The organism is Leptospira terpstrae serovar Hualin str. LT 11-33 = ATCC 700639 (genome assembly GCF_000332495.1).
Taxonomy (GTDB): domain Bacteria; phylum Spirochaetota; class Leptospiria; order Leptospirales; family Leptospiraceae; genus Leptospira_A; species Leptospira_A terpstrae.
Window position 1 is genome coordinate 512331 of record NZ_AOGW02000010.1, and the last position, 115343, is coordinate 627673.

The window sequence follows — 115343 nt, forward strand, 5'->3', positions numbered from 1 at the left end:
CAAAAGAAGATTCTGACAGAGCATTAGAGCTTGGGGAATTGTATGGATATCGCAACGCGCAAGTGACTGTAATTGCTCCAACTGGAACCATTGGTCTAGTCATGGACTGTGATACAACAGGAATTGAACCTGACTTTGCACTTGTGAAATACAAAAAATTGGCTGGTGGTGGTTATTTCAAAATCATAAACCAATCAGTACCAGCTGCTCTTAAAAAGCTTGGTTATAGCCAAGCAGAACAAGATGCCATTGTAAACTACTGTAAAGGTCATGCTACTTTCAATGGAGCTCCGGGTGTGAACACGGCTCGTTTGAAAGAAAAAGGATTCACAGAAGATGTATTGGAAAAACTCGAAAAACAACTTCCATTTGTATTTGATATTCAATTCGCTTTCAACAAGTTTACGTTAGGTGAAGATTTCCTTTCCAAAACATTGGGAATTGATGCAAACGTTTACAACTCCATGAGTTTTAACCTTTTGGAAACATTGGGATTTTCTGCAGATGAAATTGCTCAAGCAAACGATTATGTTTGTGGAACAATGACAATCGAAAACGCACCTTTTATTAAAGAGAAAGATCTCCCTGTTTTTGATTGTGCAAACAAATGTGGAAAATACGGAAAAAGATTTTTATCTTATCAATCACATATCCGAATTATGGCTGCGGCTCAACCATTCATTTCGGGTGCTATCTCCAAAACGATCAACCTTCCCGAGGAGGCAACCATCGAGGATGTGAAAAACGCATACCTCATGTCCTGGAAAGTGATGATCAAAGCTAATGCGCTTTACCGTGATGGTTCTAAACTTTCACAACCACTTAACTCTGTATTCCAGTTGTTAAGTGCTGTGGGTGAAGAAGAGGAAGAACTTCAAGCTTCCTCAGCTCCAAAAACAGTAACAGAAGTTGCAGAAAAACTAGTTTATAAATACATTTCGGAAAGGAGAAAACTCCCTCACCGTCGTGCAGGATATACACAGAAAGCAATGGTCGGTGGACACAAAGTTTACCTTCGCACTGGAGAATATGAAGATGGCCAACTTGGCGAAATCTTTATCGATATGCACAAAGAAGGAGCGGCCTTCCGTTCTTTAATGAATGCATTTGCGATTGCGGTTTCTCTTGGCCTTCAACATGGAGTTCCTTTAGAAGAATTTGTAGAAGCATTTACATTCTTCAAATTTGAACCTAACGGAATGGTTTCTGGCAACCCTCATATTAAGATGTCAACCTCTGTGATCGATTACATCTTTAGAGAACTTGCCATTACTTATCTTGGTAGATACGACTTGGCACAAGTATCTCCAGAAGATCTAAGAACCGATGAAGTAGGAAGAAAAGCAGAACCTGCAAAGGATCTGGTGGGAAAGCAGGAAAGTAGCGGACTTCGTGCTCCGTTACAAGTTTCCCCTATTTCTATGAAGTCTGTATTGGAAGAAAAACCGGAACCTGTGGCAGTAGCTAGTGGGACAACACAGCCAACAGCTGCGCAGTCTGCAGCGGCAACACTCAAAATCATTGCCGAAGCAAGAACCAAAGGTTATACGGGAGATTCCTGTACAGAATGTGGTTCCTTTCAAATGGTACGTAACGGAGCTTGCCTCAAATGTATCTCATGCGGATCCACAACGGGTTGTTCCTAAAACCAAAACTAGTCCATCGCCAAATTCTAATTTCTAATTAGGGTTTGGCTCTTGAAAATTAAAAAGAGATCTCGAATTGAGATCTCTTTTTTTATCTAAAGCATTCAAAAAAATTAAGCTAAAAAGAATCTTCGACTGAAGCGAAAGCTAAATAGAAAATTAGAATCGATTAGGGAACCGGAGCAGGTTCTATAGATGTTTCTTCTGCTTTTGGCGTAGCACCACCTAACTGATTTAAATTAGGAAGGTCAACCTTTGGTGAAGAAAACGTACCTCGGATCGGAATACATGTTTTTCCCCCTTCTTGTGGGAGGAGAGCCACCATCCCCACTAAGTCCTGGCGTTCCTGCGCAAACTTATCCGTAAGAGAAAAACAAACCTTTAAATCTAATTGCGAGTAAGCAAAAGTATCAGAAAGACGAACCACTCCCTGGAATTGGAATTTGGCAAGGGAAGATTCCAAAATTCCTCGTTCCAAAAGTAACTTTCCAGAGCGAATTTTAAAAACAATATTTGCCTTACGGATGTCAGTTCCTTTCAAACTTCCTAAAAAAGGAATTTCTGGTGATTCTTTAATTTTTCCGCCAGATAAATCAATCTCCCCTTCTCCATTCCATTTTGTAATTTTATCATCTAATGGCGAAAGTCGTAACGGAATATCAAGAGTTTGGACACTAGCGGCCCACTCGCTGCCTTCGAAACTAAAGTATCCAATATTTGCGTCGCCATCCAAACGGGACTGAAGCAATCCCAAAAGAGAGACACCTAAACTAATTTCTTCTGCTTTAATCGAAGTACCTGATGGAAAACTAGCCACGAAACTATCAAAAGATTTTCTTCCAATCATTGGGAACTGAATTTCTTTTGCATCCATAAAGATCCCAGTTTCTTTACCTGTTTTGATAAGAATAGAACGGACAATTTCATTCAGGGGAAAAATAAAAAGTGTAAATATTAGAAAAGAAACAAAAGCAATACCAACAAGAGTAAAAATTTCCTTCCGATTTACTTTAGTATGTTCTTCGTCACCATCTTCATCAAACAAATCACCATCGTCTTCCAGAAGACTTTCCTGGACTTCTTGGTCTTCTTCATTTTGAAAATCGTCTTCCAATTCACTTTCTTTTGGCATTTTATTTCCCTTTGGATAAACGACTATACGATGAGATTTTTAAATTCACATCGTATATTTCTTTTTCTGCAAATGGTTTTCTGAAACTGAGTAAATCAACCTTTGCTTGGATTTGTTTGTTCTTTTCTATATCATAGACAAGTTTAATGATATCTTGCAAAAGAACGGAACGAAAAGACACATCAATCGTAATTTTATTATAGTCCTTTTGGATGACATTACTTGTATCCTTCATCGTTTGGACTTTGTCTTTTAAATTATATCTAACTAGAATTTGATCTAGTTTCGAATACATAACACTTACATCTTCTTCGCTTCCACCTGACTGTAATCCACGCAAATAATTATATTCACGAATCACTCGATCAAGTTCGGTAGCCTGCGACCTAGTTTCGAAAATTTCTTCCGTCAGACTGTTTCGCAAATCTGAAAACAAAGTGATAATGGTATAAATTCCAAGAAGAGCCACGAAACTGATTAAACCAGTGACTAAAACACGTTCTCTATCATTCAGCCGGTCAAACATTATGGTTCATCCTTAGGAGTCACAACATCCATTTTGATTTTAAAACTGACTTTGAATTTGTTTACTCCAGTGATGAGTCTCTTATTTTGAATTTGTATATTAGTGAATTTTTCTGATTTTTCTAAAGCCGATTGGATGGTTCCAATTTCCCCAAATTCATTAACTCGACCATAAATTTGAATTTCCTTTTCTTCAAAATTGAACTGATCCAAAATAAAAGGCAAAACATCGGGCGAAGGAAATTGTTCAGTGGCTTCATTCAAAACATCCAAAACACTTTCTTGGGAAAGAAACAATCGATAGATTTCCGTTTTCTTTCTTTCGGCTTTTAGTTTTTTGTTTGCTTCGGTAAGTGGATCTTCCTCTTCACCGAGTTCTCCACCAATTCCATTTTTGTATTTTTCTAATAACACCTGTTTATTCGCAGTTATTTTCCGTTTATCTAAAATGATTCCGATGAGAAACACTCCAAACAAAAGCATAAGGGAAATGCTTACGAGAATTAGGTGAGGTTTGAAAGCAGATAATTTAAACCTATTGGTATGAATCTTTTTAGCAAATCCTGTTTCTAGAAAATTAACCCTATTGCGAGATTCAAAATGAGTACCAGTTGCCACTGCAGTAACAAAACTCGGATCATTAATTCCTAAAAATTCATAACGTCCAGTTTTGATTCCTAACTTTTCTTCTAAATAAGCGGTGAGTCCTGGATACAAACTCGCTCCACCAGACAAAAGAATCAGACTTGGCCGTTCCGTTTCTGGAAGTGAAAAAATACTATTTTCAACTTCGTGAATCAGTTGTTCAATTTTTGCTAAAATAAACTTTCGAATTGATTTCCACTGAGTGGAAGTTATGTGGAATTTGGAAAAAAAACTTATTTCTTCCGATTTTTCTACCGTTTCAAAAAGAAAACCTATAGGTAAGGATTCCTTAAGTGCTCGCGCATCTTCCAATTCAATTTTAAGGAGGTTCGCAATTTCTAAACTCACGTCTTCTCCACCAATATAAATTTGGCGGGTGTGGCGAAGTTTTCCTTCAAAAAGAACATTCAGAATGCTATACTTTCCTCCAAGATCCAATTGAAGAATGGATTGTTCTGCAAGTATTAGAGGAAAGTTTTTTGTCACTAAAGAGGAGAGTGCAAAAGAATCTAATGACAAACAAGATAGAGAAAGATCACCTTTAGCAAAAGGTTTTAATGCTCGGAGAAGTTCTGAATGGTGGACATTGAAAGAAATAACTTCTGAGTTTTCTTTATTCGATCTCCATGTTTTGCCGATGACTTCCAGTTCCTCCATCGGATAGGGAACTAAATTTTCCACCTCAAATGGTAATACTTCTTGGATGGCTTTTTCAGAAACCAATGGTACGGTGAGGTCCCTTACAAATAGATTGTGAATTCCTAAATTAATAAGGAAACGGTTTTCTTCAGGGAAAAAACTTTGAATGAAACGAATGATATTGTATTCAAAAGGATCTCCTTCAGATTCGTCCAGTTCAACAACCGGAAGACTTTCTGTTCGAAGGATCACTACTTTTCCGAGTACCTTTTTAAAAAGGACTCCTTTTAGAAACGTTGAACCATAATCGATAGCTAGGTATTGGTCAAATGATAACATAATTAATCTTCAGTATAGTATAACATTTGGTTGTTGGTGAGGTCAAAAAGACCTGATACCTTTCGAACCACTTTATCCTTTATAATCCCAACCCCTGTGATTTTATAAACTTCGCCCTTGGTTTTGATACGACCACCAGAGACATCTGTACCCTCTCCCGCCAGTTCCTTATACAGAGTGAGGTCCCCTGTTGTTTTCACTTGGAATTCTGGTTCGGTCTCCAGATCTTTCAATTCTTTAATATAGCCTCCTTTCTGCAACTTGAGTTTCAAAATTTTCATAGCGGCTTGTTTGGTCATAAAGTCAGAAAGGGAAATGAGGACAAAATAAGGGGCTGTATTGATATTGATCCGATCGTCATAGGAATCACCCGCAGGCAAGTAGGCAGTGATATTATTTGAGAGCACATAATCTTTATCGGAACGAAGGGCCCTTTCCTCCTCTGTCATAAAGTCCTTGGAATTATTTTTGTCATAGTCCTTAGGTTTCAAACTTTCATAGACTACGGATCGATCAAATCCTTTGACACTTAACAGTTCCGAAAGTGAATAGAGGGGAGCATTTTTAATTTTTCTCGGTGGCGAAAGCCGGTTATAGTAGTACTGTTCGGCCCCCCCACCGGTTTCCTGGTGATTTTCATCGATCCAATCCAAAATGGGAAAAATCATCTCTCGTTTTAAACCAAATTGATAGAAAAGGCGAGTGACCATCTCGATTGTTCTTTGGTTCGGTTGGTCATCGTAAATTTTCACTAAAGAGTTAATGTTGATCTTCCCATCTTCTGGACTCATAGTGTAATAAATAACCCCCCCACCTAGTGGTATCGGTGGCGGATCCATAGCAAGGCCCGACTGATATAAAACCTCTTCAGGAATTTTTTTCAAAGCACCCACTGCTCCCATAAACCCTGCTTTCGCTAGCATATGAGCTCGAAAACCATCAGCCTGTGAACGAGCCACTCGGTATTCTGTAGCTGCATCCTCAAAGAATTTTGAAGCAGTGAACATAGAAGCGGTACCAATGGCCATCACAAGGAGATAGACCATAAACCCCTGTTTTGTTTTTTTATTTGTAGAGGATAACCGGATGCGCAAGAGATTCATATTTAACAAAGGCATTCCCCACTAATGATATAATTTCAAATCGAATCAGTCTTGGAATTTTTTTCGTTGTTCGGGAATTCCAATCATCAACCCATTTATCTCCACGTTCAGAAAATTTCATTTGAAAACTCTTTACATTTTCGAGTAATACGTGTTCTACGCCACCTTGTGTCGGGAAGGTATCAATCATCTCATCCTCCCTACGAATTAAATAAGACAACCCACTCATCTTTGGATTAGGCATCTTTCGCAAATAAAAGGAAACTTCCCGAACAGAAGCCTGCCCTTCTTCTTCCGAATTTGGGTTGGCTGTTGCAAAAACAACACGATCGTTCCTTCCTCCTGTGACTCCATCTTGTTTACCCACAAACAAAATTCGTTTCTGGTTATCTATAAAGTAGGTACGGGCAAGGGTTCCTCTAATATTCTCCATAGCATAAAGAATATCTTTTCTATTGGCTCCTTTATTAGAGGCGCCTTTTTTGGAAATTTTATTCGCAGTATAAAATACGGAGAATATACCTGTGAAAATGACCGCCATAATCATAACGACGATAGAAATCTCCACCAAGGTAAACCCACGTCTATGTCGCGACATAACAAACACTAGTATTTAGTACTCCGGAAAGTTTCTACGCTATAGGTTTCCTTTTTATTTCCATCCGAATAAAAAATGGAAACTTTCACACGGAAAACTTTAAGAACCCCACCTGTTTCAAAACTTTTTTTCTGACCACGTTTTTTCATTAAGTCACTAAAGCCAACGTCTTTATCACCTAACATATCTTTTGGTGCTTTTTTTCGAAGTGCTTCCGCATTGGGCCCACCAGCAAGTTTCAATAAATCCATTTCTTCTTCTTTGATTTCTGTTTCAAAGGTGTAACCTGGAAAGGCATCGATTGAACCACGGGATGTATCCGTCTGCATTGTGGTGGATGAGTCTACCTGTGCCATTTTAATTTTTGCTAAATGGACTGCATTGGCAAGTAAGACCGCCTTTTTCTGATACGAAATTCCTTCGGCAATTAGGGAATATGTGTAAGTCATGACCATAGCAGCCATTGCCATCGCTATGGTGACTTCGAAAAGTGTAAAGGCTTGACGAAAATATTTATTTAGGTTGGGTTTTTGCATTGGAGTCCACCTGTTCATCTCTTTCGTCAAGTCCATAAGAAACCTTTTCAATAGCCTTAGTTTCAGGTTCTGGGAAATATTCCGTTTTATGAATTTTTATTTTTCCACCATAACAGTAGATTTGAATGGTTCTTTTGATTTCTGTATCTGAACCTACATATAAAAATAAATCAGTAGTGGTTCCTTGTGGAGTAAATACAATTCGGATTTTACCTTCCGATCTTGGTTTTCCACCTAAATCCCGTACGCTGACAATTTTTGAATAAAACGGGAGAGTCACTTTTTTTAAAATTGCTTCTTCTTCCAATCCCCCTTCTTCTCTTTTTAAAAGAAAAAACTGGTATTCCCTTTTTTCAAAATCATATTGAAATAGGACTGCTTGGTTGGTTAATTGTGCTTTGTTATAACCGAATTTAAAGGATTCCTGTAATTTTACAGCGATATCTTCCGTGGAGGGAATGATGAGGTTACGGAGGGTTCCTCCAACAATCACCATGATAAGCCCAAGTATGGAGATCACTACGACGATCTCAATCAAAGTGAGACCATCGCGTAATTTCCGTTTGGTTTTCAGAACCGGTATTTTATCGGAAAGCTGCCGGGTAATCATCCGGTGAAAGGATATTAAAGTCTTTACCTTTTCCTTCGCCACCTTCTTTTTTATCATCACCTAGAGTAACAATTTGAGGGACAGCTCCTTCAAACTTTAGCACGTAAGGTGTTTTCCACGGATCTTTCAAAACAGCTTTCTCACGAATGATAGGTTCGTAATCGTCACCAATTTTATCGTCGTCTGGTTTCTCGATTAACGCTTGTAAACCTTGTTCTTCTGAAGGATATTTATCATATACTTCTAAATATCTTTCCAACGCAGTTTTTAACACGGCACTATCGTTTTTCAGCTTCAATTTTTTTTCGCCTTCACCCCGGTTTCCGATACTGGAGTAAAGAATGGCCATGAGTGATCCTAAAATGAGCATTACCACTGTAATCTCGATTAAGGTGAGTCCCTCACGAATCTTTCTGTGTTTCCCTTTAGTTTTCATAAACTCTACATCCCCTGGATTTCTTGAGTTAGTTTGTACATTGGCGTCATAATTGCCGCCATAATGGTAAAAATAATTCCACCCATTACAATGATCATCATTGGTTCTAATGATTGTGTCAAAGATTTTATTGCCGTGTCGACCTCGGATTCATAGATTTCCGAGAGTTTATTCATCATTTCGGGAACTTTATCGGATGCTTCTCCGGCACTGAGCATCCCAAGTACCATCTGGGGAAGGACTTGCGAACCTTGTAAGGAATCAGATAATTTCCCCCCTTCTTTGATTTTGATAATTGCACTTTCAATTTCTTCTTTAAAAACGGTATGTCCCACCACATCTGAAACGATGTTCAAAGACACAATGAGTGGAACCCGGTTCATGAGAAGAATGGAAAGGTTCCTTGCAAAATTGGAAACTAAGATTTTACGAAGTAAGGTTCCAATCACCGGTAAACCAAGTAAAAACCGGTCCCAAACCTTTTTCCCTTCCCCTGAACTTTTCCACTTTAAAAAACTAAGTAAACCGGCAGCAATCGCACCTAAAATAAAAAACCAATAGTTTGTCAGTACATAGGATAAAAATATCACTCCGCGAGTTAAGAGCGGAAGTTTTGCATCAAAAGATGCGAACAACTGTTCAATTTGAGGAATAACCACTACGAGTAGAAATATTGATACACCAAGTGACAGTAACCCCATAATCATTGGATAAATCATTGCCACTTGGACTTTTGATTTTAACTCCGAAGATTTTTCCTCTAGTTCTGCTAACCTATGTAATGTGTTTTCGTAGTTTCCTGTGGATTCACCGACAGAAATCAAACTAGGGTATTGGTCAGGGAAAACCGTTTTGTGTTTTTTCATGGACTCAGAAAGGCTCATCCCTTCTGTGATGTCAGCTCTCATCTCAATCAAAACTTTTTTGAAGTATATGTTTTCGACTTGGTCAATGATAGAAAGTAAACATTTATCGAGAGGTATTCCTGCACCAATCAGTGTTCCCAATTGTTTACAAAACAAACCTACATCTTTTCGGGGAATTCGGTATAATAACTTGGATAAAAAAGGAAAGAGTTCCCTTTCTTCTTTTTCACGGTCTTCCTGTATGGAACGAACGTAGAGTCCTTTCGCCTTAAGCTTGTTACGTGCCGCCTGAAGATTGGGAGCATCAATGATATTTTTTTCTTCTTTGCCTTTTCGGTTGAAAGCTACGTAAGTAAAGAGTGGCATAAAATTTATGATACTCGAAGGACTTCTTCGGGAGTGGTTACACCTTCAATCACTTTGAATTTGCCGTATTCTTGGAGCGTAGAAAGGCCATTTTTTATAGCAAGTTCTTTGATTCGGTTTGAATCAGCACCTTGCAAAATCGCACGTTTGATTTCATCATTCATTATGAGAAGTTCATACAATCCAGTTCTTCCTTTGTATCCTGAGTTTAGACAAGAAGCGCAACCTTTCCCGCGATACAAGACCCCATTTTTTAATTCTTTTCTCTGGATTCCAAGGCCAGCCAAATCTTTGTCTGTTGGTTTGTAAGAAGTTTTACAATCCTTACAAATGACCCGAACAAGCCTTTGGGCCATAAATCCAAGTACGGAACTGGTAATCAGATAGGGCTCTATTCCCATATCGACAAGCCTTGTGACGGCAGCGGACGCATCGTTTGTATGCAGAGTAGAAAAAACCAAGTGTCCTGTAAGAGAGGCTTGGATGGCAATTCTTGCCGTTTCTTCATCCCGGATCTCTCCCACCATCACCACATCCGGATCCTGACGAAGGATAGACCGAAGTCCCGCAGCAAAGGTAAGACCAATTTTATCATTCATTTGCATTTGGGAGATCCCATCCATTTGGTATTCCACTGGATCTTCGCAAGTGATGATATTTCTTTCTTCTGTATTGATTTCAGAAAGTGCGGAATACAAGGTTGTAGATTTACCAGATCCCGTTGGGCCAGTTACTAAGATAATTCCATATGGTTTATAAATGAGTTCTTTAAAGTCTTTAAGGATTTCCTTGTTAAAACCCATAGTATCAATGGAATACTTTTGATCTGTTTTATTGAGAATCCGCATTACAATGCGTTCACCAAATTGGCAAGGGATGATTGAAACCCGTACGTCCACATCCTTTCCCGCTAACCGCAGTTTGATCCTACCATCTTGTGGCAAACGGTTCTCAGCAATGTTCAAATTGGACATGATTTTGATACGTGTGGAAATTCCCGCCAAATAAGATTTAGGTGGATTTAAAACTTTTTGCAAAACACCATCCACACGATAACGAACCACTACTGATTTTTCGAATGGTTCCACGTGAATATCTGAAGCCCTTTCGGAAACAGCCTGTGATAAAATTACGTTCACCATCTTAATGATGGGAGCTTCATTCGAAAGGTCTAAGGCATCTGATTCAAAGGCATCCGAGAGATCGCCAAAACTCCCATCCATCTCGTCCATCATCTCTTTTGCTTCGGCAGTTGTTTTGTCGAACTGAGAGTGAACGATCCTCATGATTTCGTTTTCCGTTGCGAGAACGAATTGAATTTCGTATCCTTTTAAAAAGGATCGCATATCATCCATTGGGTGGAGGTCTGTGGGATCACATGTGGCAACGATTACTTTTTTGCCTTTGACCGAAACCGGAACAATTTTAGAACGTTGGACTAGTTTTAAAGGAATTTTTCCAAAAACTTCTTCATTAGCAACAAACTCGAGTTTGTCGATAAATTCCATTCGGTGGAGCTTGGATAAGGCTTTTAGAATGTCAGTTTCGGAAGCGAGACCTTTTTTCTGGATGATATGAGTGATGGGAAGATTAGTTTTTTCCTGTTGTTTGGAAATATCCTCAAGATCCTTTATTGTAAGAATCCCATCTTCTAATAGAATTTGGCCTAAACTCTTTCTCATCGCAGTTTCTTTTCTCGTTCGTCGACCATCCTTTCTTGTTCATTTTTCTTTTGGATGGTCATTCGATCCGATTTATCTCGGTCGTCCAAAATATGAGGTGTTAAAAACACCATCAAATTGGTTTTACGATTTTGATTGGTAGTTCTGCGAAAGAGAGTTCCAAGTAGTGGAATCTCACCTAAAATTGGGATCTTTTGTACTTTCTTTTGTTTGTCATTGGAAAGAAGCCCCCCGATAACAATGGTTTGGATATTATCCACAACGATAGTAGTTTTTATATCTCGTTTGTTAAACGTTGGGTTTCCCCCTGTAGCTTCAGAAGAAATCCCTGCTACGTTTTTAATCTCTTGGTAAAGATCTAAAGTGATACGATTGTTTTTGTTGATATGCGGTGTGAACTTGAGTTTAATCCCTGTGGGACGGTATTCAAAGTTTGCAACCGTCACGGCATTGTCCCCACCGAGACCTGCGTTACGGTTTTGTGTTCGAACGGGAACATCCTGCCCTACGTTGATTTCCGCTTCTTGGTTATCCAAGGTCAATATCTGAGGAGCTGACAATACGTTGAAATTTTCATTGGTTGAGTTTGCATTCAAAATACCAATGATTTGTTGGCCCCCTCTACGAATGAAACCAAGGGAGAAACCAGAAAGAGTGTTTACGTTAGTGGGACGACCATTTTTATCAATCACTCCCCCTTGTGCCGCAAGACCTGTGTTAAACTGTCCATAGGCCAACTCTTGGTAACGCCAATCGATACCAAAGTCATTGAGGTCAGTGGAACTAAGTTCCACAATAAGGACTTCGAGTAACACCTGTTTTCTGGGTGTATCTAGGATTTTAATGATTTTTTTAATTTCTTCCCACTCTTGAGGAGTTGCCGTCACAATCAGTGAGTTGGATTCTTTGTGAGCTACTGCTTTGATTTTATCTTGTTTTCCTGGGACCTTTGGTGCCTGAGCAACAGGTTGTGGTGGAGCTGCTGGTTTTCCATCAGGGCCTGGTTCTCCCGGTGGACCTTGTGCCGGTGCCATAGGAGCATCGGGCATATCCAATTTTACCAAAATGGCAGCCAACTTTTCTGCTTCATTGTATTCCAAAGTATAAATATGGATATCACCAGCAGAGGAAATGGAACCTGGACCATCGGCTCGTACATCTAAATTATCAACTAACTTGAGTAATTTGTTAATATCGGATGTGGAACCCGAAAAAATCAAAGTGTTTTGGTTTTTGGGAATGATGATATCTGTATCAGGAGAAGTGACCCGTTTGAGAATAGGTTCGAGCTCTACAGCGTTCGAAAATTCCAAGGGAACAATTTGAGTAATGGTTTTATTTAAGGAAACATCAGCCTCTGAAACTGGATCTTTTCCTATCCGAACAATCGGAGATTTAGCAAGAGCATCTTTGATTTTAACTACTTTAATAAGATCATTCTCTTCGATGAGTCCAAAACCTTGAGTCTCTAATACAGATTTCATAAATCCGTAAGCATCTTCAATTTTGACTCGTTTTTGTGAGATGATGGTGATCTTCTTTCCCTTCACCGCATCATCGATTAGAATATTTCGTTTGATGATGGCACTCATTCCCATAAGGAAATCTTTGAGTTCTGTGTCCCGCCAATCGGCAGTGAAACTTGCAGGTTCTGGTGAGGATTTGGCCTTTGGTTTCCCTTTCTCTTGAGAAAAGCTAGGAGTGACAAATAAATAGAGGCAAATACTCAGTACTACTAAAGGAAGACGATTTCTCATTTTAATTCCGAATGATAAATTCATATGTGATTATTTTGCCTTGTCTCTCTAAATCCACTGTAATTTTCGGTGCTTGTTTGATCGAACCCCAAATTTCCAACATTTTCTCTGTTTCGTTGAGTGGCATTCCATTGACTCGTTTGATAATATCCCCACCGCGTGCACCTAGGGAATAAAATACATGGTCTTTTGCCACCTGATAGATCTTGTAACCCTCGATCTTTCCGTCTACCAAATGAGGACCAAACCTTGCATTTTTATAGATGGTGTTCGGGTCTTTCAGTTTGCGATTCACGTCCTCACGGGAAAGAACTTTTTGAACCGTTTGGCTGGATGGGCCTAAATTAGAAACTGCGGCAGCATCTTTGGGACGGATACGTTCTTTTGCCTGTGCTGGTGTTTCTCCAATATTGACTCTGAGGCTAAGACCTCCCTTTTTCAATACCACATAATGTTGTTCGATGGTTTGGACTTTATAACCACCTACCATCTCACCAGTTCCATACTCTTCCGAATCATTATTTTGTTTTTCACGGATAGTCACCCGGGCAAAAGACCAATGCCCAGATAGAGTTCCTGTTATCAACATCTGGTCATCATCCCCATTGTCCTGAGCAATTTCTGGATCGAGAGGAGATCCATCTGCCCCGCGTTTGGTGGTATCATTAGGATCAAATACCTGACCTCGTATGAGATTTCCCGTAACAATATCTTCGTAAGTACTGACAGCCAAAATCACTTCCTGGCGCATTTGTTTCGGACGTGTGTTTCCTGCGACGCTTATCCCTGTTTCTGTAGAAAACAAAAGTAAGAGGACAAGTTTCAGCAAATAGGCGAGTGAAAAGGAAAAAAGTAAAACCGCCGGAATCAATGTCAAAAACTGACTCGATTGGATTCTTTGAAGGATTGAATTCATGCTCCCCACAAATCGGAGAAAGACCCCGATTACATTCCGGCTACTTCAGATTTGGGAAGTCGTGTGACTTGTTTTTCCGTGATGCTTAAAGCTGATTCGGGATTCATTATTTTCCCGTTTCGAAACACTTCAAAATGCAGATGTGCTCCTGTTGCTGTGCCTGTCCTTCCGACAAGGGCAACTACACGACCCATCTTCACCGTTTCCCCAACCTCAACTAAAATCTGGGAACAATGGGCGTAAACTGTTTTATAACCGTTTTTGTGTTGGATGGTGACCGAATTGCCATACCCACCGTTACGACCAGTAAATACCACTTCTCCATCAGCAGCAGAAAGAACGGGAGCCCCTACTTTGGCCGCTAAGTCAAGGCCTGTATGGTAAACGCGATTGTATTTATTAAAAGGATCCACTCTTCTTCCATACCGAGAAGTCACTCGGCTTTGTGGAACAGGCATAATAAAGATTTTTTTGAGAACCACACGAGAAGAAGAAGCATTCTTCACTTGCACAGGAACTTCTAAAACCTGGCCAATCTTTAATTGGTCACTGGTGAGCCCGTTGTGTTTTTTTAGTTTGGCTAGTTCGATGGAAAAGGAACGAGCAATCTTTGAAAGATTGTCCTTCTTTTGTACTGCATATTTTTTTAATATGATACCAGATTCGTGAACCACTGTATTACTTACAACAGGAGAGACATCAATGTATTTTGGCAAATCGAGAGAAGCAAGTTCCACCTCTTCCTCATCCCCATTGGAATTTACACCAACGGAAAAGAGTTTATGAATTTCAGATTCTTGTGATTGCGAACCAAAAAGTCGAAACATTCCTGATTCACTACCGGGAATTGTCTCATTAATTTCAGAATGGATTTTTTGGAATGGGTTGGCTACGATTTGGGTTCCAGAAAGAACAAGGAGAGATAGTGTTACCAACCGAAAGATCTTCACAGCTAAATTATCGGGACCTAAGGGTAAGAATCTTGAACAAGAAACAAAGAAAGAATCGAAACGAATTACCTGCGACAATACGACACCCAAACCTTTACTTCTTTGTCTTTTTGACATTGGATTCAACTAAAGTGAATTTTTTACCAACCCACTCATCAACATCTTCCAAGTCATACTGCTTTTTCTTTACATCATCATTGATGATGTAGGCTGCCAATTTACCGACAGAAGACTCTCTAGACTCTGCAATGGGATAAACCTTCAATTTTAAGAGTGAAGGAGTGGATTCAATATAGATCTTAACAAGAGTCCCTTTTTTCCAAACTTCCGTTTGTGAAAACTTGATCTCCTCTTGTAAGGCATATGTCTTTCCATCATAGTATTCATTGATTTCCCTTAATTTTTCTTTTTTGATCAACCGTTGGGAACAATGACTGAACGCAAGGAGAAGAACGAGGGGAATTACACGAATGATACTACAATTCAAAGCAAACTCTGAGGAAAAGTCACCATGATGCCTCAATTATGAAAAGCCTTTTTTATTTTTTGGCCCAAAAGAGAGATTTCACTACCCAGACCAGTTGTGATCCCCAAACGAGCAGAAGTCGGAAGCCTGTTATACGAATGGAATGGAACCAAAGAAATCCAAGTGGAAGTAGGAATTCGTAGAGGACTTCCAGGTTTTCAGATTTTAGGTTGCGCCACTTTATCCACTAAAGAGTCCAGAGACCGCATCCGTTTGGCTCTGGAGGCTTCTGGATATCTCTTCCCACTAGAAACCATCATTGTAAACTTAAAACCCGCTCATATCCCTAAACGTATGGTCTGTTTGGATTTGGCGATTGCCGTTGGAATCTTAATGGCAACTGACCAAATCAAAATCCCTGAAGGCAAAGTTCATTTTTTGGGTGGGCTCGGATTAGATGGAACTGTCCTTGGAGGCCAGGAACTTTTGCCTTACCTCTGGCAAAATCGTTTGTCTGCAGAAGTTTCTCTTTGTCTTCCGGGGAATCTAAAGAAGGACAAAATTCCACAAGGTCGGTATTACTTCCTCGACCACTTAGATGGACTACGAAATCTCCCAGGGACGATTCCTGATAACCGCGAAGTGCTCACTCCAAGTATGGATTCCCTAACATGGGAACATGTATTTTTAGATCCCTACCAAATGAAAACCTTCCAAGGACTTCTGTATTCTCTTCTTGGCAAACACCATAGTCTATTGTTAGGAAGCCCTGGTTCAGGAAAAACAATGATGCATAGGATGTTGGAATCCCTACTCCCACCAAAAGAAACAAGAGATCCTAACGACCAAGGAGTTTGGACTTGGGGTGGTGATTTTGAAGTTCCATCGAACAAACGACCTTTCCGTGCACCTCACCATTCGGCAACCGAAGTTGGGCTTGTGGGCGGTGGACTTCCTTTCCAACCAGGGGAAATTTCAAAATCATACGGTGGTATTCTTTATTTAGATGAGGCATTGGAATTTAGAGATCGCATTTTAGAAAGTTTAAGAATGCCAATGGAAGATTCGTATTTAGAAATTGTTCGGATGAATGAAAAAACAAAACTAAAAACCGACTTCACCTTAATGTTATCAGCAAACCCCTGCCCTTGTGGAAACTACCATAGCAAACAAATCTGCCATTGTTCCTTACAAAAGATTCGTTTGTATTTACAGAAAATCAGCGGTGCATTTTTAGATAGAATCACCATCTTTCAAACGTTATTCGAAACAACGAATGAAAGATGTATCAAGTTGGAAGAATCAAAAATGAAAAATATTCTTTTGGAACGGTTTGCCTTTCGAAATACAAGGACCGTTCCAGAGGATGAAGAAAAGAAAATTCAGAAAATTTTAGATACAGAATCTCAGACCAAACAATTATCCTTACGAAAGAAAAAACAAATTATTTCTCTAACAAGAACCATTGCCGATTGGGATCTTTCCTCCCGAACGAAGGAAGCACACATTTGGGAGGCAGTTCAGTATTCTATCGGTTACCAGTGGATTTACAGCCTAGGGTAATTACTTCGATATAAAATGTGAAATTTCCATTGCAATTTTATTGATCGCATAATCCATATAAGCTGGATCATCTATCTTTTTTTTGTAATTTTCAAATTTCTTCTGAATGGTAGAAGCCATCCCCCGTTTCCGGAGTAATACAGGATCTGGACCAAATTCATCGGTTTCTGCCAAATTTCCAAAAATACTAAATTGTTTCATGCGGTTACTTCCTTGTAACATTCAAACTCTCATCCTTGAGAGCGTTTTCCCTTAAGGGATACATGACCAATCGGCCCGGTACAAAAATCCCTTGATGAAGTTATTTAGAAGATTGAAGAATAAAAATGAACTTCCTTTTTTTCAGTGATATGGATCAAATTAAACGAAGGTGTTAGGTGGTAAAATGCTGGTATTTCCTTAAGTAAATAGTAATATACCTTCCGCATTCGGTTGCGTTTTGTCTCATGAAAGCATTCTAAAGGATGAAACCCACTACTTTCGCTCCAGAATTTTACTTCTGAACAGTGAAGAATTTCGTCCTTAAAACTGATTATGTCTAGTTCCCCAAATGCTTTCCGATAGTTCCGAAAAAGAATCCAATGGCCTTTAGATTCCAAATAACCGATGGCAAAGTCTTCGCCGAGACGGCCCTGTCTTGTTTTTTCCTGTGTTCTAGGAGATTCCAAGGGCTACAAGTTGGTATTAATAGATCTGCGAAAAAGGAATGGCTTGTTGGATGTAAAGATTCAGGTCTTTCATAAGATCAACAAACTCTAAATGTTTTAAGCGTTTGCCTTCTGCATCTTTTGTCACACGAATGACAGGTCGAAGTGGTTTGTCTTTATTGGATTCAATTACCATACCCATTCTTAGGTCGGAAAGAACCACACCGGACCCCACAGGAAACATAGAAAGTTTATTTAAAAATAACCTTACCATTTTTAAATCAAAACGGTTCACGTTTTCACTAATCATAATCTTCATCGCTTCATAAGGAAGGATGGCTTGTCTGTAAGGTCTAGGATGGATCATAGCAGCAAATTGGTCTGCTATCATAAATACTTTCGTAAGTTCTTCAATTTGGTTGGCAAGAATCCTTTGTGGGTATCCAGAACCATCCACTGCCTCATGGTGTTGTAAGGCGACAATGGCAAGAGAGTTTTTCAACTTCAATCTTTGCGTTAGAATTTGGTAACCAGTCACTGGATGGCGTTTGATGGTTTTAAGATCCAGTTCCGATAGGGCTCCTTTTTTTTCCGAAACTTCTTCAGGAACTGTTACCATTCCTATATCAGCGAAAAGAGAAGCAAGAGCCAAATCAATGAGTTTCGGTCGTGAAAATTCTAAAAAGTTCCCAAGCATAACCGAAAAAAATGTCGCATAACATATATGAGTGTATAAATAATACCCTGAATGGGAATGAGATAAAAGTAAAATGGGAATTTGTGCATTTGCCTTGGTATGATCGGCGATTCGTTCTGCAATTTCCCGGAACTCTCTAATTTCCGTATAACGGCCCTCAGATGCAGAGCGATATGTTTTTTGCACCAAATCAAAACAGTCTTTAAAAACAGCATTAAACTCAACCTTGGTGGTATTTGCTTTTTCTAAAAGATACTTATAGCGTGTTGAGTTTTCATCATCCTGATAGAATGGTAGGTTGGTATCGAAATATCCAGGTCCTTGACCAGGAGTAGTTTTGTCCTGCCCATCCGGCATTACCTTTTCTCCATCTGTCAGAACAAAGGTGATTCCAAATTGAACGAGCCGATCTAAGTCTTGTTGTGTGATGGGTTGGTCAGCTCCTACAAAAACAGTGTCTTTGTCCAAGTAGATTGACTTAGTAAACTTCGAACCAGGTTCTAAGTCACGTATGGAAATTTTCCGCATAATTGCGTAAATCCTAGTAAGAAGCGTAGAAACTTCAATTGTTTTTCTTTTGTCTCTCTAAAACAAGGATTCGAAACACTGCAGCCACAACTTCATACAATTCTCTCGGAATTTCTTTCCCATTGGGGAGATGATCTAAGGTTTGCACCATCACTTCGTCACGTATGACAAGAACACCCGACTCTTTGGCAACGCGAATCAAAGTATCAGCAAGTCTACCTTCCGCTTTCGCAACAAGTTTTGGAGCTGAATGAATATCTGGATTGTATGCAAGGGCTGCCATTTTTTGTTTCATCTGTAATCTCCGTTAAAGGATTCGTCTGACCAGGTTTCGATTTGAACTGATTGGATTTGAGGGAAGTCCCGAACAAGGCCAGCCAGCGATATGGAGAAATTTTCTCCTTGTATCGACTGTTCCGTGGTAATTTCGACAAGGATTGGTTTCTCTTTTTCAGGATCATAATGAAACTGGATTCCCATTGCCCCTGTTTCTTTCGACTCCCAAAATACATAGAGAACCAAACCTTTGTTCTTCGGTTCTACTACCATTTGCAATGATTCTTTTTGATCGGGAAAAATGAAGGACAGTAAATCTGAAAATCTAGATTCTCCTAATAGATAGGTCCAGATAGGTTTTAGATCTTTTGTCTCCGTTGTTTTCGAACTCGATTGGTGGTCTATCCAAGTGGCCCAACGGGCAAGTTCCTTAGGTTTCGAATGAATGACCTGGACTTCTTTCTCTCCCAAAGAGGTAGTTACTTTCGAATGGAAACTCTGGAAACGAAGTTTGGATTGATCTATATTTAGTTTTGGATCTTTGTGATTTGCCGGTAGTGAATTAAGTAATCTTTTTTTCCCTCGTTGGTCAAAAGCCTCAGCGACTCCCCATTTCTCAAAAAAATCAATGGAAGGTTGTTTTACAAATTTAGAAAAGAGAAGGTTCACTCCCTTCTCGTCGGAGAAATTTACAAAAACTCAACCTGTGGATGGGAGAAATTCCTAGTTTCAGAAGGGCATCTCTGTGTTCTTCCGTTCCATATCCTTTATGTTTGGCAAACCCATACCCCGGGTATTTTATATCCATCCGTTCCATATATTCATCTCTGTAAGTTTTGGCAAGGATGGAGGCTGCAGAAATGGAAGGAATTAAATCATCCCCTTTGGGTAGTGAAAAATATCCTTCGATCGGTTTGGAAATTTTTAATTTATAATTTCCATCGGCCAAAAGGAAGAGTTTTTTTTCAGGTGTTTCTTTCTCAGATAAATCTTTTTGATTCTTATCGGAAGGATGATTGGGTTTGTTTTCTAAAACCGATCTTTGGCTTGGCAATGACCGGTTCATCCCATAAAAAATCGCTTGGTTGATATTGAATCGATCGATGAAAGCAGCACTGACAAACGTGACTCGGAAATAAGATACGTGTTTTATGATTTCCTTTCGGAGCTCAAATCGTTTGCGTTCGGGAATCTTTTTGGAATCGCGAAGTCCTTTTAGAATTTCTCCATTTCGGATTCTTTCTAATGTCTTCAGTTCAAAGGAGACACAACCGATAGAAACAGGTCCGGCTAGAGTGCCTCGACCTGCTTCATCTAGTGAATAACAGATTAAATTGGGAATTTGAAATTCAGGAAAGAACGGCCGAGTGACGACCGTTTCAAGAGAGATTATGCGCTAGGTGCTTCCGCAGCTTTTGCTTGTGCAAGAGCGGCTTTAGAAGCCTCGTCCTGTCTCTTTTTATCCTTAGCCACGATCGCTTGACCGCCTTTTCTTTCTTTAATTCGACCCGCTTTACCTTTTTTATCACGAAGATAGAAAAGTTTCGCACGTCGAACCGTTCCTTTACGAACGAGTTCAATCTTTGCAATGCGTGGGCTATGAAGTGGGAAAATTCTTTCCACTCCGATATCATAAGATACGCGTCTTACAGTAAACGTTTTGCTTTGTGATTTGTTAGCAATAGAGATTACGATGCCTTCGTAAACCTGAACCCGCTCTTTACCAGATTCAACGATTTTGTAGTGAACTTTTACAGTATCACCAATTTCGAAATTAAGTTCGTTCTTTGCTTCGCCTGCGAGTGCTGTTTCTAGAATCTGATTCATGGCTTCCTCTAAGAATGATTTCTTGTTTTGCGGTTTTTTTGCCGCCATTTCCGGATCTCTTCATGATGGCCACCTATGAGCACATCAGGAACAGTCCAACCCATAAAATCATAGGGTTTTGTATACTGGGGGTATTCTAATTCTTCTGTTTCGTTGTGCGACTCTTCGAGAAGGCTTTCTTCTTTTCCTAAAAAACCCGGAACAAACCGAGAAAGGCAATCCGCAACAACGAGAGCAGCTAAATCCCCCGATGAAATAACATAGTTTCCAATGGCCACTTCCCTGTCAATTAAATGCTCTGTGACACGATGGTCGACCCCTTCGTAGTAACCTGAAATAAAGGTTAAGGTCTCGGAAGACTCATAAATCTCCCGAGCCAAAGTTTGGTTGAATAGTTCTCCCGAAGGGCTAAGCAGGATGACTTTCCCTTTGTTTTCCCCTAGGGATTCCAATGCTCGATAAATAGGTCCTACTTGCAAAAGCATTCCAGGTCCACCACCGTAGATGGTGTCGTCGACCTTTTGGTGTTTGTTGTCAGCAAAGTCTCGCAGGTGGACGGTGTTTATTTCCACAACCCCTTGTTTGACGGCCTTACCAGGAATCCCGGTTTCGAAATAGGAAGTGATTTTTTCTGGAAAAAGGGTAATGAAATTAAACTTCAAACCACTGCTCCCAGTGAATGATCTCAATGGTTTTCGATTCTAAGTTCCAATCTCCCACGAATAGATTAAGAAAAGGAATGAGGACAGTTTCCCCTTCGCCGGCCGTTGGTTTCAGTTCCAAGATGGGATGGGCTGGGTTGTCGATCACTTGCGTGACAATGTATGCAAGTGGAGCATTGGTTTCTTTGGATAGGGCAAGAAGTCCTACCAAATCCTCTGTATAAATTTCGCCATCTTTCGGTTGGGGAAGTTCTTCCCTTTTCCATAACAAAGAAAAACCCCGGTATTTGACTACAGTCTCTGGTGTCTCATACCCTTTCAATTTCAAAAGGAAATGGTTTCCGTTCTGTTTGATTTCTTCAATATGAATGCTGGTCTGATTTCCACGAGGATCTTCTACAATGCAAGATAACGGGGCTTTGGCGGAAAGGAGGGTGTCACCTTCTGTAAACAGTTTGATGAACCCTTTGATTCCATGTGAGGATCCGATGACCCCCACTTTCACTAAACTTGGTTTAGTCGACAATTTCTAAAGTATAGTTTTTGCCTTGTTTGGTTCCGGCTGCTTGTAATACAGTACGCAAAGATTTTGCAATCCTTCCGTTTTTTCCGATCACCTTACCTAGGTCTTTTGCTGCCACCCGAAGTTCGATCACTGTTTCTTCCTCTCCGGGTACTTGGTTGACAGCCACTTGTTCTGGTTGGTCAACGAGAGATGTAACGATATAACGAACTAAGGATTCCATGTATCAATTAACCTTTGAATTTTGACCAAACGTCGTCTTTTTTCAAAAGAGCAAGAACTGTATCAGTAGGTTGAGCCCCTTTCTTTAACCAAGAAAGTGTTTTTTCTTCATTGAAAGTCGCTTTTTTCACAGACGAAGTAGATGGGTGAAAGTGACCAATCGCTTCAATGAACTTTCCGTCACGTGGAGCACGGATGTCAGCTGCTACGATGCGATAGTGCGGGTCTGCTTTTGTTCCCGTTCTTTGTAATCTTAATTTAACCAAGGAAAAATACCCCTTTTATAGCGAGTTTTTTGAATCGCGACGATCTGTCAAGAGCGAGTTCTTGCACTTGCAGCGAGTTCCTTTAATTTTTTGCCCTGTGCATTGGGATCCCCTGTTTTGTAGAGACCTGATCCCACAACCGTGATGTCCACACCGAGTTTTGCCAGTTCTTCCATATTGGATTCGTTCACTCCCCCATCTACTTCCAACTCAATATTGTAAGGTTTCGTGAGTTTACGAACAGCAGCAATTTTTTCAAATCCTGATTTTACAAAGGACTGCCCATAAAATCCAGGATCCACAGTCATAAGAAGTACAAGGTCCAAATAAGGAAGGATTTGAGAGATTGATTCTGGAGGTGTTTGCGGATTGAGAGAAACTCCCACTTTGATTCCTGCTTTTCGGATCTCTTCTGCCAACCGAACAGAGAAGTTGGTAGTTTCAATATGAAACGTAATACAATAAGGCTTTAAGTCAAAGTATTTGGGAACATGAAGTTCTGGATTACTCACCATCAAATGCACATCGAGTGGGATTTGGGTATGAGACTTCACTTCTTTGGTAAAGGCTTCCCCAAAGGAAATTTGTGGGACAAAGTTTCCATCCATCACATCAATATGGATGAGATCTATATTTTCTTGTTTGTAAGTGGGAAGCTCCGTAGCGAGTCCCGTGAGTTTTGCCGCTAAGATAGAAGCTGAAATTTTCATCTTAATAAGTTCCTTTTAATTTCCAAACCTTAGCCACACCCGTTTCTTTACCGAAAAGAGTTAGCTTTACATTTCCCGAGCGGTGGATGAGAAAACGAATTGGTTCATCTTCTTTTAGGGTTTGGTTTGTGAGTATTTCCTTTTCGATTTCAGTGTCTTCGCCAGGTTTTGTATAACTCACCTTAGCCGAATAGAGATCATCATCGTCTACTTCATATTCAAGGAATTCGTAATCCTGGACAAGTGACTCAGAAGGTTTTAAAAAGAAAGCTCCGACTTCGGCCCCTGTGGGTTTTAATTCAAATGAAGAAACAAGACCATGGGATTCACGAAACTCTGGTTTGGTGGCTTCTTTTAAACGATAGGGGATCTTTTTTCTTTGTAAATAGTCGACAACAAAGGGAACTGGGGATCCAACAAACTTAAGTGAATCAGTCGGTTCATTTGCCGATTGGTTGGATTTTTTTTCTGTGTTTGCTTCTGTTACGAGTAAATAGATTTTTTCTCCAGAATGTGTTTCTTTTCCAGGAGCAGGGATTTGGTCAATGACAGTGTCTGCAGGTTCATCTCCCACCGCCGGCACATAGGTGATTCCACCAATTTGCAACGGAACGTAAACTTCCCCGGACAATACTTTTTCTAAAATTCCTCTGGCACGTTTTAAATCCTGTCCTTTGACATCAGGGATTGTGACTCGATCAAATCCAATATTGACAGTTAGATAAAGTTTAGAACCGGCTTCTACTTCCTTACCTGGATCAATGGATTGAGAGAGAATGATTCCATCTGTTTTTTCCGGAATGCGTTGTGTTTCCAATCGGACTTTGAGTTGGAGTCTTTGGAGTTCGTTATGAACCTCAATGTAATTTTTTCCAATTACATAAGGCATCATTACTTTTTGTTCTTCTTTGGTCCGAACGACAACCACGAGGAAGGCAGCGACAAAAAAAACAAGGAGTCCTAAACCTACAAATAAAACATAACCACTGTAAGGTAGAATTTTTAGAAACTTTTCTTTCACGTAAATGATTCTCCGGCTAAAACCCGCGCCCCATGGAAAAACTCAAAACCTTTCATGGGTTTTTTACCTTCGGGTTGTAAGGTATCTATACCAAGCAGGTTTCCGTCTCCACAGAGGCAGAAAAGCCTTTTTTTCTGGTATAGGAAAAAGGAACCAGGCCTCCCTTCTGGTGGCCTCGGGACCTGCACTTCCGATTCATCAGGGAGGTAGGAAGACACAAGAATGAGTTTTTTACCCCGAAACTCTGTTGTTGCCAAAGGATCAGGATAGAGAGCCCGAATCCGGTTGTGGATGCTCGTTGCAGGTTCTGTCCAGAGAACGGGTCTATCGGCAGCCGTTATCTTTTTGCAATGGGTGGCTTCGTTTCCATTTTGCGGTTGGGACTTCCACTGGGTTTTCGTAGACTCTAATTCCTTTAGGAGGCGGATGAGCTCCAAGGCCCCTTCTCTCGTAATCGATTCCAAAAGAGAGGCAGTTGTCTCTTCTGCACCCACTTTCCAAGACTTCTGAGAGATGATGTCCCCAGAATCCACTTCCTTAGCTAAATACTGGATTGTGAATCCAGAACTTTCCTCACCGCTCAAAAGAAAACTTTGGACGGGGGATGCGCCACGGTATTTGGGAAGAAGGCTTCCATGTAAGTTGATGCTGCCAAATTTTGGGTCTTGGAATACTACTTCAGGAACAATGGATCCGTAGGCGTATACAATATGCACAGGCGAACCATAGGAAAGGATTTGTTTTTGGGCTACTTCATCGGTTCTCAGTTTTGGCGATTGGATGATAGGGATTCCTTTTTCCAGAGCCAAATCCTTGACCGGTGTTGGTGTGATGATTTGTTTTCGTCCCACGGGTTTGTCAATATTCGTGACTACAAAATCTACCTGAATTCCCGCTGCCAGTAAGAGGGATAATAATTCTTTTGAGTGTTCGGGGGATCCAAAATATCCAATCGAAAGTTTCATATTCAATTTCCTATTAAACTAGTTCCAGAGGATCCAAATCATATTCTATATAACATTTGGAATCGACTTTAAATTTTTCTTTAGTATCACGCAATAGATTTCGTAAGGTAGTGATCGATTTTGATTTTAACAAAATATGGTATCTATAATTATTATCTATTTTGTAAAAAGGACATTGGCTTGGTCCAAGAATTACAACGGATTCGTCGATTCCTTCTTTTAATAAATCTGAATATAAAACAGATTGTTTTCCGGCAATGTCTTCATATTTGGAACGGAAAACAAGTCTCGCCAAACGAGAGAAAGGTGGATAAAACAAATCCCTTCTAAAGTTTAGTTCCCATTCAAAAAATGCAGGATAATTTTGTTCCATGGCCATCTTGAGTACAGGATGTTCAGGATCATTGGATTGGATGAGAACTTCCCCTCGTTTTTCTCCCCTTCCCGCCCGACCCGCAACTTGGGAAATGAGAGAATAAGTTCTTTCGCTACTTCGAAAATCCGGAACTCCCAGGCCATGGTTTGCGTTGAGAATTCCGACAAGGGTGACATTCGCATAATCCAATCCTTTAGCGATCATTTGTGTTCCCGTAAGGATGTCTAAATTTCCTTCACCTAACTTCTCTAAGACATCCCGAGTCACTTCTTTATTTTTAGAACTATCTTGGTCCAATCTTTCAATCCTGGCTTTTGGAAAATGAGAAAGTAAATATTCTTCTAATTTTTGTGTTCCTGCACCAAAAAGGTCCAAGTCTTCTCCATGAATGGATTTCAGACTTTGTAAGCTGGATTTATAACCACAGAGGTGGCATCTGACTGTTTTATCGGAATGATAACAAAGAGTTGCTGTGCATTTCGGACAATGTATGAATTCTTTTGTCGTTGTGGAATAAATGAAAGGATTGTATCCGCGCCGATTTAAAAGAATGATGGTTTGTTCTTCTTTTTTCAATCGGTCGGCAATTTTAAACTGTAAGTCTCCTGAAAGAAGGTCACTGTCTTCCTTTTTATCTGTAATTTCCACAGTAGGAAGAGAAGCGTATGGATTGGCTCTTTCTTTTAATTCTGAATACCCAATTTGTCCCGATTTCGCTAGGTAATAGATTTCCACACTGGGAGTCGCAGAACCTAACAAGAGTTTTCCGCCAGTTTTGGAAATTCTTTGTAAGGCTACTTGGCGGACATGGTATCTGGGAGAGCCATGTTCTTTGTAAGAGGCATCATGTTCCTCATCTAAAATAATAAGAGATAGATCGGACAAGGGAGCAAATACAGCAGAACGAGTTCCAATACAAATTCTTTTTTTTCCATCCTTCAAATCTAAATAGTTTTGGAATTTTTCTGAGGTACGCAAATGCGAATGGAGAACTGCGACTTGTCCGGGAAAAATACGTTCTATCCTTGCAATGGTTGGATACGTTAAAGAAATCTCAGGTACAAGAAAAACCACTGACCCTTTAGGTTTACGTAAAATTTCTGCCATCAGGTGCATATAAACTTCTGTTTTTCCACTTCCTGTAATCCCATACAATAAATGAGTAAGAGATTTGGTACCAGATTTAATTTCATCTAGGGCTTTTGACTGGGACTCATTTAACGGGTGTAAAAGTTCCGAATGGATTTGTACTGGTGTCCCGTTTTCTTTTTTTCTTTTTTTCCCTTTCGGAACCATAAGAAACAAAGCTTCCCCTAGAGAAGACAAGTAAGTATCTGCCATCCATTCTGCTAAATATAATTGTTCTTCAGTGAGAACTGGTTCCGAATCAATGGCCTTTAGAATGGACAAGGTTTCATAATTTGGTTCATTCGAATGAATTTCAGTAACCACTCCCTCCCATTCCTTACCATTGAGGGGAACGATGACTCGAACTCCCCTTTGTAAACTCTTGATCTCATCCGGGATTTCATAGGTGAGAGTTTTACTTTCCCAGGAAAGATTTAAAGCAACTTCCGCGTATTGGATCATACTAGAGATATGGTTTGAGTAACGATAAGTGAGAGATAAAACTATCTTCTAATTCTTGTTTCTCTTTTCCATATTGAAATAGATTGGATTCAGAATCTGTTTTTTTAGCCTTTTCTCCAAGAAAAACGAGGGCTTCGGGTGATCTTGTAGTGACAATGGGAATGGAATGTCCTGATAAATCCCATTGGATTTGTTTACCAAGAAGTTCTTTTGCCTTATCTGCTCCAAACAATAATTTGGCGGAAGATCCAAGAATCACAATCATTTTAATTCCATATTCCTCAACCGTTTCCTTAACATGGAATTTACAATTTTCCACTCGAGTGGACCAGTCAGCTTCCTTTGATTCCGTATGCGAAAATGTACAGGCGGGATATTCTTGGTAATAAAACTCTTCAAAGGAAAACCCAAACACTTTTTGCACAAGTTCCCCCCAACTAATTTCTGTTAATTTGTCTTTGAAAATTTGGTTAGGTTTTGTTTTGGTAAATGGTTTTTCTTTAGGGTTAGTAGCCCCTGTATAGTGAAGAACAAGAACAGGTTTTCTTCCTTTGTGTAAAAATTGACGCACTCCGCTCAGTTTTCCTTGGCATAAAGTACAAGAAAAATTCACTAAATCCTTATTTTTCCTTTGGCTTTCCTTTTGTTGTTTCTTTTGCATTTCCAAAGATTCGGGAACTTTTGATTTCCAAGGAAAAACAAAATCATTGGGATCTTGTTCTTCTTGAAACCTATAGATAGAAACAGATTTGTTTTGAATTAAAAATTTTGCCTCAGAGAGAATGTCAGTAAACCTTTCTAAAATTGATTTTTGATCCATACTAACCTTCGTTCAATTGTTCCACGGAAATATTTAAGGAACGTAATTTTCTGTATAAATGTGTGCGTTCAATTCCTAAAGCTTTGGAAGTCCGAGTCACATTCCCTTCGCAAATTTGTAATGTTTTAATAATGTATTGACGTTCAAACTCTTCTTTCGCATGTTTTAAATCCCCACGCGCTACCATTTCATTGGCTTTTTTAAATCCATGCAAAGCTTCCTTAACATCCTTTGCCCGGATCGTATCCCCTGGAACTAAAATACTAAGCCTTTCTAAAATATTTCCAAGTTCCCTTACATTTCCAGGCCAAAAATGTGATGTAAGTGTATCAAGTCCTTCCCTATCAATGGTTTTTAGAGAAAGATTGTTCTCAGTAATGGATTTTTTTAAATAGTATTCGGCAAGGAGAGGAATGTCCTGGTTTCTCTCTCGAAGAGGTGGTAATTCCATAGGAATGACACTTAAAGCATAATATAAGTCTTCTCGAAACCGACCTTCACGGATGGCTTCTTCTATATTGGAATTGGTAGCGGCAATGATTCTCACATCGACTGCAATTGAATCTTTTCCACCGACTCTGTCCAATTTTTGTTCTAAAATTGCTTTTAAAACTTTTGATTGTAAGGCGGGAGTTAAATCACAAACCTCATCTAAAAATAAAGTTCCATTTTGTGCGGATTCCCAGCTCCCGATTTTAATGTCTTTGTTGCCATCATTTCCTACCGACTCAAAACCAAATAACTCTTGTTCTAAGGTATCTTCAGGAACCGATGCACAGTTAAACTCAATATAAGGTTCATTTTTACGTTTGGAGTTTTGATGGATGGCCCTCGCCGTTAATTCCTTACCGGTTCCGTTTTCACCAAAAATAAATACACGAGCATTGGTCTGTGCCGCCTGGAAAATCGCAAACTTCACTCTTTGAATGGAAGAAGATTCTCCCAAAATTTCATCCACTTCCAATTGAAATTCTGGAATTTCCGTATCCTTTGTTTTTTCTAAAGCAGATTCGATTGTTTGGATTACTTTTTCAATCGATAGTGGTTTTTCTAAAAAATCAACGGCTCCTTTTTTGGTAGCATTCACTGCAAGTTCGATGGTTCCATGTCCAGAAATCATTACAATTGGCAACCCTGGATAAAGTTTTTTACACTCATCCAAAATGGTTAGTCCGTCTTCTTTTCCCACCCATACATCTAATAAAACAAGGGAAGGCCTCTCCTTTGCTAAAGCTTTGAGTAAAGCCTTTCCATTCGCAAAATCTTCTACCGAATAATCTTCATCTTCCAAAATCACACGTAACGATTTTCGAATTTCAGTTTCATCATCTAAAATATATATCATTTTCTGCATTAGTGACTATCCAAAGGAAGTTCAATTCTAAATTTACAACCACCTAACTTCGAATTTTCTACGGAAATATGGCCATGATGATCAATGATTGTTTTTTGTACGATAGCAAGACCAATCCCAGATCCATGTTTTTCCTTAGTAGAGAAATAAGGTTCAAAGATTTTTTCCCGCCATTCCTGTTTTAAACCAGGTCCAGAATCATCAATTTCTATCACAATAGACTTTCGAAGTGCTTTCTTTTGTAATTTTGACATGATTCGGATTTTCTTCCGTTTGAGGCTTAAGATATCCATTTCTTCTTTGGAATTTTCTGAAGATTGGATCGCCTCAACTGCATTTTTGATTAAGTTATTAATAACACCCAAAAACAGTCGTTTATCGAGAAATACTTCCGGTAAATTTTCGGCCAGTTTCAATTCAAACTCTATGTCTGTTGTATCTTTAAATAGAGCGACAGCTTCTTCCAAAATTGGATTTAAGTTTTGGTTGATAAGGAAGGGCACTGGCATCCGAGCAAATTCACTAAATTCTTTTACTAAATGCTCCAATACGCGCACTTGACCAATGATAGTTTCCGTCGCATCAAAAATGACTGATTCTAAATTTTCTGATTTAGGATTTTGAAATTTACGTTGGATTCGTTGAGCGGAAAGCTGAATCGGTGTTAAAGGATTTTTGATTTCATGAGCCATACGTTGAGCCACTTCTTTCCAAGCGGCAATTCTCTGTGTGTGCATGAGTTCTTCCGATTTTGCATCTAAGTCGCTGACCATTTGGTTGAAACTATCGATGAGAATTCCCATTTCTCCTTCTTCTGTTTTTTCCAATCGAATGTCGGATTCTCCAAGGGAAACTTTTTTGGTTGCATTCGCCAAATTGATGATAGGTCTAGAAATTCTACGAGCAAATAGAAAAGAAAATAAAATTGCGATCAGAAACATTGCAAAAGAAAAAGAGGCTATGGTAATTCGAACACTAAATGGAATTTTCTCTTTCCAAAGACTTACTTTTTCATAGGTAGAGGTAGCATTCACAATATTTTGAACATCTGCCTCCATACCTTGATGAATTCTTTGACCCACATATACTTCTGTTCCATGTTCCAAAGGAAATCGGCAAAGAATATAAGACCGGTCATTTAAGTACAATCGACTGACAAAAATTCCAGGTTGGTTCGATTCTATAAACTCAAGACCCTCAATATTACGAAACAAACCTCTTGATTCGAAACTAAGTTTCCCAGTTTCTGCAAAACCCAAATAATATTCATTCTTTTCAAAGAGTCCATTTTCCACTCCCTTCTGAAAAACGGTATATCCATCTGTTTTTAGTCCATGCAACCTAGATCGCAAAATACTCACCTTTTCAATAAACTCGGCCTCAATTTCTTTTTCTTCATTTTGAATTATCAAATTTGCAGAACGAAGGGCATTGGAAATATCGACACGATAAAAACCTTCAATCAGTCTTCCCGTTAAATTAGAGGAAAGAATAAAAATTGGTAGTGATGGAACAAGTGCCACGAATAAAAAAGCAAGTGTGAGTCTGTAACGAATTGAGCTTCTAATTTTTCCTGTTTCCCGATTTCGTTTATTGCGGTAAACATAACTTAAAATTAAAGATAAGATAAAGAAAGGAATGAGGATAAATACATAAGTATCTAGTTTAGAGAAAAAGGATATGTCTTCCTCTTGTCTAAAAAAAACTAATTCAGAAAAACCAACGGAAACTGCTAGGGTAAGAAAAAAGATGAAAATATCACGTAAATAGTATCTGTTTTCATCAGACAACCGAGGCAGAATCTTAAAAAATCTAAGTGGCATTGATTTCAAAATTTCGCCCAACCAAAACTTCTAAAGCAAGAAGTGCCTCCTCTTCTCGTTTACCATCCGCTTTTACAGAAAAAACTGAGCCAGGACCTAACGCTAACATCATAAGGCCCATAATCGATTTCCCATTCACTTCTATGTCATCTTTGACTACAAAAATTTCACATGGGAAACTCGCAGCCACCTTAACAAATAATGAGGCTGGTCTTGCATGAAGTCCACTACTGTCTTCTCTAATCTTTAATTGGATTTGTTTCAATGGAACTCTGTTGTATGTAGGTATTTAGTTTATTCGAAAATTCTTTTGCGCTATTTTTACCCATTTTACGCAAACGTTGGTTCATCGCCGCTGTTTCTACAATGATGGGAATATTCCTTCCTGGTTTGACTGGAATTTCAATATAGGGAACGGAAACTCCAAGAATTTCTTCCATACTTTGTTCGATTCCTGTCCTTTCATACTCGCCAGAAGTTTGTTCTTCCCATTCTTTTAAATTGATTATCAGTTCAATAAGTTTGTGATCTCGAACAGAACCAACACCAAATAAATCTTTGATGTTTAAAATCCCGAGTCCTCTAATTTCCATATGATGACGAAGTAAATCAGAACAAGAACCAATCAAATAACTTTCGCTTAGACGACGAATCTCAACCATATCATCTGCCACAAGCCTGTGACCACGTTCAATCAGTTCAAGTGCCGTCTCACTCTTTCCAACACCGGAGCGTCCAGTCAGTAAAGTTCCAATTCCAAAAACTTCAATGAGAACCCCATGGCGCATGGTTCGCGGAGCCAGTGCTCTATCTAAAATTTGCGAGATAAGAGTGATAAAACGATGTGTAGCAATTTCAGTTTTAAAAAGAGGAATTCCTTTGGATTTTGCTCTTTCGACAAAAGGAATTTGTGGTTCATTGCCATGGGTATAAATAATACAATTTAAATGGAATTCGAAAAATTTCTCTGTAATTTCGTGAAGTTTATCTTCTGAAAGAGAATTGAGATAAGCCCATTCCCCTTTGCCTAAAATCTGAATACGATCATTCGCAAAAAAATCAAAAAAACCGGTAAGGGAGAGTCCCGGTCGATTGATTTCTGCGTTGTTGATGCGGTTTGTTAGACCGGCTTCTCCGGTGATCAAAACTAATTGTAGATCTTCGTGATCTCTTAAAATCGTGTCAACAGTGATCCCAGGAACTGGCATTGGTTTACCCCTTTAGAGAACTGATCCGTTTCCTCTCGTTAGAAGGAAGGATTCTTAAGACCTTTCTATACTTTGCAACTGTCCGACGGGCAATTTCAATTCCTTTTTTCTCCATTAGTTCAACGATGTCTTGGTCTGATAAAGGATTGTTCTCATCTTCGTCTTTCACCAAATTTCTAATGATTTCATGGATCTTTTTGGAGCTTTCTTTTCCACCTTCTGAAGATTTTACCCCGGAAGAAAAAAACCATTTTAACTCAAATATACCCCAAGTAGTTTGAATGTATTTATTTGTTGTTATGCGAGAAATTGTAGACTCATGTAAATTTAATTTCTCAGCTACTTCTTTTAAAGTGAGTGGTTTGATAAATCCAATCCCACCCCGAAAAAAATCTACTTGGAAATCAATAATACAACTCACTACCCGTTGTAAGGTTTGTCTTCTTTGTTGGATGGAACGAATGAGCCACTGGGCTGAGCTGTATTTGGTTTGAAAATATTCTTTCTCTTTGGGCGGGAGTTTGTGATTGAGAAGTTCACGGTATTCTTCTTGGATAGATAATTTTGGCAACCATTCATCGTTTATAAAAATATTAAACTCACTGCCAACTTCTTTCACAACTACATCTGCGACCACATAATCCACTTTGCGACCTTGGTAGGTTGTGGCAGGATATGGTTCTAATTTTTTTATAAGTCTCGCTAAAGTTAAAATTTCTTCTTCTGTGATTTTTAGATTTTTTGCTATTTTTTTATAATCTACTTTTTCTAAATCAGATAAAAACTCACCAATCAACTGGTGCAAAAGTGTATTATCAGGAAAAAGGATTTTCCCTTGAATAAGAAGAGTTTCTTGCATATCCTTCGCACCAATCCCAATGGGATCGAGTTCATTGACTACCTGCAATACTCGCCTAACTTTAGATTCAGAATAACCCATTTCTTTGGAGACAATTGCCAAATCGTCAGTAATAAATCCTTTATCATCAATCATACTGATGAGAACTTCTCCAATTTCAAATTCCAATTTAGTGAGTTTGATGAGTCGAAGTTGGTTTAACAAATGTTCTTCTAAGGTTTCACCACGAGTAGACGATTCGATGTATTTTTGATTTCTGTCACTGGCTTCAGTATCATAAGACCTGGGTCCTTCCAAGGAATAGGAATCTTGCCAATTAACATCTGTACTTTTTTCATGATTTAACTTCTCTAATCGTTTTACTTCATCGATCGAAAAAAGTTCTGGCATTTTGGTTTTTTCATCCACACCGACTTCATCTAAAAGTGGATTTTCCAAAAGTTCGTTTTGTATTTTATCAGAAAGTTCTAATGTAGATAGAGACAAAAGTTCAATGGACTGACGTAAGTCCTGGGTCATCACTAATTTTTGCGTTTGGCGTTGTGAAAGTGAAGCCCCTAGTTTCATTTAAAGTTTAAAATCCTCACCCAAGTATATTCGTCTCGTTTCTGGATCGTTAATTAAATCATCAGCAGTTCCTGATATGAGAATCCGGCCACTATACATGATATAGGCTCTGTCAGTAATTTTCAATGTTTCTCTCACATTATGGTCTGTGATCAAAATCCCAAGTCCTCTGTCCTTTAATGATTGGATTACGTTTTGAATGTCCTTTACCGCAATCGGATCCACACCAGCAAATGGTTCATCTAAAAGAATAAAATCGGGATTGGTCACAAGAGCTCTAGCAATTTCGCAGCGCCTTCTCTCTCCCCCAGAAAGAGTGTATCCTTTTTGGTTAGCCACACGCATAATTTGAAGTTCCATAAGAAGTTCATCGCGACGGCGAATTATTTCATCTCCTGGGAGATTCATAGTTTCCAAAATGGCCTCTAAGTTTTCGGCAACTGTGAGTTTACGAAAGATACTTGCTTCTTGAGCCAAATACCCAACCCCCATTCTTGCCCGAATGTGCATGGGTGCTTTGGTAAGGTCTTCGTTATCAATAAACACATGACCTTCGTCAGGTGTGACAAAGCCCACACTCATATAAAAACTGGTCGTTTTTCCGGCTCCATTGGGACCAAGAAGACCAACAATTTCACCTTTTTGAATATAAAAACTGACCCCATCTACAACCTTACGTTTGTTATAGATTTTTACCAAGTTTTCCATCCGGAATGTTTTTACATCTGGATCAATCTCTCGTTTTATCGTTTGCGTTTTACTTTTTTTCGCCATTCGGTATAACCTTAAGTCCATCAGTTAAGTAGGCTCTGTCCGATTTAGGAAAGAGTATGATCTTTCCTGCAGAAACTTTGGTGTTGTCCTTTACCAGGGTCGGATTCCCCTCTAAAACCAATTCGTCTCGTTTTTCATAATAAGTTGCATATTCACCGGTAGCGGTTGCTGTTTGGGTTTCCACTTGGACATTTCCCCTGGCTACAGTTTCAAACCGCTCATCAAACCGTTCCAAAAAGACAGAGGTCAATTGTCCTCTTTCCTTTAATTCCTTTTTATCCAAAAACACAATCCGAGGGTTTTCCGTTAAATAAGAATAACCTTTTTCTTTATCATACGAAAGTAACCCACCTTCCATTCTATAAGCATTTTCACGATCTAAATAACTTACATTTCCGGTGGCCTTAATATCTTTATTGTTACGACGACTTTCTAAAAGATTAGCCTTAAACTCAGAGCTTTTTTTATACATAAAGGCATCCCCATTCATTGAGGTAATTGTATCTTTTCCCTTATTCTGGTGAGTTAATGTTTTTCCTGTAAATAGGGTCACTACTCGTTCTTTGGTTGTGGTATCTTTTTCTTTATCTTTTTTATTTTCGTATGATACTTGATAGATGGTTGCATCACCATCCAATTGAATACTTCCTTCTTTGACAAAGTAGGAAAGTGTTCTTCCAATTAAAAAACGATTTTCGGAAAACAAAAATGGTTCCCCTGCAAGGTCAATCCGATCTTCTTTTTCGGAAAATACCGCATCTTCGCCAAACACCTGAAATTCGTCAGATGTCACAACAACCTTACCTGCTAAAGTGGTTTTTGCTTCTTCTAAATACCGAACGATGGATTGGCATTGGATTTTAACTACCTTGCCATCTTTTTTTTGGGTAAGAACTGGATGGTTTTCCAAACTCACGGTACCACCCATTTTATTATAAATTCCTTTTGTCGCTGTTAGAGTGACTCCGTTTTGGAAGTCCTCAACAACCACTTGACCCTTTAAATTCCCAATCAATGCATCTTCACCAATGATTTCAATTTCTCGGGCACTAAGTTTGATGGTTTTATGCATAATATAAGCACCACCACCTAAAATAAATACCTTCATTGGAATTCCATTGATGGTTCTTTCTTCTTGGGTCAGGCTACTTCCTCCCCATAGGACAGGAATTTTATCTTTATTTTCCTTTTTTTTATTCTCGATAAAGATGGGATTTTCTTTTTTTAATAAATCTTCTGATCCATATAACACAGGAATAGGCGATGGATTTGCTTGTAGGAAAGAAACAGTAAAAAACAGCATTAGAATTTGTTTTTTCATTGTTTTTCCTTCAAGGGGTTACTACCGCCCACAGTCACGGCCTTTGGTTGGATGATTGTGAATTTGTTCAAACTTTTATCAGCACGAAGCCCTTTCCCACGAATTGTGGTTCCATCAGAATACACGAGAACATCGTCTTCCGAGGATAAGGTCTTTTCATCCAAATTGTATGTTAAAGATTCTGACTCGATGAATTTACCATCATTTGTTTTTAACCTAACTTTTCCGCTAAGAACTACCGTTTTCGTTGAGTGATTGATCTCACCACGGTCACCTGTCATTGCGGAAGTCACATTTCCTTTTTCATATTGTTTGAATTCAAAACCATATACAATCGTTTTGTTATCTTTGGGAAATATGTAAGATTCGTCCCCTTTTAGTTTCCACTCCAATTCCCCTGATTCTTTGTAAGATGTTCGGGAGAAATTACGCATGGAGACCATGGAACCAGATTCTTTTTCCACTTCAATGCGTAGGTATTCTTTATCTTTACAATGGACCATTGCCAAAACAAAGAATAGATTTAAGACCCTTCGCATCATATAGGGTAATCTTAATCCTCTAAAAATTTGGTTTTTACCAAACGATCCAATTCTAAAAGTTGTGTTAAAAGACCTTTTGCCTTTGCTAAAGGGAATTGTGTTGTAGCATCAGAAAGGGCCTTTTCTGGATCAGGATGTACTTCCATAAAAAGTCCCTCTACACCAACTGAAACCGCACCACGCATCATATGAGGAATGAACTCGCGAAGTCCACCCGTGATATTCCCTGCTGCACCGGGAAGTTGTGCAGAATGGGTTCCATCAAATACAATTGGAATTCCGTGTTTGTGCATCATAGGAATGCCTCGAAGATCAAAAACAAGGTTTCCATATCCGAAGCTTGCGCCTCGTTCGGTTACCATGTATTTTTCCGATCCTGATTCTTGGATTTTTGTTTTGATATGACGAGTGTCATCTGGAGCCATAAACTGGCCTTTTTTTACATTCACCCATTTGCCAGTTTCCGCTGCTTTTGCAATCAGATCTGTTTGGCGACTAAGAAATGCAGGAATCTGGAAGATATCAACTGTGTCTTTTAGTGGATCCACTTGGATAGTTTCATGGATATCAGTAAGTACAGGAACATTGTATTTATTTTTGATAAAATCTAGAAGTTTCCTTCCTTCTTCCAAACCAGGACCACGATAGGAATTGATAGAGGAGCGGTTTGCTTTATCAAAGGAAGACTTAAAGATATAAACTATCCCTAAATCATCACAAATAGCTTTCATCTCTCCGCAGACTCTGTCGAGTAATTCTTTGTTTTCCATAACACAAGGTCCGGAAATGAGAAAAAAGGGATTACGACCCCCGATTTTTTTACCGAAAAATTCTCTTTCTTCAATTAAATCGTACATATTAATCCTCCGTTTTCTTCGCTAATTTGGATGCTGCTTTGATAAAACCTGCAAACAGTGGATGCGGGTCTGTTGGTTTCGATTGAAATTCTGGATGGAACTGAACTCCGACAAACCATGGGTGGCTAGCCACTTCCACAATCTCCGCCAAACTTCCATCAGGTGAAAATCCAGTTAAATTCATTCCCTTTTTTTCAAAATCATCTTTGTATCTCAAAGTGAATTCAAACCTATGTCTATGTCGTTCCGATATCCGTTCCGCTTTGTATTCGGAATAAGCAAGGCTTCCTTTTTTTACGATACAAGGATAAGCTCCTAGTCGCATAGTACCGCCCATACGTTCAATTTCCTTTTGTTCTTCGATCATAGAAATCACCGGGTAATTTACGTTAGGTTTAAATTCAGTGGAATTGGCATCCTTGAAACCAAGAACGTTTCGTGCAAATTCAATCACCGCACATTGCATTCCTAAACAAATTCCAAAAAAAGGAATTTGTTTGGTTCTTGCATATTGGATGGCTGCAATTTTTCCTTCAATCCCACGTTCCCCAAAACCACCAGGTACTAAAATTCCATGAACGCCTTTTAGATGTTCTTTTACATTTTTGATGTCGATATCTTCCGGATTGATTTTGATTACATTTACTTCTACGTCGTTGGCAATCCCGCCATGCGCCAAAGACTCATATACTGATCGATATGCATCTTGAAGAGAAATGTATTTTCCGATTAACGCTACTTTTACGGTCTTTTTCGTGTTACGAATTTTTTTGACCATAGTTTCCCACTGGGAAAAATTTAGTTTACGAAGATCCATTCCTAATGCATTTAGAACCACTTCATCCAATTTATCTTCCCTGTACATAAGTGGAATTTCATAAATGGAAGTTGTGATATCTACAGCAGAGATTACATTTTGTTCTTTAACGTTACAAAAGAGAGAAATTTTATTTTTCATCTCTTTGGACATGGGTTTATTAATTCTACAAATTAAGATGTCTGGTTGGATTCCGAGTGCCAAAAGTTCTTTTACTGAGTGTTGAGTGGGTTTTGTTTTTGCCTCTCCCGCCGCAGTGATTGTCGGAACAAGAGTTAGATGCAAAAACAAAACTTGGCTTGCCCCATGTTCATATCGCATTTGGCGGATGGCTTCCAAAAAAGGAACCGACTCAATGTCACCTACAGTTCCGCCAATTTCTACAATGACAAAGTCTGTTTCTTGGTCTCGTGTTAGGTTGTAAATTCGACTGCGAATTTCATTGGTAATGTGAGGTACAACTTGTACGGTTCTTCCTAAATAATCACCTTTTCTTTCTCTTTCAATCACAGCGTGATAAATTTGACCCGTGGAAACAGAATTTTTTCTAGAGAATTTTGATTTTGTAAATCGTTCGTAATATCCCAAGTCAAGATCGGTTTCCGCTCCGTCTTCGGTCACATACACTTCCCCATGTTGGTACGGACTCATGGTACCTGGGTCAATGTTGATGTAGGGATCCATTTTTTGTAAAGAGACGGTATAACCTCTGGCTTCTAACAAACAGCCGAGAGCTGCCACAGTGACCCCTTTTCCTAAGGAAGATGAAACGCCACCGGTAATAAATATATATCTGGTCTTGGACAAAATGGACCTCAAAAAAGAATGTTTTTTACAGACTGGCGGGATTTGGGTCCAAAATCAATACGTTTAGGAAGGAGATTTGGCTTTTTCTAAAATCTTAGTTGTCGATTTTCCTAGAACGAAAGGTAAAATTTGAATATCCGCTCCCATCTCTTTTAAAATCTGGTATTCCGGCAGGGTTTCGACTTGGTAGTCTCCTCCTTTGGAATGAACGGAAGGTTTTACTTTTTTAATCATTTCAAGAGGGGTATCTTCTGCGAAGGAGGATACAAAATCCACTGCGGACAAGGCAGCAAGCACAATCATCCGATCCTCACAGGAATTGATTGGTCTTGATTCGCCTTTCAGTCGCCTAACACTTGCATCGGAATTGACTCCAATCCATAAAAGATCCCCCAAATCTCTTGCTTGGGAAAGATAGGTCACATGGCCCGGATGTAAAATATCAAAACAGCCATTGGTAAATACAATTCGTTTCCCTTCCAAATCCTTTCTTTTTGATTCTATCTGGTCAAACGAGATGATTTTAGAGTTGAGATTAGAATAAAAACTCATGATTCTCCTTCTAAGTAACCTAAGGTTTGCAGTGCTTCTTCAATTTCTTTTTGTGTGACTGTAGCGGCACCTAACTTACCTACAACGATTCCAGCACTTACATTGGAAATGAGAGCAGCATCAGCAATGGCCATTCCCGTGGCAACAAAAGCAGTATAGGTAGTAATCACTGTATCTCCAGCACCCGTCACATCAAATACTTCTTTGGCTACTGTAGGAATGTGATAAAAAGAATCTCTTTTTCTTTCATAAATAGACATTCCTTTTTCGCCCCTAGTGATCATCATCGCATCGGGTGTGAGTTTTTCTGAAATCTCTCGACATGCGGTTTCGATTTCAGCATCACTTGTCAGTTTTCGACCCAAAGCTTTTCCGGCTTCGTGGTGGTTTGGAGTCATGATATGAATATTTTTATATAAGAAAAAATGGCTTACTTGCGGGTCAACGGTCACAATTTTATTTTCTCGGTTACAAAGTGCGATGACGGATTGGATGAGAGATGGTGTTAAATATCCTTTGTCGTAGTCGGATAAAATGACAGCCGCGCACTCTTTCAATTTAGATTCAAATTGAATTAAAATATTTTTTTCCTCGTCTTTCGTCAGTGGAACCACTTCTTCCCGATCCACACGGCAAATTTGTTGGTGGGAGGCGATGATTCTTGTTTTTAGAATGGTTGGTAAAGTTTTTGATTTTAATAAAACTAAATCTTCCTTTGCCACCGAATTGGCGACTAAATGTCCTTCTAGAGAATCTCCAGCTTTGTCTAAACCGATTCTCCCAAAAACGACACCCGATACACCAATCGATGAAAGGTTCTGCACTACATTGCCCGATCCACCTAAGGATTGTTTTTCGTTTCGAACCCAAACCACAGGAACCGGTGCTTCAGGAGAAATCCTTTCCACAGAGCCTATCAAATACTCATCTAAAATCAAATCTCCGATCACGAGGATTTTGATTTTTGCCAAATCCTCAAAAGATTTACGAAGTGAAGTTTTCCTGATTTTCAACAAAGCCAGATCCTTGAATTGGTTTACAACTAAACAGAGAATCTAAAACCTTTCTCTGTGTCAACCTTCCCCTTACCTCTCTTTCCCTTGCCAGATGTATTTCTGTTTCCGGGGATGTTTTTGCCACTTCATATCTTTGAACCGAGATATCGGATGATGCTCGATTTTTGTATGGAAAACGGAGGGGAACTAGGAATGGCACCCTATCCTAAAAATTGGATTAGTTCCGGTCTTCCGCCTATCCCAGAAGTGGTGGGTTACGGACACATCATTCAAAAAGAATCCCTACCGGATGGAAGGTCCAATATCATTTTAGAAGGAATTGGAACTGCAGAAATTGTGAGTTTAGATTCCACCGAACCTTTTTATATTGCTCAAATGGTGCGCAGGGAACATGAACGAAATAAAAATGTCACTGATGGTTTAAAAGAAAAAATTGAAGAGTTACTGGTTCTCACCAAACGCATCTTACTGGCTGAAGGTGCCGAAGAAGACCTTATCTTAAAAATGAACCAAATTTTGGTTCATCCTTATCCGGTTGATTTTATTGCTTCACTTATCTACTTCGATTTTAAAACAAAACAAACCATTTTAGAAACTACTCACTTAGAAACCAAAGCAGACCTATTAAAAACAGTCCTCCTTGGTCTTAATTTGAGTGAGTAGAAGTTTTTGTTTTTAATTCAGCCACTAAAAACAAAAATTCCGGCAAGTCCGTTGGATTTTCTCGAAAGAATACCCTTGGATTGGCTTCTTTAGAATTCAAATATAGATAACTTGAATTTTCCTTTCGGATGTATGCCCTGTCCAAATAATGATTGGTTTGGGAATAATGTAAAAAATCTTTCATTAGATCACTAATGGCAACATCACCATCACTTTGTTTGTTGGTAGCTGCAAAAAATACGGAAGTAGTTTCCTTATCTTGTTTTTCCCAATGAAACTCGGTTGCCCAGTGGCCTTTTCCACCAAACTCCGTAAGAGCGGATGTTGCATCTGTAACCAAGTTTGGGATGAAGTCTTTGGATTCCCAAGGAACTCCTTTACCCAAAAAATTCACTTTGGCAAGGTAGGACTTCCAATGTTTGGACAACCCTTGGACTTGGAGTTTTGGCAAAGACAAGGTTTCTCGTAAAAAACCGCGCAAAGTTAGAAATCCAAGAAAACCTAAATGCACTTGAGAAACAGATTGAAAATCCCAGACTTCTTCCTGTTTCAAGTGAGATAAAAACAAGGAATCCATGGCATAAAAGTCCTGGTGTTGGTAGGGGTAAAAAACGCCTGTAGATGAGGAAACTAAAGATCCGTCCGATCGATTCACAATAAGAGTATCGACTGGAGGTGAAAAACAGAAGAGTAAAAACCGCCCGCAGGGACGCGGGCGATCTAGAAATTTAACCTTTCTTAATCAGCAGCATACAAAGATGTGATTTTATCTTTGTATTTTTCTGTAATCAAGTGGCGTTTCATTTTGAATAAGTTTGTCAATTCATCACCCACTTCAAACGGTTTGGTAATGAGGATAAACGGAGTCACTTGTTCAAAAGACTTAAATCCAGTTTTGGTATTGTTTAAGGCTTTGATTTCCTTTTTGTAGAAATCTAACACTTTGGGGTGGTCAATGAGTTTCTGTTTGTCCGTCTCAGAAATTCCATTCTCTTTTGCCCATTCCGTCAATTTATCAAAATCTGGAACGACAAGGGCTCCCAAGTTTTTCTGATCTTGGCCAATGACCATACACTGTGCAATGAATGGAGATTCTGTGAGTTTGTCCTCAATCGGAACCGGCTCTACGTTTTCACCACCAAGAAGAACCACAGTGTCTTTCGCTCGGCCAGTAATGGTCAGGGTCTTTTTGAAATTGAACATTCCAATGTCACCTGTATCCATCCAACCGTCTTTCAGAACTTTTGCAGTGGTTTCCGGATTTTTGTAATATCCTTTCATCACTTGTGGTCCACGGATATGGATCACACCACGAGCACCATACTTACCGGAAATTAATTTTTGGTTGGCATCCACATGAGTGAGAACCTTTCCTAAATCATCCCGAATCTGGACAGAAGTTTCCGGAGTGATTTGACCTACAGATCCTTGGACCAATTTTTTGAAAGTCCTAACAGATATGACCGGTGAAGTTTCCGTCATTCCATACCCTTCTAGTACGTTGATTCCAATATCATTGAAGAAAGCATCTACATGTCGTTGTAAAGCGCCACCACCGGAAACAGAAGCTTTGAGCTCCCCACCAGTTGCTTCTCTAATTTTAGAAAGCACTACTAAATCCAGTAAGAAATAAGGGATCGCAAGGACAATGGCCAAAACCAAATAGTAAAATCCTTTGAAGAGAGAAACGATTGGGTTTCTTCCTACATAATCTACTTGGTTTCCTTTCAAAAACCTTGTGGCAGCATTGAAATGTTTAGAGAAAAAATAGGCCAAATTGAAAAGACCGCGACGGATCGCTGGAGTTTGTTTTGGATCATTGATTCTAGTATAAATTCCGTTATAAATACTTTCCCAAAGTCTTGGAGCAGATGCCATAAACGTAGGTTTTGCCTTTTTCATGTCATCACGAAGGTCACGGACGTTGGTGTAGTATGTAGCACAACCGGCAGCGATGGCTAAGTATTCAAATACTCTTTCGAAAACGTGCCAAACAGGAAGGATAGATAACATCCTTTCATCTTTTTTGATTTCGATCATGCTATTTAGAATTACAGACGTTTGGTGGATCATGTTGCTATGTTTCAACATAACCCCTTTTGGCATCCCTGTAGTTCCTGAAGTGTAAATGATTGTAAAAAGATCATCAGGAGCAATGGCATTCATTCGCTCTTCCGCTTTTTTAGATCCTTTTGCTCTCAGGTCCTTACCTTTTTCAATCAAATCATAAAGTTTGAGGACACCCGTTGCTGTAGATTTTTTATCCATAACAATGAGAGTCTTAGCAAATTCCAATTGTGAGCGATTCTTTTGGAATTTCTCGAGCATTTTATCATTCTCAAGAAAAACCACTTTTGCTTCACAATGATTTAGAATATAAGCAATTTCTGAATCGGTAATATCAGTTCCTCGCGGAACATCTGCTGCACCAGCCATTAGGATTCCATAATCGGAAACAATCCATTCCAATCGGTTATCGGCAAGCAGGGCAACATTCTCTTTCGCGGATACGCCCAAATCAATGAGAGCTTCTGCTAGGTTGATACCAAGATCATATACTTCTTGAAAAGTGACGGGTTTATAGGACTTAGATTCGTCTTTACTAACGAACGCGGGGCGGTTCCCAAATTTTTCAGCACTCTGCTGGAAGAGTTCGGGCAAATTGGCTGGCATTATTCTGACTCCTTTCTCAAAAGAAAACGTAAAAAGGTATCTTTAAGGGACTTTTTTAACGAACATGAGTCAAGACATTTTCAATCTTGTCATCGAAATCAATGGAAAATCAAAATGTTGTTTCGCATTGCACAATTATGGCAGTTCCGACGCAGCCCATACATGAGAGCGTATGACAAGCCCAGAAAGGTCCGATGAAGCAAGACCATACTGACGATAGACGATTTTACCAGACCGGTCAAATACAAGGAGGCATGGAATTCCCTCTACCTGATAAAAATCTGTCATTTTCCAGTCTTTATCTAGTAAGGTGGGATAATTCATTTTCAACCTTTCCCTATCTTTTTTTATTTTTTCTATGGGTTCTGTAGTATCAGTATTGATTCCGCGAAATACAAAATCCGTAGTCGAAACAGAAGCTTTCCACTGGTTGATAGTAGGAACTGCCTTGGCACAAGGTTCACACCAAGTAGCCCAAAAATCCAAAACAACGACTTTGCCTTGAAACGATTCCAATGATTCTTTCCCTCCCGCAAGTGTCGGAAGAGGTTCAGGATAAAAATCACTGACAGGACCTTCTGGTTTACAAAAAAGGAGAGATAGGATAAAGATAAGATAAAAGCTGGATCTAAGGTTCAAAAAAGCCTGGGTCATCATATTTGAATTCACTGATTTATAATTACTTTTCCAATTTTGACGAATGGAATGAATACGTAAAGGGAAACTGGAACGGAAAAGGAATTTCTATGATTCCTTCCACAATCCAACCCTATGAAACCGGGGATGAAACAACCGTTATCTGGAAATCAAACGCAAAAGAAACCAAATCCCATTTCAAACGCGGGAAATCCGAGTTTTCACTGACTTGGTTACTAGAATCAGAAGTCCTCTGCGACAAAATTAAACTTATCGCAAAAGATGCTGATTGGGAATGTGAAATCCAAGCGATGACGAGAGATCGGTTTCATCTCCATGTTCTTCCGATTTCAGATAAGTCGAAAATTCTCTACTCTGGTGTTGTCACCAAAAAAAAGGGATTATTCTCCTTCCTCTAAAACTTTGCGAAATACCTCTTCGGTAATTTTTGCTGCCTTCTCCCAAGTAAACTCATCGATAGACAGTTGTTGTTGTGTTGGATGTTCAAAAAATTTTTTAATGGCTTCGGCCCAAAGTTTTGCATCTTCCTTGGTATGGTAAGGAAGATAAGTGACCCCATCTTTTCCAATTTCATGAAAGGTGGGGATATCCGAAACAATACAATGCAAACCATGGAAAATTGCTTCCACCATAGGAATTCCAAATCCCTCATATTTACTCGCAAAGGCAAATAAACCGGCTCGTTTGTAGAGATGTTGCAGTTCCGAATCGGAAACAGAATCTAGGATATAAATGTCTTTGTATAATGCGCGTTCTTGTAATAATTCTTCTATAAACTCAGGTGATTCCCAACCAATTTTTCCGACGATCACCCAAGGGCGGTAATGATGGGGGTCAAGTTTACGATATTCACGAAAAACATTGAGTAAAAAAGGATAGTTTTTTCTTGGCTCAATCGTAGATACAGACAAAAGAAAATCAGTTCCTAAATCTTTCACTCTAACAGAAACTTTAGTTTCCAAAAGTTTTGTCATCTCCGTTTGATTCACTCCTGGATAAGACACACCCGTTTGATCTTCGGGGTATCCAAACTTACGACACATATCATCACTTGTTTGTTTGGAAATCGATAAAATGAAACTGGATCGCCTAACAGAGTAACTTTGAAATAACCTTTGTTGGATTTTAGCAATCCACCGCATAGTTTCTGGGTATAAATATAATACTAAATCACAGTAAGTTAAAACAGCTCTTAAACTCCTTGGCAAAAAAGGAGGCAAAACTTGTTGGGAACCCCAAAACAAATCGAGTCTGTTTTTTAATAAATAAAGCGGAATGTAGAGATTGTAATACAAACCTCCCTTCCATTTCAAAAATCCGCCTCCCGGTACAAAGCTAACATTGGGTAGATCCAAAACAGCCTTATGGTCTTCATGTATGGGTAAATGTGAGAATAAAAAGAAATCATATTCCTCTTTATGAGGGAATGCTTTTAAAGTTTCGGCAATGAGCCTACCTACTCCGGATACCCTTGTCGACAATGGCCTTGCATCTAATCCAATCCGTTTGGTCCTTACCATCGTTCTTTTACCTTTAGAGATAATTGATGGAAATCAATTTTAGATTCCAAATAATTGACAGCTGTTTTTTTCCCAGCAACTAAACCAAATGAAAGAGTTTGTGCTTGGTTGAATTGATATCCTTTGTCTTTCAATGGAAAACAAATAAAATTTTCTTCATCCAATAGAGCGATTCCCCCACAAATATCCCATTCATTCTTTGGTTTTAAAGATACAATGAGGTCAATAAAACCTGCAGAGAGTAGTCCTAATTTATAGGCAATACTGCCCATGGAACGAATTTCAAAATCTTCATGCCAAAAGGCATCTGAAAATAAACCTTCTTTCATTTCCGATAAGGAGACAAGTAATATCGGTTTTGCTGCAACCGGCTTTGACTCCTCTAGCGGGTGTAATACGGAACTACTTTCAACAACTAAGGTTCTAAAATTTTCTTCCGTTGCAAATGGAGGTTGTAACTTTGCAAAAAAAGTATTTCGATTTTTGGAAAAAAACTCACCTGTAGCTGGATTAAAGATCACTCCCCAAATCGCTTCTCCGTTTCGAACAAGACCCAAACTTAAGGCAAACTGATCATTCTTTTTAACAAATTCGCGAGTTCCATCAATGGGATCTAAAATCCAAACCCATTCCTTGTCCAAACGTCTATTTGTATCCGTTTTTTCCTCTGACAAAAAGCCATGACTAGGAAATCTTGCAGAGATTTTTTCAAAAAGGTACTCACTTGCAAATAAATCCGCTTCTGTTACTGGATCGTTCCCACCTTTGTCACGAATTTGAAAGTCCGTTTTATAAATGGAAAGGATTGAGTCTCCAACTGATAATACCCACCGCCAAACGTCCCTGAAATCTCTTTCTTCCATTCAGTCCTTATAGGAAATCTAATTCTTTTTTTCTTCTTTATGAGCGTTTGAACCTAAATCCAAACCTTCCGGTTTTTCTAATACAATTTCTTCTGAAGGAGAAGTAACATATGTCTCGGGATCAACAGGAAATAGGTATTGAAAATAATAGTTTTTATATTTAACAAAAAATGTATTTGTTCCTTCTGGACGTTCCGTCTGTAAATCTTGGAATTTAAGTTCTTTTAGATCTTTTTTTGGATTTGCTAATCGTTTGGAAAGTGTACTACGAACTGAACTAACCATATTGGTTTCAAAATTCTTTTTTTTCTGCTCTTCCGTTAATTTTGGATTTCGAAGGTAATCTTCTAGTTTAGTAAACTCTTCCGCCAAACCGGAGTTTTGCTGTGCAAAAATAACCGTTACCGGAAACAATATAATTATACTTAATATCCAAAATCGTTTCATAGTCATTCCTCTTCTAGTTCATGAAATTATCTCTAATGGTGTGTATGCCAATAAGAATTTTTTATCCAAATGAGAACCAAATCTCACTTCTACCTTACGGTTATCTCCTGATCCTGAAATCGTTAAGATCCGCCCCTCCCCGTAAACTTTATGACGTACTTTTGTCCCCACTTGGAAATTTCCATCCCCTGTCTTTGCAAGAACCGTTTCGAATTTTTCTTCCGATTTTTGAAATCTTTCGGCTCTTGGAGTAAATTCAGGCCTGCGCACCCCATAACGGTTTTCGGTAAACTCACCCTCCACAAATTCGCTAGGAAGTTCTTCCAAAAATTGAGAAGGCAGTCGGGCTTCGATTTCTCCAAACTTACGGGTGAACCGAGAAAAACTTATCTCTAAATTCTTTCGCGCCCGAGTGATGGCAACATAGGCAAGCCTTCTTTCTTCTTCCAATCCATCCGCAGAATCTATAGATAAAAAATGGGGAAAGGTCCCTTCCTCCATACCTGCCATAAATACATGATAGAATTCTAAACCTTTGGCATTATGAACAGTCATAAGGATTACATAGTCAGGTAAGTCCTTGGTATTGTCTTCGCTTGTAATCAGAGAGATGTTTCCTAAATATTCTTCAAGCGTAGCCTCAGGATTGTTTTCTTCAAATTCTTTGAGGGCATTTACAAATTCATTTAAGTTGGAAAGCCGGGAAAAAGAATCTTCTGTACCTTCATTTTCCAAAAATTCCCTGTATCCAGAATGTTCTAAAACATCATAAGCAATTTCCGATGGAGTTTTTCTACCAAGATCCTCCATCGCAGAGTCAAACATTCGATACAAAGAAGCTAACTTTTGCAAGGTTCCCTTTTTGATTTCAGGTATGGACTTACCCAAACATTCAAACAACGAGAGGCCTTCATTAACGGAATATGATAATAACCGACTGACAGTGGTGTCTCCAATTCCTCGTGGAGGTGAGTTGATGATACGAAGAAGAGAAGTTGAATCCACAGGATTGACCACAACGGAAAGGTAAGCAATTAAATCTTTTACCTCTTTTCTATCAAAGAACCGAAACCCACCAAATATCTTATAAGGAATTGCTTTTTTTCGGAGAGCCTCTTCAAAGTATCGGGACTGGGAATTGGTTCTATAAAATACTGCAAAATTAGAATACTTCTGGCCCTTTCTCACTCCAACTTGAATTTTTTGGACAATTCCCTCTGCTTCTTCCAATTCATTTTGATAAGAGGTGAGTTTGATTTTATCACCCATTGGATTTTCTGTTCGAAGAGTTTTATTTGTTCTTTGTTTGTTATTAGAGATTAATGCGGCAGCTGTTTCAATAATAGTTTTAGTAGAACGATAATTCTCTTCTAATTTGACAACGACTGCATCTGGATAATCTTTTTTAAAATTTAGAATATTAGAAATATCAGCTCCACGCCATGAATATATGGACTGATCATCATCTCCCACTACACAAAGGTTTTTGTGAAATGACGAAAGTGATTGTACCAAATGGTATTGGATTTTATTTGTATCCTGGTATTCATCTACCATGATGTATTTCCAAAGCCTTTGGTATTTTTCCAAAATCACTGGAAAATCACGAAACAAAATAACGGTTTTTAGAATAAGATCTCCGAAATCCAAAGCATTTCTTAAATCTTTTCGTTTTTCATATTCTAAAAATACGGAAGCGATGGTTTTTGTATAGGAATCATCTGCTTTCTTTTTGGCATATTCGTCTGCCGTCATAAAAGAATCTTTTGCAGCAGAGAAAGTATTGGCAAGACTTGAAGGTCGAAACTCTTTTGTATCCATATCTTTGGATTTTAAAATTTCTTTGATTAGCGACTCTTGCATATCACTGTCATAGACTGTGAAATTATTCCCAAGTCCCAAAACCTTACCTTCTCTACGTAGTAAATACAAACAAAGAGAGTGAAAAGTCCGAACAAAAGGTTCTCCATTCCCTTCAGGTAACAAACTTCTGCAACGGATACGCATCTCTTCTGCTGCTTTGTTGGTAAAAGTGACAGCAAGAATTTGATTTGGATAAACTTTATGGTTTAAGATGAGGTTTGCGATTCTGTAAGTAATTACACGAGTTTTACCTGAACCCGCACCTGCCAAAATCAGAAGTGGTCCGTCTACTGATTCGACAGCTCGTTTTTGCTCGGAATTGAGTCCAACTAACTCCACTTAGAATCGCATATCCCCAATACCAAAAACGAATTGAAAGCTATTATTGTCCGGATACAATCCAAAAGGCCGTTCTTCTACCCCAGTATACCGAATTCTTTGTGCAAAATACAATCGAAGCGGCAATACTGGAATTTGAATTCGAAGTCCAAAACCCCAAGAAAATCGAAAATTAGACATTGATAAGTTTTTGCTAGAAAGGACTAAATTCCCCGGATCATTGACAACCAAAGGTGAGTCTGGAATTTTTTGGCCAAAGGAATTATAATTTTCATAAAGGTAAGTTTCCACTGGTTCAGAATATCTTTGTGCTTGGACCAAAGAATCATAGTTCTTAAAGAACTCTTTTCTTTCCCCCACTGCTCTGTTGATTTGTTCATACATAGCGCCTGCATCGAAGAACACAACAAACCAGAGTAACGAAGGTTCGATGGGGAAACGGAGCTCTGAAGTAAACAAAACCCGGCTGGAGGCACCATTTTTCCATTCATCAGGATAGTATTTATCATCAAAAAACCAACCACGAAGAGATTCATATCCTCCGAGGAACAACCGGTCCTGAACTTGAATGTAGGGGATCCGTTCTTTATCCTGATTTTTATACTTAGGTGTCCTTTCAAATGTAAACACAGATGAAGTTCGGAATTGTTGGACCACACGCCATCGCCTAAGAGCATTTTTGCGGATGAGACCAAAGAATGTATAATCGAACCAGGTATGATAGTATTCTAAAATAGGACTAAACTGATCGAAATGTGACTCTCCCCCTAGGAACTGGCCCACGTTATCCACAGAGAAAATTAAATTAAAACCTTGGGTCGAATTGAATACGTTATCCCTACTATCATAAGCAATACCATTGGTAAGTTGGGAACGAAATTGCCATCCGCGATCTACTTCAGCTAGTACCTGATCAGATACGAGTGATGTTGGCCGAGTTGATGCAAAAAAGGATGGAGAATAACGATGGAAGTGTGTCCAGTTGATTAGGAATCTATGACCAAGTCCTGCACTGACACCGACCCCAGCACGTTCGTATGAAGCAACTTCCTTAATCCCTTGGTTGTTGTTCTCTGTAATAGAAGTGGCACCCACAAACAAAGTTCGGGAAGAATAAAATGCGGAAAGCGTAAGCGACCAAGGTTTGTCCATAAACCATGGTTCTGTCCAAGAAATTTGCAAATAACGACGGATAGGTCCAAATTCCACACGACCGGTAATTTGTTGCCCCGATCCATTCAGGTTATTTTCACCTAACTGAGTAAAGATGGAAAATCCAGTGATCGTTCCATAACCTCCTCCCATGGAGACAGTTCCAGTAGGCTGTTCCACAAGTTCAATGATTAGGTTCATTTTGGTTTCATCAGAACCAGGTCTCATATTAAAGTTTACTTCTTTAAAATAACCTAAGTTAAAAATACGTTCCCTTGACCTATTGACAAGAGTTGAATTAAAAAGATCACCTGGTTTAAATAAAAGTTCTCTTCGAACTACCCGGTCTTGTGTTTTTTTATTTCCCTTAATAATGATGTTTTCGATAAAAGCTAAGTTGTTTTCACGAATCGTAAAATCTACGTGAATGAATTTTTTTCCTCTTAACTTCGGTTCATCATCATATATCTTTCGTAATTTAGCTACATTTAGACGACTATATTCTTCATTACAATCTACAGTAGCATCAGAACTTCCACGTTTATCACAATTTTCATAACGAGACAAAGATGCATCACTTAACTCAATCACTTTCCGACGCGGAATGACCTGAGCAAACAAATACCCTTTGGCAGAATAAGCTTCGTTAATGGAAGCCCTGTCCTTTTGGAATTTTGTTTCATCAAAAACTTCCCCTACATCGGCAGGAGCAAATTCAAACTGATCCTCTAAAAATTTGACTGGGTAAACCGGAGACCATTCCTCTTTGGGAGTGCCGATAGGATTGTTTTCTTTGTTTAAAAATTGTGGCATTCCATTTGGTGCAATGGTCATGTCATGGTTTGTCGTATATCCATTATAAAAATATTGTTCGCCTTCGCTAATCTTAAAATTAACGATCACAACACGTTTGTCTTTCTTCTGAGGATTTTCCCAGCGAATTTCCCAATTGGTTCCTTCATTACTGAGTTCTGCATCGACATATCCTCTGGATTTTAAATAAGCAGATATTTTTTGTTTATCAGATTCAAAAGCAGATTCTTTAAACACACCAGATTCAATAATTCCACTTTCCTTTAAATCCATGATACCTTGGATATCATAAGTATCAATTTCACTATTACCGAATATATTGATTTTACTAACGGGAATTTCTTCCCCTTCATCAATGATAAATTTAACTTTAACTGTGTTCGTATCTGGATTTACTGGTTCTGTTTCAAAACGAACGTAAGCGAGAAAAAAACCTTCATCTCGATATTTCTTTAAAATAACTTCTTTAGAAAGGGTTACTTTCTTCGGAGTGATCACTTCATTTTCCTTTAACGGGATCTTATCTCGTAAATCTGAAGGGAAAACTTCATCAGCCCCGATAAAATCTATATCCTTTACCCGAGGTCTTTCTTTCACTACAACAAGGATCTTTACGCCTTCTCCATCCATTTCTCCTTGGATGTCAATATGGTAAAAGAATCCAGAAACAAAAAGAGCACGCATGTCCGCATTCAAAAGCCCTTGGGATAACTGCATTCCAGGACGCATGTCCATTAAATCCAAAATGTCGTCTGAGGAAGTATTGATATTCCCTTTGAACTCAACTTTGGTAATCACTTTATCTAAGTATACAGAACGATTCGACCAAAGGGATACCCATTCTGCCGAAACTAGCAAAAGCAGAGATAAGACAAATAGGCTAATGAATTTTATTGTTTTTCGAATATTCAAAAAATCACTTAGTTGTGCCCTTTACCATTGCTAAGTTAAAGCGACTAACACCTGCAGCATTGACTGCATCGATTACCTTAACTACAACTTGGTAGGACGCACCACCATCTCCACGAATAATGACTTTGTTTTTTTTAGGATCTCTTTCTTTTTCAGGACCAAGGAACCCATTTATTTTTTCTGTTAGACCTTCTAGCGGAACAGGTTCCGAACTTTGGTCTAAATAAATTTTCCCTTGTTTATCTACAGTGATGACTAACTCATCTTTTTGTTTTTCTTTTGCTACGCTGGAAGAACGAGGTAACTCTACTTTCAAAGCAGTGTTCTTTTCCAAAGTAGCATTCATCAAAAAGTAAATCACTATAAAGGAGATAACATCGATGAGAGGTGCAAGTTCGATATTATTAAATGATTTTTGCGTTTTGCGAAATTTCATTTCGTTTGTTTATTTGTTTAGGTGTGGTAACACCAAATCCGTTACGTTTTCCATTTCCGTAATTCTTTCCTCTTTCATTCGAGAGAAAAGATTATAAAAAATGTAAGCGGGGATTGCAATTCCAAGACCCATAGCAGTGGTAATCAATGCTTCAGAAATCCCAACTTCTGCACCTTGTGTCCCTGCACCCTCCGCAAAGGAACGAACAATTCCAATGACTGTTCCGAGAACTCCAAGTAAAGGGGCTATGGTGGCAATGGTTCCAAGACCAGTCAAATATCGTTCCATTAAATAAATTTGACGGAATCCTTCTTGGCGGATGTCTTCTTCCCAAAACTCAATTCCACGGCGTTTGAGTTCAAATGCCATACGAAGGAGAACTGCGGCAGGTGATTGTACATCTTGACCTAACACATCTTTTGCTTCATCCCATTTTTGTTCACGAGCCAGTTCACGAACTCTTTTGAAATGGTCTTGAGGGATCGCTTTTAGTTTCCAGTAATAAACAAGTCGTTCCACGATGATGGTAAAACCAACGATGGATACAAAGATGATTAAAATGGGAATGGTTTGCGGAGGAACCGAGGAAATGATTGAATCTGATTTGGCGAAAGGAAAAAACATGAATGGGACCCCATTGAAGGATTACGAATAGAGTTTTCAGTCTTCCCTTTTTCGCCAAATACTATTTTTACGACTCTACCCTGCTTTTTTCATTAGTAAATCTGTCGCTGCCTTCAGCACCGCAGAGGTCATTTGTTTGCCACCAATCATTCGAGCGAGCTCCCGTTTCCTTTCCTCAAAGTCAAGAATGGAAGCAATTGACACCGTCCTCCCACCTTCTTGGCGTTTTTCGATCTTAATTTGATGGTCCCCAGAGGCTGCTACCTGCTGAGTGTGTGTGATCAGAAGGATTTGCGAGTTTCGTGCTAGTTTTTTAAGCTTTGTTGCCATTGCTTCCGCTGCTTCCCCCCCCAGACCAGTGTCGACCTCATCCAAAACCAACATTTGAGGAGAGGGCGCCTGTTTTCCAAGAACACTCCGAAGAGCAAGCATCACCCGTGATAACTCCCCACCAGAAGCCACTTTACGGAGTGGGCGCGGCTTTTCTCCTGGATTGGCACTAAAATAGAATTCAATCTGGTCTAAACCAGATTCGGAAAGAAAATAAGATTTGGACCCTTCTTCCACTTCCCCTTCAGGATTTTCTTCCCAACGAAGAACCACTTGCAGTTTTCCACCTTCTAGTCCCAAATCAGCCATCTCTTTTTGGACATCCTCTTCAAACTGTGAGATAACATTGCGACGCAATTTGGAAAGTTGAAACCCAAGTTCTTTCATTTCGGTCAGACATTGGTCTTTTTTGATCCGTAAAAAATCTTCATCCCCAGCTTGTTCATTCCAACGATCAAGCTCCGATTTTTTCTCTTCGAGTAAAAGATTGATCTCGGCCAAACTGACATTGTATTTTTTCTTTAATTTCTTTATATCTTGGAGTCTGGACTGAACCATATCCAATCTTTCTGGACTAAAAAAAAGTTCCTCTTCTTCTTCTCTGATGACTGCCTTAAGTGATTTTAATCTGTCATAGACTTCTTCCCATTCTTCCAACATTTCCTTTTTTTCTGGGATCAAAATGGATACTTTCTGAATGGCATGGATGAGAGTCGGAAACACTTTGAGAATCGAATTTTCTTTTTCAGTCAATTCTTCTAGCACCAAACGGTAGTTCTCTGCTAGTTTTTCTCCGTTTGCCAAAAGTGATTCTTCTGTGGATAGACTTTCATCTTCCCCTTCTTTTGGGGAAATAGATTCAATCTCTTCAATTTCATACTCTAGAATTTCTTTTCGTTTGAGCATTGTCCTTCTGGTTTCTTCAAAATCAGAAAGTTTTTGTTTCCAATGTCTATATTGTTGTAATGCCGATTTAAATTTGAACTTTAGGGATTCTAAATTGCCGTATCTGTCTAAAAATTCCAATTGGTTGGATTTTTCGAGAAGGAAGAGTTGTTCGTTTTGGCAATGGATCTCGGCCATAGATTTTCCAAGTTCTCTTAGGTGTGTGGTGGATGCCAAACTCTCTCCAATTTTCACACGAGCCTTTCCATCTTTCATCAGTTCTTTGGTAATGACAATTTCATCCCCGGTGTAACGAAATCCCTGTTCCATTAAGTAGTCTTTCGCTAGGTTTTGACCAGTAAGAGAAAGCACTGCCTGTAAGGAATACCTCTCCTTACCTTGGCGGATATTCGCAGTCGAACAACGTCCCCCAAACAGGGAAGCCAATGCATCGAAAATTAAGGATTTTCCGGCACCGGATTCACCAGTAAAGACAGTAAGACCATCCGAAAGGGAAAGTTCTAGGGATTCGAAGAGTGCAAAATCTTTAATTTTCAAATGTGTGATCATATAGACTCCTGTTTGCTACACATACAATTACTACTTAACAAATAAGTAGTCAACGAAATTTTTTAGAAAAATACAAAAAACGAAATTTCTCTCTCTTTCCATTTTGAAACTCTGGTGGAAGAGGCCCCTATGAAAGATTTAGAAGGAAAAATTCACCTTGTCTCGAGCCTTCCGCTGTTTAGAAGTCTCTCCCGAAAAGAAAAGATTTGGGTGGCCGAATCGGTTCATATAGTCGAATCCGAAAGGGAAGAAATTTTATTCACTGCGGGAGACGGGGATCGAAGTTTATTTCTCATTCTATCTGGTGGGATCAAATTGTTTCTGCCCAAAAAAGGGGAAGGAAAACGTGAAGAAGAAGTTCAATATCTCAAAAAAGGAGAATACTTTGGGATTCAATCCTTACTCACCGGTGAAAAACATAGTCATACTGCTGTTACAGTTACCGAATCGAGATTTCTCGTTTTATCCCAAGCCGGATTCCAAAAACTAATCCAGAAAATTCCTTATCTATCGATTACTTTTTCCAAAATGCTAACCAAGTCTCTTCGGGGAGAGCTCCTTGGAGGACGCGAATACTTTCGTAATTCAGTAGTTTGTCTTGTACATTCCGACCCAATAGCAAAGGATCGTTTGGCTTCGGAATTGGTTTCTTCCATCGAAGAAGAGTCCGGGAAAAAATCTGTCATTCTCCACTTTGCCCAAAACGGACAAACAGAAAATCCTTATGTAAAATCTTATAAATTCAAAGATTCCGATCGCATCAAAGAAACTTTAGGCAAACACTACGCAAGCCATTCCTTTATCTTTTTGGAAGTGTTTCCGGATACGGAGGAAGATTTAAAACAACTGTTAATCGAAGAATCTGACCATATTGAAAACTACCTTTCCCCCGATAAAAAAATTAATCTTTGTGATTCTATAACTAGTGAATCCAAAGAAAACGAAATTCTTTATCATGAAACCAATATCAGAGATGTATTGGATCATGGAAAATGGGAAATCCATATCAGAAGAAAGGCAAGAGAACTGTCTGGAGTACAAATTGGAGTGGCACTCGGTGGGGGTGCAGCCTTGGGTCTTGCTCAAGTGGGAATCATGAAGGTAATGGAAGAGGAAGGAATCATTCCCGACATGATTGCAGGAACGAGTATCGGTGCAGTCATTGGTGCTTTTTGGGCCAGTGGTTTAGGTTACAAAGGAATCTTACCACTCCTCGGTGAAATCGATAGCATTTTCAAAATGTTCAAACTCGTTGATTTATCTTTTCCTGGCCAAGGACTTTTACATGGAAAACATGTTAGGTCTCTTCTCGAAAAATATCTTGGAGATTTGTATTTTGAAGATCTTCCTATTAAACTAAGACTCATCAGCTGTGATATTTCCACAAGACAGGAGATTGTTCTCTCAGAAGGAAAAGTCCTCGATGCGGTTATGGCAAGTATTTCTATCCCTGGTGTGTTTGTACCGCAACCCCAAGAAAACGGAAAAACTTACGTGGACGGCGGGATCGTGAATCCACTCCCCGTTTCTGCTCTGACCCATGAAGGGGTTCAAAAGATCATTGCTATCAATTCTATGCCGAGTTCCAAAGATGAAATGAAAACAAACAAACTACTTAATTTGAATGTTTTGGATATCATTGTGAATAGTTTATACTCCCTCCAATACCGAATTGGAAAGTATAGCGCCCAGGAAGCAGATGTGTATTTAAATCCAATTCTTCCCAACTCGAATTGGTTTGAATTTTGGCGAAGTAGTGAATTCATACAACTGGGAGAAACAGTTGCCAAAAGTTCACTACAAGAACTCAAACAATTGTTTAGCGAAAAAAATTAGTCTCTATCGGGAGATAAAATGACTATATTAAAGGGATTACGTTCGTTTCTTTCTGATTCTGGGATGGATTCCGAAAACCGAAGGGCTCCAGTAATTACAGTGCCTGTCGTGAGACCTGCAAAAATTCCTTCTTTTTCATAAAGGTCAGCTTGCAGGTGTAAGGCTTCATCCTTGGTAACATGAAAGTAATGATCTATTAGTTTCGGATCATAAACTGCCGGAAGTTGGATTCTTTCCCTTTCTTTAGGATTGTCTGTTTTTCCATATTCCATAAAGGGGGAATTTTGTTTTCCCGCAATGATGACTTTGACTCGACGGTCTTGTGACTTTAAAAAACGACCGATTCCTGTAATCGCACCACCTGATCCAGGCGCAGAAATCACAGCTCCTACTTTTCCTTGGAGGTCTCTCCAAATTTCAGGTCCTGTTGTCTTAAAATGAAAATTAGGATTTGCGGGATTGGATGCTTCATCGGGAATCCATCCACCTAACTTTTTTGCTTTTTCTTCAGCAAGTTCTGACAATCTACCTAAATCTGATTCATTGGTGACAGTAACTTCGGCTCCATAACTACGTAACAACTGAATGCGCTCAGGTGGAGTATGAAGAGGAACCAAACAAAATACAGGATAACCTTTTACTTTACCAATCCAAGTAAAACTAACAGAAGAAGAACCTGCTCCGACAAGGACTACCGACATCCCCTTCTTAAGTTTTCCTCTCCTTTCCGCATCCAAATACATTGCAATGGCAGTTCGGTCTTTTGCTGAACCAGTAGGATTTAAAAATTCAGCTTTGAGATAAAACTGCACCCCCGTATATTCTGAACCAATTCGATTCAATCGAATTAGCGGGGTGTTTCCAATCAATTGAAGGATATTATCATGAATCGGTTTTGCAACGGAAAGTTCCTTTCCAAAGATACCTTGTACATTGTTGAGCGCCTGCAACAGACTGTTGCCCAAGTCATCGATGCCTTTGGAAATTGGATCTATCATTATTTTACTTTTATCAGTTCCACATCAAAAATCAAAGTTGAATTAGCAGGAATAGGACCTATGGCACGGGCACCATATCCGAACTGAGGAGGAATGGTTAATTTTCGTTTTCCACCTTCTTTCATTCCTACAATCCCACGTTCCCAACCTTGGATCACTTGTCCTTGGCCCAATTGGAAACTAAAAGGTTCCCCACGATCCACGGAAGAATCAAATACCTTACCATTGGTCAACTTACCTGTATAGTGAACCACAACCGTAGTTCCGCGAATGGCCTCTCTCCCTAACCCTTGTTTGGTGTCTTGAATGAGTAGCTCATCTGCGAAAATTCCTGTGGTAAAAAACAAAAATCCTATTAATAGAGAAAACAGTTTCATAGAGCGATTATACAGACTTTGCATACAACCAGGGAACTTCTTTTTGGTTCTTTTCTTCAAATTTTTGAATAAAATCGGCTTTTTGGAGAGTAAGTCCAATATCATCCAATCCATTAAGAAGGCAGTGTTTACGAAATGCATCTACTTCAAATGGATATTTTTTACCTTCTTCTGTGACGACCACTTGGTTTTCTAAATCGATTTCCAAGTTTGCTCCAGGTTTTTTGTTTATGGTCTGGAAGATTTCTTCTACCTGAGCTTCCGGTAAAACTATGGGCAACATTCCATTTTTAAAACAGTTATTATAAAAAATATCCGCGTAAGAAGGCGAGATAATAGAACGAAAACCATAATCTTCTAATGCCCATGGTGCATGTTCTCTGGAAGATCCACAACCAAAGTTGTCCCGAGTGACAAGAATGGTTGCCCCTTGGTATCTTGGTGCATTGAGAACAAATTCTGGATTGGAAATTTTTCCAGCGTCATCTAAAAATCTCCAGTCATGAAACAGATGTTGTCCAAAACCTGACCGCTCAATTTTACGAAGAAATTGTTTAGGGATGATTTGGTCTGTATCTACATTCGCTTTATCTAATAAAGCTGCGATTCCTTTTAATTTTGTAAATGATTTCATCTTATTTCCACTCCCGAATGTCTACAAAATGTCCTTCTACAGCGACTGCAGCTGCCATAGCTGGTCCGACAAGGTGGGTGCGTCCCCCTTTCCCTTGTCTTCCTTCAAAATTTCTGTTTGATGTAGAAGCACAGCGGTCTCCAGGGGAAAGAACGTCATCGTTCATGGCAAGGCACATAGAACAACCTGGGTTTCTCCATTGAAATCCAGCTTCTAAAAAGATTTTATCAAGTCCTTCCTCTTCAGCTTGTCGTTTCACACGACCAGAACCCGGAACAATGATGGCTTCTACTTCTTTACTGACCTTTTTTCCTTTGACTGTGTCTGCCACTACCCTAAGGTCTTCGATCCGTGAGTTGGTGCAAGATCCGATGAACACTTTATTTACTTTTACATCGATGAGTTTTTGCCCAGGTTTCAAATCCATATAGGCCAAAGCAGACTCGGCTGATTTTTTTTGAACTGGATCTGTAAAGTCCGAAGGTCCAGGTACAGGAGAAGTTACAGGAATCACTTGGCCTGGAGAAGTTCCCCATGAAACCATTGGTGCAATTTCATTTGCATTGAGTACAACGGTTTTATCAAATTTTGCATCCGCATCGGTTGCGTAAGATTTCCATTTAGCGGCTGCTATATCAAACGCTTCCCCTTTCGGAGCGAAGTCTCTACCTTTGATATAATTGATAGTAGTGTCATCAGGAGAAATAAGCCCAGCGCGAGCACCTGCTTCAATGGCCATGTTACAAATTGTCATACGGCCTTCCATACTTAAGGAACGAATTGCTTCCCCAGTGAATTCAATCACATAACCTGTGGCCCCATCGGTTCCAATTTTACCGATGATAGCAAGTACAATGTCTTTTGCTGAAACAAGTGGAGAAAGTTTTCCATCGACTCTAATTTCTAAAGTTTTTGGTTTCTTTTGGACTAAGGTTTGGGTAGCAAGAACATGTTCTACTTCGGAAGTTCCAATTCCAAAAGCCAAAGCACCAAAGGCACCATGTGTGGCTGTATGTGAATCTCCACAAACAATGGTCATACCTGGGTGTGTTAGTCCAAGCTCAGGCGCCACCACATGAACAATTCCATTGTCCGGGTGATTGATATCAAATAATGTAATACTGTTTTCTTTACAGTTGTCCATCAGAGTTTGCATTTGAAGGACAGAGATCGGATCCACAGATTTCCAATCCCGAGTTCTTGTGGAAACATTGTGATCCATAGTAGCAAAGGTGGCATCAGGGCGACGCACCTTTCTATTGGCTAATTTTAGACTTTCAAAGGCCTGTGGGCTTGTTACCTCATGGACAAGGTGTCTGTCGATATAAATGAGGCAGGTCCCATCATCCTCGTGGACCAAATGGTCATTCCAAATCTTCTCAAACATGGTTTTCATAACTAGACTCCCCCACTTCCAGTCATAACTCGGACATGGGGTGGTATGTCCAGGGAATTTGAAAAAATGGAGCAGTTCTAAGGAGTTTGGACTGTAGAACCATCGACGTAGGTTCCCGAAAGCCCACTGCAATGGGTCGCCGCAGTCCCACCACCACCGCCAGTTTTTGGCGCGGTATATACACCGATAATATAACCTACCCCAGACTGAGTCACTTTGCAGGAGCCGACTGCACTTGTCTCTGTACACTTAGGCGTCTGTTTGGTTCCAGAAAGACAACTTGTTAAATATCCATAGTAGTTTTGGCAGACACCAGATCCTAAGTCACAAGCAAATTTAAACGTTTTTGTAGACCCACCATTGAGTAGGTCTGAAAGGTCCGAATCAGATATGGTTTGCACAGGAGTTCCGTCTGTTAGAACAGTGAGAGGATTTGCGGTAGCACTTTCTTTTTGGTAGAGATAAATCAAATAACTCCCCGCTTTTGTAAATGTGACCACGGTTGCGGGAGAATCCACTTTGGAATATTCCGTTCCATCTTTGGCAACAGTTGCGGAAGACAAATCCAAAGGACAACTGGTGGATACATAAATAGAAAGTTTCGCATAACGAGAAAGTACGACACGGGTTCCAATTTGGGCACCGGCAATTTGCATAACTGCATAATAAGTATCACCCGCTAAAGAAAAAGAAACGGACTGAGAGGTCGTAGTAATCCCAGTGTAACCGGCTTTGATTTGAGTTCCAAGGCCTGCCACCGTACAACCATTGGCACCTGTTTCTTTGGCTAGTAACAGAGAAGTAGTTGCATCATTCTTTGAAGTTTCTCCCGAACAATGTAAGGATAATAGAAAAATGGTTACCAAAAAGATTCGTAAAATGTTTTGTTTTTTCAAAACCATATTTCTACCTTCCTCGAAACGACAGGGTTGTTTTTCCAATTTGAATTTCATCCAAATTATGAAGTACCTTGGGGCGAAGTAACTTTTTACCATTTAAGTATACACCTGTCTTGGAAACACAATCAAACAATATATACTTCCCTTTCCTATTTTTTATCTTCGCGTGGAGACCCGCTACAGTAGGATCATCTAGAACCAAATGATTCGACTCCCAACTACCAATAGTCACTTCCTCAAACTGCAATTGGAATTGTTCTGAATTGTGATTTCCATCTCTTTGCATTAAAACTGCATAGGAATAGGAAGTTCCTGGAAGAGTTGCCTTTTCTGCAATGGCCAAAGCAATCTCGCGGTCTCTTGCAGCCCTTTCCATGGTTTCCCCATACATTCTGTCATACACTTGGAGTTCTTCTTTACGCTGCGAAAAATCGGGTTCTGAATTTTCAATCGAAATTAATTTTTGACTCGGTTCTTCATACCCACGTAAATAATACAAAGCTGCCAAACATAGGAAGATAAGAAACAAACTGACTGGAAAAAAGAATAAGGGATCAGATAATTTTAAATAGAGCGATCGAAAAAAAGAAAGTTCATATTGGAATTCAAAATGTATACCTTGGTCTACTGAGTTCAAACTTCCCGAAATAAAATTTGATTTCCACTTTGATAGTTTCCAAGGCGAAATATAAACTAATTCATAATCGGGAAGACCTAATGCACGCAAATAAGAAAACAAATCTGCATAACTATCGGATTTGGAAATATTATAATGACGTCCATTGGCATAACTAGCTAGTTTCGTTGCTTCCAAGGAACTAGGTGCCAGTACAATTAGTTGTAAGTTTTTATCTTTGATTCGTTTTGCCAGTTCCGGTATTTCAAAACGATCCTGCCATTCAGGAGCAAAACTTACAAAAACAAGAATATGATCTTCTGTTGATTGGTTTTTAGGAATGCCATCCAGGAAATTCTCCCAATTCCGAATGGGATATATTGGCACAGGTTCTTTTGGAAACGGAAACGAAATGTCGAGCGTTTGAGAACGGATTCTTTCATAAGAATGTTTGTTTTCATCCGACTGGATTTGTAATTTAGAATTCCCGCCTGTATTTTCTGAAATCTTAACCAATTGGTTCGCTAATTGTATGATCCACCGCCTGTCTTCCGCATTCGTATAACTGGGAATAGAAATATATAAGTGGACCGGATTTTTCGATTCGAAGGCTTCAAATCGCAAAGATTCAGTAAGTCTTGCATTCAAATCCAATTGTTCAGAAAGTACAAATCCTTTAGGTTCAATATTGTTGTTGGAATGAAATCGAATTTTGACTTCGGGATAGGAACGAGTGTCCACCGTGCGGAGTTTGAATCCTGGGTCAGCCGAAAGCGCCATAGGTATCAAAACAAGGCATAGGAAATTCCAATTACTGAAAAAGTAGCGAAGCTTCCTTAAGTTGTTTTCCATATTCTGTTTTTGGCTCCAGGTTGTGGTTTAGAACCGGAATGGTTTCTATCACTTCCCCTTGTTTCATTATCGTAACTTGAGAGGCTAGACTTTCGACGATCCGAAGCTCATGCGTAATAAAAACAACTGACATTCCCATTTTTGCAAGGTTTTGAACAGTTTCTAAGACAATTTTTTCGGAAAAGGCATCGAGGCCCGTAGTGGGTTCATCTAGGACTAAAATTTCTGGGTTTCGTAAAAATGCTAACGAAAGGAGGATTCTCTGTTTCTCACCGCCAGAGAGAGTCCTTGCGTATTCCGTCCAATGGTTTCTGGGAATGGACAAACGGTCCCAAATCAAAAACAAGGATTCATAAGATATTTTATCTAGCCCTGAAAGTTTAAAAAAATCATGGACTTGAGATTTGATGGTTCGGAAGGGATGGAAGGCTCCATTGGGATTTTGTGGCACCATAAATAACTTCGGGCCCAAACGTTTCGTAAGTACATCTTCTCCGAGGACTGTGAAAGTAGAGTATGATAAATGACAACCCTTTGGCACCATCCCAAACAAGGAAAAACCAAGAGTGGATTTTCCAGATCCAGATTCACCAATAATTCCGTGGACAACTCCTCGTTGCATTTCTAACGAGATTCCATTCCAAATTTTTTGCCCGCCATTAGTTACAATGGTTGCATTTTTAATTTGAACAACAGTTTGTTCAGTCGAGGCCAAACAAATCCTTCTCTATGATGCTACAAAGAATATGACCAATTAGGATATGGCATTCCTGAATCCTTGCGGTAACTTTAGAAGGAACGATGATTTCTACATCACCTTTCCCTTTTAATTTTCCACCATCTCCACCTAAAAAAAGAACTACCTTCATCCCAATTTTTTTAGCTTCCTCTACCGCCAAAATGATGTTTTGCGAATTTCCGGAAGTGGTTAGACCAACAAAAACATCTGTTGGTTTTCCAAACGCTTGGACTTGCCTTTGAAACACATACTCATAACCATAATCATTGGAACAAGCAGTAAGAACCGCTTGGTCGCTATTAAGAGCAAGTGCAGGAATGGCCCTTCTTTCATTTCCAGACTTATATCTGACTACAAGTTCTGCTGCAATATGAGAGGCATCACAACTAGATCCACCATTACCGCAAAAATATAACAATCCATTATGTTTTAAAGATTCAACAAGGACCTTTCCTGCAGATTCGATTGAAGGCAAAAGGGATGGTAATAACTGTTGTTTTACGGCGATCGAATCGTCGATTTGTGTTTGGATAAGCGATTTATGATCCATGATTTTCTTCCTTTTCCCGTCTTTCTTTTATGGTATTAATGGTATTTCCAAATTCTGTAAGTGCCGAACCAAATCCGAAAAAATTTTTGGCTTTGGTATAAGGATTGTTTTGGTCAGCAGTTCCTAAATTCAAATAGAATAATTCATCCCGAACCAATTGTTTCTGTCTATCTGTAGCGACCGATTCAAAAAAAATCCGACATTCCTCGCCAATAGCAAGTAACACAAGAGCCATAGAATTTGGTTTCATTTGCAAAACCAATTGTTCCTTCCAAAACCGTTCCCAAGAAAGAACAATCCTCCAATCTTCTTTGGGACTTTCTGTTTCTAAAAACAAATTTGTCTTTGGAATCGAAAGTGAGGTAAGCAGTCCATCAAGATGAGTAAGGTCTTTAATCAGATTTTTGTTTAACTCTCCCTCATCCACAAACAAAACGCCTCCCCACTTATCCTCTTTATTTTTATATAGGTGGTTGCCTGTGACTAAAATTATGGAATAGTTTTCTCCTTCGGCGCGAAAGAGTTTATCATTTGTTTTTGTTAAGCGAAACTTGGGAGTTTCTAAAACCACTCCCGACTCCAATTGTTTAGTTCGGAGTTTCTTTTTCCAATTATCAATGGCGTCAGCCCATTCCATGGCAAAGGATTTCGGTTCTTTTTTTCGTTTTCCTTTGTCTTCGTTTTTTTGATTCCCATGGGCTCCAAAAAACGATAAGATACGTCGGAACCAACTTTTTTGGGATTTTGTTTTAGTTTTTGCCATACTCTTTTCTTACATTGGACGGACGTTCAATCTGTTTGCGATCTAGTTCATACAATTTTGCGTATTTGAGGTATGTTGAAAATGCAGAGGCGATAGCAATCCAAAGCCCAGGAATTCCATCCAAAAACCCAAATTTAAAAAGATAAATTTCTAAAAACTTTCCAAAGGGTTTAAATATGGTTTTGGCAAGGGAAAACCTTTCCCCTTTCGCATAACGTGTGTAAGCAACTATACTTGAGAATTGATTGATCGTTGTGATTTGGTGGCTAAAATCTGTGAAACTATAATGAAGGATATCTCCTTTCATGACTTTTCCGATAGATCCAGATTTTAACTCGATGTAATCGTGAGGATTTTCACCTACCCAAGTGGCTGCATTTTTTTGAAATAACCGAAACCTGCGAAGTGGATACCATCCACTGTGCCGAATCCACCGACCCAGATGGTATGTTAAACGAGCAATTTTATATCCATTGACTGTGATGTTTTCGGATTCTAAAAAAGCTTCGATTGAATGAACCAGAGTTTTGTCTGCACGTTCATCGGCATCAAGGGAAAAAATCCAATCATTCGAACAAAAACCGATGGCTTTATTTTTTTGTTCTACGTGCCCAGGAAATGGCGACTCATAGAACTTTACTTTGGAAAATGATGTAGCTATTTCTTTTGTACGGTCTGTACTTAAAGAATCTAAAACAATGATTTCGTCTGCTACGGATTCGATAGAGCGAATACAATCTGCGATATTTTTTTCTTCATTGAAGGTGATGATGGCCACCGACAATTTTCTTTTTCTCTTGCCTTCCATAGGAGTTAAAACCTATTCTTAGAAACAAATATGATTGGGAAAGAAACATTTCATAAGATTTCCGTTGTTTTTCTATACCTTTTCTTTGTCCTTTCCCCGTTTTCCATTAGCCTTTGCCAAATTTTCGCCGGTGCTTCGCTTTTCTTTTTATTTTTGGATTTTACTTTCCAAAAAAAAATTCCTCATTGGGAACCCGATTTTATCTTTTGGATCCTCCTCTATTTAAGTTTCTTAATTACCCCTGTTTTACTGTTCGAAGATACTGACTGGAAACGAACCATATTGAAATCGGAATTTGGTGATGTTTGGATGGGATTTTTACTCTTACATCACTCTCGTCTCACCAAATTGGAAAAAAAAAGGTTAAAACGAGCGGTAGAAATTGGAGCCTTATTTCTTATAGGTTCCGGTTTACTTTCCCTCCTCTCTCCTTACCGTTTGGCCCCGTTTGTAATGGATGGATTTCAATATTTAGAAGGGAAGCGTCTTCCCCACCAACTGGCAAATTTTTTGGGAATCTCCCTTTATTTGCCCATTGGATTTCAAAGTACCCACCTCACCTATGGCGGTCTACTTGCTCTTTATTTGCCCTCTCTAATGGAAAAAACTTTTCGGATTTTAAAAATGGTTCGAAGGCTATCTCGCTATAGAATCCAAATATCATTCCTACTTAGTTTTTCTTTTTTAGGACTTGTTTTACTTTTCCTTAACCAAAGCCGCTCGATTTGGTTTGGTTTATTGTTCGGTTTATTTCTTCTAACTCTTCAAAAAAAGGTTTCTATCAAAAAATATCTTCCCTGGCTTGTTTTTAGTATCGTAGGAATAGTTCTCCTATTCTTTATACTCTACCAAAACAATTGGTTATTCCAGAGGGCCATTGATGATTTATTCGCTAAACGTTCGTTAGAGAACCAAAGGATATGGATTCACAAAATGAATTTTGCCATCCTAAAGGATTCATTTTTACTAGGAATCGGCAGCGGAAATTATCCCGGAGCCTTTATTTTGCAGGCAATTCCACTGGTAAGAGACCTTCCAGAGTTGTATTATGATTTATCCATTACTCCCAAGTCCCATGCTCATTTTGACTTTTTGCATTTTTGGATTTTAGGAGGAATCCTCGGTGGCTCCAGTTTCCTCATTTTTATATTTTTAAAAACAAAATCAATTTTACAGGTAAGTAACCAGGCATTCTTCTACATTGGTTTTTTCGCCATTCTTTTTGCTGGTAGTTTCCAATGTTATTTGTTAGATGATGAAGTTTTGCTTCCTTTCCTTGGAATTTTATGCCTACTTCCAAAATCAAAACGAAAAAGAGAGGAGCGAGAAGAGGGAACAACAAAGAAAAATCGAATCCTGGTATATAGCCTTCTTCTATTTTGGATTCTTTTTTCAAGTATGGGTGCTCTTTACTTAACAAATACTCCCGCTAAAGATTTATTCGTCCACAGAGTTCGGACGGAAACTAATTTTCCAGACAAACTGGGACAATCCTCTCTCAATGCTACATCTGGAGTGGTAGTCCCTGTAGGAACTAGGGAAATGTATTTCAAAATTTCAGGTTGTTTGGATCACGAAATAAATTTTGATAATACCGCCAAAATCCGTACAACCCCCATTCAGTTAAAGATCCATTGGGAAAAAAATCCGTTGGGTGAGCTCCCAGACACCCTAGTTCTTGAAACCCGCAAAAGAGAAAGTTTTGACCAAGATAAGGAATACCGAGTCCAAGCGGAAAGAATTGTGAAAACAGAAACTTTCTTAAATCCAAGAAAGTTGGAATTGGTTCAAGTAAATCCCAAGGAACATTTAGGATCCGGCATTGAATTCATTGATTTCGGATTTCGATTTTTTTGGAAGGGAGAAAGACCGGTCCTACCCATCATTGAAATTTCAGGAAATTGCAATTGAGTAGGAATCGCTCTGAACTGAAAACCTCTTGAACTTTCGTTCGTAAGATCAGCCCATAATTGTCACCGAAAGGCTCCTTGCCTTCGGAAAAAACGTTGCACTATCCGTATAGGTGGCTTTCGTTTTTTTGCTTCTCAATCGTTAGATTCTTACCTGGAGCGGGAATCGAACCCGCACGGGATTACTCCCACAGGATTTTAAGTCCTGTGTGTCTACCAATTCCACCATCCAGGCGAATGTAAAGTGATTAGGCGTCGGCCGGATTCGAACCGGCGGTCAAGCTTTTGCAGAGCCATGCCTTACCACTTGGCCACGACGCCAATCGTGACTTTGGATAGGCTAAAATGGGAAGGCTTGGTGTCAAATGGAAACTGCTTTCACTTTTCATCGGATTGTAACATTTCAGAGAAAAATCAAATTGCACATCTATTTCTTAGGGATGGGCTGTAAATATGAACGTTAAGACCATCCTATCCTTATCCATTTTATTCCTTGTATCTCAAGTATCTTATGCGGACACAGTGACTGTAAAAGCAACAAAAGAGGTTTTAGAAAACGTAAAAACATCCTCTCCTACTGCCAATTATGTTTTAGTAGAATCAAAGGACGGCACCAAACAGGCGTTTAAAAAGAATGCAGTGGATGTAGTAACTCTTCCTGTAGTTTGGGATCCTCCGAAAGAGGAAACAAAACCTGGATTTTTTGGTTCTATATTTGCCTCTGAAGAAACCAAGGAAAAAACAAAAACAGAAGTGTCTAAATCGGAAGAACCAAAAGAAAACCCTGAAAACCAAGGTTTCTTCGCAAGACGCCTTCCTGAACTCGCAATTGGCGGAATGGCTCTCCTTTGGTTGATTCTCCCTTAATTCAGAACCTAGATAAGTAGCCTACTAAATCCCCGCGGCTACTCCCATTCTATCGTACCCGGTGGTTTGTGCGTGAGATCATACAACACCAAAGAAATCAATGGCAAAGCTAACAATTCTTTGGTGATTCTTTCTAAAATCTTTCGATCCATTTGGTAAAAATTGGCAGTCATTGCTTCTGTAGACTCTACTGGACGAAGGACGACACCATACGTTTTTTCCTGGAGACCCACAGGAACTAAAACCACTGGCATTTGCCAAATGAGATTGTGAATGGATTCTTCATAAAGAATTCGATTCACAATCGAATCGGCATCACGTAAAATATCAGAATGTTCTTTGTCCAAACTCAATTTGGTATAATGGAAGGGCCCCGAAAAACTGGTGATCCCTGGGGCAAATACTACCCGATTGATTTCTTTTTTGAAATTCGTGATCTCGACGGCACGTTCATCTAACTCATTCCAATTGGTCGTAAAATCGTTTAACACTGCGCAGTGGGCATAACTCCTTTGGTCACCTTGCACTCCCACAGAAAGGATCGGCAAAATTTTAACCTCCGCCTTTTTTGCAGTCAGTCCCAAATCGGAAAAATCAAGTTTGGGCGGATGCGTTTCGGGACTAGCAATCATCCTGACAACAAGTCCAGGACCTGGAAAAGGATGCCTTTCAATCCAACGTACAGGAAGACCCAAAAGACGACCCAATTCACGAACCTCATCCTTATACAAATCAGCAATGGGCTCAATAATCTTTCCTTCTTGAATGAGTTTTTCAATTTGGGGCACTCGGTTATGGTGGGTTTTGATTTTATGAGAATGTTTAGTGCCACCAGATTCGATAGTATCTGGGTAAATGGTACCTTGTCCGAGAAGCCAATGTTCAGAATCAAGCCCTAGGGAATCAGTCGCTTTCCCTTGTGCTTCTAAAAAAAGGTCACCGACGATTCGGCGTTTTTTCTCTGGTTCAAATTCGTTTTGCAAATGTTGATAAAAAATTTCACTTTCATCCCAAATGGTAAGATCAAATCCCACTTGGTGTAAATTATCCATTAAATCTTTGACTTCATCTTTACGCATAAAGCCTGTATCAACGAGTAGGCCTTTCACCCGGTCTTTACCAAGTGCTTTAGCTAAAAGTAAATAGGCTACTGAAGAATCTACTCCACCAGAAACTAACAAAAATACATTTTTACCAACAGGGACTTTCTTTTGTAATTCCGAAATTTGTTTTTCTAAAAATTGATAGATACTCCAACTCGAACCGGCACCGCAAAGAGTAACAAAGTTTTTTAGCAAAACTTCACCTTCTTCAGAATGAGTTACCTCTGGATGGAATTGAATTCCAAATTGTTTTTTAGATTCATTAGACACAAACGCATAACGACAATTATCTGAAGATGCCACAATAGTAAATCCCTCTGGCATTCGAACTACTTCATCACCATGGCTCATCCAAACTTTTGTTTTTGGAGAAAGAGATTTTGAAAGTAGAGAATCTGGATTTTGAATTTCTAAAATAGCGGGACCATATTCTTTGGAATTGGAAGAAACAACTTCTCCTCCGAGAGCCTTCATTAGAAGTTGGTGACCATAACATATCCCTAAAATGGGAACAGAAGTTTTAAAAAAACCTTCAGGCAGAAGCGGTGCTCCTTTTTCATAAACGCTACTGGGGCCTCCTGATAGAATGATTCCTGCATAGGACTCATAAACAGACAAAGGTTCTTCGTTGGAGAGAATTTCTGTATAGGCTCCAAGCCTACGAATTCGGGAAGCGATGAGGTGCGCGTATTGACCGCCGAAATCGACGACTGCAATTTTTTTATCACTTTTCATGGGATGATTCCAAAATAATTTTGCAATTGTCGGGGTAAACAAATGTCGGAAAAAAAATCAGAATCTTCTTACGAGGACAAACAAGACCATATCCCGTCCTGGAAAACCCCAGAAATTGAATGGTTTGCCAATGTTTATGCCGGTAAAGAATACAATATCGAATTCACCATACCCGAATTTACGGCTGTTTGCCCCAAAACCGGTCTTCCTGACTTTGGTTCGATTTTTATTGAATACATCCCAAGAGAACGCTGCGTAGAGCTCAAATCACTCAAAGAATACATGATGGCTTTCAGAAATGTGGGAATTTTCCACGAAAATGTGGTGAACAAAATCCTCGAAGACTTTGTCCAGGCAGTGGTTCCTATTTACGTGAAAGTGATTGGTGATTATAATGTACGTGGCGGCGTAAAAACAATAGTGAAACGAGAGTATAAAGCCTAAATGGAAAACCTAATCGGCTATATCGCAGCTTTTTTAACTACCGTATCCTTCCTTCCCCAAGTCCTAAGAGTCGTAATGACCAAACAAACTCGCGACATCAGTCGAAATATGTACATAATGTTTTTTATAGGTGTACTGTTATGGTTTGTATACGGAATCTTAAAATCAGACTTCCCGATCATCCTTGCCAATATCGTTACCATTTTCTTCGTATCGATAATATTATTTTATAAACTCAAAGAAGAGGACAAAACATGAGAAAAGCTTATGTAGACAAAGACAATTGTACTTCCTGTAACCAATGTGCAGACAATATGCCAAAGTATTTTATGATGGATGAAGATGATTTGTCTCAAACTCATATCAGTGGAACATCCATTAATGATGCTGTAATTCCAGACGAAGACGAAAAAAAAGTCCAAAAGGAAATGGATGAATGTCCAGGGGAATGCATCCATTGGAAAAAACATTAAAACAAATTAAATCCAACTAGTAAGTCTTTGGATATGATTTTCCAAAGACAATCGTTCCCCCGCTCGAAACGTTAGATAAAGTTGGTTCTCGAAACTTTTACATTCCTTTTCATTTGTATACAAATTTGATTTTTTACCTAATAAATAAGTAGGAAGAACAGAGATGCCTTTGCCCAATTCCAGTGCGTTTTTAATATCATGAAGGTTGGGAAGGACAGAATAATTTTTTAGTTTGGGGCGGGTTTCAAAATTCAACTTCCAAAAACGTCTGACAATCGCAAAGTCTTCGCTATACACAAACCAATGTTGGTCTTCCATCCATTGTTTCAGAAGTTCAGTCCTAGGTTTCCGCTGTCCATTCAATGGAAAATTTGGTTCTAAACTTATTTTTTTAGAAGCTACAAACACAAATGTTTCCAAGTAAAACTCTTCAAAACTAATTCCAGGTACATTTAACTTCTGATTGGCGATTGCAAGATCAATTTCCTTATTTGTCAAAGCCTCAAAGAGTTCCCCAGGATAGCCATATTTTACGTGAAAATTTTCTTCCAATTTCGACACATGAGGCAGTACCTTTTCCTGAAACCACTCTTTCGCTGAACCAATCCTTAGGTAGTTTGATTTTTCGAATTTACGGGTTTCTCCTTCTAATCGCTCCAAATCCTCAATGGGACCTGCAATTTGAACATACAACCGTTTGGCGGCCTCTGTGGGAACCAAATCCCTAGATGTCCGAAGAAACAGAACTTCTTTTCGATGTCGTTCCAAAGACTGTAAATGCAAACTTAGTGCAGGTTGGGACAAACCAAGGAGTTTACCCGCTTTTGTTAAATTTCTCTCTCGGTAGATACAATAAAAACTTTGATACAGTTCGATAGGATTCATTCTGCTATTAAAATATTTATACCTACGTATTATCTCCATCATTATTCTAATAATAAGTTTACCTTGTCTAAAAAAACGATAGTGAAGAAATTCAATCCTATCAAAGAAATTGATTCCATAGAGGACAAAATGAAAAAAGTATTATTTGTTTTAACAAGTCATGGGGAAAAAGGAAATGCAGGCTCCACCGGTTACCATTTGGGAGAGGTTTCGCACCCGTGGAAGGTACTCCACGATGCCGGTGTGGAGATGGACTTTATCAGTCCGAAAGGAGGAGAGCCTCCTGTGGATGGGTTTGATTTGGAAGATTCAGCTAACAAGGAATTTTGGAACCATCCCGTTTACAAAGAAAAACGTATCCATACGAAAACACCTAAAGATATCCATCCAAAGGAATACGGAGCCATCTACTTTGCGGGGGGACATGGAACCATGTGGGACTTTCCCGATAACCAAGAACTACAAAACTTAACTAAAACAATTTACGAAGCAGGCGGGATAGTGGGAGCGGTCTGCCATGGTCCTTCGGCTCTTGTAAATGTAAAATTATCGAATGGGGAAAAACTCATCGCGGGTAAGAGAGTGAATGGATTTTCCAACGAAGAAGAAGAGATCGTCAAACTTGAAGGGGTGGTTCCTTTTCTATTGGAAAATCAACTCATTGCATCAGGAGGGAAGTATTTTAAATCAGCACCTTGGAATTCACATGTAGAAGTGGACGAAAGACTTGTTACTGGACAAAACCCACAATCAGCAAAAGCAGTCGGTGAAGCCATTCTTAGTTTATTAAAAAAATAAGGAAATCTCTGTGATTTAAAGATAGTTTAAAAAGTATCAGGGCTTTGTGGAAACGCGAGGCCCTTTGTTTTTCCTTTCTTTCAAACCTAAAGTATCTTTGACTATCCCAAATACATCTTTAACCGAATGGAAGGAATGATCTTTTCCACGCGGATCATAGACAAAACCAATGGTTTTCATTTCTGGGTTTGTATTCCAATACCCATGCCCATGAATGGGAGTTTGCGATTGTGAATACACTTCCCCCTTTCTTGTCCCACTAAAAAACATTCTTTCTTTTGTATAAAGGACTCCCAAGGCAGAAGGATGGATTTGCGTTGGGACTAAAGTAGTATTGTTTGCCGGGATCCATTCTGCACCTGGGCAAAGTTTTAGAATTTCGGTCACCAGAGATTGGATCTCCTCTGGAGAAATTTGATTTGGGGAACCTGGCAAAAGAATGGCCGCCCCCCCGGAGCTTTTAAAAGTGAGTTGGTATGTTCCATTTTCTTCACGAATCAAACCTTTTTGTTTCAATACCACATTGGGAGCACAGACAGAATCAGCCGAATGAAAACCGTGGTCCGATACAATCACAACGGCCGGCCCTCTCGGAGAGAAGGCACGAACTGATTGCAAAAATTCAAAAATGGCCTTGTCCAGTTCTACCAACCGTTGTAATGCTTTTTCAGAATCAGGTCCAAATCCGTGGTGGTTCGTATCCAAATCCGTGGTGTAAACAAAAAGTAAATCGGGTTTTTTCATTTGAAAAAGCCAAGAAGCTGTTTTTAATTTAACTTCATCTTTGGTTACATCGTTTAACGGAGAACCAACGGCAAGCTCTGCTTCTTTATGCAGATTCTTAGTCGAAAGTACACGAAGGAGTTTGTCGTCCTCTGGATTTTTTTTTCTCCAATACTGAGGAAGGTTCCAATCAATATTGGCACCGACTGTCACTGGCCAAAATACATTAGCAGTGGTTTTATGATTCGCTTTTGCCAAATCCCAAAGAGTGGTAACTTTAATGTCCTCAGCATACCACATCCATCCCCCATCATTTTTCTCAAAAGGGTCAACCAGTGTATTATTGAAAATTCCATGCTCTGCGGGATCAAAACCTGTCACCATGGAGGTATGGGCCGGATAGGTAACCGATGGATTGATTGTTTCAATTTCATGAACCCCATACTTTTGGAACATTTCAGCCAAGTGGGGAAAATAAGTATGGTATTTGGGATCGGACCAGTAATAAGCAGGGAATCCATCAATTGACAAAACGATTGTTTGGCGAATTTTGGAGGATTTTGATTTTTTATGCCTTTCTTTAGTCTTCGGTTTTGAATCGAGTGATAAAGCAAAAAACAAGAAAATACAAATCCCCAATATAGAAATAGGAAATTTCAAAATAGAATTGATTCGCATAAAAAGTGTTTAGCGAAAGAAACTAATATTCTTGTTCTGACCTTGTGGAACCAAGGAGTTCGTCTGGAATGTCCTCAATGCTATCCCCAATTTGGATGGCTAGGCGGTTTCCCACTCTTCCCGGAGTCGCTTTGAACTTACTGCGATCCCCTACTTTCACCATTAAGTCAGTTTTGATGGGTGTGTTTTCGAGTTTGATCACATCTCCAACATGAAGGTTCATAAGATCATTCAAAGAAATGTCGACACTACCTACTTCCGAAATAAGAGGGATTTTGACTTGGTCGAGTCGTTCTTGGATGACGGCGCGATTTTCATCCACTTCCCCTTTACGAATTGAGGAATACCAATACTGTGCAGATAGTTTGTTAATGATTGGTTCAATGGTGATGTAGGGAATACAAAGGTTTGTCATCCCTTCCACTTCTCCCACTTTGGTTTCGAGGGTAATTAATACCACCATGTCATTGGGAGGAACTACTTGCGCAAACTGAGGATTAGTTTCAATGTTTCCAAGTCTCGGACGTAAATCAATTACAGTAGACCATGACTCTCGTAAGTTTCCAAGAATCCTAACAATAATCCCTTCCATTACCGAAAGCTCAATATCTGAAAGTTCTCGGTTTACTTTGGATGACTCTCCCTTACCACCGAACAAACGATCAATGATGGTAAAGGAAATGGATGGGTCAATTTCCAAAATGGCGGAACCGCGAAGGGGATCCATATTAATTACAGCAAGTGTGGTAGGGTTTGGAATCGAACGAATGAATTCTTCATAAGTTAACTGATCCACAGAAGCCACGTGCACTACAACGAGGGCGCGAAGCTGTGCCGATAGTCCAGTGGTTGCCAAACGAGCAAAGGTCTCGTGCATCATCTGAAGTGTTCTAATTTGGTCTTTTGAAAATTTATCCGGACGTTTGAAGTCGTAGATTTTGACTTTCTTTTGTTCCCCAACCGATGAGTATTCATCCTCGGAGACTTCCCCAGAGGAAATGGCGTTTAACAGGGCATCAATTTCGTCTTGGGAAAGGATTTCCGTCATTTTTTTACCTTTACGAGTAAGTTTTTAATCTGCCAAAATCCAACTCGGCTTCCTTCTTCTTGTCGCAAGGTGTATATATATTCGTACCTTGTTTTGAACCGACCCATCATTCTTTCTACATAAACCTGAACTCGGGCATCCCTTTTGGAGGGATAATCCACATTCATGACCTTAAAGTATTTTAATACACCGGAGGGTGTCTCCGTCAAATACTCTTTAAAATCCTCGATGATAGTTTCCCGCTCACCCAAACCTGCTTCGGTATAAGCACTGCTATAACGATCATAAGCTAAGATATATTCGGAAAAATCGATCCACTTGAAGTGGTATTCCCAGTGTTTTTTCATCTCCGCGCCCAGAAACAAAAAGATGGTCTCCTCAGGAGAGAGGCCTCCATTTTCTGTGATTTGGCGGGTGACAGTTTCTTTTCTTTCTGCTTTTGGATTCTGAAACAAAAATCCTACAGTATTTTGGGAACGTAAAAAAGCAGACTTATCTTCTGTATAATTTGGGTAAAAATAGCCAGTTACATAAAACTTTTGGTCCGGCAAAAAACTATAATGTTCATCCAAATAGATTGTTTTGGAAAAGGACTCATTGCGGTGAAGACTCACTTCTTTATTCTCATCACCGACTAAATTGACTATCGTTGTCCTACGTTTCAAAATGGGGTCTGGGAAATCGGGATCCTCGATTGGAGTGAGAATCCGGTCATTTTCATCTTTTACAATGATTTGAAAAGAATAACGAAAATCAAAGGAAGGAAAGATCCGAACCACTTCTTTGCCAGTATTAGTAACGGTAAAAGTCAAAGGGACTCTTTCTCCAGACTGGTAACTTCGTTTTGTCAAAGATAGGCTGATTTTTGACTGAAGAGAAACAAAATTATCAATTCTTTCTCCACGGGCATCCCTATCAGGAAAGGCCCCGAGAGAACTTACAGAGAGAATTCCTAGAATGACAAAGGTTTGCAGAGTCCGCATACACTTAAAGATTTCGGCATTAATGAGAATTTCCGAAAGAATTTTTAGGACATAAAATCGTTTAACCAGCACCCATTTTGGCTTCTGCCAAGATGTAATCGGCAATTCGAATGAGCCTAGTCATCACAGCCCCTAGTTTTTTGTACTGGTAGTAGTTTTCCCGTTGTTTGTCTAAATGTGGTTCCACGAGGGCAACTGTTTTGGATGAAACTTTTAGGTTTTTGATCTCGTTGTCAGTGACTCCATAAAGATTGGCTTCGGAGACAAACCGGTTCAGTTCCTTCACCAAACTCTCGTCAGTGAGATCCTGGATTTCGAAAACCTTTTCAATTTTTAAAATAAAATCGGTTAACGTTCGTTTAATCTTGGACTCTTCTTCGGTCGGCCGGCGTTTTGCAGTCACTTGATTTAAAGTTTCATAGCGGTCCAAGGCTGTTTCGTAAAGTTGACTCATTTTTGATTTTTGGCCGAGGATAAAACTAATAAAACTAAGGAGTCCGACAAAGGTATCAGGATAACGATTGATTCCGCCCACTTCATCCAAGGCATTCGCAAAGGCTTCCTCATTATGAGGTACTGTCATAATGAATTTTAACACCGGTTCCACGGAAGAACCCGATGTGTATTTTTGAATGACTTCGATGCCTTCTAAGTAGTTCATTGTCGTTTGTCTATGACAACTACCTTTCGGATTGTCGTCTGAAGATTCCCCTTTTCTATGATTCGGTCAAGTACATCATACCCAGAAACCAGAAATCCAAATACTGTGTGGAGCCCATCTAGATGAGGAGTATCCACTTGATTGATAAAAAACTGAGATCCATTGGTATTGGGTCCCGCATTGGCCATAGCCAAAGACCCGCGAAGTGCTTTTTTACTGGGAAGTGCTTCATTATAACGATAACCCACTCGGTGTAAAACTTCTAATACCGGCAATTCCATTGCTTCTTGGTAGGCTTTTTCCACTTCCGTTCTTTTTTCTTCGAACTCTGCCCGAGATTGGATTTTAAATTCAGCTAACACGGCTCGTTGCAGTTGGGCTTGGTACTGCGGAGCATCTTTGATTTTGACTTTGTCAAGCCCAAGTGCCTTTCCATTGATTTCATCTTCTGTTTGGTATCCTGGACCACCAGTTCCGTCACCCCTTGGACAACCGCCTTGCGCCATGAAGTTTTCTATGACACGATGGAACTTCAAACCATCATAGAACGGTCGTCTTTCAGAGCCTTTATCTGTTTTGAATTCCTTTTCGCCTTGAGCCAAATCAATAAAATTCTGCACAGTTTTTGGTGCTGCGGTATCATATAGTTCTAAAACCAAATCACCAGCGGTTGTGGTAAACACTGCATAAATGGCTGGTTTTTCGGGAAGTTTGACTGAAGTAAGGTCAGCACGTTTGACTATCACTTTAGAAGGAGAATAAGATACCGGTTCGTAAGTGATTTTTTTAAATCTTTGGTCACTGCAGAAAATGGTTTGCGTTCCGACTAAAAAGAGTAATGCGAAAAAAGAAACTTTGTTTAATACATTCATTTTCATAATTAAATTTATTTTTTACCTTTGGATTCTAATTTCTTTAGTTTTTTGGTCAATTCGTTTACTTTTGCTTTGGCTCTTTTGATTTGTTCTTTTTGACGAGCAAACGAAGTTCCTCCCATCACATCTTTTTTATCACAAGATGTTTCCAATGAGATAGCAGCTTCATAGCCTGGATCGGTAAGAACAGCATGGATTTGCCCCCTTTCTCCACTGGGGATATTGAAAAGATCATAACCTTTGGTCGAACAATGTTTTACAAGTTCCCCTACTATTTCATGGGCAGAACGGAATGGAATTCCTTTAGCGCTCACAAGCCAATCCGCAAGGTCAGTGGCAGTGGAAAATCCTAATCGCAAACTTCGGAGTGCATTTTCAGGAAATATTTGGATACCAATCACCATATCCCGAACGCCTTCGATACTTAATTTGATTTGTTTGACTGTATCAAATAACGGAAGTTTGTCTTCTTGGAAATCCCTATTATAGGAAAGTGGAGTTCCTTTTACCATCACAAGTAAATGTGTCAAACTTCCAATCACTCGACCTGATTTTCCACGAATGAGTTCGGCTACATCAGGATTTTTCTTTTGAGGCATAATGGAAGAACCAGTCGTTAGGTGATCAGGAAGTTTGAAATAACTAAATTCTTGTGAGGTATAGAGAATGATTTCTTCACAAAACCGAGATACATGGATCATAAACTGAGACGCAGCAAATAGAAATTTGAATATATGATCCCTTTGGCTCACTGCATCAATGGAGTTTTCGGAAATTCGAGATAAAGACAAATCCTTTTTTAAAAACTCTCTATCGGTTGCATAGTTGACACCTGCAAGAGCACCAGAACCTAACACTAACTCATCGGCTCTATCATAAGAATCGAGAAAATCCTCAAAGTCACGGACGTTCGCCCAAAAATGGGATAAAAAATAATGGGAAGCTCGGATGGGTTGGGCAATCTGCAAGTGAGTGTATCCAGGAATGATAGTTTTGGTATGAGCTTCTGCTTTGCCAATCCATGCAGAAAGTAAATCCAGAAGTAAAACCAACACTGCTTCCACTTCTGATTTGATATACAAACGTACGTCTTGCGAAACTTGGTCATTGCGACTTCGGCCTGTATGGAGTTTTTTTCCTAAATCTCCTAATAACTCCGTTAAGCGTGATTCCACAGACATATGGATGTCTTCGTTTTCCATTTTAAATTCAAACTTTCCAGAATCGATTTCCTTCTTGATTTGGCCGAGACCTGTTTCAATTTTCCTTTGTTCCGATTCAGAAAGAATTCCAATGCGTTTGAGCATTCGGGAATGGGAGATGGAGCCTTCTATGTCGTGGGAATAAAGTTCTTTATCAAAACTTATCGATTCCCCAATTCGAATCATTAAAGAAGAGGGAGGTGCATCAAAACGACCACCCCATAATTTTTTTTCTTTCATTCTGATTCCTTGTTATACTGATCCGACCAAACTTTCAAAATCTCTTTGTCCTTCTCCGATAACTTAGAGCTAGGATGCATTAAAAGATAATCTTTTGGAGGCATTTCTCCTTCGTCGACTTGTTCCCAAACTTCGTATATTTTTTTGTTTTGTTTTCTTTCAGAGAGAAGCCCAAATTCAGAGAAATTCAATTCCTCTCGTCCTTCTTCTACATGATGCGCAATCAAAAGCGATGCTGGGAAAATATAAGAATACGCTGGCCAAATAGTTTCATTCGAATGGCAGTCGTAACAGCTCCGTTTGAGAACTTCTTTGATTTCTGGGCTCACTTGGATTTCTGAAGTGACGGATGGATTGGTTCTAGCTATGGGAAAGAATTGGAGTATGAGAAAAACTCCTATTAAGATCAGGAAAATTCGTTTCACACAAGACAGGTTCTAAGCCTTCGTTCCAATTCAAAGTATTATTTTTCTTGCCTTAGATGAGAATCCGGTGTTCCTTTTCTTTAGAGGTTCCCTTTGGATTTTATTTTTACAAACTCACCCTATGTCTGGATTTTCCTAGGAATCACATTACTATTTTCTGAATTCCTTCTGCCAGGAACCTTTGTGATGTTTTTGGGGATTGGGGCCCTATTTACAGGAATTTTGGCTCGTTTAGTTCCGATGGAGTTTTATTCCCAAGTGGTGGTTTGGGTGGTATCTAGCCTTGTTTCCATTCTAGTCGGTGGCACTGCCGTAAGACGTTTTTTTAAATCAGAGTCGTCGGTGGATCCTTTCATCCAAGATGATTTTTTGAATCAAATTGTTCCCGTTGAAACAGATATCTTAGTGCAAAGGCATGGGGGAAAGATCCGGTTCCAAGGTACTCTTTGGGATGCTATCTCTAATGATTCCAAAATCCCTAAAGGAAACTTTGTTCGTATCCTATCTCGGGAAAATCTTACCTTTACTGTGGAACGTGTAGACTAACTCATCAAAGAATTTCATTTTTTTTAAACACAAACAAAAAAACCCTTTTCTCTTTTTCCTCTTCTTCCTATGGTCAAACGTCACAGAGGAGAAACTATGGGCGCAACCGTCATTGTTGTATTTTTGGCCATTGTCTATATCATTAAAAAGACAATCATCATTGTTCCAGAACAAAGTGTTTATGTTAAAGAAAGATTAGGTGTTTTGAATGGGGTATTAAAATCGGGATTCTATTTTATGATCCCATTTGTGGACCAAATTCGTTACCGCCAAAACTTAAAAGAACAGACTATTGATATCGATCCACAAGTTTGTATCACAAAAGATAACGTATCTGTTGAAGTGGATGGAGTTTTGTATTTAAAAGTGGTGGATGGTGAAAAGGCATCTTACGGGATCGATAACTTTATGTTAGCAACAACCCAACTCGCACAAACCACTCTCCGTTCCGAAATTGGAAAATTAATTTTTGATAATTTACTTTCAGAAAGAGATGAAATCAACGGTCGCGTGGTATCCAATATTGACCGTGCCACAGATCCTTGGGGAATCAAAGTCACCAGATACGAAATTCGAAACATCACACCTCCTAAACAAATTTTACTGGAGATGGAAAACCAGATGAAATCCGAAAGAGAAAGACGAGCAGAGATTACCATCTCCCAAGGAGAAAAAGAATCTCGGGTCAATCACTCGATCGGAGAAAGACAAGAATCAATCAACATATCCGAAGGGGAAAAAATCCGATTGGTGAACGAAGCAGAAGGAAGGGCACTCGAAATTACAGTGATTTCCAATGCCACTGCAAAAGGTTTACAATTAATTTCAGAAGCAATTAGTAAAAAAGGCGGAAAGGAAGCGGTGAGTTTACAAATCACACAAGAGTATATGGATGCACTGGGCCAAATTTTTAAAATCTCGAAAACGACTGTGGTGCCAGAAGGTTTAGCCAATATCGGTGGAGTTTTTGAAGGCCTTTCCAAAATCACAACAAAAATCCCACAGGTAGGAGAATAGTATGGAATTTGTATACTTAGCATTTTGGGCGATTGTTGCCATCTATTTAATCTATAAAATCTTTCGCTGCATTCGCATCATCCCTGCACAAGATGTACTCATTGTAGAGCGACTTGGGAAATACTCTCGCAGTTTACGAGCTGGATTTCATATCCTCATTCCATTCGTTGATCGTGATGCATATTACCACACGCTCAAAGAACAATCGATAGACGTACAACCTCAAATTTGTATCACGCATGACAACGTACAGGTGAAGGTTGATGGAGTGATTTATTTAAAGATCATTGATCCAGTGCGTGCTTCTTACGGAATTGAAGACTTCCAGTTTGCAGCGATCCAACTGGCGCAAACCACAATGCGCTCCGTAATTGGAACGATGGAACTCGACAAAACCATCGGGGAAAAAGATTTAATCAATTCCACTATTGTAGCCGCCATTGACCAAGCCTCAGAACCTTGGGGAATCAAAGTGAATCGTTACGAGATTCTAAATATTGTTCCGCCCAAGTCAGTACTTGATGCGATGGAAAAAGAGAAAAAAGCACAAATCGCCAAACGTTCCCAGGTGCTTCTTTCGGAAGGAGAAAGAGATTCGAGAATCAACCGTTCTCTTGGTTTCAAAGAAGAAGCAGTGAACAAATCCGAAGGGGAAAAACAAAGAAGGATCAACTCAGCAGAAGGAAAGGCAACAGAAATTGAAGCACTTGCGGTTGCCACAGCCAAAGGGATTGAAGCAATTGCTGGAGCTATTTCTGACCAAGGAGGAGCCTCAGCGATCAAACTACAAATCACAAAGGCTTTTATCCAAAACTTCCTTCACGTAGCCAAAGAAAATACGGAGATTCTCGTTCCTGCCGATGTAATGAATTTACCAAATCTCATTGCCAACCTAACAGAACCAAGAAAACCGAAAGCATAACCTAACGGGAATTAATCCGGCGGAACTTCCGCCGGATTTTCTTCAAACAATCGAAAACTAGGTTTTGCCATCGCCTGTGCAGCGAGAGACAATAACAAGGCTTCATTGTCATCGGGACCAATTCGATTGGCATGGATCACTCCACATCCTTTACAACGATGCAAAATCACCCATTCCCCTTTTCGAACCCAAATAGAAATCGCTTCCATTTTACTTCCGCATTCGGAGGACCGGTCCCCAGGAGCGGAGTCAATATGCAAACTCGTTAGGCAGTTCGGGCAATGATTCCTTTGTCCTGTTCCATACCCAGGCGGGAAAACCATTTGTTTACATTCCACACAGCGGAATTCCCCCGTATCTGGTCGAAACCGGTAGGATTTCGTTTTGGAACTAGAGACGGGACCTACCTCGTCTTCATCATCGAAACGTTTTTTCTTAGAGATCTTTTGAAATTTAGATAAATCGAATTCACGTGACATATCCAGTTTTTGCGGCAAAACAAAAATAGGAGACCAAAACAGTGGATGAGAGGGAAAAGACCGCCTGTGCGAAGATAGCCGCCTCCTAATTGAATTTAGGCGGGGAATCCAAAACAAGTTCACCGTTTTGGCGGTCTAGACAATGGCCAAGGTTAACATATATTACAAATTTGAAAGATAGTGAAAAGCTGTCAAGTGAGTTCAGAAGTTAACTTCTTACAAAGAAAGTAACAATTTTGGCCTTCAGGATAATTGGGAATTTTACCTACTTCTTCGTAGCCAAGTTTTGTATAGAATTTTGGGGCTTGGAAACCAAAGGAATATCCAAAAACAAGGGTAGCTCCGAGTTCCAAAGCTTCTTTTTCAATTTGTTTCAGTAACTTGGTTCCTAAATCCAGCCCCCGCTTTTCTTCGGCTACCCAAAGTAATTGTAGGTTTAAACCCTTAAAAAACATATAACAGAGAGAAGCAGCGATAAGTGTTTCTCCCTCTTTAATGAGGATGGCAAAAAATTCTTTTTTTTCTAGGTTTGGGTCACCTAACTTTGAAATGCTATATTCTTGGAGAAGATTCCAAAGATCTGTTTGTAAATCTTCGGATGGATTTTTGATCCGTTCCAATGTATAAGGAGATTCAAATTCCATAGGCAATCGATTCAGTTAAAAACTCATAGCCTATAAGAAGGCTGGGCCACCGAGTCTCTCCATGGGGTCGACAATTTGAGTGATTTGTACTCCGTAATAATCATCTAAGATAATGAGTTTTCCGCGACCGACAAGTTTTCCATTCGCCAAAATATCGAGTTCTTCCCCAATATTCTTATCTAATTCTACTACAGTACCTTCCGTTAGTTGGAGGACATCTTTGATAAACATCGTAGTCCGACCAAGTTCGATTGTCAATTGAAGGGTGACATCTAACAGTAAGTTGAGGTTGGCTGTATTATTTCCGGAACTTGCTTGGGACTTGGAACCAGACCTAGCAGGAGAAGGAGTCGCACTTGGACCGAGAGCCGCTGCGATATCGGCAAAAGATGGACCATTATCGTCACCACCGCCACCGCCGACGAGGGCATCCAAATCATCAAGACCGCCTCCGCCACCCCCAGAACCGCCGCCTGCAGGAGCATTCCCTCCTCCGCTAAATCCGCCGAGTAGTGCGTCTATATCTTCTTGTGATAGTGAACCTTCACCCATTTTTAGTACAACCTCTCCAATGTATTCGTCGGAGGAAATCAAAATCCTTCCTTGAAAAAAAAGGGAAAGTTCCTCATTTTGTTCTTTATGTCCAATTCTGTTCCCCACCCAGATTTCTTCAAAGCGAAGGAACTTTTTGCCTCTGAACTCAAAAACGCCAACTACCAGTTTGTTCAGGAAAAAGAAGAGACTCTATTTCGGTTTCGAACAGAAAACGCAGGCAAAGACCGAATTTTGGACTCACTTGGCATTGTTCGGAATTATATCGAAAACTTTCGAATCTACAATTTTGAAGAAGGGTATTTGAGCATTCAAAGCTTAAATGAGAATCTCTTCGAACCTCAGAAAAACCTAGCGGGCAAGTTTCGCATTCGGTTTTCCTTTAAATCTGATCTGAAAGTGGAATGTTCTAAACATGGAGATTTTTCGACGAAAGAAATCCAAACCATCCTAAGCCTATTTCAATTTTTGAAAGCAGAAGGACAAAGCGCAAAAGACCCCCGAATCCTCCTCCACCAATTGGGAGCCGAAGTCTATGATCCACATTTGGAAAAAGCAAAAGGGAATGATTTAGGTTTTGATTCTGTTTTTGGTTATGACCAAGTGAAGGCGCAGATCTTAGAAAGTTTGGTATTTCCCCTCCTAAAACCGGAGCCTTTTTTTGAAATTACCAAACTCACTCGTAGGAAACCAAGCCCAAACCTCCCCAGAGCGGTTCTTTTTGAAGGAGAGCCTGGTGTGGGCAAAACCAGTATGGCAAAAATTGTTTCTCATCTCTGTGGTGTTCCTATGGTTTATGTACCAATTGAATCGATCTTAAGTAAATACTATGGTGAATCCTCCCAAAACCTGGCGATGGTTTTTGATGCAGCGGCCCTCTTCCCCCAATGTTTGTTATTTCTGGATGAAATCGATTCTCTGGCCACTTCGAGGGAAGATGGACTGTTTGAAGCCACTCGAAACCTACTCAGTGTCCTCCTTCGTAAGTTGGACGGGTTTGCGGAGCGAAGCGGAACCATCACGATTGGGGCCACCAACAGAAAACACGATCTAGATTCCGCACTTTTATCACGTTTTGACAGAAAGATTTATTTTCCTTTGCCAAACAAGGAAGAACGTGCCAAAATTTTGGAAGGGTATGCCAAACAATTAAATGAAAACGACCGCAGGAAACTCGCAGAAGTCTTAGATGGAGCCTCTGGTAGGAACCTCAAAGACTACTGCGACTACGTAGAACGTCGTTGGATCACTAAAAACTGGGAAAAAACGGAAATCTTGCAAGCACCTGAGATTTCTTTTTATTTGGAATCCTTCCCAGATTTTGGATGGAAACGCTAAAAAGTAATCGTTTCGGCTTCAATCTTCTAGTAGATTTACCGATAATTTTTACAGGATAGTTGTTTACGACCATCGGTCGTTCTTTGGTATCCTCAAATTAACCTTTTAGGAAGATTCGGACATGAAAATAAAATTAATTCTCCCCATCCTTTTGCTCAACTTTGGGGTTTTCGCTCAAACTGGTAGCTCGGAAACAGGCTCAACTTCAGCAGGCATTGATTCCACTCAATCCGGTAAGTCCATCACTGAGACGGAAAAAGAACTAGATGAAAATATCTCTGAAGTAAACAAACGACTTCGTTTACACACAGTTCTATTTAAAATGAGAGTAAGAACTCTTCCTCACCGCACTGTTCTCTATAAAGGAAAACCAAGTGCAGACGGAGAAAGATGTGAAGCCTCTGACAAACAAGAAGCACAAGATAACACTTGTTTGCATTTAGAAGTTTTTGACTTTGTAGGAAGTGAAGACGGACGTTCCGGAAGAAACTTAGGTGCTAAATTCAAAAAAATGGAACTTTTTTATGAAGGTGCAAACAATGCGGATCCGGATCCAAGAAAAGAACAACCGCGTAACATAACTAAAATTAGAACTTACATCTACCAAAACAACTTTTTGTTAGAAGACAAAATTATCTCTGTGATTGCTGATGTTGCTCCAAACGGAACTCCTGCACATAACGATAAAATTGAATTATTCTACCAACATGATGACTATCCTGTTTGGGGAACGCCAGAAACTCCTTCTGAAAAAGGTGTTGGTAAATACATTCTCGCAAATGTTGAGAACACAAAAACAAACCCAATTAGAAATAATTTCAAAAAACAATTCTACTTCAAGAACTTGGACTATTTCGACAAATTGTTTACAAAACTTTTCGATTATAACGATCGAGATTCCAATAAACACTATAAGAAAAACGTAGAAGCATTGAAGAGTTCTTTAAAATACTAAGAACGTAGGTTCTTAATTGAATCTCGTTAGACAATGTCCGAATTGTTCCACGATGTTACGGTTCCCTGCTACACAGGGAACCATTTTGGTTCAATGTCCTGTTTGTTCACACAGATTTACATTTGTTCCCGATTTGGAATCGGCGGAAGATTCACTGCATACTTCCGAACCAATTCCCTCATTTCAATTTCAACCTTCTTTTCAAAGTTATAAAGAACTCATTCTCGATTTACTCTACGCACCCATTGATTATTTAAAATCAAAAGGTAGTTCAAAAAAAAGAGAATTTCGTTTTATTCCTATCATCCTCTTTACCATACTTTTTTTATATTTTTGGAAATGGTCATTGCCTGAAAAAGAGAATCCAGTGTTAGATGAAAATCAAATCCAAAGTCCTATTGAAGAAGAACCAAAAAAAGAATCTGACTCAACGGAACCAGAGAAAGATTCACCCCCTCCTTCCAAACCGACATACGAGATCTAAAGATTGAATTGGATTGTTGTATACGATAACGAGCTAAACTCAGATGGGTTGGCTCAAATCGATGGAGAGAGACATACTCATATTAAATCTATTTTAAAGAAAGGCATCGGAGATACCATTCAAGTAGTGATTCCGAATTCTGGAAATTTCCTATTCTACATCCAGTCTACAACAGAAAAGACTACGGTTATTCAAAAAGGAAATACCATCCCTGATGTATTAAATCCATTAAGGATCCAAACTTTTTTTTCTCTTCCAAGGCCGCAAACTGCGAAAAAGCTTTTGCACTTAGCCGGCGCATACGGAGTAGAAACTTTATATTTTTATACAACAGAAACAAAAAATAAAGAATATTGGACTTCTCCTGTTTATCACAAGGATACAGTTTCCTATTTAGAAACAGGCCTTAGTCAAACAGGGAATAGTCGACTACCGTCATTGGTAATGGAAAAAACTTTGTCTTGGAAACAATTTTTAAAATCCTGGAAAGGGAATGTTTTAATTCTGGATCGCGAAGGTAGGGAATTCATTTTACCATTAACTGAACTAAAAAATACAGCAAAAGATTTACTATTTGTTTTTGGACCAGAATCAGGATGGAAAACGGATGATATTTTATTTTTTCAGGAAAGTGGATTTTCAATGATGAGCTTAGGTAAAATCAATTTAAGGACAGAGTTTGCCTACTCGGCACTCTTACACCAGCTGTTTAAAAGCTAATCCCACCTGAAACTAAAAATCGAATTTCATCAATACTGACAAAAGACTTTTCGCTACTATCTAAATAGTATTTTCGATAGTTTTGTAATCTAAGGACAATAGGACCGAAGGATTTGGAAATTTCAGCAGCGGCTTGAGTGTTATTATCCAATTCAAAAGCTTTTCCTTGTGATTCATAACCTTTCTTTGTATAATAAAAAGACATTAAAAATGAAGAACCAAGTGGGATATAAGCAGCAGCAAATACACGTTTGTTTCCCTTTAAACCATAATCCTCAACTGCAAATTCAAATCCTAAGTGGTAAAAATTAATATAAACTGTATGGTAATAACCAGTTACTTTAGCATTGGATTGGTTTTCTAAGTAATCGTATTTAGGACGAAGAGGAGCCGATACCGGAAATTTTTGAAAACGTTCTACTTCGTAAAAACTATCAAAATACATTGGCGCATAGTTTGCAGTCATTTGCCGAAATTCAGGTTTTAGAATGATATTTAAATCCTTGGTTCCCAATCGAAAAATGCTTCCGTAATGTGTTCCTTGTGCTCCATCAAGTCCTTTGATTTTATTAAAGTCTAGATAAGGAGTGAATTCTACAAAAGGTAGGTTCAAAAGTCTATATTCAATATCCATTCCTTCAACAGAGGCACGGGTTACCTGGGTGGTTTTTGGATTGTCTAAGTTTTTTTCCGTAACAGGCGATCCATTTGTATTATAAGACATTTGCACTGGAGCGGAACGGTCCCAGGCTCTTGTATAACCTATCGTCAAACGGTTGTACCATGGATCATTATCTACAAGTTCCATCCTAGAGTCTTTGTTTATGGGCCGGATTTCTTTTTTTCTTGCCTCTTCTGTTTTTTTGTTTTTGGATTCTTCGCTACCTGCTTCTTCTTCGACACTCAATCGGCCTGATTCATCAAGGACATTACCCCTGAGATTCATTAGGTAAACCAAATCAGAAGATTTATCAAATAAAGAAAACAACGATTTTCCTATGGCCAAAGGTTTGATATAGACTCTTGCAGCGTTTACTTCAAAATTCACAACGGAATTGGCAAAATATTGTACTCCAATGTAATCAGTATTTAAATCAGCCATTACACCAGGATTATAGGAATCAAACCGAGAAGAACTTTGGTATTTGTTGACTATGGTTCCATGACCAATGTATCCATCTACCATCTTACCAGTGTAAGCTGAAAATGTAACCTTTCCAGGCACTTGGTTATTATAAGTTCCGTATGAAATATAATTCAAAACCCGCGAATAATCATTTTTACTGTTGTAGTCCATTTCCCGGATTTTTCCCGCTTTGCTATCCAATTGGAGAGGATCTTTATCGACAGCAAGGGCATTGATAGGAAGAGAAAAGGAATATCCGAAGTTACTTCCATGGTTATACGTGAAATTCGGTGATACGTATCCATAGTAGTCTTTCTGGAAACTAGAACCACCGGCATCAAACTGCAATGCTGAAGCTCGTCTGGATTCAGTTCCTGTCGGTACCCAAACTTGCGCTTCTAAGGCAAGAAATGGGAAGAGGAAAAGGAGTCCCAGGATTTGAGTCAGACGGTATTTCTTCACGATACGATCATTATCGTATGGTTTTCCCCTGAAAATAAGAAATAATCTCCCTATACCTTATCCAATAAAACAGACCAATATTCTATTTTATTGGATATTTTGTTGACAAATAAGATGGATGAGTCACAACTGGTAAGACCATCGGGGGAATATATGCCACGTAATTTTAAACCAGAAACCATCGCACTCCACGGAGGGCAAGAGCCGGATCCGACTACAACTTCGAGAGCTGTGCCATTGTACCAAACCACATCTTATGTGTTTAAGGATACAGACCATGCGGCCCGCCTCTTCGGCCTCCAAGAATTTGGAAATATCTACACTCGCCTTATGAATCCAACCACTGACGTTTTAGAGAAACGAGTGGCGGCTCTAGAAGGTGGAGTTGCTGCACTCGCAACCGCATCAGGTCAAAGTGCAGAGTTGTTAGCACTTTTGAATATCGTAGAAACTGGACAAGAAATTGTGGCTTCATCGTCACTCTATGGCGGAACTTATAACCTACTCCACTATACTTTTCCAAAACTTGGAATTAAAGTACACTTTGTTGACCAATCAGATCCTGAAAACTTTCGTAAAGCATCCAATGAGAAAACAAGAGCTTTTTATGCAGAGACTTTAGGAAATCCAAAACTAGACACACTTGATATTGCGGCAGTTAGTAAAGTTGCAAAAGAAGTCGGAGTTCCACTTGTCATCGATAACACAATGCCGTCTCCTTATTTAGTAAATCCTTTGAAACATGGAGCTGATATCGTTGTTCACTCTCTCACTAAATTTTTAGGCGGGCACGGAACTTCCATTGGCGGTATTATTGTCGATGGTGGTAGTTTTAATTGGGGGAACGGAAAGTTTAAAAATTTTACTGAACCAGATCCTTCATACCATGGACTTAAGTTTTGGGAAGTATTTGGAAAGTTCGAACCTTTTGGTGGAGTAAATATAGCTTTTATCCTAAAGGCGCGAGTGCAAGGTTTAAGAGATCTTGGTCCTGCTATTTCCCCATTCAATGCATGGCAAATCATTCAAGGTGTAGAAACACTTCCACTCCGTATGGAACGCCATTCGGCAAATGCTCTAAAAGTTGCAGAATTTTTATCAAAACATCCAAAAATTGAGTGGGTTAATTACCCTGGTCTTCCTACCGACAAAAACTATGCAACTGCCAAAAAGTACCATGAACGTGGACTCTTTGGGGCCATAGTCGGATTCGAAATCAAGGGTGGAGTAGAAAAAGCTAAAAAATTCATTGATGGACTCGAACTTTTTAGCCTTCTTGCTAACATTGGTGATGCGAAGTCTCTTGCCATTCACCCAGCCTCCACAACCCACCAACAGTTGACTGGAGCAGAACAAATTTCTGCGGGAGTAACGCCTGGATTTGTTCGTTTGAGTGTCGGACTCGAAAACATTGATGACATTCTGGTAGACTTGGAAGAGGCATTAAAAAATATCTGATTAAGACTATGCCTACCTCCGAACAGAACGAGTTTTCCCACGGATCCGTAGGTGTCGTACATACGAAAGTTGTCAGATTTGAATCTTTAACCTTAGAGGGGGGTGAAACCATCACTCCTCTCGAAATTGCCTACGAAACTTACGGCACCCTCAATGAAAAAAAAGACAACGCCATTTTAGTCTGTCATGCCCTTTCAGGAGATGCGCATGCCGCAGGATTCCACGAAGGAGACAAACGCCCAGGCTGGTGGGATTATTACATTGGCCCCGGCAAAGCGTTTGATACCAATCGTTACTTTATCATTTCTTCCAATGTAATTGGAGGCTGTAAGGGATCGAGTGGCCCACTTACAATTAACGGAAAAAATGAAAAACCCTTCCAATCTACATTTCCCTTTGTATCCATTGGAGACATGGTAAATGGTCAAGAAAAACTAATCAGTTTTTTTGGAATCCATAAGTTGTTTGCTGTTGCAGGAGGTTCGATGGGAGGGATGCAAGCCTTACAATGGTCAGTTGCCTATCCCGATCGTCTGAAAAACTGTATTGTGATGGCTTCTTCATCCGAACACTCTGCCCAACAAATTGCTTTTAATGAAGTAGGAAGACAAGCCATCCTTTCCGATCCAAACTGGAACCAAGGCTTATATACTCAAGAAAATAGACCCTCGAAGGGACTTGCCCTTGCTCGAATGATGGGGCACATTACTTATTTAAGTGATGAAATGATGCGAGAAAAATTTGGTCGTAAACCACCAAAGGGCAATATCCAATCTACAGATTTTGCTGTGGGAAGTTATCTAATTTACCAAGGGGAATCCTTTGTGGATAGGTTTGATGCCAACTCTTATATTTATGTAACCAAAGCATTGGATCATTTTAGTTTGGGAACTGGAAAAGAACTAACAAAAGTTTTATCAAAGGTTAGGTGCCGGTTCCTAGTGGTTGCTTACACTTCGGATTGGTTATATCCTCCTTATCAATCGGAAGAAATTGTAAAGTCATTAGAAGTCAATGCAGTTCCCGTTAGTTTTGTAGAACTTAACAATCCAGCCGGACACGATAGTTTTTTATTACCAAGTGAACAACAAGATTCAATCCTTAGAGATTTTTTAAGTTCTACGGATGAAGGAGTTTTCCTTTGAATATCCATACTAATGAAGCATTGGGCCTAGATCTAAAAAATCGTCCAGACATTTCATACATTGCCAATCTAGTAAAACCTGGCGAAAGAGTTTTGGATCTTGGTTGCGGTTACGGCGAACTGATGTTAATCTTAAAAAACAAAGGTGTTCGCGTTCAGGGTATCGAAAAAGATGATAAATGTATCATTCAGTGTGTGAAAAAAAGTTTGTATGTACATCATGGAGACATTGATGACGGATTGAAACACCATTTGGATCATAGTTTTGATTTTGTCATCCTAAACCAAACCATACAACAGACGTTAAATCCTGGAGAAATCATCAAAGAATGTTTGCGAATTGGAAAACAAGTCATCATCGTTTTTCCAAATTTCTCTCATTGGCAAATCCGTTCTTCGATCCTACTCAGTGGAAAAACTCCTGTGACAGAACTTATGCCTTTCCATTGGTATGATACACCCAACTTACATTACCTTTCTGGAAAAGACTTTGAAGATTTTTGTGACTTCGAGCGAATCAAAGTTTTACACCGAGCATTTTTCAATCGAACAAGACAAATTAAATTGTTTCCTAATTTATTTGCTACGTTGGCTTTATTTGTGATACGTGCTTAAGATTCCAGCATATCGTATCCCTGGTAATTTCAACTTACCTTTTAGAAACTAAAAAAATCGGAAATTTTAATTCTCGGAAACGCAACGTACATATCCACTTGCGTCTTTAAATTCATAGGACTGGTTTCCAATATTAAAATCGACCATATAGGTTTGTTGGTCTCCTAAAGCCTGAAAAGTTTGAGTGCTCCAATACCTGGCTGCTTGCGCATTTGGAAATAGGACCGGGTCGGCAGTAGCACCTGGGTATTTAGTAGTATCACCCACTGTAGAACAACCATCTTCCCCGGTGATCTCCCCCGTATTAGTCGCACTGCAGCGAATGATAGAAAACATTTCAGCAAAGAAGGGAAGTCGCCAATTCTTTCTACCATAGGCATTGGAATTACTACGATCCAAGCAGGAAGCATACACTGGCCCTTTGTCGACTAAAGCAGTGTTTACTCCTCCATTACAAGCATTGGGGTTAGTGGAGGCATTGTAACCGTCAGATGCCGTACAAAAAACTAAGGCTTGTAGTGCACCGAATGTACAATCCCCCTTCCCGACTCCAATACTAGTTCCCTCTGGATTCCAAGATGAACCGTAAGTACAACGATCCCATAGAAGGCTTTTGCCTCCCACAATGGTGCGAACAAAAGGACAAGTGACTTTTGTATTGATAAATCCATCTCCTGTCCAAGTACCCCGATCCCAGACCATACAGTGCACATCGACAGGTTGTGTGGGAAAATCGAGTTGGATGTATTTAGGAGAGGCAAATACAGATAAAGTAAAGGACCCATTAGTTACAACAGTCGTATAACTTCCATCAGATGGAGAAAGTATAGTAAGAGGTGAATTGTTGAGACCTGTTACAGTTCCTTTTATCGTAAAGGGACGCGGATGGGCAACAATCCACTCTTCAGTGAGACGAGTCTCCCAAAACTCATTCGTATAGGGATCTCCCGGATTCTTTCTCCAATCAGGTTTACAAAAAAACATGAAAAGGATAATCCCTAAAATGAAAAATCGATGAGTTGAAAAGATCTGAAAGTATAACATTCTTTACAGATGCCAACGCTTTCAAAGATTCAAATGAACACAATGAATGTTTTGTTATTTAAAAATGGATGTCTGTGGTGGTATTTATGACTTGGTGTTTTTGGGATTCAACGGTATACTTTCCACGCCCTAATCGAACTGGGTGGGGTTATCCACCCGCCACCCAATAACGCCTGTTTACCACGACTTAAGTAAAAAGGAAAACGCTTTGTTTGGATGATGGATTTTTATTCTAAAAAGTTCATATTTGTAAAAAAGCCCGGCAATCACTCCGGGCTTTTTAGCTGTACGACGATTCTTCAATCCCTATAGATATCGAATGATTTTCGAAATCCTTTAGGGAATTCCCATAAATTTCGTAAAAAATGAACTGACTTAAATCTAAAAAAAAGTCTTAAGAGACTAATGCTTAAGAATTAAATGGATTAAAAAAACCTAACAAGAAAATACGACATCGTATCAGGTATATCAAACTAAATATTCGAAAAGGTTTTCATCCTGATTGACCAAAGTATAGTTTAGGTGGAAGACATCCATCCTTTGTATTAAAGATTGGAAGTCGTCTTTAGATTTTAATTCAATACCGATGAGCGCTGGACCCGATTCTTTATTATTCTTTTGAATGAATTCAAATCTAACAATGTCATCATTTGGTCCGAGAATCTCATTCACAAATTGTTTGAGAGCTCCGGGTCTTTGTGCAAATCGTACGATAAAATAATGTTTTAAACCTTCATACAAAAGAGATCGTTCTTTGATTTCCTGCATCCGATCGATATCGTTATTTCCTCCACTTAAAATACAGACTACTTTTTTTCCGCGTATTTGATCAGCATATTGGTCAAGGGCGGAAATACTTAGAGCACCTGCAGGTTCTGCCACAATTGCATCTTCATTGTAGAGTTTTAACAGAGTAGAACTTACTTTCCCTTCGGGAACGAGTAACATATCAGTGAGAATTTCTTTGCAAATCGGAAAAGTTAGATCCCCTACTTTCTTTACTGATGCCCCATCCACAAATTTTTGAATTTTTTCTAAAGTCACTGGTTTCCCTTGTTTCAGTGCTTCCGTCATGGAAGGAGCACCGGTTGGCTCCACTCCAATGATCTTTGTATTGGGAGAATGTTCTTTAAAATAACTACCGAGACCTGCACAGAGTCCACCTCCGCCTACAGGAACAAACACATAATCAAAATTAGACTCTTCATCCAAAATTTCTTTTGCTACTGTCCCTTGCCCTTCCATAACTTTGATATGATCAAAAGGAGGAATAAAAACTTTTCTGTTTGCATTGGCAAATTCAAGAGCCACAAATTGGCATTCATCAAACGTATCCCCTACAAGTACAATCTCTATCCAATCACCGCCAAACATCTTCACTTGGTTGATTTTTTGTTTTGGAGTGATCGCTGGCATATAAATCACACCATGAATCTGCAAAAGTTTACAGGAAAAGGCAACACCTTGGGCGTGATTGCCTGCACTTGCACAAACCACTCCTCTTTTTTTTTCCTCTGAGTTTAAACTTTGAATTAGATAGTAAGCTCCTCGAATTTTATAAGAACGAACTACTTGCAAGTCCTCACGTTTGATAAAAATTTTTGCACCGAAACTTTCAGATAACTTAGCATGGAATTGTAATGGAGTTTTAAATACGATCGATTGGAGTACTTTGTATGCAGAATCAATATCTAATTTCATAGAGTTTCACTCACAATTTCTATTAATTCTTACCTTCCATATTTGGAGAATGAATTTATCTTTAGAATTAAAAAAAATGAATATAGAATGCCACCGAAACGAAGATAAATTCTAAATAAGCTCAACAGTAGTATGTAATACATTTATAAAAAATCGAATCAATGGAAAATAGAAAACGATGAATATATCTAATTAGGAACTTAGGATTTGTTTAGAGGGAATTTAAAAAAAAGAAAATCGAGAAACCAAAGGAAGGGCCCCAACCACCCTGCCCAAACCTTTGGTTTCTCTTATCCTATTACTGGAGCAATCTCATCACTGACTGAGACTTCATGTTTGCTTGCGCAAGCATTGATGTAGCAGCCTGAGTTAAGATTTGGTATCTCGTGAAACTGGTCATTTGTTCAGCCATGTCAGTATCACGGATACGAGACTCAGAAGCTTGTGTATTTTCATAAGCGTTCATAAGTCCTTTCGCAGCATGCTCCATACGGTTGTAATAAGCACCAAGGTCAGCTCTTTGTTTAGAGATCACTCTTAATGCATCATCACAAAGTCCGATCACGGAGTTTGCTTTCCCTGCAGTCGAAAGAGAGATGAAAGTAAGAACCGTAGGGTTTCTTAATCCCAATGCCGCAGTGTTCATTGTTTCAATGTACACGCGCTCTCTTTGGTGCATGTTAGCTCCAATATGGAACCACATACTAGCAGTTGGGTTGAGTCGTGCAAACGCTCCTGTAAGCAGTTTCATTTTATTGAATTCTGCTTGAGAAGCAATACGATCGATCTCGTCCACTAGCTGTGAAACCTCGACTTGGATCTGTTGTCTATCTTCTTCCGAGTAGATACCGTTCGCAGCTTGCACCGCGAGTACACGAACACGTTGAACGATTTCGTGTGTTTCTTGAAGATATCCTTCCGCCGTTTGAATGAGGGACATACCATCTTCAGTATTCTGTTCTGCACGTCGAAGACCAGCAATCTGAGTTCTCATTTTCTCAGACACTGCAAGTCCAGATGCGTCATCTCCTGCTTTGTTAATACGCATACCAGAAGACAACTTTTCGATATCTTTGCTCAGGTTCGCGTCGTTAGACTTCAAAGTTCTGTGTGCAAAGATCGCACTTACGTTGTGGTTGATAATCATCCGGGTTCCTCCTTGAATCCGTTCTCTCGCCACCCGAAAACCAATCGAGTCCGAGAAATTGATGAATTTTCGAAGAGGCCATCCTTGGCCCTTTCAAGATAAGGATCGGTCATTCCGGTAGGGAGGATAATAGGGAAAAAGAAATAAAATTTGAATAAAAATAGAACTTCCCCTTTTCTAAAATATGTCCTAGTAAATCTATGGAAGTGGATTTCAGAAAAAAGGCAGGCTTTTTACGTGTTAAAGACCATTTATCTAGCAAACCCCCGTGGATTTTGTGCAGGAGTGAAGTATGCCATTTCCTACGTGGAGACAGCGTTCCAGGAAAACCCTGACAGCCCCCTCTATGTTCGTAAAGAAATTGTGCACAACCAAAGAGTTGTAGAGGAAATGAAGAAAAAGGGAATTCGGTTTATCAACGAACTGAAAGAAGTGCCAGACGGGGCGACAGTTGTCTTTTCTGCCCATGGAGTCTCTCCTGAAGTAGTCAAGGAAGCCACGGAAAGGAAGATGAAGATTGGGGATGCCACCTGCCCACTTGTTACCAGAGTGCACAAAAAAGCCCGTAATTTAAGAGACACTCACCAAATCATCTATATTGGTCACAGAGGACATGATGAAGCCATCGGTACGATGGGTGAAGCCCATATGTTCTTGGTAGAATCACCAGAAGACGTGGAAAATTTAAAAGAAAAAGTTAACAAAGAAAAACCTCTCACTTATTTAATGCAGACTACACTTTCTGTGGCAGATACTAAAAATATAGTAAAAAAAATAGAAGAAGTTTTCCCATATGTGGAACATCCACAAAAAGATGATATTTGTTATGCGACAACCGAGAGACAAGAAGCAGTTCAATCTATGTTAGAATCGGTGGATGCTATGTTAGTCATCGGTGCCGAAAATTCTTCCAATTCTGTTCGCCTTTGCCAATTGGCAAAAAAAACTAGACCAGCCAGTTTTCAGATTTCTAGAAAAGAAGACGTAGATCCAGATCATATTAAAAATTCAGGGATCCAAATACTGGGAATTACAGCGGGAGCATCTAGTCCTCAAATTCTTGTGGATGAAATTGTGGGAGAAATCTTAAAACATTTTCCCGAAGCACAGGTATCTTTATTTCCGGCAAGCCGGGAAGATACTATGAGTTTTAAACTTCCGAAAGAATTACTCAAACAATATTAGTATGGATTTAGATCCTTGGTCATTACTCAAAGCTTCTTTAGAAGGAGATGACTCGGGAACTAGTATTTTATCCATCGATAAATCTGCGAAAAAGTTTGAAATCATCATTAAAAATCAGGCATTTTTATCCTTAGAATCTGGATTTGAATTAGAGGGATTTCTTTGTAAAAAAATAGAAAACTCAGACTTTTCAACAGAACTTATCTATAAGACCAATGGAACAATTCTTGAGACATCGTTTGGCAAGTTTCAATTTCCCGAAGGGGAAAAAAACAAGGATTATACGAAGTTTTGTATCAAAGACATTACTACGAAACAAAGACAAGAAGAGGAAATTGCTTGGCGATTACGATTTGAACTAGGAGTTGCTTCTTCTATCCAAATCCTAATCCAACAACACTCAATCCGCGAAGGTCTACCGCAGGCCCTCTATCAACTGTTATACTTTACAGAAATGGATTCTGTCTTTTTCTTAAAATACGAATCCATTGATAATAAGGATCGACTCCAAATTTGGGTCAACGAACGAAAGACTACAAAATATCCCCTTTTGCCACAAGAATGGCAGAATGAAGATTGGTATGATTTAGGACTCGGACGTTGGATACATAAACTAAAAAGAGGAAAAACAATCTATTTAACTCAAAGCAAAGCTATGCCTAGAGAAAAGTGGTTCTTTGAACAAACCAAAGCCGAAACCCTCCTTCTCATTCCTGTCCTCTTCGAAAATAAATTCTTAGGGATCCTGGGTTTTTTAAAATACAAAAAAAACTCTCCAATCCAACAAGAGAATCTTTTGATCTATCAGACTGTCAGTCGATGGATGGGTTTATTTGTACAAAGAGATATAGATCTGGCAGAACTCAATCGATACAAGTCCACATTAGAATCTTTAATTTTAGAACGAACTGTAGATCTCGCAAAAACCAAAGAAGAATTGGAACGTGCCTACCGAGCCAAAACGGAATTTTTAGCTCATATGAGCCATGAACTAAGAACCCCGTTGAATTCCATCATCGGGTTTTCTAAGCTCATTCAATTGCCTGAATCTGATAAAACAGGAAAAGAGTATTTAAATTATATTTATACGGGTGGAACAAGACTTCTTAATATGATTAATGAAATTCTAAATCTGATGAAAATTGAGTCGGGACAGATTAAGATCCAGTTAACAACGTTTAGACCGGAAGATCTATGTCGCCAAACATTGGATTTAGTCCAACCCCAAGCAAATGCCAAAGGAATGGAAATTCGATTTCGCCCACCGTTACAATCCAAATCCCTGACTTCTGATTCCGGTAAAATCCAACAAATCCTATTAAACCTGATCTCCAATGCGATTAAATATGCAAATCACCCTTATGTTGAATTGGATTGTGAATGGATCGATGATTCTCTTGAAATTTCCGTCAGGGATTTTGGGCCTGGGATCTCAGAAGAAGATCAAATTCGGATTTTCCATACCTTCACTCGGTTAAACGACGATGGAAATATTGAAGGAACAGGGCTTGGTCTTTCTATTTCGCAGGGACTGGCAATTCGGCTTGGCGGTACCATAGAACTCACCTCTCAACTAGGGCAAGGGTCCAATTTTAAACTCAAGTTACCTGAAATAATAAAATAAAGGAATTGAACCCTGTAGAATTTTACCATAGGATTTCCGATAATCTATATGGTGGAATCGAACGTAAACCAAAATCAGTCCTCAAATGTATTAGGAAAGGAACACCTTCGGCGTCCCAAGGAACCAATCTTAATCATAGAAGATAAAAAGGAAAACCAAGTCCTTTTGGAAGCAATTTGCAAACGTATTGGAATGGAATCTGCTATTGCGGAAGACGGCAAAGTGGCGCTAGAAATGGCTTCAAAACGTCCATATAGTTTGTATTTAGTAGATTTGATGATGCCAGTTTTGGATGGAAAAACCTTCATCCAAGAAAGAAAAAAATTAGAACCTTCCGCGGTATTTATCATCCAAACTGCCATCGACCAAATCGATGAAATTATCGAAATTATGAAATTGGGTGTTTATGATTATCTTTTGAAACCCCTTCATATAGAAATTGTAGCAGATCGTCTGGAAAAAGCACTAGAATACGTCTACTTAAAGCGAATGGAATCTCTTCTCATTGATGAGGAATCAAAAGAATTAAAAAGCCAATTAGAATGGCTAAATTACAAAGAATCTCATCGGAAAACTAACGAAATCAATTCCGAACTTCATTCGATTTTAAACATAAAAACTACATTAATGCAAGGTTCAGGCCTCGGAGCCATGTCGACGATCATTGACTCCATTCAACAAATGAAAATAGACCAAGGTAAGGACTACTCTATCAATAAAGAGTTTTGGGATCTACTATTTGAAAATCATGAACATAATATCACTATGATGAAAGGTTTAGACCTTGCAGTAGAAATCATCCAAAAAGATACAAATTTGGTTAGGACTAAAAGCGAAGACTTACTTGGCATTTTGCCCGCACTCATTGAAAACTTTAGAGAAGAAATTTCTGAAAAGGAATTAAAGGTAAATCTGCCAGTTGTAAAACAGTCAGTGTTTCTCGACATTGATTTAGAATCGATGAAGGTGGCAATTCATGAAATTATCACAAACGGACTCAAATATTCTAAAAGAAAATCTCATTTTGATGTCTTTGTCACCTTTGTAGATGGTTATTTTTGTTTATCTGCAAAAAACAATATCATAGAAGATGAGTATGCAAAACAACTGGCTCAGTCAGAAAAAAAACTTGTAGAACCATTCTATCGCATTCATCCGCCGGTGGAAAGTTTCTATTCAAAAGAAAAATTTAGCTTGGGTCTTGGGTTGACCATGGTAGATTTTATCCTCCACAGACACAATGGAATGTTTTTTATACGAAACGCAATCGACCATACAACAGAAGTAAAAGCGGACTGTATCATCGCCGAAATATTTTTACCAATCCAAAACGATAAGGGAACAAAACATGAATAGAAAGATATTGATTATTGATGACTCTGCGGTATTCCGAAAAATCATCTCAGTCCATCTAAAAAACGCAAACTTTGATTTGATAGAAGCTGGTGATGGATTAGAAGGATTAAAACAATTAGAATCAAATGAAGTCGATTTAATCGTTTCTGATATGAATATGCCGAATATGGATGGAATCAGCTTTATAAAAAAAGTAAAAGAAAATTCTAAATTTAAATTTACACCCATCATCATGTTAACCACAGAATCTCAACCTGAAAAAAAACAACAAGGAATGGATGCTGGTGCAAAAGCATGGCTTACAAAACCCTTCTCCCCTGAAGAGTTGTTAGATACTATTTCAAAACTACTACCATAATCATGGAACCGGTACAAAACCTTAGGAAAACAAATTCAGGCTTTGAAATCTCTTGGGAAGGGTATTTAACCGTACCTTTTGTACAAGAATGGAAAAATTTAACTGACATTTGGACAATTTCCAAAGGCAACACCATCCAACTTGATTTAAATGGAATCCAGAGAATTGATTCTGCAGGAATTCAGTTTTTGATGTATTTAAAAACATTAAGCCAAAAAAAACATTTTTTGATCCAACTTTCAAACCACTCCCTACCTGTTTTAAAAGTTTTGGACTTACTTGGTCTTGTTAGCTTTTTTGGCGACCGGGTTAAAGTTAAAAAAGAACATTCTGCTGAAGTAGAATTTCGGTATGGAACAAGGAAAGCCAACTGATGGATTTAACAGAGGTTATAGATGCCTATTTAGTTGAATCAGAAGAGTTTCTTCGTGATATGGAATCTATCCTTCTACGTACAGAAGTATCTATCCCTACCGATGAGGATCTGAACGCCATCTTTCGTGTGGTACATACGATTAAAGGTACAGCGGGTATGTTTGGTTTTGGCACTACAGTAAAATTTACACATGTAGTAGAAAATCTTTTGGACCAATTGAGGTCCCACGAAATTCCTTTCCAACCTGAACTAACAGAAATTTTATTAAAAGCAAAAGACCATCTTTCCTATCTAGTAGCAGAAGAAACCAAAGGCAAAATTCCAGAGTCAAAAATTGTCTTTGGAAATCAAATTTTGGATTTAATGAAGCCATTCCAAAAATCGGATAGTGACAATATAGCGAAAAATCAAAACCCAAAAGACATACAAACTCCAAAACAAGATGTTAATTTAAACAGCCCCCTTGAATCCGAAAATAATTATTCAAAACAAAAACAAGACTCTTCTATACCCGGTTATTTGATTTCTTTTCGGCCCAACAGAAACGTATTTGCCCAAGGACTCGATCCCATCTCGTTTATCGGATACTTAAAGAAAATCGGAAAAATCCAAGCTTTAAAAACAATTGCAGAGACAATTCCAAACTCTGATGAATTTGATCCCGAATCCTGTTATCTAGGTTTCGAAATCCATTTCGTGAGTGATTCCGATTTAGAAGCTGTTCGCAAAGTATTTAACTTCATTGAAAGTGATTCATTTTTACACATCCTCCCTCCTGGCTCAAACGTGGAAGATTTGGCCGACCTATCAGGTCAACTTCCAGAAGAAGAAATTTTACTCGGGAATATTTGGAAAGAAATCCAAATCCTAACCGATGCTACATTAATTAACTACTATGAAGAATTGAAAGTTCGTAAAACAGGGATTTCCAATTCCGCCATAAAAAGCCAAACTTCTGCATCCATCCCGGAACCAATACAGGAAACCGAGGAATCAAAAAATCCAACAAATACTCAGAAGGATCAAAATAAATCTTCAACAATTAAGGTAGATTCAAAACGAATTGATAAACTTATCAATCGTGTAGGAGAACTAGTCGTTTCCTGTGCCAATATGAACCAACTCATTGGTTCGATGGAGGATTCCAATCTACAAGAATCTTCCATGCTTGCCATGAGATTACTCAATGAAGTAAGAGAAATTTCACTAAAACTAAGAATGGTTCCTATCGGGGATACTTTTCAAAAATATACAAGAACTGTTCGAGATTTAGGAAAAGATTTAGGTAAAGATATTAAACTGATAACAGAAGGTAATGAAACTGAACTTGATCGAAACATAGTAGATAAGTTAGGTGACCCGCTGACCCATTTAGTAAGAAATGCCTGCGATCATGGTTTAGAATCAACAGAAGAACGAATCAAAAAGGGAAAACCCAAACAAGGTACGATCAAACTCAATGCATTCCATGAAGCGGGAAGTGTTGTTATAGAAATTACTGATGACGGGAATGGTATTCAAAAAGAAAAAGTTTGGCAAAAGGGAATTGAAAAAGGACTTGTTTCTGGACCTTTACCGGATGCAGAGGAAGATGTTTTTAAACTTCTTTTTCATCCTGGACTTTCTACTGCCTCGAAGGTAACCAATGTGTCAGGTCGGGGTGTAGGGCTTGATGTTGTTTTACAAAACATAGAATCTTTACGTGGAACGATTGCAGTCAAATCCACTCCGAACCAAGGAAGTTGTTTTACGATTCGTCTACCTTTAACCCTTGCGATCATAGATGGTTTTTTAGTAGAGGTAGGCAAAAATCAATTCATCATTCCTATGGATATGGTTTTGGAATGCCTTCACTTTACAGACGAGAACAAAATGGACTCAAACCATTTCTTTGCTCTTCGAGGAAATTTGATACCTTTCCTACGTCTCAAAGATTATTACCCAACAGAAGATTCTGGAGAGAGTTCCCGTGAAAATATTGTCATTGTTCGGAACGGAGAAAAAAAGGCTGGAATCGTTGTAGAACGACTTCTCGGAGAATACCAAACGGTAATCAAACCGATGGGATCCGTATTCCGCCATGTAAAAGGTGTTAGTGGTTCAAGTATTTTAGGTGATGGAAATGTTGCACTCATTATAGACATTCCATCTCTATTCGAACGAACCATTGCAGTTGAAAACGAAAGATTATTAAAATGAAGAGGATGATATGAAAAATGTAAAGATTAGCACAAAGCTGATAGGTTTTTTCCTTACGGGTCTACTATTTGTAATTTGGACTTCGTTTTATACTTGGGGAATGCTGAGTAAGTCGGGTATTTCGGAAGAAAAGACTAAGGTGCAACTTCAAAAAACAGAAAACCTAACTTCGGTTTGGAACTTAAGCCAATCCATACAATCCGATCTCTTCACTGCCCTACAATCACAGGAAATAGACAAAACATCTATTGCAAAAATCAAATATGATTTAGAAAAACTGAATTCTGCTTGGGAACAAATTACAAACCTCCCCAATTCTCCCGAAGAATCAGCCATCCTAAAAACAGCGATAACACAGAAAGAAGAATACAGTGTTTTGGTTAAATCTTTTCTAAACGAACCTGACGATCTCACAAAAAAAGAACTCTTAAAGTCTACCCTTACGGAACTTTGGAAACCCTACTCTTTCTCTATTTCCAAATGGAACACTCTATTACAAAAAGAAAGTATATCTGAAATTGCCAAAGAAGATTCAAAACCGTTAGAAACACTTTCTCCTTTTTTTCTCTCTGGTGCTGTCTTTCTAACGATCACCGCATTTTTACTTTTCCTTTTACTCAGACAAGTGGGAAAACCGCTCCAAGATGCGATTCAAATCAAAACGGCATTGGATTGTGTATCTACCAATGTAATGATTTCTGATCTAGACTTAAATGTAGTTTATATGAATAAGGCGATTCATTCTATGTTTGGGAAATCGGAAGCGGATATCAAAACTCAAATTCGAAACTTTTCACTCAAAGATTTGATGGGAAGCAATATTGATAGTTACCATAAAGATCCAAGCCACCAAAGAAAACTTCTTGGTTCATTTACTTCAGAACACAAAACGAGCATTAAAATCGGGAACCGCGAATTCAATTTAATTGCAAACCCAATCATTACTAGTTCTGGCGAACGATTGGGTAGTGTTGTGGAATGGGCGGATGTAACAGAAGCGAATGCAAATTCAAAAGCCATCGAAAGATCTCAAGCAACCGTAGAATTCAATATGGATGGAAGTATTGTCACTGCGAACGAAAACTTTCTTACTCTTATGAATTATAGTATGAATGAAATCAAAGGGCAAAACCACAGGATCTTTCTCGAAACACAAGAAGCAAATTCAGAAGCCTATCGTCAATTTTGGGCGGCGCTCAATCGTGGAGAATTTCAATCTGCTGAATACAAACGTATTGGTAAAAATGGAAAAGAAGTTTGGATCCAGGCGATTTATACTCCTATTATAGATGCAAACGGAAAACCATACAAAGTCATTAATTTTGCAACAGACATCACAGAAAATAAAAAACAAGTAAGAGAGTTTATTGGTCAAATTGAAGCCATCAATAAGGCTCAAGCAACGATTGAATTCAATATGGATGGAACCATTATCACTGCAAATGATATCTTCTTAAAAACCATGGGCTACGGTTTACAAGAAGTTGCAGGAAAACACCATAGAATGTTTGTGGAACCTGCCATGGTCAATTCGGAAGATTACCGTCAGTTCTGGGCAGGTTTAAACCGAGGTGAATTTCAAACCTCAGAATATAGAAGGATTGGAAAAGGGGGAAAAATTGTATGGCTCCAAGCAACCTACAACCCCATCCTCGACTTAAATGGAAAACCTTACAAAGTCATAAAATTTGCCTCAGATATAACTGAACAAAAGAATGTAGCAATCGAAACGGCTCGAATTGTAGACGATTTAGTCATTGGACTTTCTGCTTTGGAGAATGGAGATTTAACACAACTCATTACCAATGAATATGATGGTGGGTTTGCAAAACTAAGAGATTCCTTTAACAATACCTCTAAAAAACTTGTAGATATCATCAACGACGTAAGAACCAATACAGATGCTCTTGTCAATGCTGCTGACGAAGTGGCGTCCACAGCCAGTACACTTTCACAAGGTGCCAGTGAACAGGCGGCATCTGTAGAAGAAACTTCTGCTTCCTTAGAGGAAATGGGAGCCTCCATTGATCAAAATGCTGAAAATGCAAAACAAACGGATACCATTGCCACTAAATCGGCAAAGGATGCAAAACAAGGTGGAGAAGCCGTAAAAAACACAGTTACAGCAATGAAGGAGATTGCGGACAAAATATCTATCATTGAAGATATCGCATACCAAACCAACTTACTGGCATTAAATGCAGCCATCGAAGCAGCAAGGGCCGGGGAACACGGAAAAGGATTTGCTGTAGTAGCTTCAGAAGTTAGAAAACTGGCAGAACGTTCACAAAAATCTGCTAATGAAATCGGAAGTTTAGCTGGAAGTTCTGTTCAAATTGCTGAATCTGCTGGAAAACTCATTGAAGAAATTGTTCCTGCCATCAATAAAACTGCGGACCTTGTCCAAGAGATAACTGCAGCAAGCCAAGAGCAGTCCTCAGGTGTCAATGAAGTCAATAAAGCAATGGGACAACTGGACCAAGTTTCTCAACAATCGGCAAGTGCTTCGGAAGAATTAGCAGCCATTGCAGAAGAACTCCAAGCCCAAGCAGAAAAACTTCTATCTTCTATTAGTTTTTTCAAACTGGGTAAACAAGCAAACTTCCAATCTGTTGTAGAATCCAAACATACAAAACCAGTAGCAAAACCTACGGGCAGACTACAAACACCGAATGCCAGAAAAGCGGATCCGTCCGATGACAATGGCAAGTTTCAGAAGTATTAAAGAAGGATACCTATATGCAGGAACTCCAATATTTAACTTTTTTAATTTCGGAAGAACTTTTCGGACTCGGAATCTTGTACATCAAAGAGATCATAGAATTTGAATCTGTGACCCATGTTCCGATGATGCCAGAATACATTCCTGGTGTGATTAACCTCAGAGGGAATGTAGTACCAGTCATTGATCTCAATATGAGATTCTACAAAAAGAAAACGGAAACAAATCGTAAAACCTGTATCATCATTACAGAAATCAAGATGGAAAACGAAATCATAGATGTGGGTCTTCTTGTGGATGCGGTCAATGAAGTAGTCGATATTACTCCTGATTCCATTGAAGAACCACCTAGTTTTGGTTCGAAAATCCGATTGGATTTTATCCAAGGTCTTGGAAAATTAGAAAATAAATTTGTGATTATTCTGAAAGTGAACCAAATTCTGGAACTTTCGGAGTTACAAACGATCCAAGAAACATCGTCAAATGTGATGTGATGGATTCACCTAATGAAGTAGTAGATCGTTTTCTAAACCCTGGAGAAATTTTCTTCGGAGGTCCTGAATTTAGGGTCAAAACTTTACTTGGGTCCTGTGTATCTATTGTGTTATGGCATCCCAACCGTCATTTAGGTGGGATGTGTCATTACCTCCTCCCTACCCCGGCAGATCTGCATTCAGAAAAAACTCACAAATATGGAGTCGATGCAGTTGCTTTCTTTTTATCTGAAATGAAAAAACGTAGATCACAGCCAAACGAATATTACGCGAAGGTATTTGGAGGATCCAATATGTTTCTGCATGAAGAACGAGAAATTTTAAAGGATAATTCCTCATTAAACGTTGGAGCTCGCAATGCAGAGTTTGCTAAAAAAATTCTAAAAGAAAATGAAATCAAAATTCTTTCCGAAGACCTTGGTGGAACATTATCAAGGAAAATATATTTTACTGTTTGGGACGGAGAAGTCTGGGTAGAGAAAAAATAGTTTTATGAAAAAAATCAAAGTTTTTGTAATCGATGATTCTGCAGTCGTAAGACAAGTGTTAACTGAAATTTTCAAATCAGATTCCAATTTTGAATTTTTAGGTAGCGCTTCGGATCCTCTATTTGCATTAGATAAAATGAATAATAATTGGCCTGATGTGATTGTCCTGGATATAGAGATGCCAAGAATGGATGGGTTATCGTTTTTAAAAAAAATCATGTCGGAAAGGCCTACTCCCGTTGTGATTTGTTCCACATTAACTACGGAAGGTTCGGATACTGCAATGTTTGCCATGAGTCTTGGTGCTTGTGATATCATTACAAAACCAAAAATCGGATTAAAAGATTTTTTAAATGAAAGCACAATTGAACTCACAGACGCGGTGATGGCAGCTGCCGCAGTATCTTTAAAAGCACTTCCCTCACTATCGAACCAAAAGCAGTTCACAGTAAAACTAGATAAAAAACAAGATATCTCCCAACTACAAGCAACTGAAAAAATTGTTGCGATTGGAACCTCCACTGGGGGAACAATTGCCCTGGAAGAAGTCCTTACTAAACTGCCAAGAGACAAAACACCGGGCATTGTCATTGTCCAACATATGCCTGAAAAGTTTACAGAAACATTTGCCAAACGTTTGGATTCCATTTGTGAAATCAGTGTCAGAGAAGCAAAAGATGGAGACCGAGTGGTTAGAGGATTGGCCCTCATTGCTCCAGGGAATCGCCATATGACTGTGAAACGTTCGGGAGCCCAATACTATGTAGAAATTACAGATGGTCCTCTCGTCAATCGCCACAGACCATCAGTGGACGTCCTATTTCGTTCTGTCGCAAGGCATGTGGGAAAAAATTCGAAAGGAATCATCATGACAGGGATGGGAGATGATGGGGCTTCTGGATTACTGGAAATGAAAGATGCGGGTGCTGATACCATAGCACAAAATGAAGAAACATCTGTTGTGTTTGGAATGCCAAAGGAAGCAATCAAGAGAGGAGGTGTAAACCACATCCTCCCCTTAACTGAAATTTACAAAACGATTGTGGGTTACGGTTAGTTAACCGAGACCCAACTCTTTCGTTACTTTTACTTTTCTTGCCCGAATGTCCTCAGGAGACTCTTCCTTCAAAATTTCATCCGGTTTGATTTTAAAAATGGCTTGAGCTTTCGACACAATCTTTCCATCAGAATCTACCATTAGATTTTTAACAATGGTTCCGCTCACAGGAGCTAGAATTTTGTTAAACATCTTCATTACTTCAATGATGAAGAGAGGTTGTCCCGCTTGGAAATGGTCACCTTCATTGATCAATTGAGGTAGATTTGGTGCTTCTTTAGAATAGAACATTCCACCCATTGGTGCCACAATTTCATCCCCAGACATTTTTGGTGGTGGGTTCAATGTTTTAATGTAGGCATCTCTTGTGTCTTTGTTTTTAAATTCATCCGGAACCACTCCGTCCAAATCAGCATTCACATCCAAACCAAAGAAATTGGATTTGATACCAATTTTTGGAAGGAGTAAAAGAGTCTCAAGACCTGCTTGGAATCCGTTATGGCTTGCAACCGATGCAGACCAAAGTTCATCCGAAATTGTTTTGGAAGGATTTTTACCCTTTGTTAATGCCTCAGACAAATCTTTCCAGGAACTAAGACCTGTGCGATTGGCCAATTCAGAATAGAATGCTTTTGCTTCTGTCAGAAGATTTGCATCATGATCCCAAATTTTTTCGGAGCTCGCTTTCTCTTCTGTCGTATCTAAGTTCAAATAGTAATACAACGAATCCAAAAATTGGATCGGGTTTTCAGAGAAAGTAATGTTACTTCCATTTCTAGTCCAAAGTTTGCCATCGAAGTAACCAAGAAAACCACCCAAAAGGTGTGGGTTCGCAAGAAGTCGCTCTAAAGGACGAATGACAAGAGTCATCTTTTTGTTTAAGATTTTTTTAAGCTCAGGATCTGCTGCTTTTGTTTTTTCGGTCCAAAGATACTCTAAATCTAGATCATTGATGATGGATTGTAAAGCACCGATTCCTGCAAGATAAGAAATCATAAACGCAGTAGATGGTTTGAACATAGCATCCTTACCCAAAATCCATTGGATGAGTCCGTAGTGAACAAGTAAGTTTGTTTCTAAGTTTTGGCCCCTAAGCTCAGTTTTGCGAAGTATGTTTCCTAAAATTTCTAAGTTTTCCGTTCTAGAGTTTCCATAAGAAACAATAAGAGCTACGTTAGAATCATAAGCCCCAGCTAGATTGTAATGAACAAAGGCACCTGTATCCGGGTTACGTGTACAAATTCCTTGGTCATCCCTAATCTCTTCAGGAAGGGAATTGGACCAGTTTTGGATGATTCCACCCGCATGTGGTTGGAGTGCACGGTTTGTTGCATTGATTCGAACTTCCGCTCCCGATACGTTTCTTACAATTCGCTCCGGTTTAGGAACCCTTGGACCATGAATCGAAAGAACAGCCATTGCTTCCACGAGGGAATCAATGTAAAAGAAATCATTTGGATCACTCGGATTGGTGAACTTCATTTTGTACACCATCTCCGTCACACGGTGTTCCACCTGAATCCTTGTGTTTACTTCCATAAAGAAGAAACTATTTCCTTCCACAATACATTCAAAAGTAGAAACTGAATTCAAACGAATGGCTTTTCCAAACACTTCTGCTTGGTTTTCCATATCCTTTAAAGTTTGCACATCTTTGTCGAGAATGGCAGCTTTTTTGGAATTGGAAGAACGAACTAAATCAGCTTCTTTTTGTAGTAACTCAACAGTTTGCGAAATCTCTAAAAGTTTTTGTTCGTGCATTTGTAAGGAACAATCACGTCCACCAAGGGACAAAGACCATTCCCCGTTACCAATCAACTGGATTTCGTTATGGCGAGTGTTTTCAATATTTAACTCAATAAGGAAGTTTCTATTGGAACCAACGGCAGTGACTTTCGATTCTGCAAGGATTTCCATGACCGCTGCATCAATTTCTGATTTTTCACTGATGACACGTTGTCCCTTTCCCCCACCACCACCGATGTATTTGAATCGAACCCGTTTGCCAGGATATTTTTTCCAAATTTCTTCGCAAAGGATCGCAGACTCTTTTTGTAAGTCTGGGATGGAAGTAATGTCTATGGTTTTTTCATAAGAAAGTTGGAGTAAATCTTCTGCATTGTCTTCCAGTGATTTTGAATCATTGAAAGAGAAGGTTAAGTTATTTTCCTTAGCAACTTTCAAAAGTCCGTCTTTGGAATTTCCCGTTTTTCGAAGTAAGGCAAGTGCAGTGATATTATCCACACCTGGGGTTACCGAGACATTGAGACTTCTTGCTAGTTTTTTTGCCTCATCTTTAGCACCAGCACCTTTGGCAACATGGGAACTTGGTCCCATAAAGATAATTCCTGCTTTTTCAATTGCTTCGATGAATTCAGCATCTTCAGCCATAAATCCGTAACCAGCAAAAATATGCGTATAACCATTGTTTTTCGCAATACCAATGATTTGGTGGATTCTTTGTTCTTTTTCTTCTTTGCCTGCTCCCATATAATCAGGAACACGATGGATGTTGTCTGCAAATCGGAAGTTACGAAGCTCCGGGGCAAGTGCCTTTGGATACACAATGGAATCTTTTTCAGAAAGTAATATTCCATATTCTTTTACACCAATGGCATCAAAAACATCCATGGTTTCTTTACGGACAGGACCACGGCAAACAATGAGGCACTTGATCGATTCTACACTAAAAGACCGGATCCATGCGGATTCGGACTCTTGGAACTGAATGCGTTTTAAATTCTTATCTAACATGGAAATTATTCAAACTCCCTTTGAGGACCGGACATTTCCGCCGGTTTGTATTTGGACATCAGGAAACTCAAGTTTTTAGATAACACATTTCTTGTGTAACCTGGCAAAATGATGGAAGAAACTGAACCAAGAGAAAGTGCTTCTTTTGGATTCATCAGTTCTTTTTCGTATCTTTGACCGATTTCAAAAAGTTTGGCATCGCGAACGGAAGCGGCTTCCTTTTCACTCATTCCCTTTTTTACATTGGCCAAAAATTCTTTTTGGATTCCTGTGATTTCATCTTTGTAAACATACTCTTTTCCAGCAGGACCCATTACCGCAATCCTTGCTGTAGGAAGTGCAAACACCATGGATGCTCCCGTAAAATACGAGTTAAATGTTGCATAAGCTCCACCAAACGCATTACGAATGATGAGTGTAAGTCTTGGAGTTCGAAGGTCAATGATGGAATCGAGAAGTTTTCTTCCTTCCAATACGATACCATTGTGTTCTTGGTCACGACCTGGTAAAAATCCTGTTGTGTCTTCAATGAAAACCATAGGAATGTTGTATAAGTTACAGAATCTTACAAAACGAGTTCCTTTGCGAGAAGCTCCGATATCAATCTGACCTGAGGATACTGCTGAGTTATTGGCAAGAAAACCTACCACATGACCACCAATCCTTCCAAAAGCAGTGACGATATTTCTTGCTCTTTGAGGTTGTAATTCAAAAAACTCACCATGATCACAAATTTGTTGTAAATACAATGTGATATCAAATGGAGTGTTCATTCCTGTAGGAGAATTGAAAGTTTTTCTAAAAAGAATATCTTCTTCGTAAATGAATCTGTCCACAGGATCCGATGTAGGATAAAACGGCGCAAAACTATGGTTATTGTCTGGTAAATAAGAAAGAAGTCGGATCGCAGTTCTGAGTGATCCAAGTTCATCGTTCGTGACTAAGTCTACTACACCAGATTGTCCGTGAACTTTTGGTCCACCCAAATCCTCGGCAGAAATATCTTCCCCAAGAACTGACTTTACTACTCCAGGACCTGTGAGACCAAAGAAGGTTCCATCACATTGGATCATAAAAGATCCTTGGCGTGGAAGGTAAGCTCCCCCACCCGCATTAAAACCAAACATTAGCATTACGGAAGGAACTACACCGCTGATCTTTCGGAGTGCCGTAAAGGCTTCCGAATAACCATCAAGTCCACCCACACCCGCAGGCACATAAGCACCGGCAGAGTCGTTCATTCCAATGAGTGGTATCCCGTGAGTTCCTGCCATTTGGATGAGGCGCGCGAGTTTACTACCATTTGTAGCGTCCATTGAACCCGCACGAAGTGTGAAGTCATGTCCGTAAACGGCAACATCCCGACCTTTGATATTTAAAATTCCGGTAACAATGGATGCCCCATCTAAATTGGGACCCCAGTTTTGATATGTGATGTTAGGTTCTTCATCGGTAAGGACTTTGATTCTCTCCCAAACCGTCATACGGCTTTTGGAGTGTTGGACGCGGATTCTATCTTCACCGCCTCCAAGGATAGGTTTCTCAATGAGTTCCTTTCCTAATTTGAGAGCATCATCATAAATTCCGGTTTGCGTATCCGGAGCCTTGGTTTCTTTGAACGGGTTGGTTAGGGAATACTGCTTGGTTTCCATAAGTTTTTTTCCAATGTTTTGTTTAGGATCACTTAGAAAAGTGATTTTTACTTCAGAGCAGAGCTCAAATCAGGATAAATTGTAAATAGCTGCTGCATTCCAATGATATCGAATACTTTCTCTACTGCAGGTTGAAGGCCACAGATGGATATGCTTATTTTTTGTTCTTGGCAAAGACGTAGAGTCGTTACGAGCAATCGAAGTCCGGCAGAAGAAATAAAGGGAACGTCACTCAAATTGAAAATGACCGGTTTCCCTGCGGCACTGACTAGGGCCATCAAATCCTTTTCAATTTTATGTGTGTTGTGAACATCCAAATTGCCTTGGACATGTACAATCATTTTGTCACCAATGGCTTCCGAATGGATTCCAATTTTATCTTCGTTCATACAATAGTTTTCTCCAAATAGGTTATGTTTTGTTTCCCGTTGAAGTCATAGGACACCTTGTCCATCAGAGTCTCCATTAGATAAACGCCAAATCCTCCCTTCCGTTCCCCCTTTAAATTGGCTTCTACGGAAGGTTTAGGAACTTTTTTTCTGTCAAAGGGTTTTCCCTCGTCTATGAGGACAACCTTAAGATTGTCACCAATCAATTCCAACCGACATTCAAAACTTGGATGACTAAGTTCTGTATCCTTGTAGCTGTGCATGACTATATTGGTTGCTGCTTCATCCAAAGATATAAGAACATCATCAAAGGCAAAGGGTTTTGTGATTTTGCCTTCTAAATGTTCAGAAATAAAATCACGAAGTTGCGGAATTGAGTCTGGGTGTGCAGGAAATACTTTCGAAATTTCGTAACTTATTACATCTGCAAATTTTAAAATCATCACCGTAAAGTCATCATATTGTTCTTCTGAACGAGAGAACTCACGAATGTCATCGTAAACGGCTTCTACGATTTTTTGTGAAGATTCAAGCCTTCTTTCAATAATGAATTCTATGAAGCGGTCTAGACCGTATTCTTCCTCTTCAGGATTTTTTTCCTCAATGGCCCCGTCTGTATAAAAGACCAAAATGTCCCCAGGTTCAATCTGAATCTCACCACCTTGGTAGTTGGTTTGGGGAACTACTCCAAGGGGTGCTCCTTTTCCTTTCAAAAGTTCAAAACTACCATCTTTACGAATCCAAATTTGGTCGTTGTGACCGGCAGAGGCAAATTTTAAGGTCCGCGTTCTTCTTTGGTAGTTTACAAGGAAAAGAGTCACAAACATTCCTGACTGGGAATCTTCGTAGATCAGTTGGTTGGCACGAAATAGAAGTTCTGAAGGAGAAAGGTCTGTCGTCCGTGAAAGTGTGCGAATGATAGAACTTGACATTGCCATAAAAATGGCAGCAGGTAAACTTTTACCCGACACATCGGCAACTAAAAAAGAAAACTGGTCTTCTCCAAAGGAATGGAAATCATAAAAATCACCTGACACCTCTTTGGCGGCGACAGACATCACACCTAAGTCAAATAGCGGAGATTGGATGAGCGAGTTAGGAAGAATATTATTTTGAATTTTTCTTGTAATCTCGATTTCCTTTTCAATTGACTTCTTTGTGATGATCTCTTGGTTTAGCCTTAAGTTTTCATAAGCCTTGGCGAGTGGAGAGGAAAGGGTTTTTAACATCCGAAGGTCAGTTTCATTGAAAGAATGTGCCGAAAGTTTTCCGCTTACATAAAGTGCAGCCCTTAAATTTCCACCCCTAGGGGCAATCGGCAAAATGAGAAAGTTTTTCTTTAAAGTATAAAACTCTAATTCCAAAAAGGATTCCTCTAGTTGCGGAGAGACCACTGCCATACGTGGGTTTCCCGACTCCATAAGACTTAAAAAAAGACGACTTTCTGGCATGGGAAAAAAAGACTCACGTACAATCCCGAGTTGCCTTGCATAAACCTGGATTCGGCTTTTGTTTTTTTCTTCAATTATGACCATTCCCGCATCTTCGCATGACAACTCTTTGGTGAGGATACTTAATGTTTTGGACATAAGCCCCAGTTCATCATGGGATTCGAGAACAGCTTGACCCAAATCAAAAATTGATTCTAAAGTACTTAGCTTTTGTTTGAGTTCTAAGTTAGTTTCATTGAGATTTTCGAGTAATCTTGTTTTTTGAATGGCAACAGCACAGGCACTAGAGAAAGACAAAAACGTATCAATATCGTCCTGGCTAAAGTTATTTCGATCGATAGTATTGATGGCTTCTATGACACCGATGACTTCGTCACCAACAATCAAAGGACTTGCTAGGATATTCCGTGTAATGAAATTAGAGGCTTTGTCCACATCTCGGAACACACGATCGTCATTTTGCGCATCGTTAATAATCATTGGTTGTTTTGTGACTGCAACTGTTCCGGCAATCCCTTGTCCCACAGGAACCTTGATTTTGGCCACTTCTTCGCGTTTTTCTCCGGTAACAGTGTGGAAAATCAAAAACTCTTTTTTATCATCTAACAAAAGCAAGGAACTAGCTTCAGTACGAAAAACAGATTTTGCCGATTCCATCACCATCACGAGTACACGTTCCAAATCAACACTGGTATTAATTAGAACTGCAACTCGAATGATTTCCTCTAAAAAATACTGAAGTCTATTATTATTGTTATGAATATTGGCATTGTCGATGAGAAGTAATATGGAAGTAGTAAGGGAATTAAAAAATTGTGGTTCTGATTCTGAAAGGACAGTATCTTTAAAAAGTGCATTGAGGTTAGCACTAAAGTAATTAATTAAATCCAAATCCTGTTCAGAAAAATTTTGGAAGTGTTTGATACCTTCCAGGACTAAAACTCCTAAAGCTAAGTCCCCAATCTCATCCCCCACATAACAAGCAATATAAGACTCTGCAACAGGACCATCGGAATCTTTTAAATGAGAGCCTTTTTTAATAAGGATACTTTTACGGGTTTTAAAAACATGTTTGGCAACCAAACCAGCACTGGATTTGTCACCAATCAATCCGAAACGGCTTAGGTTCCCTCTTTCATTTCGAAAATAGAATGCAGCAGATTTTGCTGAGACAAGTCGTTTTGCTTGACCAAGAATAAAATGGTACAAGTCATCTA

114 protein-coding genes and 2 tRNA genes (2 of these 116 cut by a window edge) are annotated in these 115343 nt (G+C 39.2%); 31 read left to right on the plus strand and 85 right to left on the minus strand.

Going from position 1 to position 115343, the window contains the following annotated elements:
- Positions 1–1646: the 3' portion of a vitamin B12-dependent ribonucleotide reductase gene (locus tag LEP1GSC203_RS10820; RefSeq protein WP_002974475.1), read on the plus strand. 1975 nt of this gene lie to the left of the window's left edge; only the last 1646 of its 3621 coding nucleotides appear in the window; the start codon falls outside the window, past its left edge; its stop codon occupies positions 1644–1646.
- A 169-nt stretch (positions 1647–1815) separates the two neighbouring features.
- Here LEP1GSC203_RS10820 and gspN read toward each other — a convergent pair whose 3' ends face one another.
- From gspN to LEP1GSC203_RS10890, 14 genes are read right to left on the minus strand one after another with little or no spacing between them, the layout of a single operon-like run.
- Positions 1816–2778 (minus strand): type II secretion system protein GspN, encoded by a 963-nt coding sequence (gene gspN / locus LEP1GSC203_RS10825; protein ID WP_002974411.1) that lies wholly within the window; start codon positions 2776–2778, stop codon positions 1816–1818.
- A 1-nt stretch (position 2779) separates the two neighbouring features.
- Complete coding sequence (locus tag LEP1GSC203_RS10830) at positions 2780–3304, minus strand: hypothetical protein (RefSeq protein WP_002973793.1); 525 nt, start codon at positions 3302–3304, stop codon at positions 2780–2782.
- Positions 3304–4926, minus strand: a complete 1623-nt coding sequence (gene pilM / locus LEP1GSC203_RS10835) for a cell division protein FtsA (RefSeq protein ID WP_002973652.1) — start codon at positions 4924–4926, stop codon at positions 3304–3306. Before pilM ends, LEP1GSC203_RS10830 begins: the two co-directional genes overlap by 1 nt.
- 2 nt (positions 4927–4928) lie before the next feature.
- Positions 4929–6029 carry a type II secretion system minor pseudopilin gene (locus tag LEP1GSC203_RS10840; protein ID WP_232225868.1) on the minus strand — a complete coding sequence of 367 codons (1101 nt, stop codon included), beginning with the start codon at positions 6027–6029 and terminating at the stop codon, positions 4929–4931.
- Complete coding sequence (locus LEP1GSC203_RS10845; protein WP_051064158.1) at positions 5992–6627, minus strand: type II secretion system protein GspJ; 636 nt, start codon at positions 6625–6627, stop codon at positions 5992–5994. Before LEP1GSC203_RS10845 ends, LEP1GSC203_RS10840 begins: the two co-directional genes overlap by 38 nt.
- Positions 6628–6635: 8 nt before the next feature.
- Positions 6636–7163, minus strand: a complete 528-nt coding sequence (locus LEP1GSC203_RS10850) for a prepilin-type N-terminal cleavage/methylation domain-containing protein (protein ID WP_002973955.1) — start codon at positions 7161–7163, stop codon at positions 6636–6638.
- Complete coding sequence (locus LEP1GSC203_RS10855; RefSeq protein WP_084764937.1) at positions 7141–7773, minus strand: prepilin-type N-terminal cleavage/methylation domain-containing protein; 633 nt, start codon at positions 7771–7773, stop codon at positions 7141–7143. Before LEP1GSC203_RS10855 ends, LEP1GSC203_RS10850 begins: the two co-directional genes overlap by 23 nt.
- Positions 7748–8209 carry a type II secretion system protein GspG gene (locus LEP1GSC203_RS10860; protein WP_002974101.1) on the minus strand — a complete coding sequence of 154 codons (462 nt, stop codon included), beginning with the start codon at positions 8207–8209 and terminating at the stop codon, positions 7748–7750. The genes LEP1GSC203_RS10855 and LEP1GSC203_RS10860 overlap by 26 nt, the downstream gene beginning before the upstream one ends.
- 5 nt (positions 8210–8214) lie before the next feature.
- Complete coding sequence (locus LEP1GSC203_RS10865; RefSeq protein WP_002973876.1) at positions 8215–9441, minus strand: type II secretion system F family protein; 1227 nt, start codon at positions 9439–9441, stop codon at positions 8215–8217.
- Positions 9442–9446: 5 nt separating this feature from the next.
- Entirely contained in the window at positions 9447–11123 is a 1677-nt protein-coding gene (gspE, locus tag LEP1GSC203_RS10870) for a type II secretion system ATPase GspE (RefSeq protein WP_002973966.1), read from the minus strand.
- On the minus strand, positions 11120–12880 hold the full coding sequence (gspD, locus tag LEP1GSC203_RS10875; protein ID WP_002973675.1) for a type II secretion system secretin GspD: 1761 nt from the start codon (positions 12878–12880) through the stop codon (positions 11120–11122). The genes gspE and gspD overlap by 4 nt, the downstream gene beginning before the upstream one ends.
- A gap of 1 nt (position 12881) precedes the next feature.
- Entirely contained in the window at positions 12882–13796 is a 915-nt protein-coding gene (locus tag LEP1GSC203_RS10880) for a hypothetical protein (RefSeq protein ID WP_002973702.1), read from the minus strand.
- A gap of 29 nt (positions 13797–13825) precedes the next feature.
- Positions 13826–14863: a peptidoglycan DD-metalloendopeptidase family protein gene (locus tag LEP1GSC203_RS10885; RefSeq protein ID WP_002974343.1), complete on the minus strand. Its 1038-nt coding sequence runs from the start codon at positions 14861–14863 to the stop codon at positions 13826–13828.
- A complete protein-coding gene (locus tag LEP1GSC203_RS10890; RefSeq protein WP_084764963.1) occupies positions 14841–15209 on the minus strand; it encodes a type II secretion system-associated lipoprotein in 369 nt (122 codons plus the stop codon). The genes LEP1GSC203_RS10885 and LEP1GSC203_RS10890 overlap by 23 nt, the downstream gene beginning before the upstream one ends.
- Before the next feature lie 120 nt (positions 15210–15329).
- Here LEP1GSC203_RS10890 and LEP1GSC203_RS10895 point away from each other — a divergent pair, with 120 nt between their 5' ends.
- On the plus strand, positions 15330–16775 hold the full coding sequence (locus LEP1GSC203_RS10895; protein WP_002974474.1) for an ATP-binding protein: 1446 nt from the start codon (positions 15330–15332) through the stop codon (positions 16773–16775).
- On the opposite strand, the gene LEP1GSC203_RS10900 is transcribed toward LEP1GSC203_RS10895, so the two are convergent.
- The 28 genes from LEP1GSC203_RS10900 to rfaE1 form a co-directional block, all read right to left on the minus strand.
- Positions 16776–16976, minus strand: a complete 201-nt coding sequence (locus LEP1GSC203_RS10900; protein WP_039937918.1) for a hypothetical protein — start codon at positions 16974–16976, stop codon at positions 16776–16778.
- 104 nt (positions 16977–17080) lie between these two features.
- Entirely contained in the window at positions 17081–17443 is a 363-nt protein-coding gene (locus tag LEP1GSC203_RS10905; RefSeq protein ID WP_002974185.1) for a YraN family protein, read from the minus strand.
- A gap of 16 nt (positions 17444–17459) precedes the next feature.
- Positions 17460–18647: an HD domain-containing phosphohydrolase gene (locus LEP1GSC203_RS10910; RefSeq protein WP_002974344.1), complete on the minus strand. Its 1188-nt coding sequence runs from the start codon at positions 18645–18647 to the stop codon at positions 17460–17462.
- Between the two features lie 34 nt (positions 18648–18681).
- Positions 18682–18942 (minus strand): EscU/YscU/HrcU family type III secretion system export apparatus switch protein, encoded by a 261-nt coding sequence (locus LEP1GSC203_RS10915; RefSeq protein ID WP_002974219.1) that lies wholly within the window; start codon positions 18940–18942, stop codon positions 18682–18684.
- On the minus strand, positions 18939–19592 hold the full coding sequence (locus LEP1GSC203_RS19990; RefSeq protein ID WP_002973603.1) for a hypothetical protein: 654 nt from the start codon (positions 19590–19592) through the stop codon (positions 18939–18941). Before LEP1GSC203_RS19990 ends, LEP1GSC203_RS10915 begins: the two co-directional genes overlap by 4 nt.
- Positions 19573–20199, minus strand: a complete 627-nt coding sequence (locus tag LEP1GSC203_RS10925; protein ID WP_039937760.1) for a ribonuclease HII — start codon at positions 20197–20199, stop codon at positions 19573–19575. The genes LEP1GSC203_RS19990 and LEP1GSC203_RS10925 overlap by 20 nt, the downstream gene beginning before the upstream one ends.
- A gap of 113 nt (positions 20200–20312) precedes the next feature.
- Positions 20313–20750 carry a 50S ribosomal protein L19 gene (gene rplS, locus LEP1GSC203_RS10930; protein ID WP_039937920.1) on the minus strand — a complete coding sequence of 146 codons (438 nt, stop codon included), beginning with the start codon at positions 20748–20750 and terminating at the stop codon, positions 20313–20315.
- 8 nt (positions 20751–20758) lie between these two features.
- Positions 20759–21412, minus strand: coding sequence for a tRNA (guanosine(37)-N1)-methyltransferase TrmD (trmD, locus tag LEP1GSC203_RS10935; RefSeq protein ID WP_002973922.1), 654 nt, complete (start codon positions 21410–21412; stop codon positions 20759–20761).
- Positions 21402–21938, minus strand: a complete 537-nt coding sequence (gene rimM, locus LEP1GSC203_RS10940; RefSeq protein ID WP_002974271.1) for a ribosome maturation factor RimM — start codon at positions 21936–21938, stop codon at positions 21402–21404. Before rimM ends, trmD begins: the two co-directional genes overlap by 11 nt.
- On the minus strand, positions 21928–22158 hold the full coding sequence (locus LEP1GSC203_RS10945) for a KH domain-containing protein (RefSeq protein ID WP_002974362.1): 231 nt from the start codon (positions 22156–22158) through the stop codon (positions 21928–21930). The genes rimM and LEP1GSC203_RS10945 overlap by 11 nt, the downstream gene beginning before the upstream one ends.
- A 7-nt stretch (positions 22159–22165) precedes the next feature.
- Positions 22166–22423: a 30S ribosomal protein S16 gene (gene rpsP / locus LEP1GSC203_RS10950; RefSeq protein ID WP_002973959.1), complete on the minus strand. Its 258-nt coding sequence runs from the start codon at positions 22421–22423 to the stop codon at positions 22166–22168.
- Between the two features lie 47 nt (positions 22424–22470).
- Entirely contained in the window at positions 22471–23133 is a 663-nt protein-coding gene (gene rpe / locus LEP1GSC203_RS10955; protein WP_002974094.1) for a ribulose-phosphate 3-epimerase, read from the minus strand.
- A gap of 1 nt (position 23134) precedes the next feature.
- Positions 23135–24154, minus strand: a complete 1020-nt coding sequence (locus tag LEP1GSC203_RS10960; protein ID WP_002973744.1) for a PASTA domain-containing protein — start codon at positions 24152–24154, stop codon at positions 23135–23137.
- Entirely contained in the window at positions 24151–25119 is a 969-nt protein-coding gene (gene fmt / locus LEP1GSC203_RS10965) for a methionyl-tRNA formyltransferase (RefSeq protein ID WP_002973884.1), read from the minus strand. Before fmt ends, LEP1GSC203_RS10960 begins: the two co-directional genes overlap by 4 nt.
- A 13-nt stretch (positions 25120–25132) precedes the next feature.
- Complete coding sequence (priA, locus tag LEP1GSC203_RS10970; protein WP_002973641.1) at positions 25133–27085, minus strand: replication restart helicase PriA; 1953 nt, start codon at positions 27083–27085, stop codon at positions 25133–25135.
- A gap of 1 nt (position 27086) precedes the next feature.
- On the minus strand, positions 27087–27905 hold the full coding sequence (locus LEP1GSC203_RS10975; protein ID WP_002973767.1) for a hypothetical protein: 819 nt from the start codon (positions 27903–27905) through the stop codon (positions 27087–27089).
- Position 27906: 1 nt separating this feature from the next.
- The gene (locus tag LEP1GSC203_RS10980) at positions 27907–29259 is read right to left on the minus strand and encodes a sigma-54-dependent transcriptional regulator (protein WP_002974390.1); all 1353 of its coding nucleotides are present in this window, start codon (positions 29257–29259) and stop codon (positions 27907–27909) included.
- Complete coding sequence (locus tag LEP1GSC203_RS10985; protein ID WP_039937761.1) at positions 29259–31082, minus strand: LIC_11548 family sensor histidine kinase; 1824 nt, start codon at positions 31080–31082, stop codon at positions 29259–29261. Before LEP1GSC203_RS10985 ends, LEP1GSC203_RS10980 begins: the two co-directional genes overlap by 1 nt.
- Positions 31072–31347 carry an HPr family phosphocarrier protein gene (locus LEP1GSC203_RS10990; RefSeq protein WP_039937764.1) on the minus strand — a complete coding sequence of 92 codons (276 nt, stop codon included), beginning with the start codon at positions 31345–31347 and terminating at the stop codon, positions 31072–31074. Before LEP1GSC203_RS10990 ends, LEP1GSC203_RS10985 begins: the two co-directional genes overlap by 11 nt.
- Positions 31322–32290: an HPr(Ser) kinase/phosphatase gene (gene hprK, locus LEP1GSC203_RS10995; RefSeq protein ID WP_002973998.1), complete on the minus strand. Its 969-nt coding sequence runs from the start codon at positions 32288–32290 to the stop codon at positions 31322–31324. The genes LEP1GSC203_RS10990 and hprK overlap by 26 nt, the downstream gene beginning before the upstream one ends.
- 4 nt (positions 32291–32294) lie before the next feature.
- Entirely contained in the window at positions 32295–33716 is a 1422-nt protein-coding gene (rpoN, locus tag LEP1GSC203_RS11000) for an RNA polymerase factor sigma-54 (protein ID WP_002973842.1), read from the minus strand.
- A complete protein-coding gene (lptB, locus tag LEP1GSC203_RS11005) occupies positions 33717–34424 on the minus strand; it encodes an LPS export ABC transporter ATP-binding protein (protein ID WP_039937924.1) in 708 nt (235 codons plus the stop codon).
- Positions 34425–34473: 49 nt separating this feature from the next.
- Positions 34474–35811 (minus strand): LptA/OstA family protein, encoded by a 1338-nt coding sequence (locus tag LEP1GSC203_RS11010; RefSeq protein ID WP_002973566.1) that lies wholly within the window; start codon positions 35809–35811, stop codon positions 34474–34476.
- Positions 35808–36353, minus strand: a complete 546-nt coding sequence (gene lptC, locus LEP1GSC203_RS11015; protein WP_002974406.1) for an LPS export ABC transporter periplasmic protein LptC — start codon at positions 36351–36353, stop codon at positions 35808–35810. Before lptC ends, LEP1GSC203_RS11010 begins: the two co-directional genes overlap by 4 nt.
- A gap of 11 nt (positions 36354–36364) precedes the next feature.
- Positions 36365–37210: a 3-deoxy-8-phosphooctulonate synthase gene (gene kdsA / locus LEP1GSC203_RS11020; protein WP_002973608.1), complete on the minus strand. Its 846-nt coding sequence runs from the start codon at positions 37208–37210 to the stop codon at positions 36365–36367.
- 1 nt (position 37211) lies between these two features.
- Complete coding sequence (locus tag LEP1GSC203_RS11025; protein WP_039937767.1) at positions 37212–38834, minus strand: CTP synthase; 1623 nt, start codon at positions 38832–38834, stop codon at positions 37212–37214.
- A gap of 63 nt (positions 38835–38897) precedes the next feature.
- Positions 38898–39386 carry a D-glycero-beta-D-manno-heptose 1-phosphate adenylyltransferase gene (rfaE2, locus tag LEP1GSC203_RS19445; RefSeq protein ID WP_002973905.1) on the minus strand — a complete coding sequence of 163 codons (489 nt, stop codon included), beginning with the start codon at positions 39384–39386 and terminating at the stop codon, positions 38898–38900.
- Complete coding sequence (gene rfaE1, locus LEP1GSC203_RS11035; RefSeq protein ID WP_408605598.1) at positions 39383–40402, minus strand: D-glycero-beta-D-manno-heptose-7-phosphate kinase; 1020 nt, start codon at positions 40400–40402, stop codon at positions 39383–39385. The genes rfaE2 and rfaE1 overlap by 4 nt, the downstream gene beginning before the upstream one ends.
- 111 nt (positions 40403–40513) lie before the next feature.
- On the opposite strand from rfaE1, the gene LEP1GSC203_RS11040 reads away from it, so the two are divergent.
- Positions 40514–41065 carry an LON peptidase substrate-binding domain-containing protein gene (locus LEP1GSC203_RS11040; RefSeq protein WP_232225890.1) on the plus strand — a complete coding sequence of 184 codons (552 nt, stop codon included), beginning with the start codon at positions 40514–40516 and terminating at the stop codon, positions 41063–41065.
- Here the strand turns inward: LEP1GSC203_RS11040 and LEP1GSC203_RS11045 are convergent.
- From LEP1GSC203_RS11045 to LEP1GSC203_RS11055, 3 genes are all read right to left on the minus strand, one after another.
- Positions 41049–41720, minus strand: coding sequence for an LIC11631 family protein (locus tag LEP1GSC203_RS11045; protein ID WP_039937772.1), 672 nt, complete (start codon positions 41718–41720; stop codon positions 41049–41051). The genes LEP1GSC203_RS11040 and LEP1GSC203_RS11045 overlap by 17 nt on opposite strands.
- Positions 41721–41803: 83 nt before the next feature.
- A complete protein-coding gene (locus LEP1GSC203_RS11050) occupies positions 41804–43738 on the minus strand; it encodes an AMP-dependent synthetase/ligase (protein ID WP_002973821.1) in 1935 nt (644 codons plus the stop codon).
- A gap of 135 nt (positions 43739–43873) precedes the next feature.
- Positions 43874–44395 carry a TlpA family protein disulfide reductase gene (locus LEP1GSC203_RS11055; protein ID WP_002973977.1) on the minus strand — a complete coding sequence of 174 codons (522 nt, stop codon included), beginning with the start codon at positions 44393–44395 and terminating at the stop codon, positions 43874–43876.
- Positions 44396–44484: 89 nt separating this feature from the next.
- Here LEP1GSC203_RS11055 and LEP1GSC203_RS11060 point away from each other — a divergent pair, with 89 nt between their 5' ends.
- A complete protein-coding gene (locus tag LEP1GSC203_RS11060) occupies positions 44485–44793 on the plus strand; it encodes a hypothetical protein (protein WP_039937928.1) in 309 nt (102 codons plus the stop codon).
- Here the strand turns inward: LEP1GSC203_RS11060 and LEP1GSC203_RS11065 are convergent.
- The 8 genes from LEP1GSC203_RS11065 to recN form a co-directional block, all read right to left on the minus strand.
- Positions 44776–45915: a glycosyltransferase family 4 protein gene (locus LEP1GSC203_RS11065; protein ID WP_002973832.1), complete on the minus strand. Its 1140-nt coding sequence runs from the start codon at positions 45913–45915 to the stop codon at positions 44776–44778. The genes LEP1GSC203_RS11060 and LEP1GSC203_RS11065 overlap by 18 nt on opposite strands.
- Positions 45909–46778, minus strand: a complete 870-nt coding sequence (locus LEP1GSC203_RS11070) for a 3'(2'),5'-bisphosphate nucleotidase CysQ family protein (protein ID WP_002973698.1) — start codon at positions 46776–46778, stop codon at positions 45909–45911. Before LEP1GSC203_RS11070 ends, LEP1GSC203_RS11065 begins: the two co-directional genes overlap by 7 nt.
- 18 nt (positions 46779–46796) lie before the next feature.
- A complete protein-coding gene (locus LEP1GSC203_RS11075; RefSeq protein WP_002974544.1) occupies positions 46797–47225 on the minus strand; it encodes an LIC11625 family surface-exposed protein in 429 nt (142 codons plus the stop codon).
- 18 nt (positions 47226–47243) lie between these two features.
- The gene (locus tag LEP1GSC203_RS11080) at positions 47244–49427 is read right to left on the minus strand and encodes an ATP-dependent helicase (protein WP_002973721.1); all 2184 of its coding nucleotides are present in this window, start codon (positions 49425–49427) and stop codon (positions 47244–47246) included.
- The gene (locus LEP1GSC203_RS11085) at positions 49428–52304 is read right to left on the minus strand and encodes a BamA/OMP85 family outer membrane protein (RefSeq protein WP_039937775.1); all 2877 of its coding nucleotides are present in this window, start codon (positions 52302–52304) and stop codon (positions 49428–49430) included.
- A gap of 4 nt (positions 52305–52308) precedes the next feature.
- Positions 52309–52740 (minus strand): ExbD/TolR family protein, encoded by a 432-nt coding sequence (locus LEP1GSC203_RS11090; RefSeq protein WP_002974100.1) that lies wholly within the window; start codon positions 52738–52740, stop codon positions 52309–52311.
- A gap of 9 nt (positions 52741–52749) precedes the next feature.
- The gene (locus tag LEP1GSC203_RS11095) at positions 52750–53364 is read right to left on the minus strand and encodes a MotA/TolQ/ExbB proton channel family protein (RefSeq protein ID WP_002973929.1); all 615 of its coding nucleotides are present in this window, start codon (positions 53362–53364) and stop codon (positions 52750–52752) included.
- Between the two features lie 75 nt (positions 53365–53439).
- Positions 53440–55149 (minus strand): DNA repair protein RecN, encoded by a 1710-nt coding sequence (gene recN, locus LEP1GSC203_RS11100; protein WP_002974230.1) that lies wholly within the window; start codon positions 55147–55149, stop codon positions 53440–53442.
- A gap of 129 nt (positions 55150–55278) precedes the next feature.
- On the opposite strand from recN, the gene LEP1GSC203_RS11105 reads away from it, so the two are divergent.
- Positions 55279–56985 carry a cyclic nucleotide-binding and patatin-like phospholipase domain-containing protein gene (locus tag LEP1GSC203_RS11105; protein WP_002973627.1) on the plus strand — a complete coding sequence of 569 codons (1707 nt, stop codon included), beginning with the start codon at positions 55279–55281 and terminating at the stop codon, positions 56983–56985.
- Here LEP1GSC203_RS11105 and LEP1GSC203_RS11110 read toward each other — a convergent pair.
- The 10 genes from LEP1GSC203_RS11110 to LEP1GSC203_RS11155 all read right to left on the minus strand — a co-directional run bounded on the left by LEP1GSC203_RS11110 (position 56982) and on the right by LEP1GSC203_RS11155 (position 65617).
- A complete protein-coding gene (locus LEP1GSC203_RS11110; protein ID WP_002974080.1) occupies positions 56982–57983 on the minus strand; it encodes a PLP-dependent cysteine synthase family protein in 1002 nt (333 codons plus the stop codon). The two genes, LEP1GSC203_RS11105 and LEP1GSC203_RS11110, sit on opposite strands and share 4 nt — an antisense overlap.
- Complete coding sequence (locus LEP1GSC203_RS11115; RefSeq protein ID WP_002973854.1) at positions 57983–58360, minus strand: FKBP-type peptidyl-prolyl cis-trans isomerase; 378 nt, start codon at positions 58358–58360, stop codon at positions 57983–57985. Before LEP1GSC203_RS11115 ends, LEP1GSC203_RS11110 begins: the two co-directional genes overlap by 1 nt.
- A 7-nt stretch (positions 58361–58367) precedes the next feature.
- Positions 58368–58994 carry a 3-isopropylmalate dehydratase small subunit gene (gene leuD, locus LEP1GSC203_RS11120; protein ID WP_002974404.1) on the minus strand — a complete coding sequence of 209 codons (627 nt, stop codon included), beginning with the start codon at positions 58992–58994 and terminating at the stop codon, positions 58368–58370.
- A 1-nt stretch (position 58995) separates the two neighbouring features.
- Entirely contained in the window at positions 58996–60390 is a 1395-nt protein-coding gene (leuC, locus tag LEP1GSC203_RS11125; RefSeq protein WP_002974513.1) for a 3-isopropylmalate dehydratase large subunit, read from the minus strand.
- Between the two features lie 77 nt (positions 60391–60467).
- Positions 60468–61292, minus strand: a complete 825-nt coding sequence (locus tag LEP1GSC203_RS11130; RefSeq protein WP_002973912.1) for a hypothetical protein — start codon at positions 61290–61292, stop codon at positions 60468–60470.
- A 4-nt stretch (positions 61293–61296) separates the two neighbouring features.
- The gene (locus LEP1GSC203_RS11135; protein ID WP_039937778.1) at positions 61297–62757 is read right to left on the minus strand and encodes an FHA domain-containing protein; all 1461 of its coding nucleotides are present in this window, start codon (positions 62755–62757) and stop codon (positions 61297–61299) included.
- Positions 62717–63472, minus strand: a complete 756-nt coding sequence (locus LEP1GSC203_RS11140; RefSeq protein WP_002974263.1) for an ATP-binding cassette domain-containing protein — start codon at positions 63470–63472, stop codon at positions 62717–62719. The genes LEP1GSC203_RS11135 and LEP1GSC203_RS11140 overlap by 41 nt, the downstream gene beginning before the upstream one ends.
- The gene (locus LEP1GSC203_RS11145) at positions 63459–64046 is read right to left on the minus strand and encodes a D-sedoheptulose 7-phosphate isomerase (protein ID WP_002973845.1); all 588 of its coding nucleotides are present in this window, start codon (positions 64044–64046) and stop codon (positions 63459–63461) included. Before LEP1GSC203_RS11145 ends, LEP1GSC203_RS11140 begins: the two co-directional genes overlap by 14 nt.
- On the minus strand, positions 64036–64809 hold the full coding sequence (locus LEP1GSC203_RS11150; protein ID WP_002973915.1) for an LBBP_01157 family protein: 774 nt from the start codon (positions 64807–64809) through the stop codon (positions 64036–64038). The genes LEP1GSC203_RS11145 and LEP1GSC203_RS11150 overlap by 11 nt, the downstream gene beginning before the upstream one ends.
- On the minus strand, positions 64796–65617 hold the full coding sequence (locus LEP1GSC203_RS11155; protein WP_039937781.1) for a glycosyltransferase family 2 protein: 822 nt from the start codon (positions 65615–65617) through the stop codon (positions 64796–64798). Before LEP1GSC203_RS11155 ends, LEP1GSC203_RS11150 begins: the two co-directional genes overlap by 14 nt.
- A 30-nt stretch (positions 65618–65647) precedes the next feature.
- On the opposite strand from LEP1GSC203_RS11155, the gene LEP1GSC203_RS11160 reads away from it, so the two are divergent.
- Positions 65648–67528, plus strand: a complete 1881-nt coding sequence (locus tag LEP1GSC203_RS11160) for an O-antigen ligase family protein (RefSeq protein WP_002974085.1) — start codon at positions 65648–65650, stop codon at positions 67526–67528.
- Between the two features lie 150 nt (positions 67529–67678).
- Here the strand turns inward: LEP1GSC203_RS11160 and LEP1GSC203_RS11165 are convergent.
- Positions 67679–67762 (minus strand) — tRNA-Leu (locus LEP1GSC203_RS11165).
- Between the two features lie 15 nt (positions 67763–67777).
- Positions 67778–67848: transfer RNA gene (locus LEP1GSC203_RS11170), tRNA-Cys, on the minus strand.
- 132 nt (positions 67849–67980) lie between these two features.
- On the opposite strand from LEP1GSC203_RS11170, the gene LEP1GSC203_RS11175 reads away from it, so the two are divergent.
- Entirely contained in the window at positions 67981–68394 is a 414-nt protein-coding gene (locus LEP1GSC203_RS11175; protein ID WP_002974221.1) for an LIMLP_04285 family protein, read from the plus strand.
- Between the two features lie 38 nt (positions 68395–68432).
- Here the strand turns inward: LEP1GSC203_RS11175 and guaA are convergent, their stop codons facing one another.
- Positions 68433–70232 (minus strand): glutamine-hydrolyzing GMP synthase, encoded by a 1800-nt coding sequence (gene guaA, locus LEP1GSC203_RS11180; RefSeq protein WP_002974364.1) that lies wholly within the window; start codon positions 70230–70232, stop codon positions 68433–68435.
- Between the two features lie 42 nt (positions 70233–70274).
- On the opposite strand from guaA, the gene queF reads away from it, so the two are divergent.
- Genes queF through LEP1GSC203_RS11195 form a run of 3 tightly spaced genes read left to right on the plus strand, consistent with a single transcriptional unit; the run spans position 70275 to position 71149 of the window.
- Entirely contained in the window at positions 70275–70676 is a 402-nt protein-coding gene (gene queF / locus LEP1GSC203_RS11185) for a preQ(1) synthase (protein ID WP_002974318.1), read from the plus strand.
- The gene (locus LEP1GSC203_RS11190; RefSeq protein WP_039937782.1) at positions 70677–70934 is read left to right on the plus strand and encodes a SemiSWEET transporter; all 258 of its coding nucleotides are present in this window, start codon (positions 70677–70679) and stop codon (positions 70932–70934) included.
- The gene (locus LEP1GSC203_RS11195; protein ID WP_002973631.1) at positions 70931–71149 is read left to right on the plus strand and encodes a ferredoxin; all 219 of its coding nucleotides are present in this window, start codon (positions 70931–70933) and stop codon (positions 71147–71149) included. Before LEP1GSC203_RS11190 ends, LEP1GSC203_RS11195 begins: the two co-directional genes overlap by 4 nt.
- A 6-nt stretch (positions 71150–71155) precedes the next feature.
- Here LEP1GSC203_RS11195 and LEP1GSC203_RS11200 read toward each other — a convergent pair whose 3' ends face one another.
- Positions 71156–72034: a LysR family transcriptional regulator gene (locus LEP1GSC203_RS11200; protein ID WP_039937785.1), complete on the minus strand. Its 879-nt coding sequence runs from the start codon at positions 72032–72034 to the stop codon at positions 71156–71158.
- Between the two features lie 81 nt (positions 72035–72115).
- Here LEP1GSC203_RS11200 and LEP1GSC203_RS11205 point away from each other — a divergent pair, with 81 nt between their 5' ends.
- Positions 72116–72832 (plus strand): type 1 glutamine amidotransferase domain-containing protein, encoded by a 717-nt coding sequence (locus LEP1GSC203_RS11205; protein ID WP_232225870.1) that lies wholly within the window; start codon positions 72116–72118, stop codon positions 72830–72832.
- Positions 72833–72868: 36 nt separating this feature from the next.
- On the opposite strand, the gene LEP1GSC203_RS11210 is transcribed toward LEP1GSC203_RS11205, so the two are convergent.
- The 7 genes from LEP1GSC203_RS11210 to LEP1GSC203_RS11240 form a co-directional block, all read right to left on the minus strand.
- A complete protein-coding gene (locus tag LEP1GSC203_RS11210; protein WP_002974511.1) occupies positions 72869–74233 on the minus strand; it encodes an alkaline phosphatase family protein in 1365 nt (454 codons plus the stop codon).
- A 22-nt stretch (positions 74234–74255) separates the two neighbouring features.
- Positions 74256–75281, minus strand: coding sequence for a flagellar motor switch protein FliM (gene fliM / locus LEP1GSC203_RS11215; protein ID WP_002974265.1), 1026 nt, complete (start codon positions 75279–75281; stop codon positions 74256–74258).
- Positions 75278–76264: a hypothetical protein gene (locus LEP1GSC203_RS11220; protein WP_002973888.1), complete on the minus strand. Its 987-nt coding sequence runs from the start codon at positions 76262–76264 to the stop codon at positions 75278–75280. Before LEP1GSC203_RS11220 ends, fliM begins: the two co-directional genes overlap by 4 nt.
- A 61-nt stretch (positions 76265–76325) precedes the next feature.
- Entirely contained in the window at positions 76326–76925 is a 600-nt protein-coding gene (locus LEP1GSC203_RS11225; protein WP_002973893.1) for a hypothetical protein, read from the minus strand.
- On the minus strand, positions 76922–77803 hold the full coding sequence (locus LEP1GSC203_RS11230; RefSeq protein WP_002974282.1) for a peptidylprolyl isomerase: 882 nt from the start codon (positions 77801–77803) through the stop codon (positions 76922–76924). The genes LEP1GSC203_RS11225 and LEP1GSC203_RS11230 overlap by 4 nt, the downstream gene beginning before the upstream one ends.
- An 8-nt stretch (positions 77804–77811) precedes the next feature.
- Positions 77812–79242 carry an argininosuccinate lyase gene (gene argH, locus LEP1GSC203_RS11235; RefSeq protein WP_002974330.1) on the minus strand — a complete coding sequence of 477 codons (1431 nt, stop codon included), beginning with the start codon at positions 79240–79242 and terminating at the stop codon, positions 77812–77814.
- Positions 79239–79667, minus strand: a complete 429-nt coding sequence (locus LEP1GSC203_RS11240) for a heme-binding domain-containing protein (protein WP_002974472.1) — start codon at positions 79665–79667, stop codon at positions 79239–79241. The genes argH and LEP1GSC203_RS11240 overlap by 4 nt, the downstream gene beginning before the upstream one ends.
- 93 nt (positions 79668–79760) lie before the next feature.
- On the opposite strand from LEP1GSC203_RS11240, the gene LEP1GSC203_RS11245 reads away from it, so the two are divergent.
- From LEP1GSC203_RS11245 to LEP1GSC203_RS11255, 3 genes are all read left to right on the plus strand, one after another.
- Positions 79761–80213 (plus strand): NfeD family protein, encoded by a 453-nt coding sequence (locus LEP1GSC203_RS11245; RefSeq protein WP_002974439.1) that lies wholly within the window; start codon positions 79761–79763, stop codon positions 80211–80213.
- A gap of 96 nt (positions 80214–80309) precedes the next feature.
- Entirely contained in the window at positions 80310–81230 is a 921-nt protein-coding gene (locus LEP1GSC203_RS11250; protein ID WP_002974078.1) for an SPFH domain-containing protein, read from the plus strand.
- 1 nt (position 81231) lies between these two features.
- On the plus strand, positions 81232–82152 hold the full coding sequence (locus LEP1GSC203_RS11255; RefSeq protein WP_002974336.1) for an SPFH domain-containing protein: 921 nt from the start codon (positions 81232–81234) through the stop codon (positions 82150–82152).
- Between the two features lie 11 nt (positions 82153–82163).
- Here the strand turns inward: LEP1GSC203_RS11255 and LEP1GSC203_RS11260 are convergent, their stop codons facing one another.
- From LEP1GSC203_RS11260 to fliN, 3 genes are all read right to left on the minus strand, one after another.
- The gene (locus LEP1GSC203_RS11260) at positions 82164–82631 is read right to left on the minus strand and encodes an RNHCP domain-containing protein (protein ID WP_002974536.1); all 468 of its coding nucleotides are present in this window, start codon (positions 82629–82631) and stop codon (positions 82164–82166) included.
- Between the two features lie 191 nt (positions 82632–82822).
- Positions 82823–83275 carry a GNAT family N-acetyltransferase gene (locus tag LEP1GSC203_RS11265; RefSeq protein WP_002974046.1) on the minus strand — a complete coding sequence of 151 codons (453 nt, stop codon included), beginning with the start codon at positions 83273–83275 and terminating at the stop codon, positions 82823–82825.
- Between the two features lie 30 nt (positions 83276–83305).
- Positions 83306–83827 (minus strand): flagellar motor switch protein FliN, encoded by a 522-nt coding sequence (gene fliN, locus LEP1GSC203_RS11270; RefSeq protein WP_039937938.1) that lies wholly within the window; start codon positions 83825–83827, stop codon positions 83306–83308.
- 87 nt (positions 83828–83914) lie between these two features.
- On the opposite strand from fliN, the gene LEP1GSC203_RS11275 reads away from it, so the two are divergent.
- From LEP1GSC203_RS11275 to LEP1GSC203_RS11290, 4 genes are all read left to right on the plus strand, one after another.
- Positions 83915–85165, plus strand: a complete 1251-nt coding sequence (locus tag LEP1GSC203_RS11275; protein ID WP_408605602.1) for an AAA family ATPase — start codon at positions 83915–83917, stop codon at positions 85163–85165.
- A gap of 121 nt (positions 85166–85286) precedes the next feature.
- Positions 85287–86120 carry a flagellar-coiling protein FcpB gene (gene fcpB, locus LEP1GSC203_RS11280; protein WP_002974184.1) on the plus strand — a complete coding sequence of 278 codons (834 nt, stop codon included), beginning with the start codon at positions 85287–85289 and terminating at the stop codon, positions 86118–86120.
- Positions 86121–86172: 52 nt separating this feature from the next.
- The gene (locus LEP1GSC203_RS11285; protein WP_002974500.1) at positions 86173–86604 is read left to right on the plus strand and encodes a hypothetical protein; all 432 of its coding nucleotides are present in this window, start codon (positions 86173–86175) and stop codon (positions 86602–86604) included.
- 3 nt (positions 86605–86607) lie between these two features.
- Complete coding sequence (locus LEP1GSC203_RS11290) at positions 86608–87324, plus strand: RsmE family RNA methyltransferase (RefSeq protein WP_002974426.1); 717 nt, start codon at positions 86608–86610, stop codon at positions 87322–87324.
- Here the strand turns inward: LEP1GSC203_RS11290 and LEP1GSC203_RS11295 are convergent.
- Positions 87314–88912, minus strand: coding sequence for a hypothetical protein (locus tag LEP1GSC203_RS11295; RefSeq protein WP_002974530.1), 1599 nt, complete (start codon positions 88910–88912; stop codon positions 87314–87316). The two genes, LEP1GSC203_RS11290 and LEP1GSC203_RS11295, sit on opposite strands and share 11 nt — an antisense overlap.
- A gap of 153 nt (positions 88913–89065) precedes the next feature.
- Between LEP1GSC203_RS11295 and LEP1GSC203_RS11300 the strand changes: the two genes are divergently transcribed.
- Genes LEP1GSC203_RS11300 through metW form a run of 3 tightly spaced genes read left to right on the plus strand, consistent with a single transcriptional unit; the run spans position 89066 to position 92129 of the window.
- Positions 89066–90370, plus strand: a complete 1305-nt coding sequence (locus LEP1GSC203_RS11300) for an O-acetylhomoserine aminocarboxypropyltransferase/cysteine synthase family protein (RefSeq protein ID WP_002973574.1) — start codon at positions 89066–89068, stop codon at positions 90368–90370.
- Positions 90371–90378: 8 nt separating this feature from the next.
- The gene (metX, locus tag LEP1GSC203_RS11305) at positions 90379–91515 is read left to right on the plus strand and encodes a homoserine O-acetyltransferase MetX (RefSeq protein WP_002973808.1); all 1137 of its coding nucleotides are present in this window, start codon (positions 90379–90381) and stop codon (positions 91513–91515) included.
- A complete protein-coding gene (metW, locus tag LEP1GSC203_RS11310) occupies positions 91512–92129 on the plus strand; it encodes a methionine biosynthesis protein MetW (protein ID WP_002973934.1) in 618 nt (205 codons plus the stop codon). The genes metX and metW overlap by 4 nt, the downstream gene beginning before the upstream one ends.
- A 66-nt stretch (positions 92130–92195) precedes the next feature.
- Here metW and LEP1GSC203_RS11315 read toward each other — a convergent pair whose 3' ends face one another.
- From LEP1GSC203_RS11315 to LEP1GSC203_RS11325, 3 genes are all read right to left on the minus strand, one after another.
- Positions 92196–93113 (minus strand): Lcl domain-containing protein, encoded by a 918-nt coding sequence (locus LEP1GSC203_RS11315; RefSeq protein WP_002974145.1) that lies wholly within the window; start codon positions 93111–93113, stop codon positions 92196–92198.
- 528 nt (positions 93114–93641) lie between these two features.
- On the minus strand, positions 93642–94874 hold the full coding sequence (gene ilvA, locus LEP1GSC203_RS11320) for a threonine ammonia-lyase IlvA (RefSeq protein WP_002974297.1): 1233 nt from the start codon (positions 94872–94874) through the stop codon (positions 93642–93644).
- A gap of 298 nt (positions 94875–95172) precedes the next feature.
- Positions 95173–96021: a flagellin N-terminal helical domain-containing protein gene (locus LEP1GSC203_RS11325; protein WP_002974229.1), complete on the minus strand. Its 849-nt coding sequence runs from the start codon at positions 96019–96021 to the stop codon at positions 95173–95175.
- Positions 96022–96258: 237 nt separating this feature from the next.
- Here LEP1GSC203_RS11325 and ispH point away from each other — a divergent pair, with 237 nt between their 5' ends.
- Genes ispH through LEP1GSC203_RS11375 form a run of 10 tightly spaced genes read left to right on the plus strand, consistent with a single transcriptional unit; the run spans position 96259 to position 107880 of the window.
- Positions 96259–97206 carry a 4-hydroxy-3-methylbut-2-enyl diphosphate reductase gene (gene ispH / locus LEP1GSC203_RS11330; protein WP_002974484.1) on the plus strand — a complete coding sequence of 316 codons (948 nt, stop codon included), beginning with the start codon at positions 96259–96261 and terminating at the stop codon, positions 97204–97206.
- A gap of 1 nt (position 97207) precedes the next feature.
- Positions 97208–98830 carry a sensor histidine kinase gene (locus LEP1GSC203_RS11335; RefSeq protein WP_002973924.1) on the plus strand — a complete coding sequence of 541 codons (1623 nt, stop codon included), beginning with the start codon at positions 97208–97210 and terminating at the stop codon, positions 98828–98830.
- Between the two features lie 48 nt (positions 98831–98878).
- A complete protein-coding gene (locus LEP1GSC203_RS11340; protein ID WP_002974251.1) occupies positions 98879–100186 on the plus strand; it encodes a response regulator in 1308 nt (435 codons plus the stop codon).
- Complete coding sequence (locus tag LEP1GSC203_RS11345; protein ID WP_002973983.1) at positions 100179–100544, plus strand: response regulator; 366 nt, start codon at positions 100179–100181, stop codon at positions 100542–100544. The genes LEP1GSC203_RS11340 and LEP1GSC203_RS11345 overlap by 8 nt, the downstream gene beginning before the upstream one ends.
- 2 nt (positions 100545–100546) lie before the next feature.
- Positions 100547–100918, plus strand: coding sequence for an STAS domain-containing protein (locus tag LEP1GSC203_RS11350; protein ID WP_002973716.1), 372 nt, complete (start codon positions 100547–100549; stop codon positions 100916–100918).
- Positions 100918–103119 carry a chemotaxis protein CheA gene (locus LEP1GSC203_RS11355; protein ID WP_002973780.1) on the plus strand — a complete coding sequence of 734 codons (2202 nt, stop codon included), beginning with the start codon at positions 100918–100920 and terminating at the stop codon, positions 103117–103119. Before LEP1GSC203_RS11350 ends, LEP1GSC203_RS11355 begins: the two co-directional genes overlap by 1 nt.
- Before the next feature lie 10 nt (positions 103120–103129).
- Positions 103130–105844: a methyl-accepting chemotaxis protein gene (locus LEP1GSC203_RS11360; RefSeq protein WP_002973709.1), complete on the plus strand. Its 2715-nt coding sequence runs from the start codon at positions 103130–103132 to the stop codon at positions 105842–105844.
- Between the two features lie 14 nt (positions 105845–105858).
- The gene (locus tag LEP1GSC203_RS11365; protein ID WP_002974539.1) at positions 105859–106335 is read left to right on the plus strand and encodes a chemotaxis protein CheW; all 477 of its coding nucleotides are present in this window, start codon (positions 105859–105861) and stop codon (positions 106333–106335) included.
- The gene (locus tag LEP1GSC203_RS11370; protein WP_002974136.1) at positions 106335–106823 is read left to right on the plus strand and encodes a chemotaxis protein CheD; all 489 of its coding nucleotides are present in this window, start codon (positions 106335–106337) and stop codon (positions 106821–106823) included. The genes LEP1GSC203_RS11365 and LEP1GSC203_RS11370 overlap by 1 nt, the downstream gene beginning before the upstream one ends.
- Before the next feature lie 4 nt (positions 106824–106827).
- Positions 106828–107880 (plus strand): protein-glutamate methylesterase/protein-glutamine glutaminase, encoded by a 1053-nt coding sequence (locus tag LEP1GSC203_RS11375; protein WP_002974276.1) that lies wholly within the window; start codon positions 106828–106830, stop codon positions 107878–107880.
- On the opposite strand, the gene LEP1GSC203_RS11380 is transcribed toward LEP1GSC203_RS11375, so the two are convergent.
- The 4 genes in view from LEP1GSC203_RS11380 to LEP1GSC203_RS11395 are tightly spaced (at most 47 nt apart) and all read right to left on the minus strand, a layout consistent with a single transcriptional unit that may run on beyond the window.
- Positions 107881–110634, minus strand: coding sequence for an ATP-binding protein (locus LEP1GSC203_RS11380; RefSeq protein WP_002973892.1), 2754 nt, complete (start codon positions 110632–110634; stop codon positions 107881–107883).
- Positions 110635–110639: 5 nt separating this feature from the next.
- Positions 110640–112286: an acyl-CoA carboxylase subunit beta gene (locus LEP1GSC203_RS11385; protein ID WP_002973993.1), complete on the minus strand. Its 1647-nt coding sequence runs from the start codon at positions 112284–112286 to the stop codon at positions 110640–110642.
- Between the two features lie 47 nt (positions 112287–112333).
- Entirely contained in the window at positions 112334–112675 is a 342-nt protein-coding gene (locus LEP1GSC203_RS11390; protein ID WP_002974050.1) for an STAS domain-containing protein, read from the minus strand.
- Positions 112672–115343: the 3' portion of a SpoIIE family protein phosphatase gene (locus LEP1GSC203_RS11395; RefSeq protein WP_002974157.1), read on the minus strand. It continues 76 nt past the right edge of the window; 2672 of the gene's 2748 nt are visible here — the last part of the coding sequence; its start codon lies beyond the right edge, outside the window — the gene reads right to left on this strand; it ends in the stop codon at positions 112672–112674. The genes LEP1GSC203_RS11390 and LEP1GSC203_RS11395 overlap by 4 nt, the downstream gene beginning before the upstream one ends.

Excerpts from the sequence above, each read along its gene's own strand:
- gspN (WP_002974411.1), bottom strand. The coding sequence starts at position 2,778 with ATGCCAAAAGAAAGTGAATTGGAAGACGATTTTCAAAATGAAGAAGAC.
- LEP1GSC203_RS10830 (WP_002973793.1), bottom strand. The coding sequence starts at position 3,304 with ATGTTTGACCGGCTGAATGATAGAGAACGTGTTTTAGTCACTGGTTTA.
- pilM (WP_002973652.1), bottom strand. The coding sequence starts at position 4,926 with ATGTTATCATTTGACCAATACCTAGCTATCGATTATGGTTCAACGTTT.
- LEP1GSC203_RS10840 (WP_232225868.1), bottom strand. The coding sequence starts at position 6,029 with ATGAATCTCTTGCGCATCCGGTTATCCTCTACAAATAAAAAAACAAAA.
- LEP1GSC203_RS10845 (WP_051064158.1), bottom strand. The coding sequence starts at position 6,627 with ATGTCGCGACATAGACGTGGGTTTACCTTGGTGGAGATTTCTATCGTC.
- LEP1GSC203_RS10850 (WP_002973955.1), bottom strand. The coding sequence starts at position 7,163 with ATGCAAAAACCCAACCTAAATAAATATTTTCGTCAAGCCTTTACACTT.
- LEP1GSC203_RS10855 (WP_084764937.1), bottom strand. The coding sequence starts at position 7,773 with ATGATTACCCGGCAGCTTTCCGATAAAATACCGGTTCTGAAAACCAAA.
- LEP1GSC203_RS10860 (WP_002974101.1), bottom strand. The coding sequence starts at position 8,209 with ATGAAAACTAAAGGGAAACACAGAAAGATTCGTGAGGGACTCACCTTA.
- LEP1GSC203_RS10865 (WP_002973876.1), bottom strand. The coding sequence starts at position 9,441 with ATGCCACTCTTTACTTACGTAGCTTTCAACCGAAAAGGCAAAGAAGAA.
- gspE (WP_002973966.1), bottom strand. The coding sequence starts at position 11,123 with ATGAGAAAGAGTTTAGGCCAAATTCTATTAGAAGATGGGATTCTTACA.
- gspD (WP_002973675.1), bottom strand. The coding sequence starts at position 12,880 with ATGAGAAATCGTCTTCCTTTAGTAGTACTGAGTATTTGCCTCTATTTA.
- LEP1GSC203_RS10880 (WP_002973702.1), bottom strand. The coding sequence starts at position 13,796 with ATGAATTCAATCCTTCAAAGAATCCAATCGAGTCAGTTTTTGACATTG.
- LEP1GSC203_RS10885 (WP_002974343.1), bottom strand. The coding sequence starts at position 14,863 with ATGTCAAAAAGACAAAGAAGTAAAGGTTTGGGTGTCGTATTGTCGCAG.
- LEP1GSC203_RS10900 (WP_039937918.1), bottom strand. The coding sequence starts at position 16,976 with ATGAAACAATTTAGTATTTTTGGAAATTTGGCAGAAACCGATGAATTT.
- LEP1GSC203_RS10910 (WP_002974344.1), bottom strand. The coding sequence starts at position 18,647 with ATGCGGAAAATTTCCATACGTGACTTAGAACCTGGTTCGAAGTTTACT.
- LEP1GSC203_RS10915 (WP_002974219.1), bottom strand. The coding sequence starts at position 18,942 with ATGAAACAAAAAATGGCAGCCCTTGCATACAATCCAGATATTCATTCA.
- rplS (WP_039937920.1), bottom strand. The coding sequence starts at position 20,750 with ATGAATCAGATTCTAGAAACAGCACTCGCAGGCGAAGCAAAGAACGAA.
- LEP1GSC203_RS10945 (WP_002974362.1), bottom strand. The coding sequence starts at position 22,158 with ATGGAATCCTTAGTTCGTTATATCGTTACATCTCTCGTTGACCAACCA.
- rpe (WP_002974094.1), bottom strand. The coding sequence starts at position 23,133 with ATGAAAATTTCAGCTTCTATCTTAGCGGCAAAACTCACGGGACTCGCT.
- fmt (WP_002973884.1), bottom strand. The coding sequence starts at position 25,119 with ATGAAACTTTCGATTGGATATTTTGGATCCCCCGAACACTCAAAAGAA.
- priA (WP_002973641.1), bottom strand. The coding sequence starts at position 27,085 with ATGATCCAATACGCGGAAGTTGCTTTAAATCTTTCCTGGGAAAGTAAA.
- LEP1GSC203_RS10975 (WP_002973767.1), bottom strand. The coding sequence starts at position 27,905 with ATGGATCAAAAATCAATTTTAGAAAGGTTTACTGACATTCTCTCTGAG.
- LEP1GSC203_RS10980 (WP_002974390.1), bottom strand. The coding sequence starts at position 29,259 with ATGCAGAAAATGATATATATTTTAGATGATGAAACTGAAATTCGAAAA.
- LEP1GSC203_RS10985 (WP_039937761.1), bottom strand. The coding sequence starts at position 31,082 with ATGCCACTTAGATTTTTTAAGATTCTGCCTCGGTTGTCTGATGAAAAC.
- hprK (WP_002973998.1), bottom strand. The coding sequence starts at position 32,290 with ATGCCAGTTCCTGGGATCACTGTTGACACGATTTTAAGAGATCACGAA.
- rpoN (WP_002973842.1), bottom strand. The coding sequence starts at position 33,716 with ATGAAACTAGGGGCTTCACTTTCACAACGCCAAACGCAAAAATTAGTG.
- lptB (WP_039937924.1), bottom strand. The coding sequence starts at position 34,424 with ATGGAAAACTTGGTAAAAATCTATAACAAACGTAAGGTTGTAGATGGG.
- LEP1GSC203_RS11010 (WP_002973566.1), bottom strand. The coding sequence starts at position 35,811 with ATGAAAAAACAAATTCTAATGCTGTTTTTTACTGTTTCTTTCCTACAA.
- lptC (WP_002974406.1), bottom strand. The coding sequence starts at position 36,353 with ATGATGCGAAGGGTCTTAAATCTATTCTTTGTTTTGGCAATGGTCCAT.
- kdsA (WP_002973608.1), bottom strand. The coding sequence starts at position 37,210 with ATGTACGATTTAATTGAAGAAAGAGAATTTTTCGGTAAAAAAATCGGG.
- rfaE2 (WP_002973905.1), bottom strand. The coding sequence starts at position 39,386 with ATGAGTTTTTATTCTAATCTCAACTCTAAAATCATCTCGTTTGACCAG.
- LEP1GSC203_RS11040 (WP_232225890.1), top strand. The coding sequence starts at position 40,514 with ATGTTTTTGCCACTTCATATCTTTGAACCGAGATATCGGATGATGCTC.
- LEP1GSC203_RS11050 (WP_002973821.1), bottom strand. The coding sequence starts at position 43,738 with ATGCCAGCCAATTTGCCCGAACTCTTCCAGCAGAGTGCTGAAAAATTT.
- LEP1GSC203_RS11055 (WP_002973977.1), bottom strand. The coding sequence starts at position 44,395 with ATGATGACCCAGGCTTTTTTGAACCTTAGATCCAGCTTTTATCTTATC.
- LEP1GSC203_RS11060 (WP_039937928.1), top strand. The coding sequence starts at position 44,485 with ATGATTCCTTCCACAATCCAACCCTATGAAACCGGGGATGAAACAACC.
- LEP1GSC203_RS11065 (WP_002973832.1), bottom strand. The coding sequence starts at position 45,915 with ATGGTAAGGACCAAACGGATTGGATTAGATGCAAGGCCATTGTCGACA.
- LEP1GSC203_RS11070 (WP_002973698.1), bottom strand. The coding sequence starts at position 46,778 with ATGGAAGAAAGAGATTTCAGGGACGTTTGGCGGTGGGTATTATCAGTT.
- LEP1GSC203_RS11075 (WP_002974544.1), bottom strand. The coding sequence starts at position 47,225 with ATGAAACGATTTTGGATATTAAGTATAATTATATTGTTTCCGGTAACG.
- LEP1GSC203_RS11090 (WP_002974100.1), bottom strand. The coding sequence starts at position 52,740 with ATGAAATTTCGCAAAACGCAAAAATCATTTAATAATATCGAACTTGCA.
- LEP1GSC203_RS11095 (WP_002973929.1), bottom strand. The coding sequence starts at position 53,364 with ATGTTTTTTCCTTTCGCCAAATCAGATTCAATCATTTCCTCGGTTCCT.
- recN (WP_002974230.1), bottom strand. The coding sequence starts at position 55,149 with ATGATCACACATTTGAAAATTAAAGATTTTGCACTCTTCGAATCCCTA.
- LEP1GSC203_RS11105 (WP_002973627.1), top strand. The coding sequence starts at position 55,279 with ATGAAAGATTTAGAAGGAAAAATTCACCTTGTCTCGAGCCTTCCGCTG.
- LEP1GSC203_RS11110 (WP_002974080.1), bottom strand. The coding sequence starts at position 57,983 with ATGATAGATCCAATTTCCAAAGGCATCGATGACTTGGGCAACAGTCTG.
- LEP1GSC203_RS11115 (WP_002973854.1), bottom strand. The coding sequence starts at position 58,360 with ATGAAACTGTTTTCTCTATTAATAGGATTTTTGTTTTTTACCACAGGA.
- leuD (WP_002974404.1), bottom strand. The coding sequence starts at position 58,994 with ATGAAATCATTTACAAAATTAAAAGGAATCGCAGCTTTATTAGATAAA.
- leuC (WP_002974513.1), bottom strand. The coding sequence starts at position 60,390 with ATGAAAACCATGTTTGAGAAGATTTGGAATGACCATTTGGTCCACGAG.
- LEP1GSC203_RS11130 (WP_002973912.1), bottom strand. The coding sequence starts at position 61,292 with ATGGTTTTGAAAAAACAAAACATTTTACGAATCTTTTTGGTAACCATT.
- LEP1GSC203_RS11135 (WP_039937778.1), bottom strand. The coding sequence starts at position 62,757 with ATGGAAAACAACTTAAGGAAGCTTCGCTACTTTTTCAGTAATTGGAAT.
- LEP1GSC203_RS11145 (WP_002973845.1), bottom strand. The coding sequence starts at position 64,046 with ATGGATCATAAATCGCTTATCCAAACACAAATCGACGATTCGATCGCC.
- LEP1GSC203_RS11150 (WP_002973915.1), bottom strand. The coding sequence starts at position 64,809 with ATGGCAAAAACTAAAACAAAATCCCAAAAAAGTTGGTTCCGACGTATC.
- LEP1GSC203_RS11155 (WP_039937781.1), bottom strand. The coding sequence starts at position 65,617 with ATGGAAGGCAAGAGAAAAAGAAAATTGTCGGTGGCCATCATCACCTTC.
- LEP1GSC203_RS11160 (WP_002974085.1), top strand. The coding sequence starts at position 65,648 with ATGATTGGGAAAGAAACATTTCATAAGATTTCCGTTGTTTTTCTATAC.
- LEP1GSC203_RS11175 (WP_002974221.1), top strand. The coding sequence starts at position 67,981 with ATGAACGTTAAGACCATCCTATCCTTATCCATTTTATTCCTTGTATCT.
- guaA (WP_002974364.1), bottom strand. The coding sequence starts at position 70,232 with ATGAAAAGTGATAAAAAAATTGCAGTCGTCGATTTCGGCGGTCAATAC.
- queF (WP_002974318.1), top strand. The coding sequence starts at position 70,275 with ATGTCGGAAAAAAAATCAGAATCTTCTTACGAGGACAAACAAGACCAT.
- LEP1GSC203_RS11190 (WP_039937782.1), top strand. The coding sequence starts at position 70,677 with ATGGAAAACCTAATCGGCTATATCGCAGCTTTTTTAACTACCGTATCC.
- LEP1GSC203_RS11195 (WP_002973631.1), top strand. The coding sequence starts at position 70,931 with ATGAGAAAAGCTTATGTAGACAAAGACAATTGTACTTCCTGTAACCAA.
- LEP1GSC203_RS11200 (WP_039937785.1), bottom strand. The coding sequence starts at position 72,034 with ATGAATCCTATCGAACTGTATCAAAGTTTTTATTGTATCTACCGAGAG.
- LEP1GSC203_RS11210 (WP_002974511.1), bottom strand. The coding sequence starts at position 74,233 with ATGCGAATCAATTCTATTTTGAAATTTCCTATTTCTATATTGGGGATT.
- fliM (WP_002974265.1), bottom strand. The coding sequence starts at position 75,281 with ATGACGGAAATCCTTTCCCAAGACGAAATTGATGCCCTGTTAAACGCC.
- LEP1GSC203_RS11220 (WP_002973888.1), bottom strand. The coding sequence starts at position 76,264 with ATGCGGACTCTGCAAACCTTTGTCATTCTAGGAATTCTCTCTGTAAGT.
- LEP1GSC203_RS11225 (WP_002973893.1), bottom strand. The coding sequence starts at position 76,925 with ATGAACTACTTAGAAGGCATCGAAGTCATTCAAAAATACACATCGGGT.
- LEP1GSC203_RS11230 (WP_002974282.1), bottom strand. The coding sequence starts at position 77,803 with ATGAAAATGAATGTATTAAACAAAGTTTCTTTTTTCGCATTACTCTTT.
- argH (WP_002974330.1), bottom strand. The coding sequence starts at position 79,242 with ATGAAAGAAAAAAAATTATGGGGTGGTCGTTTTGATGCACCTCCCTCT.
- LEP1GSC203_RS11250 (WP_002974078.1), top strand. The coding sequence starts at position 80,310 with ATGGGCGCAACCGTCATTGTTGTATTTTTGGCCATTGTCTATATCATT.
- LEP1GSC203_RS11255 (WP_002974336.1), top strand. The coding sequence starts at position 81,232 with ATGGAATTTGTATACTTAGCATTTTGGGCGATTGTTGCCATCTATTTA.
- LEP1GSC203_RS11260 (WP_002974536.1), bottom strand. The coding sequence starts at position 82,631 with ATGTCACGTGAATTCGATTTATCTAAATTTCAAAAGATCTCTAAGAAA.
- LEP1GSC203_RS11265 (WP_002974046.1), bottom strand. The coding sequence starts at position 83,275 with ATGGAATTTGAATCTCCTTATACATTGGAACGGATCAAAAATCCATCC.
- fliN (WP_039937938.1), bottom strand. The coding sequence starts at position 83,827 with ATGGGTGAAGGTTCACTATCACAAGAAGATATAGACGCACTACTCGGC.
- LEP1GSC203_RS11275 (WP_408605602.1), top strand. The coding sequence starts at position 83,915 with ATGTCCAATTCTGTTCCCCACCCAGATTTCTTCAAAGCGAAGGAACTT.
- fcpB (WP_002974184.1), top strand. The coding sequence starts at position 85,287 with ATGAAAATAAAATTAATTCTCCCCATCCTTTTGCTCAACTTTGGGGTT.
- LEP1GSC203_RS11285 (WP_002974500.1), top strand. The coding sequence starts at position 86,173 with ATGTTACGGTTCCCTGCTACACAGGGAACCATTTTGGTTCAATGTCCT.
- LEP1GSC203_RS11300 (WP_002973574.1), top strand. The coding sequence starts at position 89,066 with ATGCCACGTAATTTTAAACCAGAAACCATCGCACTCCACGGAGGGCAA.
- metX (WP_002973808.1), top strand. The coding sequence starts at position 90,379 with ATGCCTACCTCCGAACAGAACGAGTTTTCCCACGGATCCGTAGGTGTC.
- LEP1GSC203_RS11315 (WP_002974145.1), bottom strand. The coding sequence starts at position 93,113 with ATGTTTTTTTGTAAACCTGATTGGAGAAAGAATCCGGGAGATCCCTAT.
- ilvA (WP_002974297.1), bottom strand. The coding sequence starts at position 94,874 with ATGAAATTAGATATTGATTCTGCATACAAAGTACTCCAATCGATCGTA.
- LEP1GSC203_RS11325 (WP_002974229.1), bottom strand. The coding sequence starts at position 96,021 with ATGATTATCAACCACAACGTAAGTGCGATCTTTGCACACAGAACTTTG.
- LEP1GSC203_RS11335 (WP_002973924.1), top strand. The coding sequence starts at position 97,208 with ATGGATTTAGATCCTTGGTCATTACTCAAAGCTTCTTTAGAAGGAGAT.
- LEP1GSC203_RS11340 (WP_002974251.1), top strand. The coding sequence starts at position 98,879 with ATGGTGGAATCGAACGTAAACCAAAATCAGTCCTCAAATGTATTAGGA.
- LEP1GSC203_RS11345 (WP_002973983.1), top strand. The coding sequence starts at position 100,179 with ATGAATAGAAAGATATTGATTATTGATGACTCTGCGGTATTCCGAAAA.
- LEP1GSC203_RS11350 (WP_002973716.1), top strand. The coding sequence starts at position 100,547 with ATGGAACCGGTACAAAACCTTAGGAAAACAAATTCAGGCTTTGAAATC.
- LEP1GSC203_RS11355 (WP_002973780.1), top strand. The coding sequence starts at position 100,918 with ATGGATTTAACAGAGGTTATAGATGCCTATTTAGTTGAATCAGAAGAG.
- LEP1GSC203_RS11360 (WP_002973709.1), top strand. The coding sequence starts at position 103,130 with ATGAAAAATGTAAAGATTAGCACAAAGCTGATAGGTTTTTTCCTTACG.
- LEP1GSC203_RS11365 (WP_002974539.1), top strand. The coding sequence starts at position 105,859 with ATGCAGGAACTCCAATATTTAACTTTTTTAATTTCGGAAGAACTTTTC.
- LEP1GSC203_RS11370 (WP_002974136.1), top strand. The coding sequence starts at position 106,335 with ATGGATTCACCTAATGAAGTAGTAGATCGTTTTCTAAACCCTGGAGAA.
- LEP1GSC203_RS11375 (WP_002974276.1), top strand. The coding sequence starts at position 106,828 with ATGAAAAAAATCAAAGTTTTTGTAATCGATGATTCTGCAGTCGTAAGA.
- LEP1GSC203_RS11380 (WP_002973892.1), bottom strand. The coding sequence starts at position 110,634 with ATGTTAGATAAGAATTTAAAACGCATTCAGTTCCAAGAGTCCGAATCC.
- LEP1GSC203_RS11385 (WP_002973993.1), bottom strand. The coding sequence starts at position 112,286 with ATGGAAACCAAGCAGTATTCCCTAACCAACCCGTTCAAAGAAACCAAG.
- LEP1GSC203_RS11390 (WP_002974050.1), bottom strand. The coding sequence starts at position 112,675 with ATGAACGAAGATAAAATTGGAATCCATTCGGAAGCCATTGGTGACAAA.